This window comes from Vibrio aquaticus (assembly GCF_003970385.1).
GTDB lineage: Bacteria > Pseudomonadota > Gammaproteobacteria > Enterobacterales > Vibrionaceae > Vibrio > Vibrio aquaticus.
This window is the reverse complement of sequence record NZ_RXZH01000001.1, coordinates 346,030-461,372: the sequence shown is the minus strand read 5'-3', so window position 1 is coordinate 461,372 and position 115,343 is coordinate 346,030. Positions and strand designations below refer to the sequence as shown.

General features: G+C 45.7%; 87 protein-coding genes, 1 tRNA gene and 2 pseudogenes (2 of these 90 only partly in view). 32 read left to right on the top strand and 58 right to left on the bottom strand.

Annotated elements, in window-relative coordinates:
- On the bottom strand, nt 1–737 hold the 5' portion of the coding sequence (locus EJ063_RS01870) for an HlyD family secretion protein (RefSeq protein WP_126572310.1). 328 nt of this gene lie to the left of the window's left edge; 737 of the gene's 1,065 nt are visible here — the first part of the coding sequence; it begins with the start codon at nt 735–737; its stop codon lies beyond the left edge, outside the window.
- A 103-nt stretch (nt 738–840) separates the two neighbouring features.
- Between EJ063_RS01870 and EJ063_RS01865 the strand changes: the two genes are divergently transcribed.
- Both EJ063_RS01865 and EJ063_RS01860 read left to right on the top strand, forming a co-directional pair.
- Complete coding sequence (locus EJ063_RS01865; protein ID WP_126572309.1) at nt 841–1,701, top strand: LysR family transcriptional regulator; 861 nt, start codon at nt 841–843, stop codon at nt 1,699–1,701.
- Between the two features lie 152 nt (nt 1,702–1,853).
- Entirely contained in the window at nt 1,854–3,131 is a 1,278-nt protein-coding gene (locus EJ063_RS01860) for a DEAD/DEAH box helicase (protein WP_126572308.1), read from the top strand.
- Between the two features lie 93 nt (nt 3,132–3,224).
- Here EJ063_RS01860 and EJ063_RS01855 read toward each other — a convergent pair whose 3' ends face one another.
- From EJ063_RS01855 to EJ063_RS01835, 5 genes are all read right to left on the bottom strand, one after another.
- Nucleotides 3,225–3,944, bottom strand: coding sequence for a 3'-5' exonuclease (locus EJ063_RS01855; protein ID WP_126572307.1), 720 nt, complete (start codon nt 3,942–3,944; stop codon nt 3,225–3,227).
- 7 nt (nt 3,945–3,951) lie between these two features.
- Entirely contained in the window at nt 3,952–5,841 is a 1,890-nt protein-coding gene (locus tag EJ063_RS01850; protein WP_126572306.1) for a DUF294 nucleotidyltransferase-like domain-containing protein, read from the bottom strand.
- 120 nt (nt 5,842–5,961) lie between these two features.
- The gene (locus tag EJ063_RS01845) at nt 5,962–7,710 is read right to left on the bottom strand and encodes a formate--tetrahydrofolate ligase (protein ID WP_126572305.1); all 1,749 of its coding nucleotides are present in this window, start codon (nt 7,708–7,710) and stop codon (nt 5,962–5,964) included.
- 199 nt (nt 7,711–7,909) lie between these two features.
- On the bottom strand, nt 7,910–8,239 hold the full coding sequence (locus EJ063_RS01840; RefSeq protein WP_126572304.1) for an ATPase: 330 nt from the start codon (nt 8,237–8,239) through the stop codon (nt 7,910–7,912).
- A 15-nt stretch (nt 8,240–8,254) separates the two neighbouring features.
- Nucleotides 8,255–10,285, bottom strand: a complete 2,031-nt coding sequence (locus EJ063_RS01835; RefSeq protein WP_126572303.1) for a S8 family serine peptidase — start codon at nt 10,283–10,285, stop codon at nt 8,255–8,257.
- Between the two features lie 422 nt (nt 10,286–10,707).
- On the opposite strand from EJ063_RS01835, the gene EJ063_RS01830 reads away from it, so the two are divergent.
- Nucleotides 10,708–11,961: an SGNH/GDSL hydrolase family protein gene (locus EJ063_RS01830; protein WP_126572302.1), complete on the top strand. Its 1,254-nt coding sequence runs from the start codon at nt 10,708–10,710 to the stop codon at nt 11,959–11,961.
- A 113-nt stretch (nt 11,962–12,074) separates the two neighbouring features.
- On the opposite strand, the gene EJ063_RS01825 is transcribed toward EJ063_RS01830, so the two are convergent.
- Both EJ063_RS01825 and EJ063_RS01820 read right to left on the bottom strand, forming a co-directional pair.
- Nucleotides 12,075–12,263, bottom strand: coding sequence for a hypothetical protein (locus tag EJ063_RS01825; RefSeq protein WP_126572301.1), 189 nt, complete (start codon nt 12,261–12,263; stop codon nt 12,075–12,077).
- Nucleotides 12,264–12,302: 39 nt separating this feature from the next.
- Nucleotides 12,303–14,660, bottom strand: coding sequence for a fatty acid cis/trans isomerase (locus EJ063_RS01820; RefSeq protein WP_126572300.1), 2,358 nt, complete (start codon nt 14,658–14,660; stop codon nt 12,303–12,305).
- A gap of 178 nt (nt 14,661–14,838) precedes the next feature.
- On the opposite strand from EJ063_RS01820, the gene EJ063_RS01815 reads away from it, so the two are divergent.
- Nucleotides 14,839–15,495 (top strand): M23 family metallopeptidase, encoded by a 657-nt coding sequence (locus EJ063_RS01815; RefSeq protein WP_126572299.1) that lies wholly within the window; start codon nt 14,839–14,841, stop codon nt 15,493–15,495.
- A gap of 5 nt (nt 15,496–15,500) precedes the next feature.
- Here the strand turns inward: EJ063_RS01815 and EJ063_RS01810 are convergent, their stop codons facing one another.
- From EJ063_RS01810 to EJ063_RS01780, 7 genes are all read right to left on the bottom strand, one after another.
- Nucleotides 15,501–16,397: a siderophore ABC transporter substrate-binding protein gene (locus EJ063_RS01810; RefSeq protein ID WP_126572298.1), complete on the bottom strand. Its 897-nt coding sequence runs from the start codon at nt 16,395–16,397 to the stop codon at nt 15,501–15,503.
- A 9-nt stretch (nt 16,398–16,406) separates the two neighbouring features.
- Entirely contained in the window at nt 16,407–18,323 is a 1,917-nt protein-coding gene (locus tag EJ063_RS01805) for a TonB-dependent receptor domain-containing protein (protein ID WP_126572297.1), read from the bottom strand.
- A gap of 170 nt (nt 18,324–18,493) precedes the next feature.
- Complete coding sequence (locus tag EJ063_RS01800) at nt 18,494–19,828, bottom strand: HAMP domain-containing sensor histidine kinase (protein WP_126572296.1); 1,335 nt, start codon at nt 19,826–19,828, stop codon at nt 18,494–18,496.
- Complete coding sequence (locus EJ063_RS01795; RefSeq protein ID WP_439333264.1) at nt 19,825–20,574, bottom strand: response regulator transcription factor; 750 nt, start codon at nt 20,572–20,574, stop codon at nt 19,825–19,827. The genes EJ063_RS01800 and EJ063_RS01795 overlap by 4 nt, the downstream gene beginning before the upstream one ends.
- 97 nt (nt 20,575–20,671) lie before the next feature.
- Nucleotides 20,672–22,285: a VRR-NUC domain-containing protein gene (locus EJ063_RS01790; RefSeq protein ID WP_126573090.1), complete on the bottom strand. Its 1,614-nt coding sequence runs from the start codon at nt 22,283–22,285 to the stop codon at nt 20,672–20,674.
- Nucleotides 22,286–22,362: 77 nt separating this feature from the next.
- On the bottom strand, nt 22,363–23,595 hold the full coding sequence (locus EJ063_RS01785; RefSeq protein ID WP_126572294.1) for an L-lactate MFS transporter: 1,233 nt from the start codon (nt 23,593–23,595) through the stop codon (nt 22,363–22,365).
- Between the two features lie 321 nt (nt 23,596–23,916).
- Nucleotides 23,917–25,377, bottom strand: coding sequence for a DUF3360 family protein (locus EJ063_RS01780; RefSeq protein WP_126572293.1), 1,461 nt, complete (start codon nt 25,375–25,377; stop codon nt 23,917–23,919).
- A 366-nt stretch (nt 25,378–25,743) separates the two neighbouring features.
- On the opposite strand from EJ063_RS01780, the gene EJ063_RS01775 reads away from it, so the two are divergent.
- Nucleotides 25,744–28,293 carry a DUF294 nucleotidyltransferase-like domain-containing protein gene (locus EJ063_RS01775; protein WP_126572292.1) on the top strand — a complete coding sequence of 850 codons (2,550 nt, stop codon included), beginning with the start codon at nt 25,744–25,746 and terminating at the stop codon, nt 28,291–28,293.
- Nucleotides 28,294–28,311: 18 nt separating this feature from the next.
- Here EJ063_RS01775 and EJ063_RS01770 read toward each other — a convergent pair whose 3' ends face one another.
- Complete coding sequence (locus EJ063_RS01770; protein WP_126572291.1) at nt 28,312–29,970, bottom strand: electron transfer flavoprotein-ubiquinone oxidoreductase; 1,659 nt, start codon at nt 29,968–29,970, stop codon at nt 28,312–28,314.
- Nucleotides 29,971–30,135: 165 nt separating this feature from the next.
- Between EJ063_RS01770 and EJ063_RS01765 the strand changes: the two genes are divergently transcribed.
- A complete protein-coding gene (locus tag EJ063_RS01765) occupies nt 30,136–30,888 on the top strand; it encodes an electron transfer flavoprotein subunit beta/FixA family protein (RefSeq protein ID WP_126573089.1) in 753 nt (250 codons plus the stop codon).
- A gap of 10 nt (nt 30,889–30,898) precedes the next feature.
- Nucleotides 30,899–31,855 carry an electron transfer flavoprotein subunit alpha/FixB family protein gene (locus EJ063_RS01760; RefSeq protein ID WP_126572290.1) on the top strand — a complete coding sequence of 319 codons (957 nt, stop codon included), beginning with the start codon at nt 30,899–30,901 and terminating at the stop codon, nt 31,853–31,855.
- A gap of 101 nt (nt 31,856–31,956) precedes the next feature.
- Here EJ063_RS01760 and EJ063_RS01755 read toward each other — a convergent pair whose 3' ends face one another.
- The 4 genes from EJ063_RS01755 to EJ063_RS01740 form a co-directional block, all read right to left on the bottom strand.
- Entirely contained in the window at nt 31,957–33,105 is a 1,149-nt protein-coding gene (locus EJ063_RS01755) for a dihydrolipoamide acetyltransferase family protein (protein WP_126572289.1), read from the bottom strand.
- Nucleotides 33,102–34,085: an alpha-ketoacid dehydrogenase subunit beta gene (locus EJ063_RS01750; RefSeq protein ID WP_126572288.1), complete on the bottom strand. Its 984-nt coding sequence runs from the start codon at nt 34,083–34,085 to the stop codon at nt 33,102–33,104. The genes EJ063_RS01755 and EJ063_RS01750 overlap by 4 nt, the downstream gene beginning before the upstream one ends.
- On the bottom strand, nt 34,078–35,184 hold the full coding sequence (gene pdhA / locus EJ063_RS01745; protein WP_126572287.1) for a pyruvate dehydrogenase (acetyl-transferring) E1 component subunit alpha: 1,107 nt from the start codon (nt 35,182–35,184) through the stop codon (nt 34,078–34,080). Before pdhA ends, EJ063_RS01750 begins: the two co-directional genes overlap by 8 nt.
- Nucleotides 35,185–35,656: 472 nt before the next feature.
- Complete coding sequence (locus EJ063_RS01740) at nt 35,657–37,204, bottom strand: alanine/glycine:cation symporter family protein (protein WP_126572286.1); 1,548 nt, start codon at nt 37,202–37,204, stop codon at nt 35,657–35,659.
- A gap of 576 nt (nt 37,205–37,780) precedes the next feature.
- Here EJ063_RS01740 and EJ063_RS01735 point away from each other — a divergent pair.
- The 4 genes from EJ063_RS01735 to EJ063_RS01720 all read left to right on the top strand — a co-directional run bounded on the left by EJ063_RS01735 (nt 37,781) and on the right by EJ063_RS01720 (nt 42,215).
- Nucleotides 37,781–38,320: a DUF3332 domain-containing protein gene (locus EJ063_RS01735; RefSeq protein ID WP_126572285.1), complete on the top strand. Its 540-nt coding sequence runs from the start codon at nt 37,781–37,783 to the stop codon at nt 38,318–38,320.
- A 165-nt stretch (nt 38,321–38,485) separates the two neighbouring features.
- A complete protein-coding gene (locus tag EJ063_RS01730; protein WP_126572284.1) occupies nt 38,486–40,492 on the top strand; it encodes a methyl-accepting chemotaxis protein in 2,007 nt (668 codons plus the stop codon).
- A gap of 162 nt (nt 40,493–40,654) precedes the next feature.
- Entirely contained in the window at nt 40,655–42,010 is a 1,356-nt protein-coding gene (locus EJ063_RS01725; RefSeq protein WP_126572283.1) for a transporter substrate-binding domain-containing diguanylate cyclase, read from the top strand.
- A gap of 130 nt (nt 42,011–42,140) precedes the next feature.
- A tRNA-Gly gene (locus tag EJ063_RS01720) sits at nt 42,141–42,215 on the top strand.
- 251 nt (nt 42,216–42,466) lie between these two features.
- On the opposite strand, the gene EJ063_RS01715 is transcribed toward EJ063_RS01720, so the two are convergent.
- The 6 genes from EJ063_RS01715 to EJ063_RS01690 all read right to left on the bottom strand — a co-directional run bounded on the left by EJ063_RS01715 (nt 42,467) and on the right by EJ063_RS01690 (nt 52,496).
- Nucleotides 42,467–44,077 carry a response regulator gene (locus EJ063_RS01715; RefSeq protein WP_126572282.1) on the bottom strand — a complete coding sequence of 537 codons (1,611 nt, stop codon included), beginning with the start codon at nt 44,075–44,077 and terminating at the stop codon, nt 42,467–42,469.
- A gap of 33 nt (nt 44,078–44,110) precedes the next feature.
- Nucleotides 44,111–44,743 carry a response regulator transcription factor gene (locus EJ063_RS01710; RefSeq protein ID WP_126572281.1) on the bottom strand — a complete coding sequence of 211 codons (633 nt, stop codon included), beginning with the start codon at nt 44,741–44,743 and terminating at the stop codon, nt 44,111–44,113.
- Nucleotides 44,743–45,897, bottom strand: a complete 1,155-nt coding sequence (locus EJ063_RS01705; protein ID WP_126572280.1) for an EAL domain-containing response regulator — start codon at nt 45,895–45,897, stop codon at nt 44,743–44,745. The genes EJ063_RS01710 and EJ063_RS01705 overlap by 1 nt, the downstream gene beginning before the upstream one ends.
- Nucleotides 45,894–49,598: an ATP-binding protein gene (locus EJ063_RS01700; protein ID WP_126572279.1), complete on the bottom strand. Its 3,705-nt coding sequence runs from the start codon at nt 49,596–49,598 to the stop codon at nt 45,894–45,896. Before EJ063_RS01700 ends, EJ063_RS01705 begins: the two co-directional genes overlap by 4 nt.
- A 263-nt stretch (nt 49,599–49,861) precedes the next feature.
- Entirely contained in the window at nt 49,862–51,565 is a 1,704-nt protein-coding gene (locus EJ063_RS01695) for a protein adenylyltransferase SelO family protein (RefSeq protein WP_126572278.1), read from the bottom strand.
- Between the two features lie 121 nt (nt 51,566–51,686).
- Nucleotides 51,687–52,496, bottom strand: coding sequence for a sulfite exporter TauE/SafE family protein (locus EJ063_RS01690; RefSeq protein WP_126572277.1), 810 nt, complete (start codon nt 52,494–52,496; stop codon nt 51,687–51,689).
- Between the two features lie 326 nt (nt 52,497–52,822).
- On the opposite strand from EJ063_RS01690, the gene EJ063_RS01685 reads away from it, so the two are divergent.
- The gene (locus EJ063_RS01685) at nt 52,823–53,797 is read left to right on the top strand and encodes a DUF1852 domain-containing protein (RefSeq protein ID WP_126572276.1); all 975 of its coding nucleotides are present in this window, start codon (nt 52,823–52,825) and stop codon (nt 53,795–53,797) included.
- Nucleotides 53,798–53,821: 24 nt separating this feature from the next.
- On the top strand, nt 53,822–54,859 hold the full coding sequence (locus EJ063_RS01680; protein ID WP_126572275.1) for a methionine synthase: 1,038 nt from the start codon (nt 53,822–53,824) through the stop codon (nt 54,857–54,859).
- A 62-nt stretch (nt 54,860–54,921) separates the two neighbouring features.
- Here the strand turns inward: EJ063_RS01680 and EJ063_RS01675 are convergent, their stop codons facing one another.
- The 5 genes from EJ063_RS01675 to EJ063_RS01655 are packed head-to-tail and all read right to left on the bottom strand — an operon-like array spanning nt 54,922 to nt 59,859.
- Nucleotides 54,922–55,821, bottom strand: coding sequence for a hydroxymethylglutaryl-CoA lyase (locus tag EJ063_RS01675; protein ID WP_126572274.1), 900 nt, complete (start codon nt 55,819–55,821; stop codon nt 54,922–54,924).
- A gap of 10 nt (nt 55,822–55,831) precedes the next feature.
- Nucleotides 55,832–56,626, bottom strand: coding sequence for an enoyl-CoA hydratase-related protein (locus EJ063_RS01670; protein WP_126572273.1), 795 nt, complete (start codon nt 56,624–56,626; stop codon nt 55,832–55,834).
- Nucleotides 56,627–56,635: 9 nt separating this feature from the next.
- On the bottom strand, nt 56,636–58,243 hold the full coding sequence (locus EJ063_RS01665) for a carboxyl transferase domain-containing protein (protein WP_126572272.1): 1,608 nt from the start codon (nt 58,241–58,243) through the stop codon (nt 56,636–56,638).
- Between the two features lie 10 nt (nt 58,244–58,253).
- Nucleotides 58,254–59,423, bottom strand: coding sequence for an isovaleryl-CoA dehydrogenase (locus EJ063_RS01660; protein WP_126572271.1), 1,170 nt, complete (start codon nt 59,421–59,423; stop codon nt 58,254–58,256).
- Between the two features lie 58 nt (nt 59,424–59,481).
- Nucleotides 59,482–59,859 carry a MerR family transcriptional regulator gene (locus EJ063_RS01655; protein ID WP_126572270.1) on the bottom strand — a complete coding sequence of 126 codons (378 nt, stop codon included), beginning with the start codon at nt 59,857–59,859 and terminating at the stop codon, nt 59,482–59,484.
- A gap of 198 nt (nt 59,860–60,057) precedes the next feature.
- Between EJ063_RS01655 and EJ063_RS01650 the strand changes: the two genes are divergently transcribed.
- The 9 genes from EJ063_RS01650 to EJ063_RS01610 all read left to right on the top strand — a co-directional run bounded on the left by EJ063_RS01650 (nt 60,058) and on the right by EJ063_RS01610 (nt 70,571).
- Nucleotides 60,058–61,269 (top strand): thiolase family protein, encoded by a 1,212-nt coding sequence (locus tag EJ063_RS01650; RefSeq protein ID WP_126572269.1) that lies wholly within the window; start codon nt 60,058–60,060, stop codon nt 61,267–61,269.
- A gap of 26 nt (nt 61,270–61,295) precedes the next feature.
- The gene (locus EJ063_RS01645; RefSeq protein WP_126572268.1) at nt 61,296–62,789 is read left to right on the top strand and encodes a CoA-acylating methylmalonate-semialdehyde dehydrogenase; all 1,494 of its coding nucleotides are present in this window, start codon (nt 61,296–61,298) and stop codon (nt 62,787–62,789) included.
- 9 nt (nt 62,790–62,798) lie between these two features.
- Nucleotides 62,799–63,953 (top strand): acyl-CoA dehydrogenase family protein, encoded by a 1,155-nt coding sequence (locus tag EJ063_RS01640; RefSeq protein WP_126572267.1) that lies wholly within the window; start codon nt 62,799–62,801, stop codon nt 63,951–63,953.
- An 11-nt stretch (nt 63,954–63,964) separates the two neighbouring features.
- Nucleotides 63,965–64,753 (top strand): enoyl-CoA hydratase, encoded by a 789-nt coding sequence (locus tag EJ063_RS01635; RefSeq protein ID WP_126572266.1) that lies wholly within the window; start codon nt 63,965–63,967, stop codon nt 64,751–64,753.
- Between the two features lie 21 nt (nt 64,754–64,774).
- Nucleotides 64,775–65,905, top strand: coding sequence for an enoyl-CoA hydratase/isomerase family protein (locus tag EJ063_RS01630; protein ID WP_126572265.1), 1,131 nt, complete (start codon nt 64,775–64,777; stop codon nt 65,903–65,905).
- A 38-nt stretch (nt 65,906–65,943) separates the two neighbouring features.
- Nucleotides 65,944–66,840 carry a 3-hydroxyisobutyrate dehydrogenase gene (gene mmsB / locus EJ063_RS01625; protein ID WP_126572264.1) on the top strand — a complete coding sequence of 299 codons (897 nt, stop codon included), beginning with the start codon at nt 65,944–65,946 and terminating at the stop codon, nt 66,838–66,840.
- A gap of 10 nt (nt 66,841–66,850) precedes the next feature.
- The gene (locus tag EJ063_RS01620) at nt 66,851–67,609 is read left to right on the top strand and encodes an SDR family oxidoreductase (RefSeq protein ID WP_126572263.1); all 759 of its coding nucleotides are present in this window, start codon (nt 66,851–66,853) and stop codon (nt 67,607–67,609) included.
- 196 nt (nt 67,610–67,805) lie between these two features.
- Nucleotides 67,806–70,118 (top strand): methyl-accepting chemotaxis protein, encoded by a 2,313-nt coding sequence (locus EJ063_RS01615; RefSeq protein WP_126572262.1) that lies wholly within the window; start codon nt 67,806–67,808, stop codon nt 70,116–70,118.
- A 105-nt stretch (nt 70,119–70,223) separates the two neighbouring features.
- The gene (locus tag EJ063_RS01610; RefSeq protein ID WP_126572261.1) at nt 70,224–70,571 is read left to right on the top strand and encodes a HopJ type III effector protein; all 348 of its coding nucleotides are present in this window, start codon (nt 70,224–70,226) and stop codon (nt 70,569–70,571) included.
- A 77-nt stretch (nt 70,572–70,648) separates the two neighbouring features.
- Here EJ063_RS01610 and EJ063_RS01605 read toward each other — a convergent pair whose 3' ends face one another.
- From EJ063_RS01605 to EJ063_RS01590, 4 genes are all read right to left on the bottom strand, one after another.
- Entirely contained in the window at nt 70,649–73,750 is a 3,102-nt protein-coding gene (locus tag EJ063_RS01605) for an efflux RND transporter permease subunit (protein WP_126572260.1), read from the bottom strand.
- On the bottom strand, nt 73,747–75,063 hold the full coding sequence (locus EJ063_RS01600; protein ID WP_126572259.1) for an efflux RND transporter periplasmic adaptor subunit: 1,317 nt from the start codon (nt 75,061–75,063) through the stop codon (nt 73,747–73,749). Before EJ063_RS01600 ends, EJ063_RS01605 begins: the two co-directional genes overlap by 4 nt.
- Nucleotides 75,064–75,069: 6 nt before the next feature.
- On the bottom strand, nt 75,070–75,717 hold the full coding sequence (locus EJ063_RS01595; protein WP_126572258.1) for a TetR/AcrR family transcriptional regulator: 648 nt from the start codon (nt 75,715–75,717) through the stop codon (nt 75,070–75,072).
- A 468-nt stretch (nt 75,718–76,185) separates the two neighbouring features.
- Nucleotides 76,186–77,757 carry a BCCT family transporter gene (locus EJ063_RS01590; protein WP_126572257.1) on the bottom strand — a complete coding sequence of 524 codons (1,572 nt, stop codon included), beginning with the start codon at nt 77,755–77,757 and terminating at the stop codon, nt 76,186–76,188.
- 233 nt (nt 77,758–77,990) lie between these two features.
- Between EJ063_RS01590 and EJ063_RS01585 the strand changes: the two genes are divergently transcribed.
- On the top strand, nt 77,991–78,923 hold the full coding sequence (locus tag EJ063_RS01585) for an endonuclease/exonuclease/phosphatase family protein (protein WP_126572256.1): 933 nt from the start codon (nt 77,991–77,993) through the stop codon (nt 78,921–78,923).
- Between the two features lie 22 nt (nt 78,924–78,945).
- On the opposite strand, the gene yghU is transcribed toward EJ063_RS01585, so the two are convergent.
- Together yghU and EJ063_RS01575 are read right to left on the bottom strand one after the other, a co-directional pair.
- Nucleotides 78,946–79,803 (bottom strand): glutathione-dependent disulfide-bond oxidoreductase, encoded by an 858-nt coding sequence (gene yghU, locus EJ063_RS01580; protein ID WP_126572255.1) that lies wholly within the window; start codon nt 79,801–79,803, stop codon nt 78,946–78,948.
- Between the two features lie 230 nt (nt 79,804–80,033).
- Complete coding sequence (locus EJ063_RS01575) at nt 80,034–80,684, bottom strand: HAD family hydrolase (protein WP_126573088.1); 651 nt, start codon at nt 80,682–80,684, stop codon at nt 80,034–80,036.
- Between the two features lie 277 nt (nt 80,685–80,961).
- Here EJ063_RS01575 and EJ063_RS01570 point away from each other — a divergent pair, with 277 nt between their 5' ends.
- Complete coding sequence (locus tag EJ063_RS01570; protein ID WP_126572254.1) at nt 80,962–81,582, top strand: heme-binding beta-barrel domain-containing protein; 621 nt, start codon at nt 80,962–80,964, stop codon at nt 81,580–81,582.
- A 122-nt stretch (nt 81,583–81,704) separates the two neighbouring features.
- Nucleotides 81,705–82,604 (top strand): NAD(P)-dependent oxidoreductase, encoded by a 900-nt coding sequence (locus tag EJ063_RS01565; protein WP_279630373.1) that lies wholly within the window; start codon nt 81,705–81,707, stop codon nt 82,602–82,604.
- Nucleotides 82,605–82,786: 182 nt separating this feature from the next.
- On the opposite strand, the gene katG is transcribed toward EJ063_RS01565, so the two are convergent.
- The 13 genes from katG to EJ063_RS01500 all read right to left on the bottom strand — a co-directional run bounded on the left by katG (nt 82,787) and on the right by EJ063_RS01500 (nt 98,828).
- The gene (gene katG, locus EJ063_RS01560) at nt 82,787–84,958 is read right to left on the bottom strand and encodes a catalase/peroxidase HPI (protein WP_126572252.1); all 2,172 of its coding nucleotides are present in this window, start codon (nt 84,956–84,958) and stop codon (nt 82,787–82,789) included.
- Nucleotides 84,959–85,226: 268 nt separating this feature from the next.
- Nucleotides 85,227–85,844, bottom strand: a complete 618-nt coding sequence (locus tag EJ063_RS01555) for a glutathione S-transferase family protein (protein WP_126572251.1) — start codon at nt 85,842–85,844, stop codon at nt 85,227–85,229.
- Nucleotides 85,845–85,852: 8 nt separating this feature from the next.
- On the bottom strand, nt 85,853–86,887 hold the full coding sequence (gene curA, locus EJ063_RS01550) for an NADPH-dependent curcumin/dihydrocurcumin reductase (RefSeq protein WP_126572250.1): 1,035 nt from the start codon (nt 86,885–86,887) through the stop codon (nt 85,853–85,855).
- Nucleotides 86,888–86,964: 77 nt separating this feature from the next.
- Nucleotides 86,965–87,552, bottom strand: a complete 588-nt coding sequence (locus EJ063_RS01545; RefSeq protein ID WP_126572249.1) for a TetR/AcrR family transcriptional regulator — start codon at nt 87,550–87,552, stop codon at nt 86,965–86,967.
- Between the two features lie 75 nt (nt 87,553–87,627).
- Complete coding sequence (locus EJ063_RS01540) at nt 87,628–89,340, bottom strand: sensor domain-containing diguanylate cyclase (RefSeq protein WP_208640332.1); 1,713 nt, start codon at nt 89,338–89,340, stop codon at nt 87,628–87,630.
- Between the two features lie 229 nt (nt 89,341–89,569).
- Nucleotides 89,570–89,884 carry a N(4)-acetylcytidine aminohydrolase gene (gene yqfB / locus EJ063_RS01535; protein WP_126572247.1) on the bottom strand — a complete coding sequence of 105 codons (315 nt, stop codon included), beginning with the start codon at nt 89,882–89,884 and terminating at the stop codon, nt 89,570–89,572.
- Entirely contained in the window at nt 89,884–91,101 is a 1,218-nt protein-coding gene (locus tag EJ063_RS01530; RefSeq protein ID WP_126572246.1) for a DEAD/DEAH box helicase, read from the bottom strand. Before EJ063_RS01530 ends, yqfB begins: the two co-directional genes overlap by 1 nt.
- 82 nt (nt 91,102–91,183) lie before the next feature.
- Nucleotides 91,184–91,621 carry a hypothetical protein gene (locus EJ063_RS01525; protein ID WP_126572245.1) on the bottom strand — a complete coding sequence of 146 codons (438 nt, stop codon included), beginning with the start codon at nt 91,619–91,621 and terminating at the stop codon, nt 91,184–91,186.
- Nucleotides 91,622–91,627: 6 nt separating this feature from the next.
- Nucleotides 91,628–92,095 carry an OsmC family protein gene (locus EJ063_RS01520; RefSeq protein ID WP_126572244.1) on the bottom strand — a complete coding sequence of 156 codons (468 nt, stop codon included), beginning with the start codon at nt 92,093–92,095 and terminating at the stop codon, nt 91,628–91,630.
- Between the two features lie 142 nt (nt 92,096–92,237).
- Nucleotides 92,238–94,223, bottom strand: a complete 1,986-nt coding sequence (locus EJ063_RS01515; protein WP_126572243.1) for a hypothetical protein — start codon at nt 94,221–94,223, stop codon at nt 92,238–92,240.
- A gap of 185 nt (nt 94,224–94,408) precedes the next feature.
- Nucleotides 94,409–96,553, bottom strand: a complete 2,145-nt coding sequence (locus tag EJ063_RS01510; protein WP_126572242.1) for a sensor domain-containing diguanylate cyclase — start codon at nt 96,551–96,553, stop codon at nt 94,409–94,411.
- 93 nt (nt 96,554–96,646) lie between these two features.
- Nucleotides 96,647–98,326, bottom strand: a complete 1,680-nt coding sequence (locus EJ063_RS01505; RefSeq protein ID WP_126572241.1) for an RluA family pseudouridine synthase — start codon at nt 98,324–98,326, stop codon at nt 96,647–96,649.
- A gap of 100 nt (nt 98,327–98,426) precedes the next feature.
- Nucleotides 98,427–98,828 (bottom strand): hypothetical protein, encoded by a 402-nt coding sequence (locus tag EJ063_RS01500; RefSeq protein WP_126572240.1) that lies wholly within the window; start codon nt 98,826–98,828, stop codon nt 98,427–98,429.
- A 182-nt stretch (nt 98,829–99,010) separates the two neighbouring features.
- On the opposite strand from EJ063_RS01500, the gene EJ063_RS01495 reads away from it, so the two are divergent.
- Complete coding sequence (locus tag EJ063_RS01495; protein ID WP_126572239.1) at nt 99,011–99,913, top strand: LysR substrate-binding domain-containing protein; 903 nt, start codon at nt 99,011–99,013, stop codon at nt 99,911–99,913.
- Between the two features lie 45 nt (nt 99,914–99,958).
- On the opposite strand, the gene EJ063_RS01490 is transcribed toward EJ063_RS01495, so the two are convergent.
- Nucleotides 99,959–101,473 carry a DUF1254 domain-containing protein gene (locus tag EJ063_RS01490; protein WP_126572238.1) on the bottom strand — a complete coding sequence of 505 codons (1,515 nt, stop codon included), beginning with the start codon at nt 101,471–101,473 and terminating at the stop codon, nt 99,959–99,961.
- A gap of 183 nt (nt 101,474–101,656) precedes the next feature.
- Between EJ063_RS01490 and EJ063_RS01485 the strand changes: the two genes are divergently transcribed.
- Entirely contained in the window at nt 101,657–102,526 is an 870-nt protein-coding gene (locus tag EJ063_RS01485; RefSeq protein ID WP_126572237.1) for a LysR family transcriptional regulator, read from the top strand.
- Nucleotides 102,527–102,595: 69 nt separating this feature from the next.
- Here EJ063_RS01485 and EJ063_RS01480 read toward each other — a convergent pair whose 3' ends face one another.
- Nucleotides 102,596–103,372 (bottom strand): siderophore-interacting protein, encoded by a 777-nt coding sequence (locus EJ063_RS01480; RefSeq protein WP_208640348.1) that lies wholly within the window; start codon nt 103,370–103,372, stop codon nt 102,596–102,598.
- Nucleotides 103,373–103,471: 99 nt separating this feature from the next.
- On the bottom strand, nt 103,472–104,056 hold the full coding sequence (locus EJ063_RS01475; RefSeq protein WP_126572235.1) for a LysE family translocator: 585 nt from the start codon (nt 104,054–104,056) through the stop codon (nt 103,472–103,474).
- Between the two features lie 163 nt (nt 104,057–104,219).
- Here EJ063_RS01475 and EJ063_RS01470 point away from each other — a divergent pair, with 163 nt between their 5' ends.
- From EJ063_RS01470 to EJ063_RS01455, 4 genes are all read left to right on the top strand, one after another.
- On the top strand, nt 104,220–104,660 hold the full coding sequence (locus EJ063_RS01470) for an Lrp/AsnC family transcriptional regulator (protein WP_126572234.1): 441 nt from the start codon (nt 104,220–104,222) through the stop codon (nt 104,658–104,660).
- 153 nt (nt 104,661–104,813) lie between these two features.
- Entirely contained in the window at nt 104,814–105,791 is a 978-nt protein-coding gene (locus EJ063_RS01465; RefSeq protein WP_126572233.1) for a porin, read from the top strand.
- 341 nt (nt 105,792–106,132) lie between these two features.
- Entirely contained in the window at nt 106,133–107,761 is a 1,629-nt protein-coding gene (locus EJ063_RS01460) for a methyl-accepting chemotaxis protein (RefSeq protein WP_126572232.1), read from the top strand.
- 507 nt (nt 107,762–108,268) lie between these two features.
- Nucleotides 108,269–109,315 (top strand): GMP reductase, encoded by a 1,047-nt coding sequence (locus EJ063_RS01455; RefSeq protein WP_126572231.1) that lies wholly within the window; start codon nt 108,269–108,271, stop codon nt 109,313–109,315.
- Between the two features lie 94 nt (nt 109,316–109,409).
- Here the strand turns inward: EJ063_RS01455 and EJ063_RS01450 are convergent.
- A pseudogene (locus tag EJ063_RS01450) lies at nt 109,410–110,427 on the bottom strand (phage integrase).
- A 182-nt stretch (nt 110,428–110,609) separates the two neighbouring features.
- Between EJ063_RS01450 and EJ063_RS01445 the strand changes: the two are divergent.
- Nucleotides 110,610–111,473 carry a hypothetical protein gene (locus EJ063_RS01445; protein WP_126572230.1) on the top strand — a complete coding sequence of 288 codons (864 nt, stop codon included), beginning with the start codon at nt 110,610–110,612 and terminating at the stop codon, nt 111,471–111,473.
- A gap of 32 nt (nt 111,474–111,505) precedes the next feature.
- Here EJ063_RS01445 and EJ063_RS01440 read toward each other — a convergent pair whose 3' ends face one another.
- The 4 genes and pseudogenes from EJ063_RS01440 to EJ063_RS01425 form a co-directional block, all read right to left on the bottom strand.
- On the bottom strand, nt 111,506–113,344 hold the full coding sequence (locus EJ063_RS01440; RefSeq protein ID WP_126572229.1) for an AAA family ATPase: 1,839 nt from the start codon (nt 113,342–113,344) through the stop codon (nt 111,506–111,508).
- A 96-nt stretch (nt 113,345–113,440) separates the two neighbouring features.
- The gene (locus EJ063_RS01435) at nt 113,441–114,844 is read right to left on the bottom strand and encodes a hypothetical protein (RefSeq protein WP_126572228.1); all 1,404 of its coding nucleotides are present in this window, start codon (nt 114,842–114,844) and stop codon (nt 113,441–113,443) included.
- Nucleotides 114,841–114,993 (bottom strand): annotated as a pseudogene (locus tag EJ063_RS01430) (transcriptional regulator); the annotation flags it as partial. The pseudogene EJ063_RS01430 and the gene EJ063_RS01435, both read right to left, overlap by 4 nt.
- Nucleotides 114,994–115,257: 264 nt before the next feature.
- Nucleotides 115,258–115,343, bottom strand: the 3' portion of a protein-coding gene (locus EJ063_RS01425) for an FAD-binding and (Fe-S)-binding domain-containing protein (protein ID WP_439333263.1). Its footprint extends 2,752 nt past the window's final position; only the last 86 of its 2,838 coding nucleotides appear in the window; its start codon lies beyond the right edge, outside the window — the gene reads right to left on this strand; it ends in the stop codon at nt 115,258–115,260.

Here is a 115,343-nt window from a genome sequence, read left to right as displayed (position 1 = left end):
GCCACGGATTTCTCACGAAAGTCAGCCGTAACCCACAAGGAATCTGTCGGGATAAAGGTCAAGATTGGCATATTGGTGTTGGCCATCGCACCAATTTCAAGTTGTAGATTGGTGATTACACCATCACTTGGCGCCACTACCTTAGTATTGGTCATGTCCAGTTGTGCTTTTTCTAGCGAGTTCTTAGCAATTTGTACGGCGGTGCTTTGACCGTGACCGTCACCCAGTTGTGCATCAATGACGTTTAAGCTTTGCTGCTCTGCTTTTAGGGCGGCTCTTGCCACTTGGTTCTGGGCAAAGGCAGAGTCCAAGTTGGATTGCGATATGACCTTCTGCTTGGACAAGGTCTGCAAACGAATGTACTCCCGATGTGCGTTGTCGTAGGTCGCTTTAGCGCGAGCGATATTGGCTAGCGCAGCTTCACGCTGTGAATAGAGCGTCGCTTCTTTCTCGTAGGCCGATTGAAGTGATAGCTCCGCTTGCTTGAGGGCTATTTGGTACTTGCGAGTATCGAGCTGGAACAGAGTGTCGCCCTTATTGACGGATTGGTTGTTGGTGACAAAGATGTCGGTCACTTTGCCTGACACTTCAGGCGCAATCTGAACCACGTAACCTTGAACTCGTCCTTCTGTCGTGATCGGCGCGTGACGGTCAGCGGTGGTAATGTACAAAAAGAGTACGATGAATAGGACAATGAGTGTTCTCATCCAATGTTTGAATTTTTGATCAGCCGTCATGCAAGGATTCCAGTGCTTATATTATTGAACTGAGAATTATAGAGAAGCGAGTCACATTTCTGTAGAATGCGAAGATGACCATAAGAGACCTAAAAGTAGGACAATGAACGTTAGCTTAGATGACATAAATTTGTTTAGCCAAACGGTGATTCATGGTGGGATCAGTGCTGCCGCAACCGCGAATAATATGCAGCGTTCCAAGGTGAGTCGGCGTCTACAAGAGCTCGAAAAAGCATTAGGCTGCCCATTGTTAATCCGCACAACACGATCGATTGAATTGACTGAACAAGGCACACGGCTATTTGAATTGATCGAAAAGCCTGTTGAGCAGCTGCGCCAAGGGTTGAGAGTGATGAAAGAGCACCAAAGTGATCACTCAGGAAAAGTCCGATTGGCGATCCCGTCGGCCCTAATGAGCTCGGCCGCTTTTAACGCTATCATTACCGAATATACTCAACGGTTCCCCGACATTTCTGTGGAAATAGAGAATCACCAAGAGAGTGTTGACCTTAAGCGACAAGCTTTTGATCTTCAGTTACTGCCGAGCGTGGTCAAAGTGACTGATGATAGCTATGTCCAGTTTAGCTTGCTGCCTTATCGTAGTCACTTTGTCGCATCCCAAAGCTATTTAGCCTCACACCCTAAGATTGAAACGGTTGAGGACTTGAAACAGCACCGTTTGCTGACCAACCGATACAACGTCGCACTTCTAGACGAAGATCTTCGTGTTGCTCTTCGATCCGATGACTTGAATTTACTTCGATCTATGGCGATGGCGGGGAATGGCGTTGCATTGTTGCCACAAGTTCACTCTATGCCAGCGTTGAAGGAGGGGAGCCTAGTTGAAGTGCTGCCAGATTTCTCTCATCCTAAGCAGCATTTAACATTGGTTTACCCATCAGCGATGTTTTTGCCAAAGAAAGTGAAGTTGCTGATTGATATATTTCGTGTGCATTTTCAGTGAGTGGGGCAGTAAATCGGCATAATCGAGGATAGATTTGTTGCTATATGGGCTGAAAATGAAAATAAGTCCCCAATGATCACATTATTGCTCTATAATCTGCCACCGTCATTTTGGTTATGCTTTGTATTAGCCGTTAGCTTTAGGAACAAAATATGTCATTCGCATCACAAAACTTTTCTCCAGAAATCGTGAAAGCTCTTACAGAGTGTGGTTATGAGAAACTGACTCCGGTACAACAAAAGGCAATCCCTTTTGCTCGTCGTGGTCATGACATTCTAGCTAATGCGCAAACCGGTACAGGTAAAACAGCAGCGTTTGCTCTGCCTATCATCCAAAACATTCTTGATAACGCTAAGCCACAGCAACGCCGTCAGGCTCGCGCTGTTATTCTTGCGCCAACGCGAGAGCTTGCTGCGCAGATCGCCGCTAACATTCAAGACTACACCAAATACACAGCGGTTAAGACGATCGCGATTTACGGTGGCACGAAAATGTCATCTCAAGAGAAAGTGTTGGATTCGGGTGTTGATATCCTAGTTGCGACGCCAGGTCGTCTCATTGAGCACATGGACCTTAATAACGTTTCACTGGTTAACCTAGAGTTCTTAGTGTTTGATGAAGCTGACCGTATGTTAGATATGGGCTTTATCAACGCAATTGAAAGCATCATGGCGGGTGTGGCAACCAAACCTCAAACTATGCTGTTCTCAGCGACTTTCTCAGCGCAAATGAACACGTTGGCGGGTAAAATCCTACGTCAACCAAAGCGTGTTTCTGTTGCTCGTGAAAACGTGACGGCTGATACCATTGCACACGTGGTTTACCCTGTTGAACAAGAGCGTAAACGTGAGCTACTTTCAGAGCTAATTGGCCGCAAGAACTGGCAACAAGTGCTGGTATTTGTGAACTACAAAGAGACAGCAAACGAACTAGTAAAAGAACTTAAGCTCGATGGTATTAAAGCGGTATTGTGTCACGGTGATAAAGCGCAGAGTGCTCGTCGCCGTGCGCTGGACGAGTTTAAATCAGGTAAAGCGCGTGTGATGATTGCAACGGACGTTGCTGCTCGTGGTCTTGATATCCAAAACCTACCGCACGTAGTGAACTTTGATATGCCATTCCTAGCGGAAGATTACGTTCATCGCATCGGTCGTACTGGTCGTGCTGGTCAACGTGGTAACGCGGTATCATTTGTTAACCGTGACGAAGAACTAACACTTCAGCAAGTTGAGACTCTAATTGGTCAGCGTATTTACCGCAAAGAGTTAGAGGGCTACGAGCCAAAGAACCGTGCCGCACTACTGGAAAAAATGCACTCTAAGCCAGCGTTTAAAAACCGCAGAACGCGTCAAAACAACCCAAGTGATTCAAACCAAGGTGATGCCGAGCGCCGTTCTCGTCTACGCCGTATGATTCGCGCGAAGAAGTAACCGATTCAAACTTACGAAAAAGGAGCCGAGTATGGCTCCTTTTTTACTGGCTAGCTCTTTAAGAACTGATGGTTTACTAGCTCAATTGAGAAGCTAAATCCAAAGCTTACCAATTGGCATGGTGCGATCGTAGTGGTGAGCGATCTGCGCTTGAAGCAGCTCGGCGGTCGCGACTGCATCGGTTAACGCGTGGTGCGGCGTATAAGGTGGCAGGCCGTAGCGTGAACGGCTAGCGCCTAAACGTACCGACTCTGGCTTTTTGCCGAAGACTTTGTTGATGAAGCCACCACGTTGCTTATTTTGCACCGTTGTTTCGATGTGCATGGTGTCAACGACTGGGAACTCAATCCCTTCTTTGATTCGAGTTTGCAGTGCTTTATCAAAGAACTCTCGCTCAATACGTTGATAGTGAACCACCATGATCTTTCCGGCCATTTGCTCTAACACTTCAGCATAGATCCCAGAGAGATCCGGCGCATCCAACACATCTGAGTGAGTTATGCCGTGAATCACGACCGACTCTTCCGCAAGTTGCTTACGAGGTCTTACCGTCCAGTGGTGCGCTTGATTGATGAAAATACGGTTCAGATTAAACGGCACCGTACCAATGGTAATGATGTCTTCGTTGTCTGAATCTAACCCTGTCGTCTCAAAATCCATCGCTAAGAACGTCACGTCTTCAAGCGGTGTACTTGGATCGGGAACGCCAGCGTTGTAGTACTCTTTCAATTTAGCGTCTGCAACCACATCAAGCTTTCGGCTAAATTTCTTTGGCCAATCGATGGAAGGAGGCGACATTAATCGTTGAATCATCGTGGCCTCACTTAAAGTTGTTGCTAGCTTGGTAGCGGAACTTTAAGAAGTTCTGCGCGTTACTTAAGATTTGGAACGCATCCTTGAGGTTACGGCGCTCAAAATCTGACAAGTTTTCTGGCTCGATATTGTTATCTGGGTCGATTTCGTTCTCGACATCTAGCGCTTGGTGTCGAATACGTACCATTGAGATAAACTCAAGTGCATCGCTCAAATCACGCGCTTTCCCTTTCGGTAGAATACCCGCTTCATGAATGTCATCTAAACGTTCAAATGAGTTCTTAGAGCGAGAGCCCACCGCCAGTGCGTGAACACGTATCAAGTCAGCCAGTGGGGCAGTCCCACGACGTTTCAAGTTAATAGAGTTTTTGTGCTGGCCATCTTTCTCCATCACAAAATCTTTAAAGAAGCCCAGTGGCGGTGTACGGTTCATCGCATTACGCGCCAAGCAAGCTAAGAAGCGATTGTTTTTACGAGCGCGGCGTACAATAAAGCCGTTAAGTTGCTCGGCCCATTTCAGTCGGCCGTAAACCCCATCTAAGTCGAAGAAAATCGAGGCGTTGAGTAGCGCTTTCGGGTTTGGGTTATCGATCCAATCAGCAAAGCACTCTTCCCACTCGGAACGGGTCATACGCCAGTCAGGGTTGGTCGCCATAATATCGCCGGTACAGTAGGTGTAACCACACTTATCAAGGCCATCACATACGCGCTTTGAAAGCTCAACAAAGTAAGAGTCATGCTCTTCTTTGACGAAGGTATTATCAAGGATGATGGCGTTGTCTTGGTCGGTTACGAGCAGCTGCTCATCACGGCCCATAGAGCCTAATGCAACAAAACAGTATGGAACGGGTGGCTCGCCAAGTTCTTCTTCAGCCAGCTCAATAATACGTTGCTTGAAGCTACGGCCAATTACCGACATCGCACTGCCGACCATGTGTGAGTTGGCGTCTTCGTTGACCAAGCGAACGAAGCTGTCTTTAACCTGTTCAGATAAGGCTGCCAGTTCTTCTACGGTTTGTTGTTGGAAGATACTGCTCACCAATAGCAGCGAGTTTTGTGATTCGTAGCGAACAATGTCCGTGGCTTCGATGATGCCAATCGGCTGCTTGTCTTTTAGGACTGGTAGGTGGTGTACGTTGTAGCGCAGCATGGTCAGCATGGCTTCATACACATAAGCGTTGTGATCGAGCGAAATAAGCTCCGTGGTCATCACGCTCGATACATCATCACTTGGATCTAAGCCTTGCGCCAGAACGCGAGTACATAAATCTCGGTCAGTAATGATGCCCACAAGTGGCGAGTTATCGTGCTCGTCGTCCTCTTCCACTTCTGGGTCAATGATCAGCAAAGAAGAGACATTCTCTTCGGCCATTTTAATTGCCGCACTTTGGATCGACTCGCCTTTATGGATGGTTGGCGCCTCTGAAGTAAGAAGAGTTCGTACTTTGGAGGTGGTCAGATCGTTTTGCTCGTTACTGTTGGAGACAGTTTGGCGTAGACGGGCGTTATCTTCTACTTCCACGAAGTCGGCAAAGGCTTCATGGTTGTCGTACAGCTCTTGGAAGACATCTTGAGGAATGCAGTAAAGCAGGCTGTCTTTGATCGCTTTAGCTGGAAATCGAACTTTGTTGCTGGTTAGCAGGCCCATTTGGCCGAACAGTGCCCCTTCATCAAGGCGGTTATAGAGTTCACCTTTACGTCGATAGACTTCAATAACCCCGCTTCTTACCATGTATAGGTCGTGAATTTCGTCACCAAAGTGAATGACAGGGGTGTCTTCACGATAGTAAGAGATCTCGACATGTTTGGTCACATAGTTAAGGGTTTCGTCTTCGAGTTCATCAAAAGGAGGATGTTGGGAGAGGAAATTCTTTATTTCCAGTAGCTCTGCTTCCATGAAAGATCCGGTTCTGAGAGAGTGTTCTCTTAATGGTACATGATATTGGATCTAACTTCATGGCTTGAGCGCCTGTAGAACAAAAAAGAGGCCAAGTCTGACTCGGCCTCTGAAAATGAATTAGCTTAAGCCGATGATATTGCCGTCTTCATCAATGTCTAAGTTCATAAACGCAGGCTTGTCTGGCAGACCCGGCATAGTCATCACATTGCCGCACAAGGCATAGATGAAACCGGCACCTGCACACAGTTTCAATTCACGGATCTCGACATCGAAACCGCTTGGGGCACCTTTGATGCTGCCATCGGTTGAGATCGACAGCGGCGTTTTTGCCATGCAAACAGCTAGATTGTCAAAGCCTTGGTCCTTAAAACGTTTCAGCTGAGTTTTGGCTTGTTCACTTAATGTTAGTGTCGCAGCGCCGTAACCAACTTCGGCCACAGCCATGAGCTTCTCTTCGATGGATTGCTCTAAGCGATACAACGGCTTGAACTGACTTGGCTTGTTCGTCTGAGTAACGACTTTCTCTGCAAGTGAAAGCGTGCCGTCACCTCCGTGAGCAAAACCTTCGCTGATCGCTACTTCGACATCCGAGGGTAGGGCTTCAATCCATTCTTTGAGCGTGTGAAGCTCTTGCTCGCTGTCTTGTGGGAAACGATTAATCGCGACAACGGCAGGAACGCCATATTGAGTGACGTTATCAATGTGCCATTTCAGATTTTCAAACCCAGCTTTTAGAGCATGAGAGTCTTCCTCAAACAGCGAGTCAGGGATCGCTTGACCTGGTTTCAAATCATAAAGGCCAGAGTTGGCTTTTAATCCTCTCAATGTTGCCACGATAACAGCGCAATCCGGTGCTTTCTCAGACATTTGAGCTTTGATGTTACAGGCTTTCTCAAACCCCATGTCTGAGCCAAAACCGCCTTCGGTAACAGTGTAGTCAACCAGCTTGGTGGCGATGTCATCTGCGATAATGGAAGAGTTACCATGAGCAATATTGGCAAACGGCCCCGCATGGATAAGAGTAGGGACGCCCTCCAGAGTCTGCATCAAGGTTGGCTCAATCGCTTCTTTCATGCTGACGGCCATTGCACCAGCTACTTGAAGATCTTCTGTGGTAATCGGGTTTCCGTTCAGATCATAAGCAACGACAATTTTACCGATGCGTTGGCGTAAATCTTTCAGATCTTTTGCTAGCGCTAAGATAGCCATCAGTTCTGACGCTGCCGAAATATCAAAACCGTCTTCACGCTGGTAGCCGTTAATGGTTTTACCCGCTTCATTTTGACCAACAGTGACCATGCGTAAGGCTCGGTCGTTATGATCCATGACGCGTTTCCACACCACAGATTGAGGGTCGATCTTAAGTGCTTTTAGCCCACAACGTTGTTCAAATTCTTGATATCCGCCACGCTGCTCGTGATAAATACGAGCATCAATCGCCGCGGCTGCAAGGTTGTGCGCTGCGGTCACTGCGTGAATATCACCAGTGAGGTGCAGGTTAAGCTCTTCCATTGGAGCGACTTGAGAATACCCACCACCCGCAGCACCGCCTTTAACGCCAAAGACTGGTCCCATTGATGGCTGACGAATACAAGCCATGACTGACTGATTGAGTTTTGCTAAGCCTTGCGCAAGGCCGATAGTGGTGACGGTTTTTCCCTCACCCAGCGGCGTTGGCGTGATCGCTGTGACAACAATGAGTTTACCCGCTGTATTGCCCTCTAGACGCTTGAGGCTAGATAGTTTCACTTTGGCTTTATGCAGACCTTGGCTGGTGTACTCATGGGCTTCAAGCCCAATATGTTGAGCGACATCAGCAATGGGCTGTAATGGAGTGTTTCGACAGATTTCAATATCAGACAGCATAAAACCCTCAAAGTGGACGTGTTTTAAGTTAAGCAAACGTTTGCTTGCGGATAATAGACATAAATTTGTTGTTGTAAAGCAGGAATGGTGGTCAAACGTAGTATGCGGGGGATTATACGTTGTACACCTGATCGAAATCAAAACATTACAGAGGGTAGAGCAATTGAAAAAAAGGCGAACGCAATGTTCGCCTTTACGATTACTGAGACAATAGATTTCTTATTGGCACGGGTTCGGTGTATTCAATAGGTGAGCCGTGAACGAGCGCTTTAACTTGTTTAAGATCTCCTTCGACAACCAGTACCTGATCTTTTGGTAGCTCATCAACGATGTTAAGGCCTGCTTGAGTGATAAGCATACGGGCTTCATGCTCTTGACCATCAAGGTATTTCACAAAGTATCGCGATGGTGCTTGCTCTAGGTTTTCTTCTTTGTTGCCTGGAAAAGAAAAACCTTGGCTATTCGCGAATACTGAGCCAGTTATACCAACCAAAAGCAGCACTGAACATAGGATGAATTTATTGACCATAGAGATTCTTACTCCTTAAGGAAAAGTAAGTGACCATCGATTAATTGTGCCGACATCTCGTCTTGCGCTATCAACGGCTTTTAGCTGCCAAGCTCCCTCAGATACAAAGCCTGTGAAATCAACTTGATAACTATTCTGGATGTTGTTGGCGCTGCCACCAGTATTGTCGTGTAGGACGACTTGTCCACCTTCTGGAGATATGAGTGTAATTTTCAGATCTCCAATGTAGGTATGACTGATATCGATGGAAACAGTGACTACACCGGAATCGCCAATACGATCGACATAAAGGTCGCTGGTTACACCACGTCTATTGTTATCTGGAATGGAAACCGCGCTATCGTTAACAAAGCTATCAGTGGCACCACCACCGTTGCCGTTACCTTCACAACCAAATTGGTTTAGGTAATCAACCGCTGCATCACTGTCGACCAAACCATGACCCGTTCGATTATCGCGTCCTGAGATGTCAATGTCGACTGCGGTTTCTGTCAGCGCACTGCGTATTTGCGTTGCAGTACAACTTGGGTGGTAACTCCATACTAAACCAGCAACACCGGCAACATGCGGGGTCGCCATGGAAGTGCCGTTGTAATATTCGTAGTCTTCACCAAGGGTAGTGGAAACCGATATTTCCTGTCCAGAATAGGCGAGAAGCTGTTGGCCAAACTCACGATCAACGGTGACCGATAGCATGCGTGCGCTATCGTTGGTGTCGACAAGGAAAGGATTTTGTAGTCCAGGCAACTCGTTGTTACTGTAAACAATAGTCGCTCGCGCACCTGAGTCAAAACAAGCTTGCACGGCATCGATTTCCGGATAGCTACCTGAACCTTGGTTTCCAACACGTTCAACCAAACAAATTTTGTCGGTCATATCACCACAGTTAAAGCTTCCACTAGTGTTATCGCACACACCTAGTGGTGCCGTCACTGAGCCTGAAATCGGTTCTGATTGATAGCTCCCTGAACGCTGGACTAAGCGATTGTGTGGGACGATACCAATATCAAACTGGCTGATGCCGTCAAGCTTGATATCAGAGAGTTTACCCTCGCCAACAGTCACCGTTGATAGGATGGCGACACCGGGGCCCGATATTTCGACCTGATCGGTGGCTTGAGAAAACGCCGCATGGTCATTGTTGTTATCTGTCGCCGCAACTGACATGACTGAATCGTAAGACGCAGGGTAGCTATGTGCGGTATTACCATCGTTACCAGCCGCCGCAATCAGCAGGACACCTTGGTCATAGATACGTTGCAGTGCCGTCTTCTCGGTCACGCTCGACTGACTGCCACCTAGGCTCATGTTAACCACATTCGCACCATTGTCAGCACAGATTTGGATTGCTTTAACCAAACTCGATGAGTAACCCCAGCCTGACTCATTAAACACTTTCACGATGTGCAAGTTTACATTTTGATTCGGCATCACACCCTTGATGCCCTCGTTGTTAGCGATGGCCGCAATTGTGCCTGCTACATGAGTACCGTGTGCATTGTTGTTACCCGGTGAACTCCATGAACCTGTACCATTATCGTTAGTACCCGTGACTCTGTTCCCACTTAAATCGTTGTGCGATAAGTCGTAACCCGAATCAATGATACAAACCGTGCGATTACCTGCGTTTGAGTCGTCCAGTAATTGCGCATTGACGGCAGTAAAGCCCCAAGGGACAGTTTCACTCAATAGGTATCGAGGTGGATCTACCTCCACATATTCAACGTCACTTCGGTTACTCAGTTGAGTTACGTTCGCTGAGTCGATTTCGATACTGTATATCGATTGGTCACCTAGTTTTTCTACTTTGTTAGCGTCAAGTTGTTCTAACACTGACTCTTGCACGATTCGAGGACCGTAAAACGGGCTACGACTCATAGCTGATGGAGTAGAAGGATCTTCTTTGAACTTAACGATGTACTTCGTTGGTAGTTTGGATTCATCGAACCCTGATAAAGAAGCGTAAGCTGACGTTGGTAGTGTTACCGCTACCGCAACAGCAGTAGTGGAAAACAAGCCTTTTATTGTATTTGTTATGTGATGCATTTTGTCTTATTCCTTTTGAGACAATTCTATTCACTTGTTGTTAATTAATTCTCATTTTATAAAACTTAAACGAGCAACATAGCTATGATCACTTGTTGGTAAATGCCAATATATTTGTGTCCTGAATGTATTGAAATGAACAAAAGATCAGCAAATAAACACATTTTGTTAACACAAGGTTTGTTTAAATATCCTTATAAAGCAATTACTTAATAGTGTTTAATCGCATTGTTAGTTAATTAATTTGAGTAAATATTCTATTTTTAGAGTAAAAGAACGATATTTACTAAATCTATTGAAAGTCGATCTTGGTTACAAAGCTGATAGATAGAAGGCGTGGATAATTGACGAATTAGAGTAAATAGTCAGAAACTGTGCTCTTAGATGAGATCTTTTCTCATTAAACAAAGAGCGGGAATCTTATGAAAAGAACCATGACATTACTGAGTGCTTTATTACCACTCTCATTTGCTTCAGCTTCAGAAGAGCTAATAACGCCTGAAATGATCTCTCCAGCGCAGGTTGTTAGTGCGCAAAGCAAGCAAACTTATACTTACGTTCGCTGTTGGTACCGCACTAGCTATTCAAACGATGACTCCGCGACTGATTGGGAGTGGGCAGAAAACCCAGACGGCAGTTATTTTACGTTGGATGGCTATTGGTGGAGTTCGGTGTCTTTCAAAAACATGTTCTATACAGACACGGCCAATAACGTGATTAAAGAACGCTGCGAACAAACTTTAGACCTGGCGAATGAAAATGCCGACATCACTTTCTATGCTGCAGATAATCGCTTCTCATACAATCACACCATATGGAGTAACGATTCCGTCGTTCAAGCACAGCAAATCAACAAAATCGTAGCGTTTGGCGATAGCTTGTCCGATAACGGCAACATCTTTAACGCATCACAGTGGCGTTTTCCTAATCCGTACAGTTGGTTCTTAGGCCACTTCTCTAATGGGTTTGTCTGGACCGAATATATTGCCGAAGCGAAGAACTTGCCTCTATACAACTGGGCGGTTGGTGGCGCGGCGGGCGAGAACCAGTATATCGCTTTAACAGGAGTCGGTGATCAGGTGAGCTCTTACCTCACTTACGTTAAGTTAGCTAAGAACTACCAGCCTGAAAATACACTGTTTACGTTGGAGTTTGGTCTGAATGACTTCATGAATTACGGCCGTAGCGTCGCTGAAGTGAAGTCGGATTATGCTGAAGCGCTTATTCGCCTGACAGATGCCGGTGCGCAACACTTTTTACTGATGACATTACCGGATGCAACGCGAGCGCCTCAATTTACCTATTCGACGCAAGAAGAGATAGAGAAAATCCGCGCAAAGATTTTGGAAATGAATGCGTTTATCAAGGCGCAGGTTGAATACTATAGCGCGCAGGGATACACCATTACGCTGCATGATACCAACGCACTGTTTGAAAGCTTAGTTTCTGATCCGCAAGCGCATGGCTTTGTAAATGCGAGTGAAGCGTGTCTAGACATTAACCGTTCCTCAGCGGCTGATTACCTATATAACCATCCGCTGCGTTCAGAATGTGCGTATGAAGGGGCAGACAAGTTTGTCTTCTGGGATGTCACTCATCCAACGACGGCAACCCACAAATATGTCGCAGAGAAGATGTTGGAAGAGAGTAACCAATTGGCAAACCATCCATTTTAAGTCAGGCTTTTTCATAGATCTTGAATAAAAAGTCCCTTAACTACGAAGCCCTTTAACAACAAAAATGCCAGTCAGTTTAACTGACTGGCATTTTTTATGGGGGTAATGTTAGCTTAGAACCAATCGTCTTCAGGGAAGATCTTACCTTCCGGGGCATATGGGTCATCATCAAAAGGATGCTCAGCTTTATTGCGTAAGCTATCGAGTTGGTGTTCTAACATTGTCACTGCGTCGTAATCACCTTCTGAGCAAGCGACATAAATTTGCTGCTCTAGTGCTCTAATACTGTCGTTGATACCCATAATGTCCTCCCGCATCCCTACTATGCGCTGTTGAACGAATTACCTATTCTCAAATCTATTGTAGTCAAGGAGGCCAAATTCGATAGGTTGATTTTGCTGGTACCAGTGATGAACACGATCGCTAAATGGCCAGAAGTCTGGAGAGCTTCGACGAATTGCAAAGGCATCCAATAGCTTAACGTAATCTTCCTCTGTCTTAATATTTTTCAGCCTATCCACCAATTGGGGAATTTGTTTCTCCGATAGGGATAAATACGCAGCTGGGTAACTGCCGATCACACCACGCACTAACGTCAGATCATCATTCTTTAGATCGCGATTGCTCTCTTCATCAAACAGGCTCGAAATATTGGTGTGAGCGTTATTGTGAAGCAGAGTAAACAACTGATCTTCGCCTTGTTCCGACGTAATCATCAACATAACGATTTGCGGAATGTAGGTGAGTCCTTCGCCCTTGATGTGATTAATGCTGCGTAGCAATGACTCATTTTGCTTGCTCAAGCCGGTTTGTTCGATGTCATAACGATTGCTGAGCACTGGGCTAAGCTGAGTTTTGATCATATCGTAGAGTTCAGATTTTGGATCATCCGTTTGATACGGCACTTGGGTCGGTTGATCAAACGGCTTGACGTTGCGCTGCAAGAAATCACTCATCTGTGAGCTTTGATTTTGATACCAGCTCGACTGCTCTTTGTGGCGAACGTCACGCGGGAGCAAAGCGACAAAGTTACTTTCACCTTCTAAACGCAAGAAATCCATAAACATGCGGGTGATCAGCTGGTGGCCAAAGTTACCGTAAACATCAAAACCCGCAACAAGCAGATAGTGAATACGTTCAATCAGTGCGTAATCTAGAATCCACGCGGTTTTCGGAGGGGTTCCCACTAAGCCTTGCACAACCGATGCACTGTCAAAGTGACGAAATACCGTTAGGGCGGCGTTTGGATTGGTCCCATTACCGGTCCAAAGTACATCGGTCGTTAAGTACTGGCCATCTTTAAACCACTGGTTGATAAACTCGGACTTGGCTTCGAGGTATCGAGCTTGTTGACGCGAATATTTTACCCAATTGGTGACTGGCACCGTGTTACTTTCAAGCTCTCCAGGCAGTTTTAAGTTGTCGGCTTGAGAGCGGTAAAACTCATTGACCTCAGGTATGTTGGCTTTGTCAGGATCGATAAATAACACCCAGAAGCGATCATTAATAACATTCAGTGCCAGTTGACCACGACACACAGGGCCTTTAATGAAGGCGTTAATGGTGTTTTGGGAGTTATCCAACATGAACTTAAAGCGTGCTTGAACAGGCAATTCAATGAATGCACTCATTGGATTCGCAGCGATTTGCGGATCGTAACTCGGCAGTTGCGCCACGTCGTAGTCTGCATCAATAAACCACTCTTTCCAGTCACGCATACGTTGTTCATTAAGCGCGAATGGCATGTGCGTTTTATCAACGATCGTGCCTTGTTCAGGGAGCAGTCGGTAGTAGACTCGGTTAATACCTGGGTCGTCGTATGGTCGACGTGTCGTAATACGTTTTACCGGTTCGCCTGGTGGAGTGCTTGAACGCACTAATGTGAAGAAGCGTGGGGTTGGCTCATTGAGCTCAGAAAAATAGAGATGAGATAAGAACAGATGCTCATAGATATAACGAGCGGTCAGCTGAACTTTACGAGAGCCTTTATTCAATACGGTTTCGTATTCGTTGACCAAAGCTTGCTGTTCTAGGGTTAATGGAATGTGTGCATTCATGATTGCACCATTTTGTAGCCAGTCCATGAGTGTTGCGTATTCGCGGCTGTCCAGATTTGGCATCCCGTAAGGCATTCCCCATGTTGGGTAGTCTTGAGCGTATTGATCATATTCTTCAATCGTTGGGCAGACTTGTGAACGATCGACAGCAAAATCGAACCCTTCCAACTGAGGTTGTTCAGGAAGAGGGTGCTGTTCTTTTTGCATCAACATACGAGCAACCAAACCGGCTTCTAAGTTGGCCGTTGGGGTTTGAATACGTTCGTTTAAGACTGGGTGAAAGCCCAATTCACGCCACTGCTCGGTGGTGTCTGCATCTTCGAATAGACGGCTTGGCGTAGCCGCAGTCAAGCGAGTGCCTTGATAAACCAATTCTTTACTTGAACCACGGTCAATACCTTCTACTGATGACATCTTTAGCTGACACGGCGCGTCATAACAGGCGTGACAGACCACGCAGCGCTTGTCGATGATCGGCTTTACTTCTGACAAGAAGAAATCACTTTGAGGGGTATCTAACTGAGTGGTGCGCTGTTTGACCTCAGCTTCACCAAAAAGTTGATCGTAATTGAGTCCTGCATACGTCGCACAGCCTGCAAAAAGCATGACGATAACGGCTAGCATAATGGTTCTAAAATTCATTGCTCAAATTGGCTCTATTCTTTGATTTTATTATGTTTGTAAAGGATAGACGTTTAGAAAATAAAACACCATTCATTCTTCTGAGAAAGAGAATGCCTTGAGTCGCATCCTGATGTTTGAAGGCTTGCTCTGTAAGGCCAGTTAAGTAGGGTAACTGAAGCAGAGTTAGGAGGAAGTTATGTTGAATCGATGGAAGATAATAGGCTGCGCAGCCTTGGTTGTCGCGACACTGATTTTTGCTAAATGGAACACAGAGAACGAACGAGTAAAGGTCGCTCAGCAAGAGCAAAGTTTAGAATCAGATGTTGATAAAGCGATTGCAAGCAGCAGTGAAGCTTTTGCACTGCCGATGCCTAAATCGGGCATGATCCAAGACTATGCTGAGTTTGGTAAAGTGGCTCGATTTCCCAACTTGTATCATTCAGCGGCTGACTACTATGCGTCTCCGGGGGACCCTGTGTATGCAGTGGCCAATGGCATCGTCTATTTCTCTGGCTATCAAGAAGCGTATGGCGGCTTAGTTATCGTTCAGCATGAACGAGAGGGCATCTATTCTCTTTATGGTCATGTTTCAGCAAAGCGTTGGCTGGTGGACAAAGGGGATAGCGTGAAGAAAGGCCAATTGATCGGCTATATCGCTGACACTAACGAGGGTTATGGTATTGGAGCGGTGCCGCACCTTCATTTTTCTATTCGTTTAGGTAAACCAGAAGATTACCCAATGACGGGAAGAGAAAGCTGGATGACCGGCTATACCACCGAGCACCCAGCTTTTCATCGCTTTGTTGATCCAAACAAGTTCATTGTTCGAACCAAACAGTTTCATAATCAATAACCCCGTTATTGCACGACTTTCTGCATGTCATCGATCATGAACTGGGTGGCTTTAATCCCGCTGGCTGAGATGTACCAAGCTTGCGGGTTAAGATAATAAATATCATCATTTTTCGCCGCCGTTGTTTTATTAATTAGCGAATTATTCAGCTTTTGGAACGCTTCGCCTGAATCACGACCAATTGCTTGATCGCGGTCGAGAATAAGCAGATTCTCCGGGTTCGCTTTTGCTATGTACTCGTAGCTAATCAAATCACCATGGTTCTTGTCAGCGCTGTTTGAGACCGTTTCACTAAAGCCAAACAGATCATAGATAGCGCTGTAACGAGAATTCGCCCCAAACGTTGCAAGCTTGCCACCATTGGTCATGACCAACATGACTTTGGTCGAATGATCTGCTGTGAACTGCTGAATCGAATCAATTTGCTTTTGCTTATGTGCGATGAGCTTTTCGATATGATCTTGCCTTTCAAAAATCTCGCCCATCATGCGCCACGCTGTTTGAGTCGTTGGCCAATAGTTCTTTGAATCAGCCATAAACACCACGGTCGGTGCAATCTTTGATAGTTCTTCATACGATTCTGAGCTTCGATTACTGGCGATGATCAGATCCGGTTTAAGCGTGAAGATGGTTTCAAAATCTGGCTCAAACAGGGAACCCACTGCTGGGTACTTATCGTCTTGATACTTGTTTAAGTATTGAGGCATTGGCGCTTTTACCACTCCGACTGGCTCAATGTTCAAGCTATCCAGTACATCAAGAGTATCCATGCCCAGTACGATGACGCGTTCCGGTTTGGTCTCAAGCGTGGTTGTTCCCATTGGGTGTTCAACCGTAATGGTGGTGGCGCTCGCGACTAAACTCATGAGTGCGAACGTCAGTGCTAACAAGGTACTTTTCATCTCAATTCCTTAGAATGCGTAGCTAACGTTAAAGCGTACATCTCGGCCCGCGCTCGCATAGCCTTGAGCAATAGGGCTGCCGATGTATGCCATGTATGATGCGTGGTCAAAGTAGTATTTATCGAACACGTTTTTAACCGATAGGGTAAGTGTCAGGTCTTGCTCGGTAAGCGGGATCCACTGAGCGTAGATATCATGCACGCCATAGCCTGGTTTTTCTGGGTGAACCGTTGGGTCGGCAACGTCTGTTAGGCGTTCAACAAATCGTGCGTTCCAACCAAGAGACAGTTCATCATTGGCAATGTAGTTGACATCAAGCACCCAGGTATCACCAATAGATGTCCCTAGAGTAGAGTCCTCATCACTTAGTGGCACACCGTTAAGTTCAGGGTTTGATTGGTTGTAGCTTAGACGAGCATTAACTTGGTCGATTGAGTAACCGATGTAAGCCGTAAGACCTTTAGTGACTAGCTCACCGACGTTGGTGTAAGCACTGCCATCGCTCGCAACGACGTCTTCAATCGTACTGTCAAATAGCGTAATGCCTGCATAGAAATCGCTGTACGCAAACTTGGCACCCAGTTCGGTGTTTTTCGCGCGCTCAGGACCTCGGTCTTCAGCGTTTGCAGCGTAGTCGATAATAAACAGCTCTTTAATCTGCTGACCACGGAACGCTTCTGAGTAACTAGCGAATAGCTCAAGCCCAGTAGTCACTTGGTAATTGATGCCAACGTTTGGACTAAAGCCGCTTGAGTCAAACTCTTGATCTAGATTATCGGTCAGTTCATACCAATCGTAGCGAGCGCCGGCACTTAGAAGTAGTGCATCGGTTAGCTGCCAATCATCCTGAACAAACAGGCCGTAAACAGTACCTTCTTCAGTATGGTTTTGTTTACCCGCATAGTTGGTCTCAAATTCAGACTTGTCTTTCTTGTAATCGACACCGGCAATAAGCGTGTGCAAACCAACATGGGCAGTGTTAAATACTTTTGCGCCAACCGTATTGATTGTGCCGTCACTGGTGCCCCATTTAGGGTGATCGTTATGCGCAATGCGGTTGTCGGTTGTGTATAGAGAAGAATCTAAGTTTAGGTAGCTACCTGAACGGAATACGTGGTTTGCGGTAATGGTTTGACGATCAGTCTCTTGCGCCAAAGGTTCGTTTTTAAAGCTTGGCTGAAAGTGTGGGCGGTTAAGACGGGTATTGTCGTCATTGCGATAGTCGTAGCTCAGTGACACATAGTTCTTATCATTGATGTCGCCCGATAGCTTGATTAACGCCATTTGCTGATCGGTTTTGGTGTATGGTTGTTCTTCACCGTTACCATCTTCAATGTTGTCGCCTTCAACTTGGCTAAATGAAGCAAGCAGACCTAGGCCATCTGTGACTTCACCGTACAGGCTCGTCGATACTTTATAGCCATTAGTATTACTGTAGTAGCCACCTTTCACTAATGCGCCAAAACGTTCCGTTGGGCTAAGTAAGTCATGAGCATCTTTGGTTTTGAATTGGATCGCACCGCCTAATGCCCCAGGGCCATTCGTTGCTCGTCCGGCACCTGCGCTGACGTTCACTTGTTTGATAAGCTCTGGTTCAATCGACAGGCGACCTTGGTGGTGGAAGAGGCTGCCTGATTGCTCCGCGCCGTCAATCGAGATGTTAAGCATGGTATCTTCAAGACCACGTACGTAAATCTTCTGAGAGATACCAGAAGAACCACCAACGCTGACTTCTGCATCTTTACGGAAAATATCGTTAAGATCTTGCGCTTGTTGCTTATCTAGATCATCGGCGGTAATCACACTATCAACGCCAGCAAGCTGCTGACCAACAACTTGGATTGTCTCGACAGGTTCTTGGGCGGCACTCGCGGCGTGTGAAATAACTAATAAAGCGATTGGGCTTAATTTAAAAACGGTATCCATTTGACCGTAAACTCCATTGGTAATGAGAATTATTATCGAGCGAGATTTTGCGGTCGGAACGCACTGGAGTAAATCAGTTTTACAACTGTTACAAATGGATTTAATACACTTGGTGAATGTAAGGGTGAAAAGGGAGTGGAGCGTTATTGCTCCACTTGCTTCAGTCGGTATTAAACAGGTAACTGAATCACCATATCTAAGCCACGTTTGGTGTTATTGCGTGCTGAAATAGACCCTTTAACCGCTTCAATATGTCTTTTGGCGAGCGCCAGTCCAACGCCAAACCCTTTGCGTGCCCCTGTTTGGTTATCAGCTTTAAAATAGGGTCTAAAAATGGCGGATTGGAACTGTGGGTCAAGACCTGGGCCCGAGTCGGTAATGGTTATCGTCATATCTTGATCTTGGATGTCACAGCGAATGATCAAAGCTTCACCCGCAGGCGTGTACCTTAATCCATTGCGAACAATGTTTTCGATCGCTTGGGCAAGCGCTCTCTGGTTCGAGTGATGCAATGGGAGATGCTCAGGTAGATCGAGTTGAATGCGTCTATCTGGATACTCGAATTGCGCATCTTCAACGATGGTTTCAATCAGCTCGGACAAATCGAAAGACTCATCGGTTAGGTTTGGCTGTTCGTTTTCAAGCCACGCGAGAGTAAGAGTATCTTCGGCCATCTGGCGCATCGTGAACACTTCATGCCGAATACGTTGCAGCATGGTGGCGGTGTCGATTTGGTTCTCAGCACAATCAATCGCCATTTCAATTCGAGCGAGAGGGGTGCGGATCTCATGAGACATTTCAGCGATGAGGTTGCGGTTATGATTGATGACATTCGATGTGCGCTCGGCCATTTTATCGAAGGTTTGTGCAATCTGGCTAAGCTCGTCATTACCTAACACTAAATGGTTGCCGATTCGAGAATCGTAGTTGCCACGGCTAAACTCACGCGTCGCTTTGTGGAAATAATTGAGTGGCGTCATAACGTATCGGTATAAATAGATCGTCAATGCGAGGAATGCAGCAAACGGCACAATCACACGGAAGAACCAAAACGCATGCGACATATAGGTACCAGGTCGCATTCGTGCAGGAAGTTTGATCAGAAAATGGTAATCAGAGGGGGTTAATGCCACTTCCATTATTGGGTTATCTGGAAAGTCGAGATGGATTTTCCACCCTACGTTGCGACCAATTCCGTAGCCGTCCCAAAAGCGTTGGTTAAGAAGATTACCGCTCACGACCGTTATTTGAGAGCGCACTACGGTCGCCCAAGTATCTTCTTGAATCGCGAGATCGTTGACCCACTTATTGAGCTCATCATATTTGCCGTCAGACAATAAGGTTTGAGCGTGTTGGCCCCAATCGAGAATCTCTTGTTGATGCTGTTGGTCGAGGTAACTCATCTTCTCGTTGGACAAGATAGCGGCGCTGTGTAGTAAAGAAAAAAAGATCACCCCACCTAATGCAAGCACGATGAATAAGCGCCAAAAGAGTAGTTTTTTCATCGGACTATGTAACCTTTTCCGTGCATGGTTTGAATGCGATCTTGAGGCATACCTAAGTTGACTAAGCTTTTGCGAATGCGGCTTAAATGCATGTCTAAGCTGCGGTCATAAGGACTGAACTCTCGCTCTAGCACCATTTGATAGAGGTAAGGTTTGCTTTGTACTGAACCGTGATTCTGGACCAAGGTCCACAGCAACTTAAACTGAATGGGGGTTAAGGTGACTTTTCGGCAACCATCGACTGTGACTTCATATTCATGACGATCAAGCTTAAGCTCACGATGTTCTAAGTAGCGGCTTGAAGTGGTATTGGCGTTAAACCCTGAACGTCTCAATATGGCTTCGATACGTAAGCTGACTTCCGTGAAGTTGCACGGCTTACTGATGTAATCGTCAGCGCCATACTGTAAGCCTCGAATGCGATGTTCTTCTGCGCCAAAAGCAGTCAGCATGATTACCGGGGTAGTGGAGTGAGCTCGAATGTAGTTGAGCAGGCCAAATCCGTCGACTTCAGGCAGGTTAATATCAAGAATCACTAAGTCGAATTGATGTTGGCTCAAGGTACTTAATGCCAGCGCGCCACAATTGAGGTTAGTCACTTGATACTGTTGTTTGGTGAGCAGAGCCGTGAGTTGGTCGTTGAGTAATGCATCATCTTCAACCAATAAGATTCTGGGGCTTGCTGCTGTTGGTTGCTCGCTGATGTTACTTTGGCCAAAGTAAGCGGAGCTTGAGTAACTTTCCAACATAGAAAATCCTTTTATTGATAATGACAACTATTATCAATAAAAGGATTTGTTGTTTCAATGAAATATATGGATTTGTTACAAATTGTTGGTGAATTTATAGCGCTTTTACGTAGCAGACCTTCATATTGACGCCTAACGTTAAGAATCGCTCGATCCAACGCCATTGATTGTCTTGTAATTTGTCACCAGGGCCTTTGACTTCTACCCACTCATATTGCCCGTCTTTGAAGAGCATAAGATCAGGCATGCCGTTTCGGTAGAGCTTTAGGTCGGTCAGCATCACGCTAAATAGCTCGGAGACGAGCGAAGCAGGCATACACTCAATACAGGCTGATAATAGTGATTGATCAAACGCTCCCCAATGAACGAATGGGTTGCTGATCCCGATTTTATCACTATAGGTCTGGTTCAGTGTTGATAAACCGCCTGCTTCTAATGTTGCTAACGCCTGACGAATTACAGAGTCACGTTTTTTTCCAAAATCAGAGTGATACAGATCGAGCGGTTGATGCTGATATTGGTTAATGAAAGCACCTTCAATAGGGGCAAAAATGGCATCCCAGAAAGTGAGACCAAATAGACCATTGAGCAACGCATTCTCAGCATAGAACACTTGATAGCCGAGGTTTTCGAAATGTTGCTTTACTGCCAGTTCGACTCGTTGGGAAGAATGATCCAACGAGAGATGATATTCATCCAGTTTTGGTTTGGGTGGACGAGGGACTTTTTCACCAAGCTTCCGCCTTAACCGCTGCTTCAGTTTTAGCGCTACTTCGTATTCTGCAACGTCATGCGGCTGCTCAAGCATTTGAGTGACAATGTCACTCATCCCGTTGATATCATTAATCTTATCGTAAATACGAGCTTGGCGTTCCAGTGTAGGAGGAAGATCCGTTTGCCTAAACCAATGTAAGGCGTCTGAAAACAGTTCGAGTCTTTCTAGGTCTCTCGCTAAATCGTTAATCAAATGCTGACGTTTTCTTGCGATATACGGGTGTTCGATGTTTTGAGGCAGCGCTTCTAGCAAGCTAAGCAGCTCCACGCTTTCTTTACGATTGCCGTTCAGGTACTGAGATTGAATCTCGGCGAGAGATAAGAGTTGATCAACTTGGGAACGAGACTGAAAGAAGCGACGCTGTTGGCTAAGCTGGTAATCTTCAAAGCGGTTGAGGCCCAAATCATCGAGGACAAATTGGCTAAGGTCCTGATGGGTATTGGCAAAGAACAAAGTTAAGAGAACTTCGATAAATTGAGGATCGAGTAGTTCGATGACATCGAAATTGAGCGAACTGAACTGGTCAAAATCATCGTCACTCAATTCTGCCAGAAGCAGTTCTTTACGCAGAGATTTGTTTGATACCGAAAACAGAGTGCAAAGTTCTGTTTTGGTTAAGAGCGTTTCTGCTAATAAGCGCTGCGATACTTTGCCATTAATATGAATGAAACCATGGCTTTGCAGCTCAAGTAGGGCAGAGTCTAGACGAGGGATTTCAGTATAGTTGAGTTTGTCTGAGCGAAACCAACAGCCTTTACGAGATAACAATCGAACCAGCAAGCACTTAGCTGGATGAGTTATTGCATCAAATCGTGATAACCAAGAGAGTTCCGAATCCGTCAGAAAGTCTAAATACCAGTCATTGGCATGCTGGGTGAGTTTAAGAAAGTTATCAAGATAGTAGTCTGGCGCGAGTTCAATTTGGTCAGGCATCATTATGAGTTTACGGACCCTAGATACAAAAAAGGCTTACCACTTAGGGTAAGCCTTTCGCATCGAAATTGGAACGATTATGCGCTCTTCAGCTCAGCCACTTTCGCTTCAGTCAGAGGCTTAGTGATGAAGGCTAGAACAATACACACAGCCATCATAACTGCAGAGATTGTGTACGCTAGGCCGTAACCTTCGCCAGCAGTCATTGAGAAACCAACAACAGCTGCGCCGATTGCACCACCGATACCCCAAGATGTGTAAAGCACACCGTAGTTAGTACCGTAGTTCTTCAGGCCATAGAACTCAGCAGTTAGTGTTGGGAATACCGCTAGTAGAGTACCGTAACCGATCGCTGCGATTGCAGTACCGATGATTAGCGTGAACTCAGTCTTGAACGTTGCGAACAGAACCATGTTGATGCCCTGTAGAACGAACGCTAGAAGAAGAGTACGTACGCCACCGATTTTGTCTGCAAGCATACCTGCAGCAACACGGCCACCAGAGTTAAAGATCGCTAGGATAGACGCTAGGTAAACAGCGTTTGGCAGGTTCGCTTGAACGCTTGCGATAGTCGTGATGTTACCGATGATCATAAGACCAACAGAAGCTGCGAATGCGTACATGATCCATAGTGAGTAGAACTGTGGAGTTTTAAGCATTGCTTTCCAGTTAAGGTCTTCAGACTTCTTAACAGCTTTAGGAGCTTGGCCTTCTTTTACTTTAGGCTCTGCTGGTGCGTAACCCGCTGGTGGGTTGTTGATTGTTGCTGCTAGAGGAACTGCGATTGCAAGGATACCAGCACCAAGAACTTTGAAACTTGTTTGGATGCCCATTGAATCGATCAATGAAGCTGTTAGCGGAGCTAGGTAAATAGCTGCTAGACCAAAGCCTGCCGCGATGATGCCGTTAACCATGCCTTTCTTAGAAGCGTGGAACCATTTCATAGCAGAAGGAGATAGACATGCGTAACCAAAACCGATACCAGCACCTGTGATAACACCAAATGTGATGTTTAGCATCATTGGAGTATCAACAAAGCCAGATGCGATCATACCAAGGCCTGTTAGAACAGTACCAAGGATAAGGATCATGCGTGGACCCATACGGTCTTGAAGGATACCTGCAACAAGAAGACAGATAGAGAATGTGATAGTTGCAGTTGCGTAAGGTGCAGATGCTTCAGCTGCACTCCAGCCAGACTCAGTCACTAGTGCTTTGTTAAATACACTCCAAGCATACAGGATGCCAAGACAAAGGTTGATACAGAATCCCGCTAGTAGGATGCGCATAGCTTTATCAATCTTGCTCATTTTTCTTCTCATTTTTCCTCTAAAAAAGAGGATGGGTTAACAGGCGATTTTTTCAAATTAAGTTTGCGTTTATCAACATAAAGCGCAATGGGCGCGAATTATAACCAATTAAAATGTGATTGGAATCTCTTTTTCAACCAAATAGGGGATTTTTTTAAGATGTTGATTTTATGTTTCTTGTTTGAAATGAAACGAGGTGATTTTTAACAAGTCTTGTTTGTAGTGTTTATAAATGTAGAGGGGGAGTTGGAAGGTGAAATGGGGAATAAATAACCAACGAGAAGAGGGTTTGGGGGCACAATGCACTGTGCCCCTACAAATTTACTGACCGATTAGAGCCGGAATACCAGGAAGCTGACCGACCACGGCTAAAGAACCGACACACACAATAAAGGCTGCACCTGGGATTAGGTATTTGTCTTTATTTGAGAGGGATTTTGCACGTTCATGGTCACCAATTAGGCCCATGTTATCGAGCAGCATTGTTGTTGCCCAACCAAAGACAGGGTTCACAAACGCACAGGCAAATATACAAATGCCCGCGCTGAGCGAATCTTTGTGTTTATGAATCATCTGCATGCCCGCTTCAAGTAGTGGCAAGAAGACACCGACAATTAGAGCAACGCGCAGCACTGGTTCCCACATGGCCAGATCCATTGGGTAACCAATCACAGAAGCCGCGATACACATTAAGCCTGTCAGCAATGCGCCACCTGGAATTGGACGTTTGGCAATCGCCGCTGGGATCATGTAGGTACCCCAAGAAGAAGCTAAGTTACCACCGCCCAGTAAAGCACCCACACCTTGGCGAACCGAAGCACCGACCATGGTGTCATCAACATCCATCAGTACGCCTTTAGCTTCTTTCGGGTAGTTAAGCTCTTGGAATACACGGTGGCCAAGATAATCTGGTGACCACATCGCAACCGCAAGCAGGGCAAAAGGCGTCACGGCAATAAAATGTTCTAGATTTGGCCATCCTAATTGCCAACCTGTGTCTTCACCCCACCAATAGAAAGGGCTGAAGTGTGGTAGGCCTGGCTCCGTGGTAAATGAAAAATCAGCGCCTAATACATAAGCTACAATCCCTGCTAACGCTGAACAAAGTGGAATCGCCAACCAACGTTTGTTAATTTTTGCGAGGTAAGCGTAAACCATCACCGTAATACCAATCACGGCAAACGAGATGTAGCCTTGATCGGTACTCGATGCCCACGCCTCGGTTTTATTGATTTGACCGATAAGTCCTACCGCACCAAGATAAATCAACAAGCCGCCCCGAACACCAACTCCAGTCAGGGTCATCAGTTTCGATCCCCCTTTGGTAAAGGCGAGGATCAAACCAAACGCGCACACCATTAAACCCAATGCGAGAGGGTGGCCGCCCGCCGCAGCGATTAACGGTATAAGTGGGATCATTGGGCCGTGAGTACCGGCTAGGTTTGCGTTAGGGTTGAGGATGGCTGAGAAAAGAATCACAAACAGTGCGCCAGCAATCAGCAGTTCATAGCGAACATTTTCTGCAACAAACTCAGGAGAAAGGCCAAACTGCGCGGCAAAGGCGGCGACCATCGCGGTTACCATCACCACTTTACCAATCGTGGCGGCTAGAGCTGGTACCCAGTCTTCGATTTCAATGCTGTAATCGCGAGAAGGTAAATGAATACCCCAACGGCGAAAACTCATGATTTTTAGATCGTGGTTGAGGAACTCCTCTCGGCTTTCAAATTCATGCGCTTTTTTACGCATATCCCTATAAAAGGTCTTACTTGTATTAGACATCGTGTCTTCCTTTGTAATGTCCCGAAGTTGCACCATGTCAATTAGGGCTCCGCTTGCACTTGGTATACTGACCTTCGACCAGTACGTGACGACATCCCAGACGCTACCAAGCTCCTTTATCTGATTGATAAAGAGGGAAAACATAGTGTTGCTTCGGAGATGAAAACGAAACAACAGCGAGGTCATTTCGTCAAAATTCAAATCCAAACGATGGGGTCATACTAGGAAAGGGGCCTTGGCTAAATATTGATTTGAATTAATGAATGGGTCTAATGATTGATGAGATGATTGGGTTTTTATAAAAGTGCAGCGCGCCTCACGCTTTTGACTGTTTTGTTAATATGACTCAGGGTTGAGTGAAATCGAATGAAAATATCGGAACATGCAGACCGAACCGAGCGTCAATTTGGCCTCAGAGCGGAAGAGATACACCTCTGGATTGATGGTTTTTTTGATCATAGCGGACGAGAGCATCGAGAAACCATCGCAACCGATGTCGACTTCGATCCTTATTCCCACCGCCGTTTTCGTCATTGTAAAGAGGCGTTATCCGAAGCCATCAAAGAGTTCGGTGACAAGTACACTAATCAGCAAATTAAAGATGTGTTCGAAGCGCACATTCGAGATGACTATCATGGTTATCTGCCAAGCCGAGTGGATTTCGAAAACAACTCGTTCACTGCCAAATACCACGATATTGATAGCGAAGATGATTTAGCCAAGGTGCTTGATGAAAGCGAATTGGCGGAGTATTTCGACGGCGTTAATCAAGAAGAGGATCAAGGTTCATCTGGCTTTAGCCGATTTAACTTGAGAATCATTCTTCCGACCGTGTGCGCAGTTCTGCTGTTTATAACCGCGATACTCTACGTGATTCTTCCTCTGGTGGAAGGCGCCATGGTGGGGCAGAAAAAGCAGATGCTCAAAGAGCTGACGGCCACCGCTGTGAGTATTGTTGATAGCTATGTAGACAAAGAAAGGCAGGGCGAACTCACGACCTTAGAAGCGCAGTCTCAGGCGATCAACGAAATCAAATCATTGCGCTACGGACCAGAAAATAAGGACTACTTCTTCATTACGGATATGCACCCAACTATGGTGATGCATCCATACCGGGATGACTTAACCCACCAAGATCTCACTGATTATCAAGCGGATAATGAGGGTAGCTCAGTTGCGATATTTGTTGAGCTGACCAAGTTGGTTCGTCAATTTGACCAAGGTTTTTTAGAGTATCAATGGCAATGGAAAGACGACCCGACCATTACCGCTCCTAAAATGACCTATGTACAAGGTGTTGGCGCTTGGCTGTGGGTGGTTGGAACTGGGGTGTATTTAGAAGACGTTCAGCATGAGTTGAGCAAATTGGAAAAGACACTGTTTCGTATTTTCCTCGCCATTACTCTCGGTTTAGTTGCAATCATGCTTTATGTCATTACTCAGTCCAAAGCGATTGAGAAAAAACGCAAGCGAGCCGAACTGGCACTACATGAAGCGAAGAACCGCTATAAAGCGCTGGTGGAGTCTTCCAATGAAGGCTACATCCTTGAAGCAGACGGCAAGATCATCTTTTCAAATAACCGCTTACACAGATTATTGGGCTATACCGATACTGAGTTAAAAGCGTCATCAATATGGGCGTCACTGTTCTCTGAATCACCTGCCAACGAGCGAGTGTTAGAACATCTCAATAGACTGTTCAGTCATGAAACAGAGCCGAGCGAGTTTGAAGCTCAGATTGTGACCAAAAGTGGCCGAGAGATAGACATTATCCTTAGTACCTCGCGGATCTTTTTATCGGAAAAGTTAGGGCATGTTATTTCGTTTCGTCCGATTGTTCGCAAAGTCTATGGTGGCGGCTTTGCTTCGGTTAACCCTCTGACGGATTATCAGAAAACCAGTTTCAGTATCGTAGCGGATATTGAGCGAGGAGAAAGCCAAAGCCACGTGGTTGAGTCTCTCAATCGTCTAACTGACCTGATTCGAGAAATGATCTCTTCGGGAACTCGTCCCGATCATCTTAGACAATTAATTGGCACGACTTACGATGCAGCGATTTGTCGCTTTATTGAGTTGGCAATAGATGAGTTGGGTGAGCCGCCAGTTCCGTTTGCCTTTTTGTCGTTTGGCAGCAATGCTCGCCACGATATGACGCTGTTCTCTGATCAAGATAATGCGATTGTCTTTGAAGCACCCGATGACAAAGATTTAAAAGCAACACGGCGTTACTTCCTGCATTTAGCGGAGCGAGTCTGCGCCATGCTAGATCAAGCGGGTTACAGCTATTGTGATGGCCTGATCATGGCGTCTAATCATCAGTGGTGTTTGAGTGAAAAAGAGTGGCGACACAACTTTAGCCAATGGATAGAGCAAGCGAGCTCTGAGCCGATCCTTGAACTAAATGTGTTCTTTGATATTCGAGCGACTTATGGCGAGGCATCCTTGGTTGATTCGATTCAATCGCACATACAACACGAGATTGAGCTTAATCCAACATTCTTAACGACCTATGCTCAACACTGCTTGTCTCATGCCGTTCCGAATATTGAGGAGGCGGATAAAGATGTGACGATAAATATCAAAGAGTGTTTAAGGCCGATTGAATTGTTCGGTAGGCTCTATGCGCTCAAACTTGATATCCGCCACAGCAATACCTTGGCGAGGCTAGGGGGAATGCTGACGGCCAATCAAATCGATTCAGAAACCTACCGAGAAATGGCGTTTATTTTTGATCATCTATGGCGCTTACGATTCATGAATCAGATTGTGGAATACAGCGACCTTAGACAAGTTAACGATGAGTTGGCTCTCAATCAGCTCTCGGTGATCGAGCAGCAGCAACTCGATGCGGTTTTACAACGTATGAACCTGTTCCGCCACATGATTGGTGAAGATTTCGCGTTACCGACACTATAGAGCAGGCAAGCGTAGCGCTCACATCGAAGAATAACTTGGGCCGCCTCCTTCCGGTGGTCGCCACAGGATATTCTGAGACGGATCTTTGATGTCGCAGGTTTTGCAGTGCAGGCAGTTTGCCGCATTGATTTGAAGTTGCGTTTGTCCATCGACTTCTATCAGCTCATAAACACCGGCTGGGCAGTAACGCACACTCGGCTCATTAAATTGAGTTAGGTGACGCCCTGTAGGCAATGAGCGGTCGCTAACAATAAGATGGCATGGTTGATCTTCTTCGTGATGGGTGCCAGACAAATAGACAGAAGAATTTTTGTCAAAGCTCAGCACGCCATCTGGCTTAGGGTAGGCGATAGGTTTACTTGCTTCGCAGGTTTGCAATGCTAGGTGATCTGGCTGTTTATGCTTTATGTCCCATATTGAACGCTTAGTCGTCATTTTTAGCCAGAGGTTGTGCTCAAACAGAGAAATCGCTCCTCCAATAACTGGACCGAATCGATGAACGGCACCAATAAAATTACGTGACTGGTCGAGTTCTTGGTACAGCCATGAGCTTTTAAATACGCTCTCATAATCAGGCTCAGTAGTGCTGTTTAGCATAGCGTTAAAGACTGCTTCGGCGGCAATCAAACCCGATTTCATGGCAGTGTGAGTCCCTTTGATTTTGGCCGAGTTTAATGTTCCAGCGTCACAACCAATCAGCAGCCCTCCAGGGAACTGCTGTTTGGGTAGCGAGAACAGCCCGCCTTTGGCAATGGCTCTTGCTCCGTAGGCAATGCGCTCCGCACCTTGAAGCTGTTGGCTAAAAACCGGGTGATGTTTTAAGCGTTGAAACTCTTCAAATGGGCTCACGTTTGGATTGGAATAACTTAAGTCGGTGATCAGCCCGACGGCAACCTTATGATCGCCCATGTGATAGAGAAACCCGCCCCCAGTGCTGTCGGATTCACTCAAAGGCCAACCTGTTGAATGAATGACTTTACCCGCTTGATAGTGTGGCGCACTTGCATCGAGCTGCCACACTTCCTTAATGCCGAGCGCGTAGTGTTGTGGCAATGAGTCAGCATCAAGATCGAAATGACGGATGAGTTCTTTGCCCATGTGGCCTCTCGCCCCTTCAGCGAACAAGGTGTATTTCGCATTGAGTTGAACACCAGCTTGGTAGGTTGGCTTAGGTTTAGCTGAGCGATCTAGTCCCATGTCTGCGGTAATGATCCCGGTGACTTTGCCTGAGTCATCGTAACAAATCTGACTGGCTGGAAAAGCGGGGAAAATCTCAACGCCCAGTTGCTCCGCTTGCTCCCCAAGCCACTGGCATAGTTGTCCTAAGCTCACCACATAATTGTTTGAGTCATTATGCAGCGTAGATGGTGTACATATGCTGGGAACTTTGATGTGATTATGTTCACTGGTTAAATAGAACAAGCTGTCTTCACAAACCGAAGTCTTTAACGGTGCATTAAGCTGTGCCCAGTCTGGGTACAGTTCATCGAGTGCCTTGGTTTCTATGACAGCACCAGATAAGATGTGCGCTCCGATCTCAGCGCCTTTTTCTACCAGGCAAATAGAGAGATTTTGCTCATTGTCTTGACTAAGCTGAGCCAGTTTACACGCCGCTGAAAGTCCTGCAGGTCCGGCACCTACGATAACGACATCAAAGTCCATGCTTTCTCGTTCCATGATCTTTTCCTTCTCTTTCAGACAGTTGCTGTTGCTACCTTTGCCTATCTGTTTGTTTATCTCGTCTGTAATGAATAGCCACTTTACGAATAACTATAGTTACAGTTGACGTAAACGTAAACTTTACTAAGCTCAAACTAGATAGATGGCTTAGCGGAGGCAATGATGAAAGTTCTTGTCGCAATCAAGCGAGTAATTGACCCTTACACCAAGGTGCGGATTAAATCCGATGGTTCCGGTGTCGAAACCGATAACGTGAAAATGACCATGAATCCATTTTGCGAAATCGCAGTAGAAGAGGCGATTCGACTTAAAGAGTCAGGCACTGTGAGTGAAATCGTTGCTGTTTCTATCGGCGCTGCCGTCTGCCAAGAGCAGTTGAGAGGGGCGTTAGCGCTAGGTGCTGATAGAGCGATACATATCGAGTCAGACCAAGAGTGCCAACCTTTGATTGTCGCCAAAGCGTTGAAGGCTATAGTGGAACAAGAGTCGCCACAGTTAGTGTTACTTGGCAAGCAATCCGTCGACAGTGACAATAATCAGGTGGCTCAAATGCTAGCAGGGCTGCTCGATTGGCCACAGGCGACTTTTGCGTCAAATGTCGAGCTGAGTGAAGGCTCTGTTGTCGCGACTCGCGAAGTGGATGGTGGGTTAGAAACACTCAAACTGTCATTGCCTAGCGTGATAAGTACCGACCTAAGATTAAATGAACCTCGCTATGCGTCTTTACCTAACATCATGAAAGCGAAACGGAAGCCTCTTGATGAACTGAGTTTGGAATCGTTAGGGGTTGAATGCGCACAAAGCCATACGCTGCTTGAGACATTTGCGCCGGCGAAACGCTCTGCGGGCGTCAAACTGGATAACGTGGCGCAATTGGTCGACAAGTTACGCAATGAAGCAAAAGTGATTGATTAAGGAGGCGAACATGAGTAATTCAAACATCTTGGTGGTTGTTCAGCACAATAATCATCAGTTTACTCCAGAAACCTTATCGGTGATCACTGCTGCTTATCAGTTACAAGATCACTTGGGTGAGGCGGCGATTGATCTTCTTGTGATGGGTTATCAAAGCAATTCGGTAGTTGAAATTCTCCAGTCGGTGAGCTCAATTGAACGCATTTTGCTCGTGGAACAGCCAGAGTTTGAGCACCCATTTGCTGAGGTTCAAGCAAAGGTACTTGCTCATCATGGTAAGGAATACAGCCATATTTTGGCGCCCGCTACTACCTTTGGTAAAGATATAATGCCAAGAGCGGCCGCACTGCTTGATGTTGGTTTGTTGGCTGACATCATTAAGATAGAAAGTGCCGATACGATTGTTCGCCCGATTTATGCCGGTAATGCGCTTGCCAGAGTCCAAAGCCATGACGCGATTAAGATGATGACCGTGCGAGCGACCGCTTTTGAGAAAGTCTCACTGCAAGGTGATGGAAACGCCGAGGTTGTCACGCTTGGTGCCGACGTTAGTGGAATACGCACTCAATATATCGGCTTAGAAGCAACAGAATGTGAAAGACCAGATTTAGCAAGTGCAGAGGTGGTGATCTCAGGCGGCCGAGGGGTTGGCAGTAAAGAGAACTTTGCCTTAATCGAAAACTTAGCGGATAAACTAGGTGGCGCTATTGGTGCGTCACGAGCGGCGGTGGATGCTGGGTTTGTTACCAACGATCTGCAAGTGGGGCAAACAGGTAAGATCGTCGCGCCTAAGCTCTATATTGCCATCGGGATTTCTGGCGCGATTCAGCACTTAGCAGGCATGAAAGACTCGGGTATTGTGGTTGCCATTAACAGTGATGCCGATGCCCCTATCTTTGAAGTGGCCGACTATGGTTTGGTGGGAGATTTGTTTGAAATACTTCCTGAGTTGATTGATTCGGTATGATTCTGTTTGTTCAACATCCATAAAACCGATGGTAAAACGCCATAAAAAAGGGAGCGATAATTCGCTCCCGTTTTTCGTTTCACTATCACACAGTTTCACCATCAAAGAACGGCTTTCTGTAAGTGCTCGACCAGTTTCTTGGTAAACCTTGCTGCCTCGCCACCTGTGCATGCTCGGTGGTCAAATGTGATCGAAAGTGGCATTACTTTGATCATCTTAGGCTCGCCATCGATAAGCGTAAGGCGATCAATAATTCGCCCTGCGCCAACAATGGCAACTTGCGGCGGTGAAACCACTGGTGTTGCGAATATGCCCGCAATCGCCCCAAAGTTTGACAGGGTTATGGTGCCGTTTTGAAGGCTCTCTCTACCAATCTTCCGCTCGCGTATGCCTTGAACCGTGCCGTTTAACCAGTCTCTAATCTCATCGGTTTGGTATTCATTAGCGTGTTTGAGAACGGGAACATACAGGCCGTGACTACTGTCGACTGCAATCCCAATATTGACGTTGTTGTGCACGCAGCGCGTCATGGTTTCCGCATCAAACCAAGCATTAAGCGCAGGCTCTTGCTGACACGCATAAACAACGGCTTTGATCAGGCGGCCAGAAATATCTTCTGTGTCAGACCACATTGCCAAGCTGGCTTCTTCAGTGATCGTCACCGCGGCAACATGATGATGAGATTCCGACATGGTCGAAACCATGGTTCGTCTTGCCCCTTTTAAGACTTCAGTGCCCGGTTTTTGTTTACGTGCTTCGCCATAGATATCGGCATCGGTAATCATCCCGTTGGCACCACTGCCATGAACATTGATGATATCAACGCCGAGTTTTTTGGCGAGTAGACGAGCAGAAGGAAGCGCAGTAATTGGAGTATCTTCTGATGGAGTATGGGTACTGCCGATCCAAAAATCGTCCACCTCTACTTGATGAGTGGTTTGAGAGACATTGCCGACGACTGTGGCGGCATCCGATTTCTGAGCTGCATTAGCGGCGCTGGCTTCGGCAAGTTCTGGTTGCTCTTCTATTTCAAGCAGCAGTGAACCAATGTTGATGATGTCTCCCGCTTCGCCGTGGCGGCTGATGACTACGCCAGAATAGGGTGCTGGCACTTCAACCACTGCTTTGGCTGTTTCAACGGTGAGGACCACTTGATCAAGCTCTACTTCATCGCCAACTTGAATATGCCATTCAACAATTTCAGATTCTGCTAATCCTTCGCCTAGATCTGGTAATAAGAATGTTTTCATTTCCAACCCTCCACAAGCTCTCTTGCTGCATGCACGATGTCTTGTTCTTGAATCATGAAATAATCTTCGTTTCGGTAGTAAGGCATGATGGCGTCCATGCCTGTTACCCGCTTTGGTGGCGCTTTAAGCATACACATGGCGCTTTCGGCCACTCTAGCTAAAATCTCTGCTCCCACGCCACAGGTTCGACTCGCTTCGTGAACCACCAATAATCGCCCTGTTTTTTCCAATGACCTTAGGATTGTGTCCATATCAATCGGTTTGATCGAAGCAAGATCAATCACTTCCGCTTCAATGCCTTGAGAAGAGAGTGCATTGGCCGCTTGCAGCGATTCAACAACGCAAGCGCCCCAAGTGACTAACGTAACATCTCGACCTTTGCGTAGCGTAAAACAGGTATCGAGTGGCAGGGCTTCCCCGTTGTCAGTCACTTCAGATTTGACGGTGCGATAGATGCGCTTAGGCTCGAAGAACATTACAGGGTCATTACTGCGAATAGCGCCGAGCAATAAGCCATAAGCACGTTGAGGGGAGGACGGAATAACCACTTTGAACCCTGGAACATGCGCAAACAAAGCCTCAATACTTTCAGAGTGATGCTCTGGGGCGTGAATACCGCCGCCAAACGGGGCTCTGAATACAGCAGGGCAGGTGAGTCGTCCACGGGTTCGATTGCGCATCCGAGCTGCATGACACATCAAATGTTCCAAAGCTGGGAAGACAAAGCCTTGGAACTGAAATTCGGCTACGGGGCGAAGTCCTTGGCTCGCCATACCAACTGATACGCCACCAATAAGGGCCTCAGCTAATGGGGTATCAATCACGCGTTTGAGTCCAAACTTCTCTTTCAATCCAACGGTCGCCCGGAACACACCGCCATTTTCACCGACATCTTCACCGAGGACGACTACATTCTCGTCTGTATTCATTTCATGGTGCAAGGCGAGGTTGACCGCTTCGACTAGTGTTAATTCAGCCATGGTTGCCTCCTTGCATTCGAATCGCTTTGTTTATGATCTGATCCCGTTGTGCGTTTAGTTCGCTAGGGGCATGTTCATAAAGGTAGTCAAAGGCGGTTTCAGGTGCTTGTGGAGGCAAATTCTTATAATGCTCGACAGCTTGCTCAACTTGCTCTTTACAGGAAGCTTGCAACGCTTGTTCTTGCGCATCATCCCAAAGGCCATTATTCATCAGATATTTTCGTAGGCGAGCGATAGGCTCGAATTGCCATGCTTGGTTTAGCTCTTCATCACTGCGGTAGCGGCTCGCATCGTCTGCGGTTGTGTGGTCGCTTAAGCGATAGCTGATGGCCTCTATCAGTGTTGGGCCTTTGCCTTTTCGAGCTCGGTCTAATGCCGACAATACGCAATCGTACATTGCAACTACGTCATTACCATCAACTGTGATGCCCTCAATACCCGCGCCTTTCGCTTTATCAGACAGAAAATCGGCAGCAGATTGCAGCGCGCGAGGAACAGAAATCGCCCATTGGTTGTTATTAACGACGAACACTAAAGGTAAGTTCCAAGCCCCTGCACAGTTGATGCTTTCAAGGAAGTCCCCTTTAGACGTTGCACCATCACCACAAGTCACCAATGCAGCATGGTGCTGATGTTCGATTTTAAGGGCAGCCGCAACGCCGACTGCGTGAGTACATTGAGTCGCAATAGGAACACAGAAAGGCAAATCTCGGCTTGGTTCTGCTTGCTGTCCATCCTTTGGAATGACATGAAAATCACTACCTCGCTCATCACCGCCCCAATATTGAAGGTTTTTCTCCATTGGAATGCCTCGAACCCACATGGCGGGCATATCTCGGTAGTAAGGGATAAACACATCTCTAGGGTGCATGGCGTGGCCAATGGCGACACCATAAGCTTCAGCGCCTAAGTGAGAAGGATAGGTTCCCAGTTTGCCTGTTCTCTGTAGGGCAACGGCCTTATTGTCGTACGTACGTGCCAACATCATATCTTGATAGAAGCGCACAAGAGTGGGGGAATCGGCCCATGAGGGTAAAGGGTTTATCGACGCTCCAGTGTGGTCAATAAATCGCAACATAGGCAGTGTCTGAACATTCATTACTATCTCCTTGATATTGCGAAGGTGGATCGCACCTATTAGCAATGTTCTTTGACCCTGCGATCATGTTTCGATTCAGAGCCAAGATAGATACCTAAACTTCATACATCTGTTAACGCAAATTGAAATAACCTACTAAGTCATAACCTACTGAAAATGTTTTTCTCTAAAATCGAGTGATAAAGCAGACGACAATTTCAAATGCGCTGGTTATGTATAAGTGTAATCAAAATGTTAAAAATTGCTTAATTGAGAGAGGGGGGAGCGACTTTATAGAGAGGGGTGCAGAACAATGTTGTGGTCGATCATGTTGGTATTTTGTATCGCTTCACGATCAATCTAGAGTTTTATACTTTTGGGTGAATAAACACTAAAACATTGGTTTGTTTAAATCGAAGAGAAAAATATACAAAAAAAGCAGCAAGCCGAAGCCTGCTGCCTACTCGATAATGGGGACTATCGAGGTATTCTATTAGTCAGCCTGTTGAGTCAGGTTCTGCTTTTGTTGCACCTTGTACACTTTACCTGCGTTAAAACGCTCAAGGTAATCTGCTAGGTCACGCTTCACTTCTGGTACTAGGATGTAGAGACCAACAATGTTCACAAGTGCCATTGCAAAGATCATCGCATCAGAGAAGTCGATAACAGGGCCAAGGTTCATTGCCGCACCAATCACGACGAACGCACAGAATTTAACTTTGAAGATAAGTTCAGCTGTTTTGCTCTCGCCAAATAGGTAAGTCCAAGCTTTTAGACCGTAGTAAGACCAAGAGATCATAGTAGAAAAGGCGAATAGAACAACCGCGATTGCCAACACGTATGGGAACCAGCTAATCGCACTACCGAACGCCGCAGAAGTTAGCTCAACGCCCGCTAGGCCAGTATCTGTGTCTAGGTAACCAGTAATGATGATAACTAGCGCTGTCATCGTACAGATAACCACGGTATCAATGAATGGTTCTAGTAGAGAAACAAAACCTTCCGACATTGGCTCTTTGGTTTTTACTGCTGCGTGAGCAATCGCTGCTGAACCAACACCGGCTTCGTTCGAGAACGCTGCACGTTTGAAACCTTGGATAAGCACACCAATTACACCACCTGCAATACCTTCGCCAGTGAATGCACCGTTGAAAATAGCCGCGAATGCGTCGTCAATGCGGTCATAGTTCATAGCGATGATCACAACCGCTGCACCCACATAGATGGTTGCCATGAAAGGAACCACTTTTTCCGTTACTTTCGCGATAGATTTGATACCGCCAATGATTACGATACCGACAATCACTGCCAGAATTAGACCAAACAACCAGCCTTTGTCAGCAAAGAATGACGCATCGCCACCCGTTACGCCTACAACCTGTTTGAATGCTTGGTTAGCCTGGAACATGTTACCGCCACCCAGTGCACCGCCGATAGCGAACACAGAGAACAGAACTGCAAGAGTACGACCAAGAGCAGCATTACCACGCTTAGCCAGGCCTTTGCTTAGGTAATACATCGGACCGCCAGAGACAGTGCCATCTGGGTTTGTATTACGATATTTCACACCCAATGCACACTCAACGAATTTGCTCGACATACCCAGTAGGCCTGCAAGAATCATCCAGAATGTTGCACCCGCACCACCGATAGAGACAGCAACAGCAACACCAGCGATGTTACCTAAACCAACCGTACCCGATAGAGCAGTTGTTAGTGCTTGGAAGTGTGACACTTCGCCATCTTCTTTTGCTTTCGGATCAGAGAACTTACCCGATACCAATTGAACCGCGTGTTTAAAACCGCGAACGTTGATGAAGCCAAGATAGAATGTAAAGAAAGTTGCTGCTACAACTAACCAAAGAACAATCCACGGCACCTGTACGTCAGTAAAAGGGAACGGAATAGTCGAAAAGATCATTCCTACAAAAGGGTTAACGATAGGTGCGACGACTTCATTTATTTTGTCATCCAAGTTGGATGCTGCAGCGCTACCTGCAAATATGCTCGCCAAAAAGGCCAGCGAACTACGCTTTTTCATGCTTTTCCTGCCTGTGAATAGAAGTTTATATTATTAATATTTATATGATGTTGTGTTTTGTTACATTTGTGTAACTTTGGCTATTATTCATTTTATAAATATCAGTTCAACATCTTTGGCGGAAAGTTTGATCCAGCAAACAATTCTGATTTTCGCTAACCTAAAGGCTTAAACTTGGATGTTTTGACTGTAATATCTCTTAAGATGGGTGGTTAGTTGTGTGTAAGTGTTTGAATGCCAGTGATATATTTTGTCAAAATCCTCGGAATATATAACTGTCTGTATACGATTTGAACAGGAAAAGATGGCATCATACTCAGATATAGTAGTGAGATCTGTGGCATATCAATCTAATGATTACTGGGTTTAATGATGGGTTGTCTATAGGTAATCTCTAGTCCGAGGCTTATTTGAGCTGAAGCGTAAAAAATCAAACTTTATTCTCATGAGGTAGGAATTTACCTACATAAAAACAGAAACTTAACACAGTGAAAGTTATGTCAAATGTCCATGTTTAAGGTGGATTTCATATTCTTCAAGAGTAATATGCAGCGTCCTTAAAATATGGTGGTAACTATGAAATCGAATATGTTGAAAGTAGCGATTGTCGCTGGTCTGGGTTTATCTTCTCTAACTGGTTGTATGGGCCAAATGGCGACAACGGGGATTGTTTCTAAATTTAACCTAGAAGTGGTAGACAACCGTTACGGTCGTGAAGGTATGTTTTTACTACTTTCGCCTGTTTACGCTATTGCAGGTAGTGCTGACCTTTTCATCATCAACGCAATCGAATTCTGGACAGGTACTAACCCGATCACTGGCAAGTCTCCAGCGGTAGTAGACACACCAACTAAAAACTACATCAAAGTAAATGACAAGCTAGACAGCTCACTGAAAGATGTTCCGCTAGCAAGCAACGCGAACATTGAGAATGCGACAATGCAGCAAATCGATGAGAACACAATGCAGATGGACATTACTTACATCGACGGTACTCAAAAAGTACTACGTGGTGAAAAAGTAGAAGACAGCGTAGCCTTCTACCTAAATGATGAATACATCACAACTGTGTCAAATGATGAGCTAACAGATTACGTTGCTGCTTCTCATATCTAATTAGACGCATAAATATTTAAAGAAGCCCTAGGAGAGATCCTAGGGCTTTTTTGTTTGTTCCAAGGAAAATATACGACAAAAGTTTAATTCTGTAGCTCACATTTATTTAACATTATTATCAGAGACGTTATAGTGAGAGGAGAACTTACTTTAGGAGTTAGATGGATGAAACTCACGATATCAGGGAAGTTACAGCTAAGTTTTCTGTCACTTGCAGTACTTTTTATCGTTTCCGCTTTTTTTACTTACCGGAGCATCAGCACGGTTGAAACGCAAACAGCATCATTGCTTGACCGCGATTTACCGACCGTCGATGCAGGCCGTACACTTCAGCAATCTGTTCAGGCTACAGTCTCCTCTTTAAGAGCGTACATGCTTTTGGGTGGAGAAGAGTCACTACAACAAACTCAGCAAGACAACCTCACTCAGGCTATTGACCGAGTAGAGATCCTACTGATTTCTCTCGAAGAGCTCGTTGTTGAGCAGAACTACCAAGAGATCGTCGCTAAGTGGGGTGTGGTGTCTCAGTCGCTAAGTGAAATATCTGAGATGAGCCATAGTGAGGAGAACCTTCCTGCTCATTCTCTGTTTATTAATGAAGCCGCTCCCATCGCTGAGGTTGCCTTAGACCAGATCCAAGGCCTGATTAATGATGAAGCGAGTAATACCGAAGGTGGGGAGCGTAAACGTCTGTTCCGTCTATATGCCGATAGCTATACCTCTTTTGCTAATGCATTGTCTTCAATGAGAGACTTCCTGCTTTATGGCAAGCAAGAACACCTAGACAAGTACCAAGATTTCTTAAAAGCACACGCAAAGCCAGTAGCTGAAATTGACTCTAAGATCGAATTGCTCTCAAGCAGCGATCAAGGGTTGTGGTCACTGTTTAAAGAAATGCAGCAGCTCTATTTCCCTCTGGCCGAACAAGTGGTTGAACTTCGTCGCTCAGCGGATTGGAATATCGCTAACCAGAAAATGGCCAATGAACTTGTGCCAGCGGTTGCAGATTTGAATCAAAGCCTTGAAGCGGTGATCAGCAAGCAACAAGCTAATGCTGATCGTTCCGGTCAAGGTATCTTCACCTCAGTCAAAAATGTAATTACGTTGCTGGTGGGTTCGATTGCGGTTGTTGTTGTGATTGCAGTCTCAACAGCACATTTGATGGGTAAGAGCATTGGCCGCCGTGTTGCGACCATTTCGAAACGAGCTGAATCTATTGCAGATGGCGATGTGTCCCAGCCTCGTTTGCCAGTTGAAGGTAGTGACGAGCTAGCGAGCTTGACCCAATCGATCAACAAAATGAATGACGAACTGGCAAGTATAGTGAAAGGCGTAACCAGTAAAGCCAACAATGTCAGCGACAGCATGAGTGAATTGCTTAATGCGAACGCTCAGACGGTGACTCAAGTTGAAAGCCAAAAGACAACCATGGAACTTGTTGGACAGCAGGTGAATGATGTGAGCCAATCAGCCAACGAAACTGCGCATCAAGCCGAACAGTCAGCAAGCTATTTGAAAGAGTCTAAACACCAGATAGAGCTGGGCTCTCAAGCGCTCGATCAAAACAAAACCACGGTTGGACTGCTGCACAACACCATCGAAAACGCCAGCGTTCAGGTTGATACCTTAAGTAAAGAGAGTGAAGCGATTGGCCGAGTAACAGAAGTCATCGAAGGCCTTGCCGAACAAACCAACTTACTGGCTCTAAATGCGGCGATAGAAGCAGCACGGGCGGGTGAATATGGCCGAGGCTTTGCGGTTGTCGCCGATGAAGTTCGTATGCTTGCTACAAGAACGACAGAATCAACCACTGAGATTAATAACATCGTCAATGCGATTCAAAGCTCCACCAAAGCGGTAGTGCAAGAGATTGATAAGAGTAAGGCCTTAGCAGAGGAAGGCGCGGACCATACAGAGAAAGCGTACGGCACATTGAGCTCAACTACTGAGCAGATCGAAGTGTTGAATCAAAAAATGCACGACCTTTTGGCATCCGCTCAACATCAATCTTCAGCAACTGATGCGATTGAGTCCTTAATGGGGCAAGTGATTGAATCAGTGGATGGCGTTGCTGAGATCTCAAACTCTTCGGCTCAAATATCAAGCCAAGTTCGAGGCCAAGTCGAAGAGCTTAATGCAGAGATGGCACAGTTTAAAACTGACCAATCATAAAACAATGCTAAAACCTATGCATACGTTTGTTGATTGAGGTCGCATATCTCACGCGAGCCATACAGCGTCCCTGATTAATCAGCTATAAATTACAGTAGTCATTAAGCTCAAAGTACATCACTTTGAGCTTAATTTTTGGTTATTGTGGCGTTAGGGGACATTGTGGTTCGTACTCTCACTATTTTACTATTCTTTTTTAGTGCGTTTGCTCATGTTCAAGAGCCAAGCTCACAGACCTTAGTCATCGCAAATTCGAAAGCGTGGAAACCTTTTTCGTTTATTAACAACGAGGGAAAGGCCGACGGAATCCTAATTGATTATTGGAAAGAGTATGGCCGAAAAAATAACATCAAAGTTGAGTTCTTATTGCTCGATTGGCAATCATCCCTAGATGCGGTCAAAGATGGGCGAGCCGATCTTCATGCTGGGTTGCTTTGGTCAGAAAACCGAGATACCTATTTAGACTACGCACCTGTCATTATGTCCATTGATACTCAGTTTTACATCAGCCAAGAGTTGATCGGTATCGACTTAAATGACTTCATGTTTGGTAATCACGGTTATGCAATCGGCGTGGTGAAAGGCGGATATGAAGAAGAGTTTACTAGACTCCATTTCCCCAACCTTAATCTTATTGTTTACGCCAACAACCAAGAAATGATTGACGCAGCCTTTGATGGCGACCTACAAGGGTTTGTCGCTGACTTGCATGTTGCTAACTTTTACCTGTTCACAAGCAATGACCCAAGGCGATTCATTGGTGTTCGCCACTTATACTCGGGCGATTTAAGGGCGGCGGTGAAAGAAGGCAATAGAGCGTTACAGAAGCAAGTGTCTGAGGGTATGTTAGATTTCACTGATGGCGACAAGATGAAAATCTTCAACCGTTGGATGTATGTCAATACGGTTTATCCAGAGTACTTTTTTCATGCCATCTTCGTTGGCGTTGTTCTCATCGGTGGCACATACATTTTTGTCCTGCGGATTGCGGTTAAACGAAAAACTCAGGCACTAGAAGCCGCTAACCTAAACCTCAAACATTTATCTGAAACCGATCAGCTAACAGGTTTGAGTAACCGCCGCCATTTCACGGTTGAATTAAAGCAACGTCTTGAGCTTTCGGGTTCGGTATCCATTTGTATTTTTGATATCGATGACTTTAAGTTGATTAATGATCGTTATGGACACCAAATCGGGGACGATGTGATTCATGCGGTGGCCAGTGCTGCCCGACAGGTTGTTCCTGAAGAGTCTTTACTTGCGCGTATTGGTGGTGAAGAGTTTGCGATTGTAAGCAACAACCTTGATTACGCGAGTGCAGTAAACTTGGCTGAGAGTGTTTGTCAGGCGGTCCGAGAGCTCGCCTTGGTCGGTGAAGAGTACCCTAATGTTACGGTCAGCGTGGGGTGCGCATATTATTCTAAACATACAGACTCTGTGACACTGTCAGACGCAGACCACCTGATGTATCAATCGAAACAGGCAGGCAAAGACCGAGTCACTGCCAATCACTATTAGGGGAAAGTGGTGATAAGAACGGCATGCTATGTACAAATTGATGTTTAGTTCACCACTTAAACCAAATATGGAAAAAAACACTTTTCTTTTCAGTAAGATCTGGCATATTAGAACTCGTCAACAAGACGTAGCGTACTTCGTATAATGGCTATTACCTCAGCCTTCCAAGCTGATGATGCGGGTTCGATTCCCGCAGTACGCTCCAAATATCTTCTTAAAAAATCTCCCATATCTGATTTGAATCAACACGCTTAACTGCGTGGTTTTTTGTATCTGGCGTTTAGCTATTATCTAGGTTGTGTTGCGAACCTGACTCCGGCGAAGTGCTTTGTTTCAGAATCTTCCTACACGTCATTATTTAATCATTTGATAGCATGTAAAAGCTCGATTCGTACATGGACGATGTAAGGGCTTTTGGCTCGCTAGAGCCTCCCCCTTGAGTCTAGCGAGCCTCTTTTACTTTAATGGATTGAATTGTCGCTTCATGGCGAATGTGACGAGCTCTCCAACGGCGAGGAATTGGTACTCCTCGGCATCCATAAACGTTTTTACCGATGTAATGCAGCTTTGCAGTAGCCTTTCACTTGTCTCTGGCTGATAGCGTGTCATAAGCCGGATTAAGTTGAAAGCTGGGTACTTTAACGTTGGGTAGGTAAGGTGCACATTGGCCAAGATTTTAAATCGGGTTTCAATTGCTTCTGCATGTTTCAGATCGCTTCTTGTTTGCGCTAACCAACTCGATTTTTGCTCAATGCTCTTTTTCAGCGCCTTTGCCATTTCAATTTGTGACAAGTTCAAGCCGCAGTCGTCAGCTTGGTCTGGAATCGCTTCAAATAACCATGTTAACGCTTCTGAACTGCCGCTTTCATCTGAGATGTAATGGCATAGCCAAGTTAAATGATAAATATCACTGAAATGATGAAACGTTGTGGCGTCAAATAGGGCAATAAGCTCCTCAATGCCTTGCCGATATTGTCTTAATGCAATTTGCTTATGCGCAGAAACAAGAGCGAGCTGATTTCGGAGCTCGTTACGCTGTGCCGCGTTGAACGAGCCAATCATGTTATCCACTTCAGATAGTTTGCGCTCAACCTCATCGTTATCAGCATATTGCATCGATATCATGAGCAATCGAATGTAGTTGAGCTTTGCATAGTGATTGAGGCGAAACGTATTGCGGTTCATATCCATGTAGCACTTGTAGTGTTTGAGGCTCGATGCGACATCGCCGGCAGACAAACACAAGTTCGATATGATGAGTTCTTTTAATGCGTTATTTGGCGCTAATACACTCGCGGTACGGAAGTGTTTCACCGCTTTTTCAATGTTGCTGGTTGAGATGTAGTGTTCACCTGCACCTATGTGTGCGCTAGAAATTTCGGCATGGTGTTTTAGCAGTTGTTCTATTTCGTGTTCAGCACGTTCAAAGTCCCCCAAATTTATCAGAGATTTACTTAACTCGAATCTAGCCCAAACGCTGTCGGACTCTTGCAGAGAGGACTCGCAGACGGATTTCACCTCTTGGTGTTTACCGAGCATTCGCAGCATTTTGGCTTTAAATTGATTGATCTGCGAAGAGTAGTTGGGGTGAAAGCTAGCGATATGATCGCAGGCTTCCACGCCAAGTTGATATTCTTTGCGAGCATAGTGTTCTTGGACGGGGAGCATCACTTCTTTACGCTTCAATGCACGCCTAAGCCGCTGTTTTAGGCTGTCGAAGGTAAAGGGTTTTAGGAAATACTCGTCAGGATCATATTCGATGATGGATTGCACCACGGTAAGTTGGGCTTCTCCGGTGAGAATCACCACGAGGGTTTTAGGGGCTAGTAGTTGGAAGTGCCTTAATTCTTCGAGAAACTGTAACCCTGTTGGTTGACTTAGGCCGAAATTATAATCAATAAACATCAAGTCGAACTGTGCTTCTTTCAGGATCAAGCTGGCTGTTTTCGGCGATTTGTCGGTGGTGATGTTTTTCTCTTGCGCCCCTAGGCGAACTAACGTCATTTTTAATGAATGTAGGATGATAGAAGAGTCATCTACAATGAAAATTTTCTTATTATCTAGCATGGATTTATTATCATTTTCTCAAACCATAAGGGTTTAAGTTGGTGGGTTGTGTGTGTCGTTCTTGTTAATTATTTCTATCACGCTGCGCACTCCATGCTTTTTCAAAATACGCGCTTTGTAAGTACTGATCGTTTTGGCGCTTAACCCTAACATTTCAGCAATGTCTTTATTGCACCTTCCTTCCATTAGGTAGTTAAGAACGACCGTTTCGCGGCTAGAGAGACTGCGGTTTTCACTGCCTGATTGCATGTGCTCGCCATATTTGAAGTAGCTAAAACCTCGGGTGATGTCGGAAATGGCTTTGACGATGACATCCGTGCTTTCTGATTTAGCGATATACCCATCAGCACCGAGTTCAAAGGCCGTCCTAACGCAGTACGCTTGTGTGTAAGACGAAAGGAATAGAGTTCGCCCACTGTAGCCATGCGCTTGAATACGACGGAAAAACTCGAACCCGTCAGCTTCTTCTAAATTGATGTCTAGCAACAGTAAATTGAAGTGGCCAGATTTGATCATCTCTAGCGCTTCTTTGTAGGTGCTGACCGACTCGACAGTATCAATAAAATCGAGACGTTTGATATAGACTTTGAGTGACTCACACACAATAGGGTGATCGTCGTAAATCAAGCATCGAGTCGTCACTTGAGTGTGTTTTCGTAATGGCATCACAGTACATCCTTAGTGATAAGTTGTTCTATAGTTGTTGGTCTTCCGGTGAAATAGCCTTGGCAAATATCTACACCGATCGCTTGCATTGCGTTGAATTCATCTTTATTTTCTACGCCTTCCGCGACCACCTTCATGTTGAGTTTTTTGGCTAACTGAACAGAGAGCTCAATAGCATGGCGATGCTTCGAGTTTATGAGGTAGTTATTCACAAACTGGCGATCAATTTTGAGCTCGGTGAAAGGTAGCGAGACAAGGTTTGATAGCCCTGAGTGGCCGACACCAAAGTCATCAATCGATAAGCCAAACCCACTCATTCTTAACCTCGCAATATTGCGCAACATCTCAGGTGTGAGCTTGTACACTCGCATCTCGGTGATTTCGAAGTTAATTCGCTCAGGTTTGATGTCGCTTTGTGCAAACTGAGAGAGCAATGAACTAAAGTCGTTATGGTTTGATAGGTCGTCAGCCGAAACGTTGATTGAAATGGATACGTGATCAGGCAAGTGCTGCGCATCATGGATAACATTATCGACCACCGCTTTGAGCAGATCGAACGTGTGCTCACTCTCTTCCAATTGCGAAATAAAGCTATCTGGGAACATTAAGCCATCTTGTGGATGATTCCATCGTACCAGTGCTTCAACGCCAATCAGGCGGCCGGCTTTAAAGCAATACTGGGGCTGATAATGATTGCAGAACTGCTTTTCTTGTAGGCCCTGAGTGATTTCTTCAAGCGGATAGAGTGTGGTTTTTCGAGGCTTCTGCTTTGCCGCTTGCTTGATTTGGCGCGATTGCCAAACAATATTTTCAAGTTGGTCTTGTTCCAAAGGCTTGCTGTAGCAGGAAACCATGTTCAAACCAAACATCAGGCCCACTTTCTCGGCGAGGTCGATGATCTCTCTATTCATCCCACTTAGTATGCAGATTGGCTGGCCGAATTGAATTGAGTGCAAGTGGGAGAGTACAGCTAGCCCATCTTCCTGAGGCATCTCGAGATCGAAAATTATCAGATCAACATGGTTTGCGCTGATGTATGAATAAGCTTCTTTTGGCGAGCTAAACGCAACCACTTTGCAGATGCCAAGTTTCGTTAGGCGCATCTCCAATACGTGTAATTCAATTGGGTTATCATCAATCAGTACAACTTTCATCGTTCACCTCGTTGGTAGCGTTGGGCATGTTCAATTTGCTCTTCCATTGCAGTCACGAGTGATGAGACGAGGGGAAGCAGTGCATGTTTAGCCACCTGTTCCGCTTCTCGCTCGACTTTGTGCGCTGTTTCTGCCAATTGAGTTATGCCAAGGGTTGATGCGCCTCCTTTCACTTTGTGTGCAAGCTTTCTAGCCTCTGTGCCAGATATGCTCTCTTTCTTTAGGCTGTTTAAATCGTCTAGCATAGAGTCAATAAACACCTGTGCGATGGTTTCTGCTTCCTGTTCAGAGAATGCCTCAAGCCAAGTCACAAACTTACAGACTTGGTTAGAAGTGACAGTCGCACTTTGTTCAATCACAGAACGCAGCTTGTCGATCCCATAAGGCTTATAGAGGATATTATCGAAACCGACCTGTTTCGCTTTGTCATGGGCGATACGAGAATCTTCAGCGGTACAGCCAATAATCACCATGTTCTGATAGCCTGACGGGGAAGTGCGAATTTGGCGAACCAGCTCGTAACCATCCATCACAGGCATGTGGCAGTCCGTAATGAGAAGCTGATAGGCGTCTGGATAAGTTTTTAACTGCGTCAGTGCTTGCGCGCCGTCATCAACGATGTCTGCTTTCACGCCAAGCTCTTGAAGCTGTTTAGAGATAACCAATTGGTTGATTGGGTTATCTTCTGCCACGAGCACTCGGCCGTTGAATGTCAGGTTTTGTTGCTCCTGAGCGTAGACTTCATCTTTATCTAGACCGCTTAACGTTTCAAATAGCAGATCAGGGAAGAGTGGGGTGCCTGTCAGTTTGTGCTCATTGCCGAACACCTGCTTGAACCCAAATAGAGTAGGGCAAATACGGATGAGGGAATCGAAGTCTTGGTTTGGGGTATTAACGTCATCACAAATCAAGACAGTCTGAGTGCTTGAATGCTCGGCGTTCGTGAAGCCCCAATAGCTAAGCCAATCATTGATTTCTGGATATTGAGTGCGATTGATTACCTTCAGTGGTACAGCGTTAGTTTTATAACGCTTGATTGGCTGGTGGGGCAACTGAAGATCAACTCGCGTACCAAGCCCTTCAATACTCGATAGGTTGAGTTCGCCGCCCATAAGTTCAACCAATTGCGCCACAATTGATAAGCCCAAACCTGTGCCACCGTATTTTCGCGCAATCGAGTTGTCGGCTTGAACAAAGGGTGAGAAGACATGCTGCACTTGCTGAGGTGACATGCCGCAACCTGAGTCAGTGACTGACATCTTGATGGACGTATCATCAAGGCTAACATCAACTTGAATGTCGCCTTTTTCGGTAAATTTAATCGCATTCGACAGTAGGTTATTGACGATTTGCGCATAACGCAGTGTATCGAAAGTGATGGTTTCGATATTGGTTGGGGCAAAGTGATATTGCAGGTTCAGCCCTTTATCTTGAGCGGCTGCCATATGAGTGCGTAGAACGTCACCGGTCGCTTTCAGCAACGAACATTCACGCATATCGAGCTTAAGCTGATTCGCTTCTAGCTTAGAGAAATCGAGGATGTCGTTCACTAGCATATTAAGCTGGCGAGCAGAGACAGAAATATTGCTCAGTAGCATACGGCTTTCGCCATCCGTAATTCTACCCATCAACATTTCTAGCAACCCACTCATACCTGCAATCGGGGTTCTCAGTTCGTGGCTCATTGATGCTAAGAACTTTTCTCTGACTGAAATCGCCTCTTCTGCTTTCTGTTTAGCCGCAATCAGTTCACGCTCTTGTTTCTGCTTCTCAGAAATATCGTTGAGGATGGTCAGGACGTAGTCGTTGTTGTTTGCGGTGATACGCTTACAGGTGTATTCAATCGTCTCGATGTCGAGTGCGCAGTTCGTGACGTCTACGGTGCGCTGGATAGTTTGATCACTTTGTAGCACTGCTTGACGCTGCTTACGGTCGACGATGTTGGTCGCATCTTTCCGATTGATCAGATCGCATTGAGAACATTCGCCTTTACGATATTTAATACAGCTCGACAGTAACAGGTCATCTTGACTGTTATGAATGAATACTTGGGCAGGAAACTGCTCGATAACACTCTGGAGAAACTTCTTCTCTAGTCGCGAGGCTTGAGCATCATTCTCTTTAATGATCATCTGTAGGTTTAAGTTCTTAAACCATAAGTAGCCAAGACCTGCGAGTAGCAGAATGACGCCAATAATCCCGACTAAAATCAACGTCAGGTCACGGTAATCGACGCCATACACCACATGGAACGGGTCGTAAGAGTTCTTAATTTTTTGTAATTCGTTACCGTCCCAAGTGCGAACGACGTTATTAAGGAGATTGGTCAACAGAGGCTTGCTGGCAGACACCGCCATAACGGCGTTGAGTGTTTTAAAGTCTTTACGATCAATTACATAGTCATCATCAGCATGAGAAGAGATGATCATGTCAATGATGTCTTCTCGGATGTACGCTTTTTCAATCTTACCGGCTTCCAATGCTCTTAGAATGGTTTTTGGCGTCGTGAACATCTTCATCTCATTGCCGAAAACCTGCTCTTTAACGCCCAGTTTGCTTTTGCTTGATGCAAGCAATACGCCGTCAATCTTAGCGGTGTAATTAGGCTTATCGACCAACGACACACCGTAGTAGCGAAACGATAGAATAGTATCGGTAGAGTCTAATGTTTCACGGCTTGTCATCTCTTTAAGGCTATAGGGAATAAGATCGATTTCGCCTCGTTCTAGCATTTCAACCAGTGTGTAATCACCATTGGGTTCAACATATTGGAAGCGCAGCTCTGTTCGGCTTTCAATCAAGGCAAGGAGATCATGAATGTAGCCGCTCAGTTGGCCTTGCGGATCTCGAAATAGGAGCGGGAACGTATCGTCATCGAACGAGTAACGAACCAAATCCTGATGTTCGTTTTTAACTCGATAGGCGATGTTTGCCATGTCAGCAACATGGTAGGGGTTGTTCTTAGTGAATAGGTAAGACTCTTGCTCAATCAGCTTAATGATCTTATTAATAATTTTGATCAGCTTATCTTGTGATTTGTTAGCGACAATATGGGCGTTAACAAGCCCTCCCCATTCGGGAGTATGTAAGGTGCCTCGTAGCTCATCAGACTGGTTTAGGTATTCGCTCAAACTGATGTAGCTTGCGAGTACGGCATCGTAATCACCACGGCGCACGCCAGAAATTGCATTCTCAAACGTTTTGGTCGGTGTTGTATTGCTAAAGCCTTGTTTGCTGAGCACATCGCAATAGATACTGTCCTCTACACAAGCCCAGCGAAAGTCGGGGGCTGTCGTGTCTTTGGTTTCCGATAAAGACCAATAAGCGACGCTGCTTTTAATAAAAGGGTGTGAAGAGATAAACGGCTCGAAGCCCTGACCGTCATAGTTAAAACCCACGGCGAGATCGACTTGGTTCGATTCCAATGCCAAGGAGATATCTTCCACTGTTTGAAACTCTATGAACTTGAGTTTGATGCCGAGCTCAGTAGAGACTCGTTTCAGGTAGTTAAGATTTAGGTTGTAAAATTCACCGACTAAAGGGGGAGTGTTAGGATCAATGCCAGCTTCATCAAATACAGCGACACGCACTTCACCTCGATTGGAAATGTACGACCATTCAGCAGGGGATAAGATCTTTAAATTAGCAGCATGCCCTATTGAAGCGACCAACAAAGCGACACAAAGCAACCATCTTTTCACATTTGAACCCTACATCTCTTAACGAGTGCGGATTCTTACTCCACATGCGCATAGAGTCAAATTTGAAGAATATGATGCGATAAATTAAGTGTTTGATTTATAAGCACTTAATTGGGGTCGTAAGTCGATTCCTACTATATTATAGGAATTAACTGATACGAACTTGAAGGTTGGGACAGGTGGTTGTTGTTAATTTTATTGGTAGAAAGTATGTAGCGAACGCCGGCCCGCTACATAGCCAGGAATGGTGGGATATTATGGCTCTAAGACGAACAACTATAATGGGACGTGCCACCGAGTGAGAAATATTTCAGTGGGCGTAGGCGGTAATACTTCTCTTCGAGCTCTTTTGATTGCTCATCGTATGGATTCGCAAACAGCGCTTGTAACTCATTGATGAGGGCGTAGTTACCCTCTCTAGCCTGCTCATACGCCGGAACGATAAGCCATTCACGCCAAGTGTATTTAGGGTTTACTTGCTTCATCTGCTGTGAAAGTTCAGTCAAACTTACTTTATCGCCAAGTAAGCTTCGCCACGTTTCAAGCCACTGACTCCACTCAGCAGTGAGCTCTTCATCAGGTTGGCTATAGAAGCTTTTCTCAAGTGCTGAAATGTCTTTAGGAATATTAGAAAGCTCCCTAAAGAAGATAGTGTAATCAACGTGCGTTTTGACCATCAGCGCTAACAGCTGGTGGAATAACTCGGTATTGAGCTTTTCTAAACCAAGTTTGCTCATCCACATCTGGGTCATTTTCTGCTGCATCAATGCTGAGAAGCTTTCACTGAGATCGGCCAGTTTATCTAACGCTTCTGGGTTCGATTGAAGTAAAGGAGTCAACGCAGAGCAGAAAGACTCAAAGTTCTTCTCAGCTGCAAGTTGCTGATTTAAAAAAGAGAAGTGCCTACCACCACCTGTCCAAGGTTGGAAGAAGGCTTCAAAGCGCTCACTAAAACCAAATGGGCCGTAGTCCAAAGTAAATCCACCAATCGCACAGTTGTCACTATTAAAGTTACCTTGGCAAAAGCCCACTCTGATCCAGTTAGCAATAAGAGAGGTGAGTCTGTCTCTAAACTCAGTTGCAAGCAGGATGATTTTATCGGCCATTGGTAACGAAGCGTCGATTTGGTGGCTGTATTCACGCTTAATAATGTGCGCAACTAACATTTCCAACTCATGCATTGCAGCAGGGTGTTCGTTACTGCGAGTTCGGCGACCGAATAACTCAAGCTGGCCAACACGCAAAAACGATGGCGCAACGCGAGTGCTGATCGCAACAGGGTTAGAAACCATGATGTCTGGATTTTCAGAGCGAGAGCCTTCTTGATACCAAGGGCGGTCAACGTGCTCTGATTGAGAGGCAAACAAGCATAATGAGCGTGAAGTCGGAACCCCTAATGCGTGCATGTAATCTTGGGCCAAAAACTCGCGAACGCTTGAGCGAAGTACTGCTCTACCATCGGCTCCACGGCAATAAGGGGTAGGGCCACCACCTTTGAGTTGCATCTCCCATCGTTGACTATTAAATACACCTTCAAAGACAGACATCGCACGGCCATCACCATAGCCATTGCCGGTTTTAAATGGGCAGTTATCGATATACTCATTGCCGAAGATGGAAAGCGCATAGCCAGTCGCCCAGCCGACGTTACGCATCGGGGAAGGGACATCGTCTATATTGCCTGAGAACATCTGACCAAATGCTTGATCGGTCGCTAAGCTATCATCGATCCCAAGCTCTTTAAAAAATGAGTGGCTATGGCTGACATAGACGGCATCAGCAATAGGCGTTGGTTTTACAGGAACATAGTGGCCAGAATAGACTTGGCGAGGGCGGTGATCATAGCCGTCTTGCGTGGCATCAGGATCTGGGCTGAGAGTGTCTAACAATGAATAATCCGCCATTTTGGCGAAGTCATTAAGATTAAAAATGCTCACAGGGACTTCTGACTCCTTTGGTTTACTCATTGCTTTCCTACTCCATGCTTTAACTTTAATGTGAAGCTTAACAGCAATGATACGTCAACGACGACCAAAAGGTATCATTAGTCCCTATTGTTTGGTTTCGATTTATGAATTTATCAATTAATCAGCTAAACGCCATATTGGTCGCCATTGCCAGTAACAACAACGCAAAGATTTTCTTGATAGTTGGAACCGGTAAAGTGTGCGTTGCTTTGGCACCAATAGGGGCAGTGAACCAAGAGGTACACACAATACCAAACAGTGCTGGTAAGTAGACAAAGCCAGCAAACCCATCAGCAAGCGAATAGTAGCTACTGCCTGAGCTGATATAGCCCACTGAGCCAAAGAGAGCGATGACGATGCCACAAGCCGAGGCACAGCCAATCGCTTTTTTCATATCGACAGAGAAGAACGTCAGTAGAGGCACAAGTAATGCGCCACCGCCAATCCCAATCATGGCAGATAGACCACCGGTAATGGTGGTTAATGTGGTTAAGGCAAATTTGTTCGGGATTTTTCGTTCTTTATTACCGTCGCCTTTGCCACTCAGCATCATTTTCAGTGCGATAAGCACAACGCTGACGGCGAAGACCATGCGAACCACTTGTTCTGGTAACAGAGCGGCCATAAATCCACTAATCAATGCGCCTAACGCCACACCTGTCATGATCCAAGGGGCTAAATCCCAAGGTACGTTGCCGTTTTTGTGGTGAGCAAGGGCAGAAGAGGTAGAGGTAAATAAGATTGAAGCCAAAGAAGTCGCGATGGCAGCGATCACCACTTGGTCTGAAGGTAACACATCAAAATGGAGCAAGATCATACTTAGGATCGGAACGATAATGAGTCCACCACCAATGCCCAGTAAACCCGCCAGAAAGCCTACACCACTGCCTAATAATGCACAGTAGACGACCAACAATACCAAATCACTCACTCGATTCTCCTTTCCCTGTTTTTCAGGTGTTTAAGTTATTAAATTTCTTCATGTCCTTATGAGGTCCCCTAATATATCTGCGTTCAGAAATAATGAAACATGAAATATTCTCATGTTGATAGTGAAGTAAATCCATTGTTATTTAGACCTAGATCAAAGTTATAAATAAATCACTGCTTTCAACGACAGTGCTTTTTATTCTTGGCTTTAGGGTTAATGAGAAAAGTAATGGTGAAGAAAGCCTGAGCTTAAAGAAAATAATGAATAAGGCTCAGAAAAAGTAAGGACTAATTCAGCTTTCATCTTAGGGAATAGGATAAAACACCATGACTACAAACTTCACATTTACAATCAAGAGCCTTAGCCTCGATGAAAACTATCGCCCAGCAGATAGCACACGTATCACCACTAACTTTGCCAACCTAGCACGCGGCGAACATCGTCAGCAGAACCTACGTAACGCACTGAACATGATTAATAACAGCTTCAATGCCTTAGCGCACTGGGATAACCCAAAGGGTGATCGTTACTCAGTAGAGCTAGAGATTGTCTCGGTTGATATGGATATTGAAGCGGGCGGTGGCAGCTTCCCATCAATTGAAGTGCTAAAGACTTACGTGGTCGACAATAAAACCAATGAGCGAATTGAAGGTATTGTTGGAAATAACTTCTCATCTTATGTTCGTGATTATGACTTCAGTGTGCGACTGCTTGATCACAATAAAGGAAAGTCTCAATTTACTATTCCAGCAGATTTCGGTGAATTACATGGAAAACTGTTTAAACACTTCGTGAGTTCAGAAGAATATAAACAGAACTTTAAAAAGCCACCGGTTATTTGTTTAAGCGTTTCAGATAACAAAACCTACCACCGCACTGAAAATCAACACCCGGTTCTTGGTTTTGAATATGAACCAAACGAGTCTTCATTAACAGAGCAATATTTCCAGAAAATGGGCCTGCAGGTGCGCTATTTCATGCCGCCAAATAGCGTTGCACCTTTTGCGTTTTACTTCTTCGGTGACTTGTTGAACGACTACACCAACTTAGAGTTGATCAGCACTATCAGTACGATGGAAACGTTCCAGAAAATCTATCGACCAGAGATTTACAACGCAAACGCAGTGGCAGGGAAATCTTATCAACCTAGCCTAAAAAACAGCGATCACTCGTTAACGCAAGTTGTGTATGACCGTGAAGAGCGTAGCCGCCTAGCGATTGAGCAAGGTAAGTTCGCTGAAGAGACATTCATCAAGCCTTATCAAGATGTGCTAAACCAATGGGCTGCGAACTACGCATAAGAAGTAGGAAAGGGAGATAATATTATGACAACGAAGACACTTTTACCGACTTCGACAGCGGGCAGCCTGCCAAAGCCATCTTGGTTAGCAGAGCCAGAAACATTATGGTCACCTTGGAAACTTGAAGGTGAAGAACTGACAGACGGCAAGCAAGATGCACTACGCTTGTCACTTCAAGAGCAACAACATGCTGGTGTGGATATCGTCAGCGATGGTGAGCAGACTCGACAGCACTTTGTAACGACCTTTATTGAACATTTAGACGGCGTTGACTTTGAAAATCGTAAAACGGTTAAAATTCGTGACCGGTATGATGCCAGTGTTCCGACTGTGGTTGGCCCAGTAACCCGTCAAAAGCCAGTCTTCGTTGAAGATGCTAAGTTCCTTCGCCAGCAGACCGACAAACCGATCAAGTGGGCACTTCCTGGGCCAATGACGATGATTGATACCTTATATGATGCGCACTACCAAAGCCGTGAAAAGCTAGCTTGGGAATTTGCCAAAATACTGAACCAAGAAGCGAAAGAGCTTGAAGCGGCGGGTGTTGATATTATCCAATTTGATGAGCCAGCGTTTAACGTCTTCTTTGATGATGTCAATGATTGGGGCATCAAGTGTTTAGAGCGTGCCATTGAAGGCCTCAAGTGTGAAACGGCGGTGCATATTTGTTACGGTTACGGTATCAAAGCGAACACAGATTGGAAGAAAACGTTAGGTACAGAGTGGCGTCAATACGAAGAAGTGTTCCCTAAGCTTCAGCAGTCGAAGATCGACATCATCTCATTAGAATGTCATAACTCTCACGTACCTATCGAACTGCTTGAGCTGATTCGTGGCAAGAAAGTGATGGTCGGTGCGATTGATGTGGCGAATCATGATGTTGAATCGCCAGAAGAAGTGGCTGAAACACTGCGTGAAGCGCTAAAGTATGTCGATGCCGATAAGCTCTACCCATGTACGAACTGCGGCATGGCGCCACTGCCTCGTGAAGTCGCGCAAGGCAAGTTAAGCGCACTTCAAGCGGGTGCAGAGCTCGTTCGAAAAGAGCTAGTGAGAAAATAGTTAGTTAGAAAATAACTAGTGAGAAAAGAGCTGACGACCAAGTAGGTGACAAACAGCTAAGACTATCTAGCCGTTATGCTTTGAGCGAACGTACTCACTTGTTTAACGGCTGATAGATTTACCCCAGTCTCTATACCCAGTCCCTCACATAAATAAAGCACTTTCTCGGTGGCGACATTACCTGTCGCCCCTTTTGCGTAGGGGCACCCTCCAAGTCCTGCCACGCTTGAATCAATCGTATTAATGCCCATTAGCAGAGCTTGATAAATATTGGCGATGGCCTGACCGTAAGTATCGTGAAAGTGCACGGCGATCTGTCCGGTTGGGCTTTTCGCCATTACCGCTTCTAGCATTCGAGCAACGCTAAGTGGTGTGCCTGTTCCTATCGTGTCACCTAAGGAAACTTCGTAGCAGCCCATATCGAGCAAGGCTTTAGTCAAACCTGCTACTCGTGTGGAAGCTGTTTTTCCTTCGTATGGGCAATCAATCACGCAAGATAAATACCCTCGAACGGGAATGTGGTGTTGTTTGGCAAGTTCAATCACGATTTGATAACGGCTTAAGCTTTCAGTAATCGAACAGTTGATGTTGCGCTGGCAAAAGGTTTCAGACACCGTGGTAAAGATCGCCACGCTGTTTGCATTGGCAGCTATCGCTTGTTCTAAACCTTGTTGGTTAGGCGTAAGGGCAGAGTAGGTGACCTTGGCTTTGCGGTTGATCTGCTGCAGCACTTTGTCAGAATCTGCCATTTGGGGTACTTTTTGCGCTGAAACAAATGCGCCAGATTCAATGTGCTTTAGCCCTGTTTGTGAGAGTTGGTTGATGAGTTGTATTTTATCTTCTAGCGGAATGGGAGGCTCATTTTGCAACCCATCTCTTGGCCCAACTTCAACAATGTTGGCCCTAGACGGCAGTAGGTTTGTTAGTTGATTGACTGTTGCTTGAGAAGAGTAGCTCGACATATCAACGTCCTTACTTAATGACCCAACTAGGCAAGCGTTTATCCAAAAAGGCGCTGAGTCCTTCTTGTCCCTCTTCAGATACTCTGACTTCTGCAATTAATTCGCTGGTGTAGCGTTTCAATGGTCCATCTACCACGCCTTGTTCACAGCGAGCGCAAAGCTTTTTGCAGCTAGCAAGCGCATGAGGTGCTAAACGCAACAGGTTCGCTACCCATTGCTGAATAATTGTTTGGGCCTGCTCCTGCGTTGTGATTTGATGAATTAGATTCAAACTGAGCGCTCGTTCGGCATTGATCTTTTCTGCGCTGAGCATGTAACGCCGAGTTTGGCGAACCCCAAGGGTACGAATCACGTAAGGCGCAATAGTGGCGGGTACTAAGCCTAGTTTGACTTCACTGAGGCAAAATTGGCTATCTTTCAAGGCGACCACCATATCGCAGCAACATATCAAACCTAATGCTCCACCAAAGGCAGCGCCGTTGACCAAGGCGAAAGTGGGGTGAGGAAAGGTGTCTAACATTTCCAGCAAAGTCGCCAGCTGGTACGCATCGTGTTGATTCTCTTCTTTGGTTTTAGAGACCATTGAACGCATCCAATGAATATCGGCACCGGCAGAAAAGTGCTCACCTTGCCCGGTCAGCACCAATCCACGCACGTTGGCGTAACCGCTTAACGTTTCTAGCGCAGCAATAAGCTCAGCGATGGTTTGATCATTAAATGCATTCGCCACATGGGGGCGGCACAAAACGATATGAGCAATACCATTTTCATCGACATGATATTGAACAGTTTGAGGATCAGACATACGCACTCCTTACATTCGAAAGATACCAAATCCACTGTCAGGGATAGGGGCGTTCAATGCAGCATTTAAAGCATGGGCAAGCACTTCCCGGGTATCCATTGGGTCGATAATGCCGTCATCCCACAGTCTTGCACTAGCATAGTAGGGGTGGCCCTGAGTGTTATAGGTTTCTAAGATGTCTTGGCGGAACTGCTGCTTATCGCTGCTATTCCACGCTTCGCCGTTACGCTCGTATACTTGTTGTTTTACCTGAGTCAGAACGCCAGCGGCTTGCTCACCTCCCATGACCGAAATACGGGCGTTCGGCCACATCCACATCATGGTTGGATCGTAAGCTCGGCCACACATACCGTAGTTTCCTGCGCCATAAGAGCCACCAATGATCACGGTAAACTTCGGCACATCGGCACACGCTACAGCCATCACCAGTTTAGCGCCATTTTTGGCGATGCCGCCTTCTTCATACTTTTTACCGACCATAAAACCAGTGATGTTTTGCAAAAAGATCAACGGGATTTTCCGTTTGGCGCAAATCTCAATAAAGTGAGCGCCTTTTTGGGCTGACTCTGAAAATAGAATGCCGTTATTGGCAACAATGCCAATCAAGTTCCCTTCAATACGGGCAAAGCCGCACACCAGCGTCATACCGAATAACGCCTTAAATTCATCAAACTCTGAACCATCAACAATTCGGGCGATCACTTCACGTACATCGAAGGACAATCTCAAGTCAGCGTTCACAATGCCATAGAGTTCAGATGCGTTGTAATGTGGGCTTAAGCCGCTATATTTTGAGTTCGTTTGAATGGGTGTTTGGTTAATATTAGCGATGGTTTGGCGTGCCAGCTCAAGGGCATGAGTTTCATTTTCAGCATAGTGATCGGCCACACCTGATTTTCGACAGTGTACATCTGCGCCGCCAAGTTCTTCGTCAGTTACTTCCTCTCCGGTGGCGGCTTTAACCAAAGGTGGACCGGCCAAAAAGATCGTCCCTTGCTGTTTCACAATGATGGATTCATCAGCCATAGCTGGAATGTAAGCACCGCCAGCCGTGCAAAGTCCGAGAACAACCGCAATTTGCGGGATTCCTTGGGCAGACATTCGCGCTTGATTAAAAAAGATCCGGCCAAAATGCTCTTTATCTGGGAACACCTCTGCTTGGTGGGGGAGGTTAGCGCCACCTGAGTCGACTAAATAGATACAAGGAAGCAGGCAGCGATTGGCAATCTCTTGGGCTCGCAGGTGTTTTTTCACAGTAAGAGGGTAATAGGTACCGCCTTTTACCGATGGATCGTTAGCGACAACCATACAATCCACTTGGTTAATTTTACCAATGCCAGCCACAACCCCTGCACACGGAATTGTCTCGTCATACACGTTCCACGCAGCAAATTGGCCTATTTCTAAAAAAGGACTGTCTGGATCAAGCAAGAGGCGGATTCGTTCACGTACTGCAAATTTTCCTTTCTTGCGTTGGTGCGCCTGCGCTTTTTCGCCACCACCTTGCTTGATGGTTTCAATATCCGATTTAAGAGTCTCGACCAGTTTCGTCATGGCAGCGTAGTTGCTTTGGTATAGCTCAGCATCGGGTTTAATCTTGGTTTTGATAACAGGCATGGCAAGGTCCTTAGCGTGATTCTTCAAACAGTTCACGGCCAATCAGCATTCGGCGGATTTCCGACGTGCCTGCACCAATCTCATACAGCTTGGCGTCTCTGAGATAACGGCCAGCAGGAAACTCGTTGATATAACCATTGCCTCCAAGCAATTGGATAGTGTCGAGGGCGATTTGGGTAGCGAGTTCAGCGCAATAAAGAATCACTCCGGCCGCGTCTTTACGAGTGGTTTGGTGGTTGTCACAGGCTTTGGCAACAGTATAAAGGTAGGCTCTGGCAGCATTGGTGCGAGTGTACATATCGGCTACTTTGGCTTGGACAAGTTGAAACTCGCCAATTGAGCGGCCAAATTGTTTACGATCATGAATGTAGGGAATGACGGTATCAAGGCAGGCTTGCATAATGCCGACAGGGCCAGCCGCAAGCACGACACGCTCATAATCGAGCCCACTCATTAACACTTTTACGCCTTGGTTTAGCCCGCCCAAAATGTTCTCTTTCGGTACGGGGCAATCTTCGAACACTAACTCACAGGTGTTGGAGCCCCTCATGCCCAACTTATCGAGCTTCTGAGCATGAGAAAAACCGACCATAGACTTTTCGACGATAAATGCAGTAATACCGTGCGCCCCTTGCTCGGGTTCGGTTTTCGCGTAAACCACAACGACATCAGCATCAGGGCCATTGGTGATCCACATTTTAGAACCATTCAATAGATAGTGGTCATTCTTTAACGTTGCTTTAAGCTGCATGCTCACCACGTCAGAACCGGCATTGGGCTCACTCATAGCTAGTGCGCCAACATGAGTGCCATCAATTAACTTGGGCAGGTATTTCTGGCGCTGTTCAGGATTGCCGTTACGGTAGATTTGGTTTACACATAGATTGGAGTGCGCCCCATAACTTAAAGCCACAGAGGCAGAGGCTCGGCTAATCTCTTCCATCGCAATCACATGAGCCAAGTAGCCCATGTATGCGCCGCCATATTCTTCGCTAACGGTAACACCCAGCAGGCCCATTTCGCCGAATTGTGGCCAAAGGTGGTTAGGGAATTGGTTAGAGTGATCAATCTCAGCGGCGAGGGGAGCGATATGTTGCTGAGCAAACCCTGCGACATGCTCTCGCAGTAGGTTTAACTCTTCGCTTAGCCCATAATTGAGGGACAGATATTGAGATAGCATAATGCCTCCAAAACACGGCGCATGACCGTTTGGTTGAAGACATTATGTGAGCGATATTCTAGCTTTCTTTACGGGTACTTAGAGCTTGTTCGCAGCGCTCTCTGGCTACTTTCAAGTCATCAAGCATACTCTCAATGTCTTCGCGTTGACGTTGTAGTAACGCCTCTTTTTCATCAATGATTTTCAGCATCTCAGTGAGCTGTGTTTCACCTTGTTGGGTATCGTAAAGTTCAAACAGTTCACGTATTTCCGCTAAAGAAAACCCTAATCGCTTACCACGTAAGATCAGCTTTAAACGGGTTTTGTCTCTGCGGTTATAAATACGCATAGTTCCTTTACGTTCAGGTTGAATCAGCCCCTCATCTTCGTAAAAACGGATGCTTCTGGTTGTAATATCAAACTCTTTGGCGAGGTCGCTAATTTTGTAACTTTCCACTGAAGTTTATTTCCTTTCTCCTGGTTTCCTATTCTCTTGGGTGCCTTTTTCTCTAGGGCAAGCGTTGCTAAATAGGAAGCAACAATAACGTCATGTTGGCTTAAAAAGGTGAAATTTTCTTTTCGCTTCAAAGTTGACGTTTACGTAAATGTTAGTGCTATGCTTACGTAAACGTCAAGTTATTAAATGAGGCGCAACATGGAACATAACGAAATTTGGATAGTGGCAGCGAAGCGTACCCCGATCGGAAAGTTTCAGGGGTTACTGTCTCATTTTTCTGCACCTCAACTCGGGGCATTCGCCATTGATGCGGCCATGAACCAAGCGAACTTAAGCCAAACGGAGATTGATGAAGTCTTTATGGGCTGCGTGCTCACCGCGGGTTGTGGTCAAGCGCCAGCCAGGCAAGCGGCATTAGGAGCAGAGTTATCGGTAGAGACGCCTTGCACCACAGTAAACAAAGTGTGCGGTTCAGGAATGAAAGCGGTGATGCTGGCCCATGACCTTATTAAAGTTGGCACGATTCGAACGGCTATTGCTGGTGGTATGGAAAGCATGACCAACGCCCCTTATTTGATGAAAGAAACCCGTTCAGGTAAGCGAATGGGCCACTCCACCACCTTTGATCATATGTTTTTAGATGGCCTTCAAGATGCCTATGAGGGTGAGCTAATGGGCGTTTATGCTCAGCAGATCGCTGAACAGCTTATCTTTACTCGTGAGCAAATGGACGAGTGGGCGACCTTATCCGTTGAAAGGGCTGTGTCTGCTCAAAAGTTGGATTCATTCAGCTCTGAAATCGCCCCTATCGAACTAAAGCATGGTGAAGCGCTGACTTATGATGAGCTGCCCCCGTCAATTAATCCGAAAAAGATTCCCCAATTACGCGCGGCATTTTCAGAAACCGGCTCCATCACTGCGGCTAATTCCAGTGCCATTTCTGATGGGGCGACAGCGTTAGTTGTGATGGCAGAGGCGCAAGCGAGAAAACAAGCCATTTCTCCGTTAGCGGTGATCAAAGCACACGCTAGCCACGCCAGAGAGCCCGCTGAGTTTACCGTTGCACCCGTATATGCGATCCAAAAGCTGCTTGCTCAAATGGATTGGGAAGTGGACGACGTCGATCTTTGGGAAATCAACGAAGCATTTGCTGTCGTCACTCAAATAGCAATACGAGAACTCGACATCGATCCTGACAAGGTCAACGTTAAAGGGGGCGCCTGTGCGTTGGGCCACCCAATAGGTGCGAGTGGCGCCAGAATTTTAACCACATTGATCTACAGTTTACGCCAGTTACAAGCGTTTGGCGTAGATGGCAATGCGGCGGAACGTAAAGTAATGAAAGGGGTTGCGGCAATTTGTATTGGTGGCGGAGAAGCGACTGCCATTGCCATCGAGATCCCTGTTTAACCCTTCGAAACGAAAAGGAATCGACCATGACTCAACTTGTCCCGTTATTTATTGATGGCGTGTTTTGTCAATCGGAGAGTAATGATTGGCTAGAAGTAACGAACCCAGCGACTAACGCCGTGATTGCAGAGCTTCCGTGTGCAACCGATGAAGAATTAGAGCGTGCGATTGAAAGTGCCGAGCAGGCCCATTACCTATGGAAAGAGGTGGCGGTGTCAGAGCGAGCACGGCTGATGCTGCGCTACCAACATCTGCTTAAAGAACATCACGATGAATTGGCGGTATTACTGTCGAAAGAGACCGGTAAAACTACCGTTGATGCAAAAGGCGATGTTTGGCGAGGCATTGAAGTGGTTGAGCAAGCCGCCAATATCGCCAGCAATATGATGGGTGAAACAGTAGAAAACGTTGCCACCGATATCGATAGCTACTCTCTTATTCAACCTCTCGGCGTATGTTGCGGTATTACGCCGTTTAACTTTCCAGCCATGATTCCACTTTGGATGTTTCCAATTGCCATCGCAGCAGGGAACAGCTTTGTGCTTAAGCCTTCAGAGCAAGTACCACTCACTGCAATGCGCTTAGCTGAGTTGTTTGAACAAGCGGGCGCACCCAAAGGCGTTTTGCAAGTGGTTCACGGCGGCAAGCAGCAAGTCGATTACCTTTTAGCCCATCCGACGATCAAAGCGGTTTCTTTTGTCGGCTCGGTTCCCGTTGCTCAATACATCTACCAAACCGGTACTTCGCACAACAAACGTGTTCAAGCTTTTGCCGGGGCGAAAAATCATATGGTAGTCATGCCCGATGCCAACAAACAGCAGGTGTTGAGCAATTTAGTTGGCGCCTCTGTTGGGGCGGCGGGGCAGCGCTGCATGGCGATATCGGCAGCGGTGTTTGTCGGCAGTGCGAAAGAGTGGATTCCTGAACTCGCCGCTGAAATGGCCAAAGTACATCCCGGTGTATGGAATGACGACAATGCTGATTACGGCCCGCTTATCAGCCAACACGCAAAAGCGAGAGTGACGGCGTTAATTGATGAAGGGAAAGCGCAAGGGGCTAAATGCGAACTTGATGGTAGCCAATGCAAAGTTGAGGGCTTTCCTGATGGTAACTGGCTTGGTCCAACCTTGTTTAGTGGCGTGACGACCGATATGGCTATTTATCAGCAAGAGATCTTTGGTCCGGTTCTGGTGTGCTTAGAAGTCGATACTCTCGAACAGGCGATTACGCTGATTAACAACAACCCTTATGGTAACGGCACGTCGATTTTTACTGCTAATGGGGCAGCTGCGAGAAAATACCAACACGAAATTCTAGTTGGTCAGGTCGGTATCAATGTGCCGATTCCGGTTCCTCTACCTTTCTTCTCTTTTACTGGCTGGCGAGGCAGTTTCTACGGCGACCTTCATGCTTATGGTAAGCAAGCCGTGCGTTTTTATACGGAAACCAAAACCATCACTGCCCGTTGGTTTGATGATGACATTCCAATCGGCCCAAACATGACCATTCAGCTGAAATAGGGAGGACCTATGGATTTTGAACTCAACGAAGATCAAAGTGCGTTTGCGGATACGGCGGCGCAGTTTGCCCGTGAACGACTCGCGCCAAATGCTGAAGAGTGGGATCAGAAACAGATCTTTCCGACTGATGTGCTCAAAGAAGCTGGTGAGCTAGGCTTTTTAAGCTTATACACGCCGGAAGAAGAGGGTGGACTTGGGCTTTCTCGCCTCGATGCTTCCATCATCTTTGAACAGTTGGCGATGGGCTGTACGTCTACCACAGCGTTTATGACCATCCACAATATGGTGACGTGGATGGTCGCCAGCTTCGGTAGCGACAGTGCTAAACAAACCTACTTAGACAAGCTGATGACGGGCGCATGGTTAGGCTCTTACTGCTTGACGGAGCCAAATGCTGGGTCTGATGCCGCGTCGCTCACCACTAGTGCAAAACGTGTTGAAGACGGGTATCTGCTTAATGGTGCAAAGGTGTTTATTTCCGGTGCTGGTGAAACGCAAGTGTTGGTCGTAATGGCAAGAACAGGCGATAAAGGCCCGAAAGGTATTTCTGCCTTTGTTGTTCCAGCGGATGTAAAAGGCATCGAGTATGGGCGTAAAGAACCGAAAATGGGTTGGAACTCTCAGCCGACACGCAGCATCAGTTTTGACAATGTGTTGATCCCTAAAGAGTCGCTTCTAGGCGAAGAGGGTCAAGGCTTTATCTTTGCGATGAAAGGTCTCGATGGTGGCCGCATTAACATCGCCACTTGCTCTGTCGGTACAGCGCAACAAGCGTTAAATCATGCGACCGAATATCTTAAAGAACGTAAGCAGTTTGGCCAGCCCATCGCACAGTTTCAAGCCTTGCAGTTTAAGCTCGCGGATATGGCGACTGAACTGGTTGCAGCAAGACAAATGGTGCGTTTAGCCGCCAGTAAGCTTGATAACGGTTCACCCGATGCATCTACCTACTGCGCCATGGCAAAACGGTTTGCCACCGACGTAGGTTTTAAAGTCTGTGACCAAGCACTTCAGCTCTATGGAGGCTATGGTTATATCAAGGAATACCCAATGGAGCGATATTTCCGTGATGTGCGAGTTCATCAAATCCTCGAGGGGACGAATGAAATTATGCGGGTCATCATCGCAAGACGTTTACTTGCCGAAGGTATCGACATTCTATAGAGGGCTCGACTATGTCACATCCAATCAGTGCTGCGCTGCCGTTCAAAATTGAGAACCATGTTGCGGTGATCACCATGAACAACCCACCTGCGAATACGTGGACGTTAGAGAGTTTGTCTGCACTAAAAGCGTTAATTGAATCATTCAACCAAGATAAAGATATCTACGCCATTGTGTTGACTGGCCAAGGTGAGAAATTCTTTTCTGCCGGAGCGGATCTCAATCTTTTTGCGTCTGGTGATAAGTCGGTGGCGTGGGCAATGGCCAAAGCGTTTGGTGAAGCGTTCGAAACTCTATCGGCATTTCGAGGGGTTTCGATTGCTGCAATTAACGGCTATGCGATGGGTGGCGGTTTAGAGGTGGCGTTAGCGTGTGACATTCGCATCGCTGAGCAGCAAGCTCGAATGGCATTGCCTGAAGCGAAAGTCGGGTTACTACCGTGCGCGGGTGGAACGCAAAATCTGACCGCTTTGGTTGGTGAGGGTTGGTCAAAACGAATGATCCTATGCGGTGAACAGCTTGATGCGGAAAAAGCGTATCGGATCAGTTTGGTAGAAGAAGTGGTTGATACAGGCACAGCGCTTTCTGCGGCGATAACGTTGGCACAAAGCGTGGCCAATCAATCACCGAGGTCGGTTTCCGCGTGCAAGTCACTGATTCAGAATGGTCGAAAGGGCTTTATGACCAACGGATTAGTGAAAGAACGAGAGTTATTTATGGGCTTGTTTGACACGCAAGACCAACAAGAAGGGGTTAATGCATTCTTAGAAAAACGCCCACCAGAATGGAGAAATGGATAGACCCCAATAGGAGTAAACATAATGAGTGGCAACGTTCATTTTGTTGAGCTGCCTTGTAGCGGTAGCCCACATAAAATTGGATTGGTGACGTTAAACAACGAAGCCTCATTAAATGCACTGACGTTCGATATGTTAGTGAGCTTAAAAGAACAGCTGACCTTATGGCATGACGATGATGAACTGGTCTGTGTGGTATTAGAAGGGGAAGGAAGCAAAGCATTTTGTGCAGGTGGTGACGTGCGCACAATGTACAGCGTGATGAATGAATCGAGTGAGGCTGATATTGAAGCATTTTGCTCGACCTATTTTAGTGTTGAGTACGAGTGTGATTATTTGATCCACACCTACTGTAAACCCATTATTGCTTGGGGGCAGGGGATTGTAATGGGTGGGGGCATGGGTCTTTATATGGCCTCTAGCCACAAAGTGGTGACGCCAGACTCAAGGCTTGCGATGCCAGAGGTCAGCATTGGTTTATTCCCCGATGTGGGGGCCACTTGGTTTCTCAATAGGCTTGACCAAGGCATTGGCTTGTTCCTCGGCTTAACGGGAACCATGGTCAATGCGACTGACGCTATCGCGCTGCATTTAGCCGATCATATGGTGCTCGTAAACCACCGAGAAAGTTTGCTTGAGCAGCTTCAAGTCGCCGATTGGGATTGCGTTGAAGATACCTACGAGGTAGTGACAGAGATTCTAGAAGGGTTTGACAGTCAGGTCGAAACCGAAAAGCCACCTGCGCAAATTACACCTTATTTTAATCATATCCAACATGCTTGCGCCGCTGAGCAGTTACCTGATGTGATTGACCGAATCTTAGCATTAGCCGGTGATGAAGCTTGGCTGGTGAATGCCAAATCGAGCATGACCAGTGGAAGCCCAATTACCGCCCATATCTGTTTTCGTCAGATGACCCAATATCAGCAACTCTCTTTGGCGGAGTGTTTCCGTTTAGAGCTGGTGTTAGCGGTCAATAGTTCGCTACTTGGTGAATTTAAAGAAGGGGTACGAGCACGGCTGATTGATAAAGACGGAGAGCCGAACTGGCGATACTCAACGATTGAACAGGTTGATGTGACGTGTATCAACCAGTTATTTACTTCTATTTGGGATGACGAATCTCATCCGTTAGCGAAGCTGGGTCACTATTAGGCGGTATAAATGACTACTCAGCGTAAGGAGACAAAACCATGGGAACAGTAGCATTTATTGGTTTGGGGAACATGGGCGCACCTATGGCGCAAAACTTACTCTCTGCAGGCTTTAAAGTGAGAGTGTTTGATCTGGTTTTTGAATTGGCGGCTCAACTTGAATCGCTTGGTGCGACTCGATGTGAATCGATCAATGAAGCCGTTCAAGGCGCTGATACAGTGATTACCATGTTACCGGCCGGACAACACGTCAAGACGGTTTATCTCGGTCCTGATGGCATTTTGAGCCAAGAAACAAAAGGCAAACTCCTGATTGATTCATCGACCATTGATCCTGAAACTACGCGAATGGTCGGACAGAAAGCCATTGAACAAGGGGCGTACTTCACAGATGCGCCTGTATCTGGCGGAGTTGCAGGGGCGAAAGCCGCCACATTGACCTTTATTGTTGGCGGAGATGAGAAAGCGTTCAACAAAGCAGAACAGGTGCTCAAACACATGGGCAAAAACATCTTCCATGCGGGAGGCGTTGGCGCCGGTCAAATGGGCAAAATCTGCAATAACTTAATGCTTGGGATCTTAATGTCGGGAACGTGTGAAGCGCTTAATCTCGGTATCGATAATGGTCTCGACCCGAAAGTATTGTCTAACATTATGCTTCAAAGCTCAGGGCGAAATTGGGCGTTAGAGCTTTATAACCCTTGCCCAGGCGTGATGGAAACAGCGCCGGCGTCAAACGACTATAAACCGGGCTTTATGAGCAAACTCATGCTCAAAGATCTCGGCCTAGGTTTGGAAGCGGCAACCAAGAGCCAATCGTCTGTTCCAATGGGGTCATTGGCTCGAAATCTGTACGCCTTTCACAACATGAATGGCAATGAAGAGTTAGACTTCTCGAGTCTGTTTGAGTTTTATCAAACCCAATCAAAAGAGTGAGAGCGTTAAGATGGATCTAAAAGAGAGTGTGATTGCGATTACGGGTGCCGGTCAGGGGTTAGGGCAAATGATGGCGGTGACTTTAGCTCATGCTGGTGCTGAACTTGCTCTGATTGATGTCAGCCAAGAAGCGTTAAACAACACACAAAAGCAATGCCAAATGCTCGGCGTTAAAGTATTCACCTATGTCGCTGACGTCACTAATGAGGCGCAAGTAGAACAAACCTTTAGTGACGTTGTCGCTGATTTTGGTCGATTGGATGGTTTGGTTAATAACGCGGGCATCTTACGTGATGGCTTACTCGTTAAAGTGAAAGATGGCCAAGTATCTAAAATGCCCCTTGAACAGTTCAATGCGGTCATTGATGTCAACTTAACGGGGACCTTTCTTTGTGGTCGAGAGGCGGCTGTGAAAATGATCGAAACCGAGCGTAGTGGCGTCATCATCAATATATCGAGTGTGGCTCGTGCCGGGAATATAGGCCAAACTAACTATGCGGCTTCCAAAGCTGCGGTGGCGACCTTAGCGACCACTTGGGCAAAAGAGCTAGCGAGATACGGCATAAGAGCGGCTGCAATTGCACCGGGCGTGATTGAAACCCCAATGGCTGCGCAGATGAAGCCAGAAGCGATTGCTCGATTAGAAGGAATGATTCCCGTCGGTCGAATGGGCCAAACCAGCGAGATAGCCAATACGGTGAAATTCATCTTCGAAAATGATTATGTGAATGGCCGAGTGATTGAAGTCGATGGCGGGATTCGGATGTAATGATTGGTTCGACCAATAAATCTCAAAACATCATCGAAAAGTTTAGTTTTTGTGCTTACACTTATAGAACTATATGCATACCAAGGGCTCGGGTCGTATTGAGCCTTGGTAGAAGACTTATTAACGAACATAAGCGCTAGTTGGCGATTTTCCTCAAATTTTAAGGCGGAATGGATTTCCGCATGAGGTTGTCGTTATGAAAATTGCAACAAAGATTGTCCTTGCTTCGACATTGCTCTGCTCAATAGCGGTGATTGCCACAGGGACGATAGTCGGGTGGCGTTCATCAGGACTATCAGAGCAAGCCTTGTATGAGCGAGCCAACAATCAACTGATCTCTGTTCGTGAGATAAAGAAAAACGAAATCGAAAGTTACTTTCGGCAGATTGCAGGCCAAGTGGTCACCACGGCTAATTCAGTCGGTGTGCAAGATGCCATTACTGCCTTTACTCAAACCTTTGAAGCTTATCCCGTCGATCGTGTCTCAGACGGTGATGTTGCCAAGCTGCGCAACTACTACCAATCTAGCTTTGGCGCGACCTACCGTAACTCAAATGACGGCGCTTCCGCTAACGAGCTTCAAAAGCTTGATAGCTTGAGTGAGAGAGCCAGAGCGCTACAAGCCCGATATATTGGCGTTAACCCCAATCCTTTGGGCGATAAACATCAATTGATGTCTGATTCACTGAACACCGACTACGATGGTGTTCATGCAACGTACCACCCCAGTATCAAAGGGTTCTTGGAAGAGTTTGGTTACTACGATATTTTCTTGGTCAGTACAGCCGGCGACATCGTTTATTCGGTGTTTAAAGAGCTTGATTACGCCACCAATTTAAATTCAGGCCCATATGCGAGCAGCGGTATTGCTAAGGCGTATCAGCAAGCATTACGACTTGGCCAAGACCAGTTCTATCTAGAAGACTTTGCGCCTTACTTTCCTTCTTATGAGGCGGCCGCATCGTTTATTGCCACCCCAATCAAGCAAGATGGTAACACACTGGGCGTGCTGATTTTCCAAATGCCAGTCGATGAAATCAACGCCATTATGACCTTCGGCCAAGACTGGAGTAATGCGGGGTTAGGGGCCAGTGGCGAAAGCTATCTGTTGGGGCAAGACAAGTTGCTGCGCAGTGAATCGAGGTTTCTAATTGAAGATGCCAGCGGTTATTTTTCTGCCCTAGAGCAAGCGGGCGTTAGCCGTAATGTCCTCAGCCAAATTAAGGGAAAAGAATCGGCCATTGGACGCCAACCGGTTTCTACATCTACCGCCAGTGCGGCATTGAAAGGTCAAAGTGGCTCACAGGTCATTGAAGATTATCGTGGTGTTGAAGTGCTATCGGCTTATTCTCCGGTGAATGTGGCGGGCCTTAAGTGGGCCATCTTAACTGAGATTGATAAAGCCGAAGCGTTAGAAGATCTACAAACCCTCGTTAATTCATTAGTCGTGACAGTAGCAAGCAGCATTGTGGTTGTGGTGGTCATTTCCGTGTTGATTTCTTACTTCTTAGGTAACAGCATTGCCAAACCAATTATGATTGCGAGTCAGAAAGTCCAGTTCATTGCGAAAGACAACGATCTGACGCAACGACTTGAAGTCTCGGGTAAAGATGAAATGACGGACCTTGCGGTGTCGCTAAACGGCTTGTTTGCCCACTTACAGGACATCATTGGTAAGTTTGGTCAAGCCACCAACAATCTGAACAGTAACACCCAAAGTATGGCCGGTAACATGAACAGTACCCGTGATGCTGTGGCTGATCAAAATCACCGTACCGAGTCAGTCGCTACAGCGGTAAATGAAATGAGTGCCTCGATTGCAGAAGTAGCGCAGTTTGCAACTAAAGCTGCCGAGTTTGTAAAAACGGCCAATGAGACAGGCAGTGAGGGGGTGCAAATTGGCCAAAATTTAGGAAGTGAGATTTCTCGATTAGATTCAGAAATGCAAACCGCGGTGGCGGCGATTGAACGGTTGCACAACGAGACGAATTCTATTGCTGAAGTGCTCGATGTTATTCAAGGCATTGCTGAACAAACCAATCTACTTGCTCTCAACGCTGCGATTGAGGCGGCGAGGGCTGGTGAGCAAGGTCGAGGTTTTGCGGTGGTTGCCGACGAAGTGCGTTCACTGGCTGGCCGTACGCAAGCATCAACCGAAGAGATTCGCGGAAAAATTGAATCACTTCAGCGTGAAACGAAAAGTGTTTCGCAAAGTATTGAAAGTGCGAATAGCACAGTGTCTCAAGGGGTATCAACCTGTGACGAAAACACCCACATGCTAGAGCAGATCGTTTCCATGCTTGATCAGTTGAATGAGATGAACGTGCAAATCGCCTCTGCAACTGAAGAGCAAAGAGCAGTAACCGATGAGATCAGTGGCAGCATCACTTCCATTGCGGATGCCTCTGCCGCGGTCTCGGTTCAGGTTCAAGATGCGGATGATGTGTTACAAGGTCTATCGACGGAAGCCGAGCACCTTAACGGTGAAGTGTCACAATTTAAGTACTAGCTCAGCCTCATGAGCAATGTATGACGCTTAAATAGCGTCATACAATCCTTTTTTTCTGTTAATCAATGTCATAGACTCTGAACAAATTAATTGGAGAAGTGACAAATGGAATTAACAGCCTTCCTATCTGCTCTTGCAGCAAACCCTCAAGATGTTCAATTTGAAGAGGCCATCGCAGCGATTGAAGCGAACTACGAGTTTTCACCAACAGCTTTTACCAATGGTGACACTGCGAACGGCGCAAACCAAAACAACGGTTCATGTAAGATCTTTGCCTTCGGTCAGCTAAATAAGCTAAGTGAAGAAGCGACCTTAGCGTGCTTTGGCCGCTTTTATCGTGAAGATGTACTTGGTCACCCAGACGGTGACGATCACGCAAACATCCGCAACTTCATTAAATTTGGTTGGCAGGGTGTTAAGTTTGAAGGCGAAGCGTTGACGGCGAAAGCATAGCGAACAACGACTGACGAATACAAAAAAGCCAGACGAGATGTCTGGCTTCTTGCTTTTCTGAGGTTTGATTTTAGTGGTTAGATTTCTTCATGCTTATGAACTAAACCAAAATCGGCCAATACCGCGTAGGCAGCTGGGATCATAAACAGAACCAGAAGTGTAGAGGCAAAAATACCGAATACAATCGAGATCACCAATGGCTGAATAACCTGTGCTTGTAAGCTGGTTTCGGTCAGCAGTGGCAATAGACCTGCCGCCGTGGTCATTGAGGTAAGGAACACAGCACGGAAACGTTCACGACTCGCTTTCACGACAGAGTCATGTACACTGTCACCTTCATCAACATGGTGCCTGATGTATTGCACCAGCAGTATCGAGTCATTAACCACAATCCCGGCCAGTGAGACAAACCCCATCATACTTGGCATACTCAGCGAGTGGCCAAGTAAAATGTGCCCCCAAACGACACCGATAAACGCCAACGGAATCGCCAGCATAACGACGAACGGCTCTAAGTAGCTGCGGAACTGATAACTTAGAATCGCAAACACACCGAACAGGCCGAGCATGAAGCCTTTACCCATAGAAGCGCCAGTTTCAGCGGTATCTTTCGCTTCACCTTCAAAATCGAAACGCAGACCTGGGTATTTGGCCATCAGTTTAGGCGCTTCTTCTGCTTGGAATTGATTAATGATGGCGGTGGAGTTCGCCTTAGTATTATCCGTATCACCAAACACACTGATTGTACGCAAGCCGTTGATACGTTGAATACGCACGTAGTTACGTTGGAAGTCCAACGTTGCAATGGTCGCCAGTGGAATTTGGCTACCATCAGGCATGATGATTGGGAAGTTAGATAACTGCTGCAAATCTCCCGCTTCAACTTTGTTCAAACGTACTTCGATGGAAATGTTTTCAACACCCACCTGAATCTCATCCGCGGTTTGACCAAAGAAGGCAGCACGCAGTTGATTGGCAATAAGCTGGCCATTAATACCATACGCCTCAGCACCTGGGCGAAGTTTTACTAATACCTCTTCTTTACCCATTCGCATGTCATCTAATACGCCATGGACACCATCAAACTCATTGAGGTATTGCTGAATGTCGATGGACGCTGCTTTGAGCGCTTCAAGATCGTCATGTTTGGCACGAATCTCAATCGCTCGACCACCTGGCCCCATCGTTGGTTGCTTAAAAACTAAAGAAATCGGGTCAGCAAGTTCACCGACATCTTCACGCCACGCTGCGACAAACTCATCAATTAAGGTGTTGCGGCTCTCTGCGCCAAGTAGGTCTAAACGCACTGTCGCAATGTGTGGGCCTGATTCGTTCGCATCGGCGTTGGCATTGAATTGGCTGGTAATGTGCTGAACCAATGGCGTGCCATTTTCGGCTTTCTCGGTCCACTCTTTATCAAGTTTCTGAGCAGAGGCAACGATATGATCCACCACGGCTTCGGTTTGAGAAAGCGATGAGCCCGGTGGCAAAATAATACGTGCTTCGGCAATGTCACCATCCAGCTCAGGGAAAGGTTGGAACTTAAGTAAACCGCCCGCGAGAGTGGCAACGGAAATGAGCAACAAGGCACCTACGCCACCTAAGAAGGCATAGCGATACTCGACGACTTTCTCTACTGCATTAACCAAAGTGGTGTTACGGAAGTTCTCAAAACCTGCCAATAACTTTTGCTTAAACTTTGCAGTTGGTTTCTCCTTTTTCTCTTTATGTAGAGAGTGGGATAAGTGATTCGGCAGAATCAAAAACGCTTCGACCAAGCTTAAGGTCAGCACCAGAATAAGCACTTGAGGTACTGCTTTTAGTACCGCACCCATTTCACCTTGCAAGAACAGCAAGCTACCGAAAATACACACTGTGGTAAGGAACGATGAAATAACCCCAGGTAGGACCTTTTTAACGCCTTTGACCACTGCATCGTCGACTTCTTCACCTCTATCTAGGTGAGCGGCTATCGATTCTGCGATTACTATGGCGTCATCCATCATGATACCGATTGCCATGAGCAGGCCAACCAAAGACATAATGTTGATTGATAGGCCAAGTTGCGCCATCAAGAACAAACCACCTAAGAATGCGACCGGTAAGCCAGCTGCGACCCAAAACGAGTAACGTAAGCTAAAGAATAGCCACATGGTGGCAAACACTAACACGATACCTTGCCAACCATTACGAACCATCATGGTGAGACGGTCCCAGAGCACGGAAGAGAGATCGTTTGTCAGTTGAAGTTGAACGCCAGTAGGGGCGATAGCCTGCTGATCTTCAACAAATTGAGAGACGCGCTCTTTGATTCTCAGAGCATCATCTTCCTTATTCTTACTGACTTTCAATAGCGCGGAAGGATGACCATCAAAGAGAACCTTCTGCTCATCAAGCTCAAAGCGATCGGTAATGGTCGCAATGTCTCGCAGTCTAATAATCGAACCGTTAGGGCCGGATCCGATGACTAGGCTTTCAAGCTCAGTTGGGGTCGTTCGGCGTTCATCAAAACGGATCAGGAAGTTTTTGTCAGGTGTTTCAACGTTACCACTTGGCAGCTTGATGTTTTGACGACCAATTTGATCCGCAATATCACCGACACTGAGACCAAGTTGACGCATGGCTTGAGAGTCTAGCTCTACACGATATTGGTGATCTGAAAAACCAGCAACATCCACCAAAGAGACGTCATAGTCGAGCTTTAACGTTCGTTTAAGCTGCTCGGCGTACGCTTTTAGCTCTGGCCAAGTGGTGTCTGCGGTAATCGCCACATCGACAACGGGTTCATTCCAATCTAGTTCCTGAACAACCGGCGATTCGATCTCTTTCGGGAAGTCGTTAATCGAGTTTATTTGAGTCTGAACATCCACCAGCATGCGGCCAATGTCGGCATCTTCATTCAGCTTTAAGATAAGTCGAGCTGACCCTTCAATGGCCTCACATTGCGTTTCTTCAATGTTGGCAAGGCCATCGACCGCATCTTCCATACGAACACAGATGCTTTCTTCCACTTCATTTGGTGAGGCGCCCGGATAAACCACGCCCGCCATAATGTAAGGAGGATCAAACTCAGGAAAGGTTTCTCGTTTAATGTTGGGCAAGGAGGTTAAGCCGAGCACCAATAACCCAAGCATCAGCAAATTGGCTGCGGTTGGGTGTTTTGCGAAGAATCGTATCATTGCGCAGACTCCTCTGTACCAGATTCTGCTTCTCTGAGTAACATGCCGCTGATCGCAGGAAGAAGATCGTTCAGTACCAGTTTGTCGCCTTGTTCGAGCTGGCCGTCAATCACTACTTGGTTGTCACGGCGGTAAAGTACATCAACGCTTTTAATGACCAGTGTTGAGTCGTCCGACATTAGGTAAATCTTATCGCCATGCAGTGCGCGTTCAGGAATAACCCAGCTTGGGTTTGATTGCCCTTCAATGGTTGCGCGTACAAACATCCCGTTAACTAGCGGAGGGACAGAGGTTGGATTCAGATTACGATAGTCTTGCTCGATTTCAAGAATCACACCGGCCGTTGCTTGGTTTGGATCCACAGTTTCACTGATGCGAGTCAATTTCGCTGGCCAGTTTGCGTTGAGGTTGCCGCTGCTTAGTTCAATGTTGGCGTTAATGTTGTTGGTGTTTGGTTGAGGAATGCCGCTCTCATCGCGAGAAAATTCACCCAGGCTTGAAGCGAGTGTCTGCATATCATGAATTGAAAGCTGCGCTTCTACTTCCATTACATCCATACCGTGGCCTGTCACCATGGTTTGCTGAAGGTTAACCACTTGGTTTTGTTCAATATCGACGTTAGCGATACGCAGGTCGTAAGGCAGAGTGATGATGGTTTTCTCTAGCGAGCGATGTGCTTCTTCAACCTTTGAGGTGTTCACCTTAACCAAAGCTTCGGCCACGCGTTGTTCGTCCGGCATTAGGCCAATTTGGTTCTCGATATCTAACACCAGTTTACGTTGAGACAGAGCGCTTTGTTCTTGCTGATCCACATCGGATTGAGAAGTGAGGCCCTTTTTACGTAGGTTTTGTTTACGTTCGAGCTCTTTGTTTGAGATCACCAAGCGGTTCTTTTCAATCTTTAAGGTCTGTTTAAGGTTTAACTCTTCTTGATTCAGCTTAGCCAAAGAGGTTTGTGCAGATTTTAGGTCGGCTTGGGCTTGAACCAGTTTGAGTTCGTAATCGAGAGGATCAATTCTCAGGACTTCTGTACCGGCCTGTAGAACTTGGCCTTTTTCAAGTTGAGGATGGCGATAGACCACTTTGCCCGTTACTTCGGCAATCGCGTTCCATTCTACTTTCGGTGCTACTTTACCGAAGCCGATCGCAAGCGGAGCGATAGACTTGAGTTCTAGAGCGGTTGTTTCGACTAATCGCGCTCTATCACCTGCAGGTTTTACCGGAAGGTCAGGTTTGAGTTTGACGGCGAGCACTAAGGTGACAATGCCCACCGCAAGGGCTGGGAAGAACAGTAGTTTTTTATTGATTTTCATTCTGGGTTATTCCTGCGAATGGGTGGGTTGGAGAAATCCGTGACTCATTAATTTGATGTTGTGTTCGAGCAGTTGGTCTAGAAACGCTTCATTGAGTTCAATTCCGTGAATCGCGAGCAGAGCGGGCGGTGCAATAAAAGGAAACACCATCAGGCTAATGTAAGATACTTTACAAAGACGTGGATCAGCATCGGGCCTTAAAATGCCGCTGTCGACTAGCTTGTCAAACATCACGTGTTGCATGGGTTGAGTCACATCAATAAACACTTTTTCAAGCAACTTGCGTTGGGTGTCTGAACTGTCCATGTACATCACTCTAGCAATCAGGCGAGGAAAGAGCGGGACTTTGATCATTTCACGGTAATACGTTCGCATGATGTCTAGAAAGTTCTTTTGTGAGCTGTCTTTGACCATACGCTGCATTTGTTGCTTCATCGGTTCAATGGTTTCACGCAGCATAGTCTCAAACAGCCCCTCTTTGTTGCCAAAGTAATAGCGAATCATGGCAACGTTGACACCCGCTGTACTGGCGACAAGTCGTGTAGAGACTTTGTCATAGGGCTTGACGGTAAATAGCTCTCTTGAGGCATCAATTAACAATTGCCTTGCATCGATATCTGCGCTGGGCCGTCCAGCTTTGCGATTTTCGCTCATCCATCTGCTCTAGGTTATTAAACATGCGATTAATTATAGTGCGAGCTGAGCGTATTCGATATGGCAAAAATTAATCACTATTTAAACATTTGATTAATTAATCGCGGAGATGGGGCGGGTTCGAATTTAAATTCATATAAATCAATAAGATAAATATTTCTGGTTGAGGGGAAAGACTAAGAAGGTAGAAAAGAAAACGCCCATGTACTAGTCAATACATGGGCGTAAAAGGACAACAACTAATGTCGTTATTTGGAGATTGTTGGTCCAACATCCTTATCAAGACTGTTACAAGCTATCAGACTTTATGAGTAGTTCTTTATAGCAGTGTAACCAATGAACAATAAAGTAACATTTTTATGATTAACGATTAAATATCGAAAAGTGGAAAAATAAATTTCAAAAATGAAACGAGATTGTTAATAACCGTGAGCAATTGACTAACGCTCACGGTCGTGTCGAAAAGTCTTAAATAAGCCCTTGTTGTTTCGCCATGTGGTTCGCAATCTGAGGGGCTTTCCATAGACTAGGCAACAGGATCAAAGAGACTGGCACTGCAGTAATCACAATGAAGGATTGCAGGGCAGAAATGCCGCCTGCTCCCATAGAGATAAGCGCAATCGCGACAATGCCCATCATGATACCCCAGAAGGCGCGCATTGCAGCATGAGGCTCAGTCGTTCCAGTAATCACTACACTGATGGTGTAGGTCATGGAGTCACCTGTGGTCACGATGAATGTGGTTGTCAGAATCAAGAACAATACTGAGATAACAATCGGGAAGGGCAATTCACCTGTGATCGCAAGTAAAACAGCTGGGAGGTTGAAGCCTTCAAATGCTGACGAGATAAGCCCTGGGTTTTCGAGCTCAAACGCCAGACCGCTGCCGCCAACAATGCTAAACCAGAAACAGGTAATAAGCGGAGCGGCAATACTGATCGAAAGGATCAGCTGGCGAATTGTACGGCCACGAGAGATACGCGCAATGAAGATAGCCATCATTGGTCCGTAACCAATAAACCAACCCCAGAAGAAGACCGTCCACCAGTTTAGCCAGTTTGCGTCACCACGGAACAGAGCCATAGGGAAGAAGTTGTCGATCATACGACCTACGCCCTGAACGTAACCATCAACAATGAAACTTGTCGGGCCAAAAAACAGTACATAACCGATCAGAGCAACCGACAAGATGATGTTGTAACGGCTCACAATTTGGATGCCTTTACTAACGCCACTTAGAGCAGAAAGCGTGTACGTAGCAATCGCGAACAGAATCACCATACTTTGGGTCGCGAAGGTATCAGGGATCCCAAACAAGGCATTGAGTGCGTAGCTAATCTGTAAACCTAAAAAGCCAATAGGACCAATGGTACCTGCGGCGACGGCAATAACACTACAGGCGTCTGCGAGATTGCCAATCCAACCGTTGATCGCTTTATCACCAAAAATCGGGTAGAGCAGGGTGCGAGGTTTGAGTGGTAAGCCTTTGTCGTAGTGTAAATGCATTAAAACCACAGACGATAAGCAGCCAAGAATAGCCCAGGCTAGAAAGCCCCAATGCATAAATGATTGAGACAGCGCATTGATCGCCATTGAGCGTGGAGACGTTTCACCGTAGAGAGGCGGCGCAGAAACAAAGTGCGCGATAGGCTCGGCAGCGGCCCAAAACACACCACCACCCGCTAGTAGGGTACATAAAACGATAGAAAGCCACTTAAAGGTGTCGATTTCAGGTGTCTTTAAACCACCTAATCGAACATATCCAGTGCGGCCAAACGCGATCACGAGGCCGATAACAAAGTTAAGTAGCAACAGCACTTGCCAGAAAGCGCCAAAATATTTTGTAGAAAGAGAAAACCCGGAATTAACCCACTGTGCAAGAAGAGAGGTATCCGCTAGGGCAAGAATGACAAACGCAGTCAGGAAGCTGCCGCTTAGCCAAAATACAGGGTTATTGAGTTCGAGTTTCGCAAAGCGATGATGAGGATATAAGTTACTGTCTGTGGGGTGACTATCAATTGACTGCGTCAAGTTAGACATTAAAAAGTTCGCTATTTTGTCGCAGACTTTATAAAGCCTGCTAATGTATTTTCCCCACTCCGTTTCGCAAGAAATGTGAGGTACGTCAAAAAGCCGCGCATACTAACACAGTTGTTACTAAATGTGCAGTATGAAGCTCAATCAGCGAAATACATGGGTGTTCAAAATAAAATACCCCTAGTTTGAGCTCTCTATACCATACTTAAAAAACAACCTGTTATGAGGTAGGGAATGTGAGAAGAGGCTTTGTTTGGCTATTGGTCTTTGCCCCATCAATAAGCTGGGTCATCTTATCTTTCTATGAATCAACATGGTGGATCGAAAACATTGTGGCGTTTCCTGCGCTGTTTTTATTTGCCTATTGGGTATTAGCGGCGATCTTACTGTTGATCAAACGGTGGTCTGCAGGGGCAGTGTGCATATTACTTTCCGGTGTTTTCTTTCTGTTGAGTCCACAAGCCGAACGTGTGCAGGTGAGTCATTGTGTCACCCCAATCTCCATTGCTCAGTACAATCTTTATTATGAAAACCAAGACGTCAATGCGTTTATTAACTACCTCATCTCACAGCCGAAAGACTTGGTGGTTTTACAAGAGGTTGCGCCAGAAATAGGTGAGAAACTAAAGAAGTTAGATGATATTTATCCTTATTACTATGGGGGTCAAGAAGGGATTGGCTACCCATCGAGCCAGATGATTTTAAGCCGTTCACCACTGACCGATATGTCAGTTTATCTGACACCAGACGAACAAGCGATCATTCGTGGAACATGGCACCCAAATCGACACCTAGCGTTAACCTTGGTTGCGGCGCATCCACCATCACCTAGGACAAAAGCCTTGTGGTACCGGCGTAATGCGATCATTCGTACGATTGAGTCGCTCAATAAACTTTATCCGAGTGATGAGATGCTGGTGGTAGGTGACTTTAACTTATCTTCTGTGAGTCTTCGATTTGGACAGATGTTTTCGAGCTTCCAGACGCTACCGGTCGCGAGTTGGCCCAATTGGGCGGAACAGTTTCCCACGCCAGATTTCTCTATGATAGCGATAGATCATTTGTGGCTTAAATCTGCAGCGAGTGGGCGACGAATCTGTGATAGGAGAAGTATCGCTAAACCTAATGGTTCCGACCACAAATTGGTCGAAACCACGATTGGCTATTAACGATACTTGCTTAGTGTGTCATTTAAGGTTGGAGCTTTAAAACATCATCAATGTCTTGTGCACTGTGACGTTCTGGAACTTGCTCCCAAGCTTCACCCCAGGCACGGTTAACAATACGGCCACGTTGCACCGCTTCACGCGCTTCGATTTGTTCAGCCCAGCGTTTCACGTTTTTGTAGCTATCGACATCTAAAAATTCAGCAGCATCATACGCTTTGCCCAATACTAAATTACCGTACCAAGGCCAGGTTGCGATATCCGCGATAGAATACTCTTCGCCGCCTAGATAAGTGTTATTCGCAAGGCGTTTATCTAATACATCGAGCTGACGTTTCGCTTCCATCGCGAAACGGTTGATTGGGTATTCAAACTTTTCAGGTGCGTACGCATAGAAGTGACCAAAACCACCGCCCAGGTATGGGGCAGAACCTTGTAACCAGAACAGCCAGTTCATTACTTCAGTGCGTGCTGCGGTGTCTGTTGGCAAAAAATGACCGAATTTTTCCGCTAGATAAAACAGAATATTGCCTGATTCAAAAACGTTGACCGGTGTTTCACCAGATTGATCGACCAACGCTGGGATTTTAGAGTTTGGGTTCACTTCAACAAAGCCTGAACCAAATTGGTCGCCTTCACCAATCTTAATGAGGTAAGCATCGTATTCGGCTTCTTTGACACCTAATGCGAGTAACTCTTCTAGCATGATTGTGACTTTCTGGCCGTTAGGAGTACCCATGGAATGCAGCTGAATCGGGTGTTTTCCTACCGGTAAAGCCTGCTCATGACGCGCGCCAGAGTCCGGTCTATTAATGCTTGCCCACTGACCGCCGTTTTCTTCATCCATTGTCCAGACTTTTGGTGGTACGTATTGGTTTGTCATGATTGTTCCTTATTGTGATTGTTCTTTTCACTTACGTTTATTGAGTGAATCCTAACGCAAGCGAAAAACTTAACAGACAATCATTATAGTTGGGATAGAAGAATGGGAATCAAACCCTAGTAACGAAGTTTTAATAGAACCCTTGGTTATGAAAAAGGGGAATTGGATATAAGGAGTTGCTAATATAGGAAAGGATAAGCTTGAGCATCGCCCAAGCTTATTAGTGAGGATTAATTTGACTGTTTTAACTGAGCCAGCACATCAGTCAATGACGGCAAGATGGTGTGACCCAACTGTTTAATCTCGTCACTTGGCTCAACGAGATCAGGAATTTGGAAGGTGATCATCTTAGCCCCCACCGCGCTAAGTACACCATTGTTAGAATCTTCAAACGCCAAACACTGAGTAGCATCAACACCTAAACGTTGTGCGGCGAGTAAGTAAATCTCAGGGTCTGGCTTACCGTGTGTTACCTCACAACCACAAGTCAGGCCAGCGAAATATGGGCGCAGTCCGGCCAACTCTAATTTCTTTGCTGCGACTTCTTTGTGTGTTGACGTCGCTACCACGGCAGGAATCTTATTGTCTCTTAGCCATGTAAGCAGCTCAAGAACCCCTTCTTTGACTGGAATCGCTTGGTGTTTAACAATCGCATCGTAGTTTACGCGCCACTCTGCATGCAGCGCTTCGTAGTGTTCGCCATACGCTTTGCGGAAAATTTGCTCAATACCTGCTGAGTTACGGCCAATAATCGAGAGGTAAACATCGTCATAGAAGGGTTGACCGACGGTTTCACAGGCTTGTTTAAATACGCGCATGCACACGCGTTCTGTGTCGAGCAAAAGGCCATCCATATCAAATATTGCGGCTTGGTAGTTCATGAGTACAACTTGAATTTCTGAGTATTGCGTCGATTTTGTCATATTTGCCATTGAGGAAAAAGTGGTTCGGACACCTCATGGCTATTTATCGACTTTAGAATGAATTAAACAATATAAATCCACTATCTGTGACCACCTCGGATTGATGGCTGAAATAGGTACATACTCACTTACATTCCTATCACGTTATAGTGGTCAAAAAATGATCTCGCTTAATAATTGATTACCGCGGGCCCTTATAGTGCTCTCAACGTCAATTATTAAGAAGGATATTTCAATGAAGAAAGCACTCGCACTGAGCATTTTGGCCGCTATTTCAACCCCAGCGTTAGCCGATCATAGAATCATTGATGGCATGGACTTTGGACCATTAGCCCCACTAGTCGGGACATGGAAGTCAGTGGACGTTGGTGGAGTAGATATGTCTCCAGGTCAAGAGGGCAGTGAGGTCGGAAAGGGTGGCCCGGCCGTGACACCATTTTATGAAGTGATGACGTTTGAAGTAGCTGCAGACGCAACCAATGCAAGTGATCAGTACCTTGTTGCGCTTTACTATAAACAGGAAGTGTTCCGCAAAGTGGATGACAGCAAGTTCCATGACCAACGTGGTTACCTGATTTATGACCAAGAGAATCAAATCGTCTACAACTCGTTTTGTGTACCAAGAACAACGTGTGTGACGGCAGAAGGGGCAGCAGGAGAGACAATGATCCTGAGAGCGTCTTCACGTGGCATTGCGGAATCTGAGTACATGACGGAGAACGCGAAGACGACTGACTTTATCATGAATTTGAGCATTGCTGATGACACGTTAACGTATTCTCAAACAACGAGCTTAGACATATACGGCAAGCCTTTTGCGCATACGGATTCGAGCACGTTAGAAAGAGTGAAATAGTCCCCCTTAGCCACAAATAGATGCGATACAAAGCTCCTTTATGGGGCTTTGTTGTTTAATGCACTGCGCGGATATTAATTTGTTGCCCAATGTCTAGTACACTCGTGTGAAAACGATAAGTAATAAACTTTAAGGGGAATAAAGTGCAGGACAAAAAGGTAGCGTTTGTTGGTCTAGGGGTTATGGGTTACCCAATGGCGGGCTTTTTAAGTAAAGCAGGGTATGAGACAAAGGTTTTCAACCGCACCAAAGCCAAAGCCGAACAGTGGGCGCAAGATTACCAAGGCACGGCTTGTGAGACACCGAAAGAAGCGGCAGAAGGCTGCGATGTGGTCTTTGTTTGTGTCGGTAATGATGACGATGTACGCAGCGTTGTTTATGGCGAGGAGGGTATCTTAGCTGGGCTAAAATCAGGTGCTGTGCTGGTGGACCACACGACAACGTCTGCGGAACTTGCGCTTGAACTTGCGAATGCGGCCAAAGAGAACGGCAATGCCTTTATTGATGCGCCTGTATCAGGTGGGCAAGCGGGCGCTGAAAATGGTGTGTTGACCATTATGTGCGGTGGCGAACAAGCGATTTTTAATAGCGTGTCTCCAGTCATGGATGTGTATGCAAAACAAATCTCTTTATTGGGCGAAAATGGTCAAGGTCAACGTTGTAAGATGGTTAACCAAATTTGTATTGGCGGCATTCTACAAGGTTTGAGCGAAGCGCTATTATTGGCTCAAAAGTCTGGCTTAGATGTAGAGCAAGTCGTCGAAACACTGAAACATGGTGCGGCGGGATCTTGGCAAATGGAAAACCGCGCGGTGACGATGTCACAAGATAAGTTTGATTTTGGATTTGCGATTGATTGGATGCGTAAAGACTTAGGCTTCTGTTTAAAAGAAGCGGAGCGCGTAGGTCTTAAACTGCCACTAACTCAACAAGTTGATCAACAGTACGCGGACCTACAGCAACAAGGTTTTGGTCGAATGGATACATCGGTTCTGTTCAAAGCGGTGGCAAAGGATCAATAACCCACATCCAATGAACGTGAACTGATGTATCAGTAATAGATAAACAGTTCTTTAGTGTCGAATAATTTAAAGAAGTTAAAATCACACATAGCCAACTCTCCTAGTAATGGAGGTGCTATATGCACCTCCTTTCTCATGAAATGCGCTACTGATTTAAAGGTAGTGCACATTCACCGGTTTTTCTAATTTAAATCGAAACGATCGGCGTTCATTACCTTGGCCCAAACAGAGATAAAGTCTTTTGCAAACTTCTCTTTGTTGTCATCTTGAGCGTATACCTCAGCGTATGCACGTAGAATCGAGTTAGAACCGAACACCAAATCAACGCGTGTTGCTGTCCATTTCTCTTCACCAGAAGTACGCTCTACAATCGAGTAAGAGTTACGACCTGTTGGTTTCCAGCTGTAACGCATATCCGTTAGGTTAACGAAGAAATCGTTCGTTAGTGCTCCAACTCGGTCAGTAAAGACGCCATGCTGACTGTCGCCAAAGTTAGCACCTAACACTCGCATACCACCAAGAAGAACAGTCATTTCTGGCGCAGTTAGACCGAGCAGCTGCGCTTTATCTAACATGAGCTCTTCAGGGCTTACCGCGTAGTGTTGTTTCTGCCAGTTACGGAAGCCATCAGCCACAGGCTCTAGCACGCTAAATGATTCGACATCAGTTTGCTCTAATGTTGCGTCACCACGGCCCGCTGCGAATGGAACAGTGATATCAAAACCTGCTTGTTTTGCTGCTTGTTCTACTGCCCAGCTACCCGCAAGTACAATGGTGTCAGCCACGCTGATGCCAGATTCTTGTGCGATGCCTTCAAGTACCGGTAGCACTTTAGCGAGTTTCTCGGGTTCGTTACCTTCCCACTGGTTAAGTGGAGCAAGACGAATACGAGCGCCGTTTGCACCGCCACGTTTATCTGAGTTTCGGAATGTGCGTGCGCTATCCCATGCGGTTGAAACCAACTCACCGATACTCAAACCACTAGCCGCAATTTTTGCTTTCACGGCATCAACATCGTAGTCGCTGCGACCTGTTGGTACAGGGTCTTGCCAAGTTAGCTCTTCTGCTGGTACATCTGGACCGAAGTAGCGAGCTTTAGGTCCCATATCACGGTGCGTTAACTTGAACCAAGCACGAGCAAACGTGTCTGAGAAGTACGCAGGATCGTTATAGAAACGTTCTGAAATCTTACGGTATTCAGGATCGATCTTAAGCGCCATGTCAGCATCGGTCATCATAGGGTTGTGACGAATCGATGGATCTTCGACATCGACAGGTTTGTCTTCATTTTTAATATCGACCGGTTCCCATTGCCACGCACCTGCAGGACTCTTCGTTAGTGCCCAGTCGTAAGTGAACAATAGGTGGAAAAAGCCGTTATCCCATTGAGTCGGGTTAGTTGTCCAAGCGCCTTCAATACCACTGGTCACCGTGTCACGGCCGATACCACGAGATGTTTTGTTGTTCCAACCTAAACCTTGCTCATCAATATCAGCACGCTCTGGCTCTGCACCCAGTTTAGAAGCGTCACCATTACCGTGCGCTTTACCAACTGTGTGTCCACCTGCAGTGAGCGCAACGGTTTCTTCGTCGTTCATACCCATGCGAGCAAAGGTCTCACGCATGTCTTTCGCGGTTTTAAGTGGATCAGGGTTGCCGTCAACACCTTCTGGGTTTACGTAGATAAGGCCCATCATTACTGCTGCGAGTGGATTTTCAAGATCACGCTCACCAGAGTAACGGCTGTGATCAGCGTTACTTTCTGCTAGCCATTCTTGCTCTGCGCCCCAGTAAATGTCTTTTTCCGGATGCCAGATATCTTCACGACCAAAGGCAAAGCCAAAGGTGTCTAGACCCATTGATTCGTAGGCCATGTTACCCGCTAAAATCATAAGGTCAGCCCAGCTGATTTTGTTGCCGTATTTTTGTTTGATTGGCCACAGTAGGCGGCGCGCTTTATCTAGGTTGCCGTTATCAGGCCATGAGTTTAAAGGAGCAAAACGCTGGTTACCTGTGTCAGCACCGCCACGACCATCACCGATGCGGTAAGTACCAGCAGAGTGCCATGCCATACGAATCATCAAGCCGCCGTAGTGATCCCAGTCAGCAGGCCACCATTCTTGGCTGTCAGTCATCAGGGCTTTTAGGTCGGCTTTTAGTGCTTCAACATCCAGTTTTTTCAGCTCTTCGCGATAGTTGAAATCTAGCCCCATTGGGTTGGACTTATTATCGTGTTGATGAAGAATGTCTAGGTTAAGCGCGTTTGGCCACCAAGCGACATTTGAAGAGTTGGCAGAGGTCGCTCCACCGTGCATGACCGGACATTGACCGCCGTTGTTTTTTTTATGTTCCATGAATTGCTCCTAGAGTGTCACAGCAAGTAATTAGTGTGAGATAAGAACCACGACTACAGTGTGGTCTTTGTTGTACTTAGAATAGGAGCTTTTCTCGTTTTTATAAATCTGGTATTAACTATGCTTACGATAGGTGTTTTCTATCGTAAATTAGGTAAAGAAATGGGGTGGAGATTGAGAGCTGTGGTGGAGATAGAGAGTGATGGAATAGGGGAAAGAGCGCTGCCACCAACAGCAGCGCTTAGAGTTTAGCCGTATTGAACTTCTATTAGCTGTAGTGAACTTCTAACTGTTCTGCTTTTTGCCAAGCAGCATGAGTCTCAAGTTGCTTAGCGTATTGTGCGATGTTCGGGTAGCGTTCTGTTAGACCGAATTTGTTCAGCGCTTCAACAATGAACGACATCATGATATCGGCCCCTGTTAGTTTGTCGGCCACAAAGTAACGCTTACCTTCAAGTGATTGGTCGACATAGCTCATCACTTTATCAAGCTCAAGTTCTGCGTACCCCTCAAGGAAATTGGTTGGTGCACCGTCTTTCGCGACAAATATCTTTAGCAGCAGTGGCAGTGCTGCCGAGCTCTCTGCAAAGTGTAACCATTGGATATAATCAACGTACTCGTCGCTGTCACGACTTGGAGCAAGGCGCTCAGCCGCATATTTGCTAATCAAGTAGTCTGTGATTGCGCCAGATTCGGTGATCACTCGGCCTTGATCTTCAATTACTGGAGACTTGCCAAGTGGGTGAACAGATTTAAGATCCGGCGGAGCAAGGAAGGTGACACTATCACGTAGATAAGGGACGATCTTGTATTCCACTTCGAGCTCTTCAAGAAGCCAGATAATGCGCTTAGAACGGGATTGGTTTAGGTGGTGTAAAGTAATCATGCTTGCTCCTAGACTGGCTCGTTAGTTTTGATGACGAGTTTGCCGAAATTTTTCCCTTCTAACAGGCCCATAAACGCCTCTGGTGCATTTTCTAGTCCGTCAACTAAATGCTCACGGTAGTGGATTTTGCCTTCAGATAGCCATTGGGTCATCTGAGCGGCAAACTCACCATAGCGATGACCGTAGTCGTCAAAGATGATGAAGCCTTGCATCTTGATGCGCTTGATCAGTAACTGGGCCATCAGCATAGACATGCGATCTGGGCCTTCTGGCAGTGAGGTTGCATTGTATTGTGAAATTAGGCCACATAAGGGAATACGCGCGCCAGTGTTGAGTAGTGGCATAACAGCATCAAATACTTTACCACCAACATTTTCAAAGTAGACGTCGATGCCGTTATCACACGCAGCAGCGAGTTGTTCCGCGAAGTCTTCAGCTTTGTGGTCGATACACTCATCAAAGCCAAGTTGCTCTTTTGCGTAACGGCATTTTTCTTCACCGCCGGCAACACCAATGACTCGGCATCCTTTTAACTTACCAATTTGGCCGACCATGGAACCCACTGCGCCTGTTGCCGCTGCCACGACTAAAGTATCGCCTTCTTTAGGTTGGCCGATGTCGAGTAGGCCCATGTAAGCGGTAAATCCTGGCATTCCCATTACGCCCAACGCGTAAGATGGATGGCTTGGGTTCATGCCCATTTTAATCAAACCTTCACCATCAGAAATTCCGTAGTCTTGCCAACCTGTGAACGCTAGTACCCATTCGCCTTTATCAAAGTTGGCGTGGTTTGATTCCATAACCTGACACACGGTGCCACCTACCATGGTTTCTCCAAGGGCAACGGGGTCAGCGTAAGATTTCGCATCGCTCATTCGACCACGCATGTAAGGGTCTAATGAAAGATAGACACTACGTAACAGGATTTCACCTTGCGCCGGAGTAGGGATGTCAGCGTGTTCTAGACGAAAGTTATTAGGGGTAGGAGCGCCAACTGGACGTGAAGCCAGGACAATTTGGCGATGAGTTGTAGGGTTAGACATGGTAATTATTCCTTATTAGACCGGTCGTCTAGTTTGTGTTTCAAAAAATCCCGTCTGCAATTGGACGGGAAATCTCGTTATTCAGTGATTAAACGTTGTTTTGTCGTTTCTAAGCATAGTTCAAGATGAGATTGATCTTGAATGAGTTTGTTTAAAAGACTTGCACCAAGCCACTGTTGGTATAGTTGGCTCGCGACCAAATGGCAATCAAGTTGCACAATAGACCCGTCAGTAATGCCTCGTTTGAGCGTATCTTCAAGTGCGCGAATGATGAGTTCCGCACCTTTGGCAAGTGATACGCGCATGGTGTCGGAGAGATCAGAAACCTCAGCACTTAATTTTACAATCAGACACTTGTTGGCATTACATACGCCGTTATCTATCGCTAACCAACGTGAAAAGTAATCGAGTAAACAGTCGCGACCGTTCATTTCTGGTTGGTTAAGTACTCGTTGGATACGATCCATATAGCTGCGAACGTACTCTTCAATCAAAGCTTCACCAAATTGCTCTTTCGATTTGAAGTAGTGGTAGAACGAACCTTTTGGAACCTCTGCAGATTTCAAAAGCTGCGCCAAGCCGACCGCGGTAAAACCTTTATTAACGATAAGCTCATAACCAACATCTAAGATGTGCTGGCGAGTGTCTTGTGTTTTTGCATTCATGGCGACAAGCATAAAGTCAATTAGACCAGTCGTCTAGTTGTTTTTGATCTTTATACGATCTTAGCGATTGAACGGTCATTCACTCTTTTTAAGTGGCAATACCTCTGATGGGCCATCATTAGCGTTCAACTTGGTCGGCTCTCGTTTAATCTGACTGTGTATCGCTTGGCTGCGTCCGTCGTCTTTTGCTTGGTACAGTGCAGTGTCAGCGGCCTTAACAATTTCATCGGTTGAACCGTTGAGATCAGGGAAGGTACAGACACCAATCGACACACCAAGCTGCCCAAGGGACAAGCCTTTCATATCTAAGTGAAGGTCACGAACTTCATCGACGAGCAATTGAGCGAGCTGCAATGAACTTTCTATATTCGTATTAGGGCAGATGACCGCGAGCTCTTCGCCACCAAGACGACAGGCAACCTGTGTTTCACCGATGCATCGGGTGAGTAAGTTCGCGACTTCTTTAAGCACATAGTCACCGGCATCGTGTCCAAAGTTATCGTTAAAGCGTTTGAAATGATCCAGATCGAGCATCAGCAATGAGAGAGGCGAGTTGTCTTGATTAGACTTAGACCACTCTGCATCCATCGTTTCTTCAAAGAAGCGTCGGTTATACAATCCTGTTAATGGGTCTCGCATCGCTTGTGAACGCAGTTTCTCTTGCAAGCTCAGGTTAGCTAAGGCGAGGCCAAGGTGCTCCGCTAGGGTAAAGGCGAGTTGCTTGGTTTCTTCGGTCACTTGAGCCGTTTGAGGGTTAGAGTAAAGGTGGAACATCCCGACAGTATTACCGTGAGCCGTTAAGGGAATGCACATAGTTGTTCCATTCTCGTGACCGGACATATGGCTACAAGTGAGGTTGTGATGCTTTTCGTGAGAAAGGTGGAATTTACCTTTACGCAGTGCCCAGCAATCATTGGGTACATACACTTGTGATGCAGGCCAATCGCCACCCCAGTCGAGTTTTACCTCAAGCTGGTTTCGAGATTCACGCATGATTGACACACAACCATTAATGTCACCCAACAAGCGAGGAATAATATCAGCGACCACCACTTGCGCCTCTTTAATGCTGTTACAGGCGGCAAGCATATTCGCTAGCTGGTGGAGTAATTCAATCTTACGAGTGCTCTTTTCGATGCGTTGCTCTTGTTGCTCGCGCTCATATTTAACGACGGCGAAGATTTTTCGGTTGCTGAACCAGGATGAACAGATAAGCACCGCGAAAGAAGAGGCCATTAAAGCAAAAAAAATGAGTTCGATATCCTTTGTCATACCAGTAATTGAGGTGAGTGGCATGGCAAGGCGAATGACGTAATTCGTATCATGGCCATGCTCATCAGGGGGAAGTTCAAGTTTCTTTGCTACATAGAGCAAGTCTTGATTAATACTGTCACTGTGTCGTTTGGATATGCCAACGTTGCCGGTTAAGGCGCTGATGACCTCTGGGCGATCACTATGATTACCCAAGGCCCGTATTTCTCGATTAGAGAGCTGAGAGTCGCCTAAGACAAGTCCTTCGCTATGGATAACCGTAAAGCGTTGCCCAAATCTTGATTGAGAGAGATTGTCGATAAAAGTATCGATCTCAGGCTGAGGCATATCATACAGGTCCAGTTGTTTGTCTTGCACTTGGTGGGCAACATCATCAAGTAGACTCGACATATAACCGCTGACGATACGGGTCGTCCATGATTCAACGGTAGTATGAAAATAGTAGCCACCAATCATCATAGAAAGGGCGAGGGTGACAATAGGTAAATACTGTAAGCGATTGAGAGACGTTGCCATGATAAGCCTTACCTTTATAAGAATTAAAATCGATAGGTTTAACGCTTATATAAATATAGCTGCATATTTTCTAAGTGTGAGCGTAGAACTAAACTTTAGGATTAGACTCAAAGTTTGCCACTTGAAATTGGCAAATGGGGATTAGAGAGATCGGGGGACTATTTTTGTGTGTGGGAGGGCTGCTGGACTACCGCTGTCGAATGGAAACGACAGCGGAAGAAACGGGGCGTTACACTAGCTCGTAGCTGATCTCAAACAGAGTATCTGTATTCGGGTAGATTTCACGGATCAGTTTTTTAAGCTTTGGCAGCTCGATGTATTCCTGCTCTGCGTGAAACTCATTGATGTCGTCGAAGTGAAGTGGTTTAACCGACAAGATTTTTACCTCACACACTTTTTGGTCTGTTTCTAATGTGTAGACTTCAACTTGAGTTCCCGGCACATAGTGAGATTCAGATTCGTCACGGATCGTAATGGTCTTTTTACCAGATGCGACTAGTGGCGTTAAAAACTCGAAGAAAGTAATTTTAGTGGGTGCACTCATTATTGTTCATCCTTCATTTCACGCTTGTGTTTTGGTACGTAATTAAGAATTGAAATTGGCACAGGTTTACGAGGCTCAAATCCCTCGATCTCACGGCGCTCGATCAAATGACCTAAGCGGCTTTCGATCATACATAGGTTTTTGAAATTGTCTTTTGATACGAACGAGATCGCTTCGCCTTGTGCATCCGCACGGCCTGTACGACCAATGCGGTGAACGTATTCATCGGCAGGGAAAGGTAGGTCGTAGTTAATCACGCGAGTCAGCCCTTCAATATCAATACCACGAGCGCCAACACCTGTGGCGATCATGTATTGAATTTTGCCCGCTTTGAAATCTTCCAACAGTGTTTTACGGATCGCTTGGCTACGACCACTGTGGAACGCTTCTGCCATGATGCCACGTTTCTCAAGTTGAGAAGCAAGCTTAGCCGCGCCATGTTTGGTTTCAATAAAGATTAGCGCCTGATCCCAATCGTTCTCTTTGATTAGGTGGCTAAGCAGGGAGGATTTCATATCTTTATCGACGGTGATCAGCCACTGTTCGATGTTTTTCTTAGACGCTTGATTAGCCGCGATTGAAATCTCGAACGGGTCGTGTACTGCTGTTTTCGCCAAGTCACGAACTTTGTTGGATAGTGTAGCCGAGAACAGGAGGTGCTGAATATCGGTTGGGAGACGATCTAAAATCTTGTTGATGTCTTCGATAAAGCCCATATCGAGCATTCGGTCTGCTTCATCCATAACCAATACTTCGACTTCTTCAAAGTACACGGCACGTTGACCATACATATCGAGCAGTCGACCAGGTGTCGCAATCAGAATATCGACACCTTCAATCAGCGCTTGCTTCTGTGGCTTCTCATCAACACCGCCGTACATAGCAAGTGAAGTTAGCGGCAGGTTCTGCCCATAGTCACGCACTTTCTCATCAATCTGCTGAGCTAGCTCTCGCGTTGGTGCTAGGATTAGAGCGCGAATGCGTTTTTTCTTCTGCGTTTCACCTTGTGCCAGCTTCTCTAGAATCGGCAGCACAAAACCTGCCGTTTTACCGGTGCCTGTTTGTGCAGCTGCAATCAGATCTTCGCCTTGTAAAATGGCAGGGATCGCTTTGCTTTGAATGGTCGTTGGTTTGTTGTAACCGAGAGATTCGATAGCTTGGGTGATAGGTTGGCTAAGGCCTAATTTAGCGAAAGGCCCTGAGTTAGTAGAAGACATTGCAACACTCTGTATTGGGTATTAAATAAGGAGTTTTCTCCTCTGGATTGCCGCAGAGTGTAGCATGAAGCGAGCAAGGTGATTAGCTTTGTTTTTCGATGTACCAAGTTCCTTTGCATGGGCCATTGGTTAAGTGCCACTTACCTTGAATTTTGTTCTTTCCGGCTTTTCCAACAAATCGATAGTCCCATTGGCGGTGACGAGCGTAAAGGACCAATTCGCCGGTCTCTTTGTCAACCCAACCTTGAAGTGGGGTTCCGTTATAGGTCAGCATCAGGGTGGCAAAACCATCAACAATTTCACCAGTAATGGTCGTTCGTTCACACATATTGTTTCCCGTTACATCGACCCGTCTACCTAGCCATGTTCCATCATATTGCTTGGCAACTTCAAAGCCAAGTTGCTCAGGCAGCTTCGGAAAAGAATCAGGGTTGCTAGAGCCAAACAAGCCAGTCTGTTGCCCAACAAGAATGAAAGCGCCAAAGCCAACGAGGGTGAGTAAGAGTCCTTTATTTTTCATTTGCGATTAATCCATGATTTCGGTCGTGATCTGGGTTTTTACTGAGTTAGCAATAAAGCAGTGTTGATGAGAAAGGTGGTGAAGCTTCTCTAACTGCTTGCGGGTAGGTTGCTTGTCTCCTGAGAAAACAATTTGAGGTTTTAAAGTCACTTGAGTGACGGAGGTATAACCATGCTCGTCTTCCTCCATAATTCCCACAGCATTATCAATATAGCTATCAATCACGTAGCGCTGTTTGGCAGCGATGCCGAGAAAGGTGAGCATGTGACAACTAGAAATCGCAGCGATAAAGGCTTCTTCCGGGTCAACATTGGCTTCAACAGAAAGGGGGGCAGGAATGACATGAGGCGATGAAGAGGCCGGGACAAGAACACCACCATCAAATTCCCAGGTGTGGCCACGACTGTATTGATTGTCGTTAAAGGCTTCTTCACTGCCACGTTGCCATTTTATTAATGCGGAATATGTCGACATGCAAAGCTCTTCCTTGGACTGATGTACGTATGCTACGTGCGTAACAAAATGAAAACGAGCAATTAGTCATCAAGTCTTGAAGAATATCGATATAAGTCTCAAGTATGAAAAAAGCCCTGAACGGAGTTCAGGGCTTGATGAGTTATTTGTTGCGACGTTCTTTAACGACTTTCTTTACTCGGTCACCGTTAAATTGGCTTTTTCGGTTTGGAGTTCGAGCATCATGCTTTTCGTGGCGGTCTTCACGACGCACTTCTCTTCGCTTTTTACCGTTGTCTGATTGAACGTCCTTTTTGAATGCAGTCTTAAACTCGTCAAGAGTACCTGACTTTGTACCATTGCCGTCTGATGGCACAATTGTGTACACAGTGCCATCTTTTAAGGTAATCTCTAAGTCACCATTTTTTTCATTGTGATAGACCTCTACATCAAAACCCGCTTTTTTGAACATAGCATCTAGAGCAAGAGCTTGTTCTGAGGGAGTCAGCCCTCTTACTTTATCAGCGCGCTCACCAGGTGCATATTCTCGCGCTTCACGACGAGCCTCTGCATTTTTTGAAGCCGCTTTAGTTAGCTTGGCCATGATCTGTTTTTCATTCAGAATCTTGCCATTGTTCGGGTTAAATACCTGAATTTTTCCATCTACAATGGAGACTTCAAGGTGTTCCATTCCTGCTTTACCAAAGATACGGTGCAAGGCTAAAGCATGCTTTTCTGCGTCAGTAATGACACGCCCACCAGGAGTGGTGTTATCAAGCCAATGCTCTTTCGCTTTGTCTAGAATATCTCCTGCTAGTTCGCGGTCACGATCACCTGTTGGGACGTCTTTTAAGTAACCATTCCCTTGCATCACATCTAATAAAGACTTGTTTGAACCGCCAATCATAAAGCTATCAAGCAAGGTTGCGAACTTAAGCTTATTCGCATCATCTTCGATGTTTTCGTAAATGTCTGCGATGCCTTTATAGTAACTATTGACGTTCTCACCCCACTTGGCTTCACGCTTTTGTTCCACAAGTTTTTCAAGAGCTGGCGTCGCTTTTGGATTACCAAAGTGATCCTCGGTAAAAAATTGAGGGTACTTAGATACGAACTCTTCATTGTTCTCTAGTACGTTAAGAATGTTACTTACTGAAATCTCGTTCACAAGCATCATTTTTAGCGTTGCAATTTTCCCTTCTGGGGAGTTAGCCATTGCAATCATTGCTTTGTAGCTTTCTAAAGACGCTGGATTAATTGCACCAGTCCAAGACTTAACCACCGCTAAGTTATGGCCCCATAAGACAGGACTAACAATTGGTGCGTTCTCGTCATATGGAGGAAGAGGGTCGACGCCGAAGCCAGGGTCAATTGGTTCTATAATGACATCGATAGGATCAATGATAATTCGGTCGTCACGGCGGGCAAGGCGCTCTTTGTGTGCTTCCTCTAAAACTTCAAGGATCTTAGAAGAATCTTTAAGCTGCTTCTGTTTTCCTTTACTGGTTTCCCATAGGAGCTTTCCATCAACGACAACAACTTTACCTTTTGAAGATTCGTTATTGTTATTGATGTAACGAGTAAGTGCTTCTGCCTGCTCCTCAAGGCTCATTGCTCGGAAGCTACCTAGGCCAATCACTGGCATATCTTCATCTTCACCAATTGGCTCAATACCATAGCCCGGCTCGATTGGAGCGATACCGAAACCTGGGTCGATAGGGTCGATAATGAAAATCGGTTGTTCAGGCTCACTTGGTGCGGGAAGAACAGGAATCAATACTGGACTGTTATTTGCGTTGCTATCGCTATTTCCACCAGGAAAAACGCTAGTAACAATTGAGGCTATAATTTGTTGTTCGATACCTGCCGCCGTTGCCTCAAACTCAATACAGTAGCCATAGTCATAAATACCGTTACAACTTGAAGCATCTTGCATTGCAACTAGAGTACCACCCTCTGGGACAGAGTTGATAAACACCACTTTCTCAAGAAACTCTCGATAGGTTACATCGAATACAGGTTTCGCTAACTCAGCTTCAGAGTAACTATCTAAACGCAGTTGTGCTTCGTTAGCACGATTGATTTCTACTGGGTTTGATAGTGCAGGAAATGAAAGAAGAAGAGAGAGAGAAAGAATGCTTTTTTTCATAGTGCCTCAGATTTTATAGAACGACAATCAGTAACTGGGCAAATATTAAATGGCATAGCGTTCTAGATATACAAGTATTTACACTCTATTACTCCTGTCTCATAGGTGAGAATGTTTTGCATTAATTTCATTCATTGATGACTGAATACAAAAAGCAGGCTGTAGGAGCCTGCTTGATAGAGTCGTTAAGTTATGTTGCTGTGGAGTGTCCTACTGACCATCTGAAAGGTATTTCGCCCACGCTGCTTCGCTTTATACAACTCTTTATCGGCAAGGTTGCAGAGCAGATCAAACGCCATGTAACGGCTTTCCACTTGGGTGTAATTGGCGCCGCCCATGGTTAGGGTGAGGTACTGATTACATTGAGAAAGTGGATTGGTCAGCTTTAACGTCTTGATCGACTCTTGCAATGCACTTAGCTTGCTTTCGATTTCTTTATCGGATTGGTTATAGCAGAGAATCAAAAACTCATCGCCACCATAACGGAACAGATGATCGTCGTTTGATGAAAATACGGTCTTCATTTGTTTAGCCACTTGAGTTAATGCTCGGTCGCCCATCAAGTGGCCATGAAAATCGTTGTAGCCTTTGTAATAGTCAATGTCGATCATCACGACAGCACAATTGTGATGATGTTGGGCGGCGGTGTGTGTTAGCTCTGGGCCAATGCTATCGAGTTGATAACGGTTGTACAGCTTAGTGAGCGGGTCAGTTTGAGACATGATCTCTAGTTGCTTATTAGCCTGATGCAACTTGTGCCTTTGAACGTGGTGCTCTAGCGCAATGGCAATAAAGCTGGCGAGCTTTTCAAACAAGCTACGATGATATTGCTGGTACTGGTCTGCACGCGAGTGCTGAATCGACAGCACGCCTAACACTCGATTTTTGAGTGTAATAGGGGTGAGCAGAATCGATTGCACTGGCTTCGAGTCATCGTAGTAAACATTGTCTTTATCTTGGCGGTACTCTTTCGGCACCATCGAATCAAACGACTCTTCGACAATACGATTAAGATATACGGTGGTATTGTTTTGAACCACATAGCTGCCGATTGAGTGCTCCTTGGCGCAATCGACCATAGTACTTTCGACAAAGCCATCGTCATCATAGAAATAGTCGTAGCTGAGGATTTGATTCGCTTCGTTATAGAGTGCGATACCGAACTCTTCTGCGGGGAAGATCGAGCCAATCATGTCGTAGATGAAAGGGAGGTTTTCTTTGAGATTATCGGTAGTCGCGATGTATTGGCCGATTTCGGTAATCACACCGATTCGCTCTTCCATTTGGGCGAGCATGACACGTTCTTGTTCAACCGTTGCTTGTTCAACGGTATTCAAGATGGCGTCATTTTCGCGTTGCTGTGCTTTAGAAAATGCGCTTTGTGTTGCTGTTATATAGCGGCTTTGAAGGCGAATGAGGTCATCGTATCGACCTTGCTTTTTCGCAAGCTTTATCAACGTAGTATGCAGAACTTCAAAAAAGCCAAAGCTAGACTCTGGATCTATTTCAGACTCGACTGAGTGACAGATTTCTAGGGATCGTTCATCTTGTTCGATCTTTTCTAGATAGGCGCCGAAGTAGACTAAGTTCTCTTGTCGGTTGTGCTTGTCATGTACGCTGAGGTAAAGCGCTTCTGCTTGTTCGAAATGCGAGATCACCTGAGTTGGTGGGTATTGATCACACAGGCTCATCACTTGAGCAAAATACCCATGAGCAATCGCTTCGATTCTCTGGTTTTTAATGCTGCGAGCAATCTCTCTGGACTGTTCAAGGTAAACCAAGGCCTCCTGTGCTCGGCTAAGGTGCCCCAAGGCGTAGCCCATGTTTAACAAACAAATCGCTTGGTTTACGTAGTTACCGATCACCCGACCACTTTGCTCACCTAGCATCGCGAGTTGTAATGCAGAGTCATACTGCTTTAAGCACAGGTAGAAATCACTGATGTTGGTATAAGCGAAAGCGAGGTAGTTGTCATCCAGCAGGTGAACTTTATCAAGCACTCGGCGGTAAATACGATGCGCGCGTTGGTAATCTTCCCGGTCCGCATAGATAGAGCCAAGCACGATATAGACGTGCAGTGAGAGCAGCTCGTCTTTTGATGTGCAGAAGCTTAAGCAAGTTTGGTAGTGCTCGATCGCTTTATCAAGTTGGTCTAAGCGATCGAACTTCATACCGAGTAGGAAGTGCTCGTGAGCCGGTGGCAAGACAAAATCGTACTGATGACAAATTGCACTGACGGACTCTTCGAGATAAGCGACACCTTCAACGCCATGGTAGAGCTGAATTTGTGCGAAAAGAGCCTGAATTTTTTGTAATGCAACTATCGACATCGAACCTCCTAAGTGGAGGAATTATTATACAGAATGCCTTACGGAATTATAGGTTTTTGGCGATAAAACTTATTTGTCGTATTAATAACAATATCAAAAGTCAGCGTTGGCTTGAAATAGCATACGTTCGCCGCTGTATGGGTGATCGAGTTCAAGCCTCTCAGCATGTAGATGAAGTCGATTGGTTTTTTCACCGTATAGCGTGTCCCCAACCATAGGGGTGTTGAGCCCTTCTAAGTGCGCGCAATGGACTCGCAATTGGTGGGTACGGCCCGTTTTTGGGTAAAGATAAAGCTTGGTCTTGCCTTCGATTGTGGATATGGCTTCCCAATAGGTTTCGGCAGGCTTACCGTGCTCGTAGCAAACCAGTTGGCGAGGGCGGTCGACTGGGTCGCCGCGCATTGGCAGGTTGATCTCACCATTTTTACCTTCGATAGCACCATCAAGCAGAGCCACATAGCGTTTTTGCACACCACGAGAAATGAACTGCTTCTGTAAGCTCTTATTCGCACGTTTGGTTAAGGCGAACACCAACAAACCGGAGGTGGCCATGTCCAAGCGGTGGATAACAAATGGTCCTTCAACATCAGGGTAGCGTTCTTGCAGGCGTGTATAGGCAGAATCTTTGATGGTTTTACCGGGCACAGATAAAAGACCTGATGGTTTATTCACGACCACCATTGCTTCATCTTCAAAGAGAATTTCTAGTTCTTTGTCTTCCGCCCAGTTCTCTTCTAGTGGGTTATCATCGACAAGCATGCCTTGTAGCATATGGCCGAGTATCGGCTGACATTTGCTGTTGCATGATGGATAAAACTTACCGTGTTGGCGAATTTCCGATTTCGGAGAGCACCCCCACCAAAACTCAGCCAGTGCTAACGGCTTAAAGCCATGCTTATAAGCATAGTGAAGCAATTTAGGCGCCGCACACTCGCCCGCACCGGCTGGTGGTGTTGGTGTCGCAGTCGGTTTGAAGATCGCTCGTAGAGATTGCTCTTGGCCATCAGCGTTTAAGAATCGATATTGCTCGAAAAGCTTGTTCTGCAGCGTATTCGACATTTGCTTGCGTTGATCTTTCAGTGCATTGAGCGAACTCTCTAGTTGCGTTAGCTCGTCGCTAATGATGGCAATCTTTTCATCCCACTCTAGCTTGAGGTATTTGAGCACGTTCTTTTCTGCTACGCTTTGTTTGCTCAGTTCTGACAGGCGCTCTTTTAATGCTTCTTCGCCTAGTGTTGCCTCAGCCTGCTCACGCTGAGCTTTGCGTAACGCTCGGCCTTCAATCATTTGTTGGCGCTGCGCTGACTCTTCTTGCTGATACTGAGCCTGATTCGCCTTTAACGTCTCTCTAAGCTGCAGTAGTTTTGGATTGGACTGTTGGCTTGTTAACTCATTACTCACCGCCGTAATCTCGGCCAATTCAGTGCGGAAGAAGCTTTGCTCAGCCAGCATGTCGAAAACAGGTGGAACGAAACCAGGTAGCAAGTTCGAGTCGGCAATTTTACCCGAAAAGGCAGATAGAAAACCGAGTTCCCCTTGAGCATTTTGAACCAGCAATACGCCAAACATTTTGCCAGTCCCTTGATCCAGTGAATCAATGCCGAAGTCATGGTGCCAATTTTTCTGAGTCGATAGATGTTTTTGCAGCTGCTCAGAGGCAAGCACCGTCAATGGGTGAGGCTGATAGTAAAAGGGAAAGGTGAACTTTTCAGGTAGTGAATAGTTTGAAATGTCTTGTTCGAATGGGGTAAAGAGATCTTGAGGTTGGTGCATCTAGCTATTCACTACAGGTAAAATCAATTGGGCGTGATTTTACCTGTTTAAAGAGTGAAAGCTAGAGCAAATATAGGCTGTCATGCCTTAGCAGAAAGGATTAACGAGTGTACTCCGCATCGACACTGATAAACCAATGCTGAACCGTGCCGTTTTCACGCTCTACCCATAGGTCATTATCGAAATGCTTAATACGACCTTTAACCGTTAACGAGAGTTTGTTTTCATCGGTTGTTTCAAACTGAATGAACGGATCAGACGTAATCAGGAAAGGTTCTGCGTCTTTCACGTCGCCGTTGGTGTCGATTAGGAAGAAATGATTCAATTTGCCGTCTTGAGGCTTGGTTGAAATCGCCTTGTAACCCACAATCTGAAAACCGTTACCGATTGGCTTGCTAAGTATTTCGCTGCTTAAGCGAACATGAGTAGGAATGAATACCCAAGCAAGTAAAACAGAAATCGCTGAAATGATTGCGCCGATGGATAGGGTTAATTTAGACATAGTTAGAATTTTGAAATGCGAAACAGAGCGGTATGTTAGCACAAAGCAATAAGTCGGTGCATTCGCGAAATTATGAGTTTCGATAGTGTGCTGTAACGTGAAATTTTGAACCCTTTTTAGGGCAGAGGGTCGTAATGTCACTTATATTGGATCTCGACCATTAAATCGCTGAGAGTGTGCCTTTGAAAAATCGTTTTGATCTTAATTTATATCGCTTTTTGACCGCATTGCACCGTTTTGGCTCTCAGGTGAAAGTATGCCATGACCTTGATATTAGCCGAGCGACGTTTAATCGCCATTTGTCTGACTGCCGAGATAGTCTGGGTGATGAGCTATTTGTGGTTGCCAAAGGGGTGTACACGCCAACATTGTTTACCAATCAGCTAATTGACTACATAACTTTGCCATTACAGCAGCTAGATCAAGTGCCTTTGGTCGCAAAACGATTTGATCATGGTGAGCCTAATCTTGAATTCTTATTTTATGTGGTCAACCCTTTGAGCCGGCTTGTTACCTTACCGCTAGTCAGTGATCTAACAACTTTAGCAACGCCGCAAATCTCGTTTATGGATTGGTCTTTAGACAGGATCGAGTTTCCCAAGCCAGATACCTTAGCAGTAGGTATTGCGGGTTATCCGAATGAGTTTAATGAAAATATCATTGAACGAAAAGTCGGGGCAGTGGGGCTCTATTTGTACGCCAATCAAGAACATCCACTTGCTCAGTTTGATACGCTCGATTTAAGTCAGTTGATTGATTGCAAGACGGTACGTATTTCAATGGGGGCGTTTGATAGCAGTGCTTACTATGAACGTATTCGAAAAAATGTCGGCATTTCGTTGGTGCAATCTCTTACGGTAGCCTCACTAGGCAGTGCCATGGATTGTGTGGCGGGTGGCGAGCATGTTTTGGTTTGTTTCGAAGTTGGTAAAGCGCTGCCTGATAGTGTGAAAAAAATCCCACTGTTACTGGATGGTGAGCAAATGCGTTATGACGTCGGTATTCATTATCATAGAGTGAACTATCAACACCCGATCATGAATAAGATCGAAAGCGTTATCCGAAACACTCTCGCCAGTTTATAGCGACAAAGGCAGCGTCAACGAACGCTGCCTTTTTGGTCTCAAATGCTATTTGACCAGTTCAATATCACCCGGTTTCCAGCTTTCCTCGTACCAAGCTTGTTGTGGTCCGTATAAGCGCAGGATGCTAAACCAACCTTTATTTGGCACGGTTTGAATCCAGTTGGCTTCTTTTCCTTTCGGTGCAGTTGGTCCGAAGTATAGGTCGACAGAACCATCGGCATTTTCAATAAAGTCATCACGTTTATTGTTCTTGCTCGGGAACGGCTGGTTAGTTTGTAGTTCTGAGCGAGTTTGTGGATCGTAAACCACCACTGACCAGAAGTTCTTCGCCGGGACGTTCGCTGGAATGTTCAGCTTGTATGTTTTACCACCGTCTAAGAATTTGCCATCGCTAGAGGTATCTGCCAGCGCATATTGTGAGCCTTTCTCAATCAGCTTAAGTGCCATTGCCGGTGTGTTTACCGTTGCAACATAGAAAAAGTAGGTTCTCGCATCTAAGTTACGGCCACCTTCTCCACCATCGACTAGCCATTGGTAGTCTCCGCCAATAAAGGCTGTTTTCCACTGACGATCATCATACTTATAGGCTGACTTATCCCTTGGGTGAAAGTAAAGCGCACGCGCCGTAGCATTACCGATCGCAACGCCATCTTCTAGAATTTTCTCCATACGTTCGTCTGGGTTAAACGGCTTATTCTTTTGCAGGCCAATGCTCGACATTAAGCCACGCATTTCTGGGTCAATGAACGAGACTGGTTCTTTATCGAGTACGGTTTTAATCTCGCCATAGAAATGCTTGTCGTTAGCGTGAATCGTGTTGAATGATTTGCCGCTAACAGAGACAAACTCCATGTTTGGCTGTTGAGATTGTTTCGCTAGCGGATAAATCTTCAGTTTTGATTTGTACGCTTCGATTGCTGCATCCGGCTTGCCATCTTTGAGGAAACCACGAGCAATGAACCAGTTGGTGTAACTTGTTGACTTAGAAACAAAGTAACCTTCAGGAATTTCGCCCTCGTAGCCAGGAGGCAGGATCAAATACTTACCACCTTTGCCTTTATCTGGGCCTACGACACCTAGGTCGGTCACGAAACGGAAGAACGCATCATTGACTGTTGTTGGACCCATACCTGGTGGCACTTCAATCACGGTTGGACCATCACGCTCTAAATCAAGGAAAGCAGAGGCATAGACGGTATCAGTATTACCGGTCAGGAATAGCGGATTGGAGTCCATCAGTTTGTCGAAAATCATTACCTGATTCGACTTGGTGATCCCCATTTCCACATGCCCAAGTCGAATCGCTTCCAACGATGCCATAGGGATCGCGTTAAGGAATACCTCGGTAGCTCTCAACGTATCGAGGTTATCGTAAAGTCGCTCAGCGCTTTCTTTTGAAGGCACGCCATCATCAAACGAGAGTGAGCCGATGCTGGTTTCGACTTTGTCAGGAGTCATAATGCTTTCAGGAACATCTGTGTTGTAATCGCTGCTCAAGGCTGAGGTAGAAAATACCAGTGTTACTGATAGAGCGAGTGCTTTAATTCGAGTCTTAAACATAAATTCACCTAGTGGGTTTGTTTCGATACGTTCACTCTAATCGAAGCGTATGAACAAAGTTGATAAAGGAGAGGCTCAAAATTGAGCATAGATAAGATCAAATAGTTTGCGAGCCGATTGCAGACTCTATTGCATATCTGTAATAATCGTCGCAAAACCATATCGAGTATTGCAGAGAGTATTATGGCGAATTGGGAAGGGGTCAGTGAGTTTGTAGCGGTTGCTGAAACACAATCATTCACCGCAGCGGCGAAAAAGTTGGATACTTCAGTGGCGCAAATCAGCCGAAGAGTATCAACACTTGAAGAACGTTTGGCGGTGAAGCTGTTTAACCGGACTACACGTAAAGTGTCGTTAACTGAAGCAGGGCAGATTTACTACCAGCAGTGTAAACACTTAGTCGAAGGTTTGGAGCTAGCCGAACTTGCGGTAACCCAGATGCAATCGACACCAAAAGGGTTACTCAAAATCACCGCACCTGTCACCTTTGGAGAGCAAAACCTTGCGCCTCTTATCCATCAGTTTCTAGAGCTCTACCCTCAAGTCAGCTTAGATCTTGTGTTGAGCAACCAGAAATTGGATTTGATTGAATCTGGAGTGGATGTGGCGATTCGCTTAGGCCGCTTGCAAGATTCCAGCTTTATGGCAAAACGTTTATCGACTCGTCAATTGTATGTGTGTGCGAGCCCTGGCTATTTAGAGCGTTCTGGCGAGCCTCATACACTGTCGGAACTGAGTAATCATCAATGCCTAGTAGGTTCGGTTGATTACTGGCGCTTTAGGGATCGCAACGGTGAAAAGTCTTTACGTGTGACAGGGCGTATTCATTGTAACTCAGGTTATGCACTGCTTGATGCGGCCAAGCGTGGACTAGGACTTGTTCAGCTGCCCGATCATTATGTACAAGAAGCATTAGATTCGGGTGAGCTGGTGGAAGTGTTATCAGAGTATCGCGATGAGCGAGAAGGGATCTGGGCGCTCTATCCGCAAAACCGAAACTTATCACCAAAGGTAAGGCTACTGATTGATTTTCTGGCTGAGAAGCTGGGTTAGTATTAGTAAGAACACGATCTAAAAAGGGGCTGACTTAGCCCCTTTTCAATGTTGGTAGGTAACCAAGCGTTAGCCTTCGTTCTCTTCAGCGTCTTGACGTTTAATCACCTTATGACCGTCTTCTGCAACGCCTTTTTTCCAGTAGCTACTGATGTAGATATGTTCACGGTCGATGCCTTTATCGTTACGGAAATATTGGCGCAGTCCACGCATCGAATCAAATTCACATGCACACCAAACCGAGGCTTTACCTTTTAGCCACTCAAGCTCTCGTGCCGCTGTAGCAAGATCATCCTGCTCAAAAATCCAATGTACCTGAACATTCTCAGGCGCTTCAATTGGCTGAATATCTTGCTCAGAAATGACCTTGATCACCGCATAACCTGTCGCATCACTCGGCAGTTGCTTAATTTTTGCAGATAATGCGGGTAGGGCTGTCATATCTGCGGTCATGAAAAACCAATCCGCTTCAATGTTCATTTCTTGAATCGTACCAGGGCCAGCAATCGCGATTGATTCACCTACTTCGGCATTCATCGCCCAACGAGCGGCAAAGCCACACTGTAAGTCTTGGGTAATGTGCCTCACAAAGTCGACCTCGATCGTGCCAGTTTGTGCGTCAAACTGACGAATCGTGTAGGTGCGCATGGTTGGTCGGTCGTCTGGCCCTAACAGAGAAAGGTCAGTCGAACCAGACGGTGTGAACAATAGCTTAATGTAGCTACCTGCGCAGTTTGCTGGAAACTCTCGCAGGGAGTCTGATTGGAATGTAATACGCTGCATATTCGGTGTCACAGCGTGAGTAGACTGGATAACCACATGTTTTGGTGATGGCTTTTTCATGATACGACTCGATAATTGTTCTTGTTCGCATTTAGATTAACAGTAGAACTCACGCTTGAATAGCATCTTTAAACAAATTTACATTCCTGACGTGCTAGCCGCTTAAATCATCGGAACGGTCGAAGCGATCAGTAGCAAGGCCATGGAAACGTTAAAGGTGCGTACACGAACATTGGTCGTCAACCAGCGCTGCAGTTCACGCCCGGCCAATATCCAAAACGTGCCAGACGGGTAGTTTGCTATCAAAAACGTCAACGAAATGATCATCAGTTCAAACCAACCGCCGCCGTTGCTATACAGCGTGACTGAACTTAGTGCCATTGACCAACCCTTAGGGTTAACCCATTGAAAGCTGGCTGCACCGATAAAACTCATTGGCTTAAAGTCAGCCGAACCTTTGGCTCTGCCACTTAAAGCAATTTTCCCTGCGAGATAAAGCAGATAAGCCAAACTGACGTACTTGAGGGCAGTATGAGCGGCAGGGTAAGCGGTAAAAATTGACGATAAACCTAAGCCAACGATCAGCACCATAAACGCGAAACCAAAAGCGACGCCACTCATATGGGGTAAGGTTCTCATGTAGCCGACGTTTGCACCCGACGTCATCAGCATCAGGTTATTTGGACCGGGTGTAAAGGTAGAAACGAATGCGAAAAGTGCTAATGCGCCGAGTTGTTCTAATTCCATAATTAAATCCGTATTAAACAGGCTCAAGGCCGAGTAGATGAACGCAATAATATTGCGCTAAGAAGCAATTTTTGACCGGTCGAGAGTTATAGTAGGTGGATTAGTGAACAATTATGTGCTTTTATTCGAACTGAATGGGAAAAATGAACAATAAAGGTGCGATATGGATCGGTTTGACGAAAGAATCTTGCAAGAGCTTAAAATGGACGGAAGAATCTCTAACGTTGAGCTATCTGAACGTATTGGGTTGTCGGCCTCCGCTACATTAAGGCGAGTGCAAGAGCTCGAGAAAAGAGGGGTAATCAAAGGCTATCGAGCCATGACCGATAACACTCAACTTGGCGTCGGCTTTATTGCTTATGTCTCCATCGGGTTAGCAAGTCACCGAAAGCAATCTCAGCAAGAGTTCGAAGAGCACGTGCGCTTTGTCGAAGAGGTGGTCGAATGCCACAACATCACAGGGGCGAACGAGTACCTATTGAGAGTCGAAACGAAAGATTTACCGAGCTATAAGAAGTTTCACGCTGACGTTCTTGGTGAGTGTAAACACGTTCAATCTATTACAACCATGGTGGTGATGGACTCCCCCAAAGATGAGCGTTAAATCATTACAATGAATATGACTGTCATCATTTATAAACTCAATCGCCACTTAATCGTAATAGATTAGCAATTAAACCTTCATCTCAGACCTCTAATTTATCTCGCAACACATAGTTCGAGCATAGAAGCTCATTATAAATGCAAGGTAAATAAGATGAAAAAAGCAGTGGCAGCGTCTGCAGTATTTGCAGCACTCGTATCAGGTTCTTCACTAGCAGCGACAGTTTACAAATCAGATGGCACAGAGTTCAAAGTAGGTGGCCGCGTAGAATTTCGTGGTGACTTCATAGGTACTTCAAAAGGTGCTGAAATTGAAGGCACGATGGATGACAGCACACGCGCTCGCTTTAACCTCAAAGGTAAGTCAGAAATCACAGAAGGTATGTCTGCCTTTGGCGTTTACGAAGGTGAGCAAGATACAGGTGGCGATACTGGCTTCGAAAACCGTTACATGTACGCGGGTTTAGACTTTGATGGCCATGCAATTTCACTAGGCCGTCAAGATATGGCGTCAGTTATCGTTTCTGATATGACGGATATTACAGAGTTCTCTGGTGTTCAACAGACCGTTGATTCTGCGAGCGACAAAGAAGACAGCGTTATTGCATACCGTGGCGGTTTTGACGCGATTCAACTTGAAGCAACATATCAAGCGAAAAAAGAGAAAGATTCAGATGGCTACAGCGTGGCAGGTATGTACTCAGCGCCATTTGGCCTGGATTTAGGCCTTGCATTCTCTGGTGCAGACAGTGATGACCTATCTGACTCACAAGTTCTATTTGGCCTAGGGTTCACTCTAGATAGCTTATATCTAGCGGGCACATACTCTCAGGGCGACAATGAAATCGATGAGGGTAAAGGCAGCGAGTTTACGGCTTATGAATTGGTTGCAGAATACAAGTTCTCGAAACAGTTCTCAGCGGCTGCACTGTACACATATCAAGAGAATGAAGTGTCTGGCACCAAAGCTGATGCAACTGACGGCATTGAGCTCGTTGGTTACTACAAATTCAACAGCAACTTCCGTACTTACGTTTCTTACTACATGAACGGCCTTGATGAAGTCAAAGTGGCTGACCTAGTTGTTCAGGGTGAAGATACGCTACGTCTAGGCGCTCGTTACGATTTCTAATTAAACTGCCTGATTTCAGCCTAAATACCAGTCAAGGTGAATAGCTGTTTGTTTTGACTGGTATTCATCTTGGGTTGAATAAGTTATGTCCCAATTGGTCAAGCACTGCTTGGCCTTTTTTTGTTTTGAGTCAAGTCAAACACATTCATGGAAAGGATAAACTTGGTGCATATCCCGTATGCACATAGAACAATACGCAAACGGTTTAGTTAATCTGTGGCCGGTTTTATAGAAATTAGCATGACAAGTGGTACTGCAACTATGTTAGAATCCGCGCCCTTTATGTTGTGGGAATATTCCCAACTCAAGGAAGAATTCAAAAAAGTTGATTGAGAAAAATAATGCAATTATCGCTTAAAAATTTGTCTATTCGAACTCAGGTCCTTGTGCCTGTTCTTTTTACTACTTTCGCGCTGTTTATCGCGCTGTGGATTACTAAGAGTAACCTAGATAAAGAGCAACAAATCATTGATTCGAACACTGACGCGTTAGTGTTCTACAAAGATAAACTGGCACATATTGATGATCAGGTTTACCCACTACGCATAAGCGCGGTTTACGCCATTTATGATGCATCTCGCCGTGATGTGTTCTTGTCAGAGTTAAGAGTAAGCCTAGCTCAAATCCAAAAAGACCTCGATCTTATGGCGCAACGAAAAACGTTCCGTGATGATGTGAATGTCGTACGCCGCTCGATTGAAAACTACATTGATTTCTCTAATCGTGCTGTGGCGCTGTTTGCTCGCCGTGATGCAGGTACTGCAACCCAGCAAGAGTACGATAATTTTATCGCGCAATACCGCAATGCGGGTAATGAGATGATTGAAGCGATCAACAAGCTATCTGCAAAGGTTAACAAGTTTGCGAGCGCAGCAATGGATCAAAGTGCTGAGCAAAATGCCAAGGTTCAAAACCTAGCGATGGTATTGGTACTTTCTGTGTTGGCCATCTCGCTATTTGTTGCATGGGTACTGTCAGGCATGATCGTCACACCAATCCAAAACTTGCAGCAAGTCATGCGTAAGATAGCCGCAGGTGATTTATCTGTTCGTGCTGATGTAGACGGCGAGAACGAGGTTGCCCGTTTAGGACAAGATGTGAACCAAACTGCTGAGCAGCTGCACAGCACGGTAGAAGCGTTAACACGTATTAGTGAAGAGGTAGCGTCAGCGTCAACTGAACTTGCAGCCGTAATGACACAAGCTCAAGCAAACGCGCAGCAAGAGCTGGCGGAAATCGAGCAGGTGGCTTCGGCTGTGAACGAATTATCAAGCACCGCAGATAACGTAAGTGATAACGCTCAGCTAGCAGATGCAACAGCGCGTGAAACCGATCAACTTGCAAAATCGGGTCTTGGTATCTTTGAAGAAAGCAACCAAGCGAGCGAGCAAATGGGTACGGCGCTAAATGAAGCGGCTAACGTTGTGCTCATGCTAAAAGAGCAATCGGAACAAATCAGCAATGTAATCGAAGTCATTCGTGGTGTCTCTGAACAAACAAACCTATTGGCACTCAACGCAGCTATCGAAGCGGCGCGCGCTGGTGAGTCTGGTCGTGGATTTGCGGTTGTCGCAGACGAAGTTCGTATGCTGGCTGCACGCACTCAAGAGTCGACAGGTGAGATCCAAACCATCATTGAAGAGCTACAAAAGCAGTCTGGTCTAGCGAACGACAGCATGCAGTTAAGCCTAGAGATGTTGGAGAAGAACAAAGAACTGTCTGCTCAAGCTAATGGTGCACTTCAAGGCATCACAGAGTCTGTCACCAACATCAACGATGCGAACACCCAAGTGGCGACAGCGGCTGAGCAGCAGTCTCAGGTCACGCAAGACATTAACCGCAACGTTGTTAACATGTCAGAACTGGTTAACCAGAACGTTTCAGGTATCTGCCAGAGTGCAAGTGCCAGTAATGAACTGTCTACATTGGCTGAAAAACAGAAAGCGCAGCTCTCTTTCTTTAAGTTATAAGCTCAACATTGAGTGATAAAGCAAAAGCAGAAGACCCTTTGTCTTCTGCTTTTTTTGTATCGGTTCGATTTATTTTCTCATAAACGTTCAAATTTCGTCCAAACAGTACGCAAGAGGCGATATTTTTACTGAGAGAAATCGTCATATTTTAGTGACTTTTTTGGGATATTGTACGAAAAACGCAGTGATTGGGTGAAAGCTGTGCAGAGTTTAAGACGAAAAGGATTGCGCAAACGTTTCGCTAGATGCTGGTTAAGTGGTTGTTTTGTTAGGAAAAGTAGAGGTTTTTGAAGAGGTTAGTGCTAGTTAGGTATGCAACTTAACCGAACTGTATCACAAAAAAAATGAAAATATCAGTCTTGCAGGAAATAAATCGGGACCTATAATGCTGAAAACCGGAGCGTCTGCCAACGCTCCGGTTTTTTTGTGTCCGAAACTCAGTAAAGCGTCTGCCAACGTTTACCGAAAACGCACCGACACGTAAATTTGTTTACAGGAAGATTTATCATGCGTATCGAACAAGAACTTAAGTTAGGCTTTAAAGATGTACTATTCCGCCCGAAGCGTTCTACTCTTAAAAGTCGTTCTCAAGTTGAATTAACCCGCGAGTTTACATTCAAGCACAGTGGCCGTCAATGGTCTGGCACTCCTGTAATCGCAGCGAACATGGATTCGGTAGCAAGCTTTGAAATGGCGGCAGCGCTAGCAGAACATGAAGTAATGACAGCAGTACACAAGCACTACACAGTAGAGCAGTGGGCTGACTTCGTTAAGAACGCAGACAAGAAAACACTGAACAATGTATTCGTTTCTACGGGTACGTCTGAAGCTGAGTTCGAAAAAACTAAGCAAATCATGGCACTATCTGAAGAGCTAATCTTCATCTGTATCGATATCGCAAACGGCTACTCTGAGCACCTAGTAGAGTACGTTGAGAAAGTTCGCGCTGAGTTCCCGAACAAAGTTATCTCTGCAGGTAACGTTGTAACTGGTGACATGTGTGAAGAGCTAATCCTAGCAGGCGCAGACATCGTTAAAGTCGGTATCGGCCCTGGTTCGGTATGTACTACACGTGTTAAAACTGGTGTTGGTTACCCACAGCTTTCTGCAATCATCGAATGTGGTGACGCAGCACACGGCCTTGGCGGCATGATCATCGGTGACGGTGGCTGTTCATGTGCGGGTGACGTTGCTAAAGCATTCGGCGGCGGCGCTGACTTCGTTATGCTAGGCGGTATGCTAGCAGGTCACGAAGAGTCAGGCGGCGAAGTTGTAGAGAAAGACGGCGAGCAATTCATGAAGTTCTACGGCATGTCTTCTCAGTCTGCAATGGACAAGCACTCAGGTGGTGTTGCTAAGTACCGTGCAGCTGAAGGTAAAACCGTACTTCTACCATTCCGTGGCTCTGTTCACGGCACTATCTCTGACATCCTTGGTGGTGTACGTTCAACTTGTACATACGTAGGCGCAGCAAAGCTTAAAGAGCTAACTAAGCGTACGACTTTCATCCGCGTACAAGAGCAAGAGAACAACGTATTCGGTAAAGAGAAGTAATCCAATACTTCGGAAATTACGAATGATTAAGAGCCGCATTTAGCGGCTCTTTTTTTGTCTAAAAATCACTAAATGGCGACAAAGTGGCGACAAACTACAGATTAGTGATTGGATTATGAGTGATTGCTTCTGAGAGGTGATCGGGTGCGAAGTGTGCATAACGCATTGTCATGCTGATATCGGCATGGCCTAGAATGTCTCTCAGCACAAGAATGTTGCCGCTGTTCATCATAAAGTGGCTAGCGAACGTGTGGCGCAAAACATGCGAAGCTTGACCAGAGGGTAGTTCAATACCCAGTTTGTTCTTCAGAATGTAGCAGAAGGGCGTGTAGCACTCTTCAAACAGCTTTCCTGATGTTGGTTTATAGATTTCGTTGTAAAGCGATTCAGAGATAGGTACAGAGCGATTCTTTTGTGAAAGTAACCTTGAACTTACTTAGCTGTGATCCTTTAAGTTGAGCTGCTTCGTTCCAACGGGCGCCAGTAGACAGACATAGCTTAACTATTTTGAGCATATCCGTACGTTGATGACCTTCGACTTGCTCAAGTAAAAGGGATATTTGCTCTTTCTGCAGGAATGCCATAGTACGTTCATGGTCTTTAAAAGGTTTAACTTCCTCTAGTGGATTTTGACCTTTCCATTCCCCAAGTTCTTTAAGCTTGCTAAACATCGCTTTAAACCTTGCAAGCTCGGAGTTTAAGGTTGCGATACTTGGTGCGCCTTTCTGCCAACGTGCATCAACGAAGATAAACTCACCAGACATACGGCGGCTACGAAACTCGGAATACACCTTAGAAGAAAACGTAGAGGCGATTGGGTTACCCATGGCTTCAGCCATCTTAAGAAATTTACTCTTAATTACTGGTCCGTTGGCTAGGGTTGCACCATAGTGATCGAACCATAATTCGATAAGCTGCGAGAGCCTTCGGTGATCAGGCTTATCGCCAGTCCAGGGTTTATCTTCTATCTCTTTCATTGTGAAGCGTTCAAAAGCAGCGGCTTCGCCTTTAGTTGCAAACTTCTTGCGAACACGTTTACCAGTGCGACCGTTTGGGTAGCATTCACATAGCCAAGGTTTTTTGGAACCATCTTTTAAGTTGCGGATAGACATAGTAAAAACCAGAATAATCTGTACATACATACAGTCTATTCTGGTGTTGTTTCTCACCAATGTTTGTTTGTAGAATAACGTACAATAATGTAGCGATCTGCATCACATTGATGTGATATTCAATTAGTTGAACTAAATCTGGCTTGTTAAATTTATGAGACTTAATGAGTGAGGAGTTGCTTATGATCGTTTGTACTTACAGAGAAGATGGTAGTGATTGCACCACTGAGCAATATGAAGCGAACCCTGATAAGTATCGAGGACTTATCGATTGTAGCGAATGCGGTGTAAAAACGTGGTTTGTAAAAGGATATACAACAGCCAAAATCGAGAGAATGGCTTGCTTTGCTGCTCGTCACCTTGAAGGTTGTAACGCCTCTACTGTATTGGTTAAATCTGACGGTAGTGAAGACGAGGATGAAGAAGGAGAACTTTCTCATGATATCCGAGTCGATTTAGACAAGGCCGGTGCTAAGCAACTCTACGTTTCTCAAGATAACGATAAGCATGGCGATGAACCATCAACTCGCCTTACACCACAGCAAAATATTGGAATTGGTGGCAGTTCTGGATACCCACTCAACAAATCATTAAGGGCACTCCTTACTAACTTATGCCGAAACCCAAATTACGGCGACAAAGGCCAAACAATCAACATAGTTGCCGATGGCGGTAGAGACGTCATTAACGATACTTTGTCGAACTGCTTGGTACCAATTCATGAAGCTAGCGATCAACATATTGGTAAGGAATACATTTTCTGGGGCCCGATTAACAACCTAGATATTGATAAGAAAGGAACGCTTTGGCTTAACTATGGGGATTATCGTACGGAGCCAAGCATTAGCCTATCATCCGAGTTAAAAGACCAGGTATTACGTAATTTCAAAATAAAAGAAGTAGGGAAGCTAGATGGTTCAGATGTGATTATTGTTGGTCACGTTGGCATATCACCAAACAACAAAGTCATTATCTCTACTGGCTTCACTAAGTATCTGTCGTTTAGGAAAGTTAAAGTTGTAGACTCAGAACTAGAAGGGGCATGATTTACGCCCCTGATTACTTGAATATTTTTCGCTTATGAGTTGTTTTTTTCGATATGATCCCAGATGCGCTTGCAGAGCTCTCTTAACTTTGGTGTCAATTCCCACTCTTGTTCTTCCATCACTTTAACTGCTGTATGGCAGAACTTAACTTTGTCTTTGATAGTTCCGGACCTGTCTTTGTAAAAGTTACGTTCCAAGCCAGGAGCTTTATCGACAAAGCGTTCTAGTATGCTTCCAATACCTTCATCCGTTTTCTCAAAACGAGCATCTTCTATATTTGAAAAACGTTTGATTGAGCAACCTCCACGCTGATTGAAAGTATCCCAGCGTTGCTTTGCTGTTTCGAGTAAAATAGCCTGAGGGATAAAGTTCTCAATTTCTTTCCACTTGAGTAGTAGAAAACTATCGCCTAGTGCTTCTTTTAGTTCAGTGGTGCGATTACCTTTACCGTCAATATCAGCATCAGCGATAAGCAAAATATTCTTATTAAGTTTTTTAGCTGGTGTTTGAGTAGTAGTAGCCTCATCACCGAACGCCCAGTGTGTAATGTTGCTACCTTGATATTCGGTAAAAACATAATGCAGATTTTCATGGTAGCTATTTAACCTGTTGGCCGTGCTGAGTTCACCTTTATTCCGCAGCTCTTGAATGTACTTGTTGAGGTAAGCCCTTAAATATAGTTTGTCGGTAATGCCTTCAACCCATATAGAGCAATTCGCTAGAAGAACTGATGATGCACGTACACCTAACTGATCTAGTAAATCACTATACTCTTGAGTAGGATTTACAATGGTGGTGCCGTTATCCTGATGAACATGTTGAATTGAGATATCATCACGTTCTTGAGCAATATCTAAAATGTGGTTTGAATGAGTAGTCATGAAGAACATGTGTTCTTCATGTTTTGCGAAAGCTTCAATTAATGTACGCTGAAGACCTGCGTGGAGGTAATGTTCTGGCTCTTCAATGAAGAAAATCGTAGGTTTGTCAGCCATGAAAATTGGAAAGGTTAAAATAATGATGGATTGTATGCCATCACCTAGGTCATAAATTGGACGTTCGTCTTTATCACCTTCTTTAAAATAAACAACATCTTTGCCAACCATAGGAACTAGAGATATATCCTGACCAAAGAAAAAGTTATGAGACAGATATTCCTCGTATTTTCTTACTTTTTTTCTCTGTTCATGGCTACCTAAGAGGTGTTTTACCAAATCTTGGTAAAGAGAGTAACCTGTGAAAATATCGCCAAGATTTTTTTTATCAGAAAAATAATCTCCCTGTGTTCGGTATTTGAACAAGTCCGTAGCATTTTCAATATGTGCTTCTAAACTTCTAAGACTACGCAATGTAGGAACATAACACTTAGCCCAGTTTATGCTGGTTAAATTGTTATAATTGTCAATTTCAGTAGTTTTATCTTTGTGAAGGCCTAATATTAATATGTCGTTTAATTTGTGAGGAGCACTATTACTACTCCGGGTATTAATCACTTCTGGATAAATGAACTCTCCAAGTTTAGTTGTCGGTCTTGGTTGTTCAGATTTAATCAACTTATCAATTGCAGGGGCGACTTTACCGATAACAACATAATCGACATTCCGAGTGATATTATTATTAATAGTTGAACTGCTTTTGATTGCTCTCTGTGCGGTGCGCAGTACATCGACAGCTGGAAAAGAGTAAGTATCGATAATCCATCTGCTTGGATCACTGGTAAATAACTCCCTTAGTTGTCTACTTTTTCCGGAGTTATTAGGGCCTATAAAGCAGTTAATTTGTTTTAGATTTGTTAGTACCCATTCATCAGGATACATATTGTTCTCAAAGTAGGCGATTTTATCAATATCGTTAGTAAGCTTTCTTGTCATTGTCTCTGGTAATTAGCTTTATTGGGTGGTCTGATTAAGGTGAAGGCATTGAAACTAATCTGAATGTTCTTAATTTCTGCGCTTCACGAACAGTCCTTAGGGTTTCGGTGTTGTTTCTGTTTTCGAGGATGATGAACTTTGATCCCGTGGCGTCTTTATAGCTTGTGCCATTTTTATTGCTTCATTCATATTCTTAATGAAGTCAGGAACGTTACTGGTATCTGGCTTTCCGTCATAGAGACTAAAGAAGTTAGCGGCCAGTTCTTTCTTCAACTGCGCTTTCTCTGGTGCAGACAGCTCGTCAGTATAAGCGCCGATGCTAGAAAGGTGAGTACTCCTTTGACGGTAAACATTTTCTTTACTTCTGTGTGCTGCACTTTCTTTGAGCATATATATGCTTGGAGTGGTGAGTAGTGTAATTGTCATGAAACGTAAAGCAAACCAACCAATACCGAGCTCATCGATTGGTGTGATAGTCCCCTCAGGTTTGCCAAAGAATTGAATGTAATCGTTAAATAGCCAAATGGAACAGAAAATTGTAGCGACTAGGCCGATGATCCCTGCTATACGGTATTTATTCGCAGCACTCTCTTCTTTATCAGCTTGTCTTGAGTTAGCCCCCGCTTGGTAAGCTGTACTGATTTCTCCAAGAATTTCTGTTATTTCCGTCTTCTTAGTTTCAAACTCTTTAACTTCTGAATCTATTCGCTCTGAAATAGAATTAATTTGGCTATCCACAACATCGTTAAACGTCTTTGTTCGCTCTGCTGATTGCGTTCTTATACGTTCGATTGTTTCTTGGCCAACAGTATTAGATCTAGATTCCAGCTCTTGAATGATATTGTCACTAGCTTGTGCTAGTTCACTCTGGGTTCTTGAGCCATAATCTTGAAGAGTATCTTTTATCATGTCAGCTCTATGGGAAATATTAGATAGGCTTTGCTCTGAGAAATTTTCTATATTCTTACGGTAGTCAGTGACTAGTTTGTTTATGGTTTGCTGTTCTGACTGCGCGTCAATTATTAACTTCTGAATATCATGCTTATAATCTAAATACTTTTCAGCCTCTGAACGAACTGAAGTTATTAATTGCTCTAGTTCGGTTTTTGATTTGTCGAAATATGAACGACTCTCTTCTTTATTTTGAAATTGTTGAAGATTCACATAGACATTTAACTCGTTGAGCCCACTACGTAGGTCACGTCTTATGGAATTTATAGCCGTAAGTATATCCGGAGGTAGTTTTGGGAGATGTTGAATTGTTCGACAAGCATTTTCACCGTCAGACAAAGCCTTATATAAAGATTCAAGCCCGTCGTTAGCACCGATGTAACCAATTACCTCAAATACTGTTTTTGCTTCTCTGGCTAAACGATTAGCAATCTCCTGAGAGGGAGCAGGTGTTGTTTTGTCCTTAGGGTGGTTAATATTATTTATAGCGTTGCTTAGTGTTCTGGCAGTAGCTTCTAAGTTATCTCTTTGGGTGATTGAAACCATCACTTCTTCTCCATAACCAATGCCACACGCCCAACCACCCTTACTTCATCTTCTTCAACAGCTAGAGTCGAGCCATTAAAGCTGATCGCCAGTTTCTTACCAGGTGGCCGTTGAATTTCATTTAGAGCGCGTAATCCGTCCATATCAAAAATGGACTTAACCAAGTCAAAGGTATTGGCTAACATTCTTTTGGACCTGGTTATTGTGGTTGGCATTAACTTTTCGATAGATTCGCTCCATTCGACATTCATCGAAGTGGGAAAAGAGTATTGGCGAGCTTCCATGAGGGATAGATAGTTCCAAGTGAAGTCGGGTGCTAATTTAAAGCCTAACACCCAAAAATTAACGTATACGTTATAGCATACCATTATAAGTTCATATCAAGTAGTTCTATATGCACCTTGTACAAAGACTTACTACAAAGGCTTGCTCACCTCATCAACCAAATACAGTATCGACTGATAGGGTACACCACTGTGGTGCGAGAGCCCAATTTCGCAGG

Coding starts and splice junctions, on each gene's coding strand:
- mmsB (WP_126572264.1), top strand. CDS start 65,944: ATGGGAACAGTAGCATTTATTGGTTTGGGGAACATGGGCGCACCTATG.
- EJ063_RS01670 (WP_126572273.1), bottom strand. CDS start 56,626: ATGTCTGATCCTCAAACTGTTCAATATCATGTCGATGAAAATGGTATT.
- EJ063_RS01755 (WP_126572289.1), bottom strand. CDS start 33,105: ATGAAAACATTCTTATTACCAGATCTAGGCGAAGGATTAGCAGAATCT.
- EJ063_RS01640 (WP_126572267.1), top strand. CDS start 62,799: ATGGATTTTGAACTCAACGAAGATCAAAGTGCGTTTGCGGATACGGCG.
- EJ063_RS01470 (WP_126572234.1), top strand. CDS start 104,220: ATGGATCGGTTTGACGAAAGAATCTTGCAAGAGCTTAAAATGGACGGA.
- EJ063_RS01455 (WP_126572231.1), top strand. CDS start 108,269: ATGCGTATCGAACAAGAACTTAAGTTAGGCTTTAAAGATGTACTATTC.
- EJ063_RS01740 (WP_126572286.1), bottom strand. CDS start 37,204: ATGAAAAAGCGTAGTTCGCTGGCCTTTTTGGCGAGCATATTTGCAGGT.
- EJ063_RS01600 (WP_126572259.1), bottom strand. CDS start 75,063: ATGAAAATCAATAAAAAACTACTGTTCTTCCCAGCCCTTGCGGTGGGC.
- EJ063_RS01730 (WP_126572284.1), top strand. CDS start 38,486: ATGAAACTCACGATATCAGGGAAGTTACAGCTAAGTTTTCTGTCACTT.
- EJ063_RS01465 (WP_126572233.1), top strand. CDS start 104,814: ATGAAAAAAGCAGTGGCAGCGTCTGCAGTATTTGCAGCACTCGTATCA.
- EJ063_RS01865 (WP_126572309.1), top strand. CDS start 841: ATGAACGTTAGCTTAGATGACATAAATTTGTTTAGCCAAACGGTGATT.
- EJ063_RS01790 (WP_126573090.1), bottom strand. CDS start 22,285: ATGCCTGACCAAATTGAACTCGCGCCAGACTACTATCTTGATAACTTT.
- EJ063_RS01845 (WP_126572305.1), bottom strand. CDS start 7,710: ATGCTGTCTGATATTGAAATCTGTCGAAACACTCCATTACAGCCCATT.
- EJ063_RS01540 (WP_208640332.1), bottom strand. CDS start 89,340: ATGGCAACGTCTCTCAATCGCTTACAGTATTTACCTATTGTCACCCTC.
- EJ063_RS01820 (WP_126572300.1), bottom strand. CDS start 14,660: ATGAATTTTAGAACCATTATGCTAGCCGTTATCGTCATGCTTTTTGCA.
- EJ063_RS01710 (WP_126572281.1), bottom strand. CDS start 44,743: ATGCCATTACGAAAACACACTCAAGTGACGACTCGATGCTTGATTTAC.
- EJ063_RS01475 (WP_126572235.1), bottom strand. CDS start 104,056: ATGGAATTAGAACAACTCGGCGCATTAGCACTTTTCGCATTCGTTTCT.
- EJ063_RS01775 (WP_126572292.1), top strand. CDS start 25,744: ATGAAAATATCGGAACATGCAGACCGAACCGAGCGTCAATTTGGCCTC.
- EJ063_RS01510 (WP_126572242.1), bottom strand. CDS start 96,553: ATGTCGATAGTTGCATTACAAAAAATTCAGGCTCTTTTCGCACAAATT.
- EJ063_RS01780 (WP_126572293.1), bottom strand. CDS start 25,377: ATGTCTAATACAAGTAAGACCTTTTATAGGGATATGCGTAAAAAAGCG.
- EJ063_RS01590 (WP_126572257.1), bottom strand. CDS start 77,757: ATGTCTAACTTGACGCAGTCAATTGATAGTCACCCCACAGACAGTAAC.
- EJ063_RS01800 (WP_126572296.1), bottom strand. CDS start 19,828: ATGAAAAAACTACTCTTTTGGCGCTTATTCATCGTGCTTGCATTAGGT.
- EJ063_RS01855 (WP_126572307.1), bottom strand. CDS start 3,944: ATGATTCAACGATTAATGTCGCCTCCTTCCATCGATTGGCCAAAGAAA.
- EJ063_RS01545 (WP_126572249.1), bottom strand. CDS start 87,552: ATGAATGCAAAAACACAAGACACTCGCCAGCACATCTTAGATGTTGGT.
- EJ063_RS01525 (WP_126572245.1), bottom strand. CDS start 91,621: ATGAAAAATAAAGGACTCTTACTCACCCTCGTTGGCTTTGGCGCTTTC.
- pdhA (WP_126572287.1), bottom strand. CDS start 35,184: ATGAATGTTCAGACACTGCCTATGTTGCGATTTATTGACCACACTGGA.
- EJ063_RS01835 (WP_126572303.1), bottom strand. CDS start 10,285: ATGCATCACATAACAAATACAATAAAAGGCTTGTTTTCCACTACTGCT.
- EJ063_RS01570 (WP_126572254.1), top strand. CDS start 80,962: ATGAAGAAAGCACTCGCACTGAGCATTTTGGCCGCTATTTCAACCCCA.
- EJ063_RS01830 (WP_126572302.1), top strand. CDS start 10,708: ATGAAAAGAACCATGACATTACTGAGTGCTTTATTACCACTCTCATTT.
- EJ063_RS01610 (WP_126572261.1), top strand. CDS start 70,224: ATGGAATTAACAGCCTTCCTATCTGCTCTTGCAGCAAACCCTCAAGAT.
- EJ063_RS01460 (WP_126572232.1), top strand. CDS start 106,133: ATGCAATTATCGCTTAAAAATTTGTCTATTCGAACTCAGGTCCTTGTG.
- EJ063_RS01595 (WP_126572258.1), bottom strand. CDS start 75,717: ATGAGCGAAAATCGCAAAGCTGGACGGCCCAGCGCAGATATCGATGCA.
- EJ063_RS01500 (WP_126572240.1), bottom strand. CDS start 98,828: ATGTCTAAATTAACCCTATCCATCGGCGCAATCATTTCAGCGATTTCT.
- EJ063_RS01635 (WP_126572266.1), top strand. CDS start 63,965: ATGTCACATCCAATCAGTGCTGCGCTGCCGTTCAAAATTGAGAACCAT.
- EJ063_RS01695 (WP_126572278.1), bottom strand. CDS start 51,565: ATGAGTAAACCAAAGGAGTCAGAAGTCCCTGTGAGCATTTTTAATCTT.
- EJ063_RS01520 (WP_126572244.1), bottom strand. CDS start 92,095: ATGTCGACATATTCCGCATTAATAAAATGGCAACGTGGCAGTGAAGAA.
- EJ063_RS01770 (WP_126572291.1), bottom strand. CDS start 29,970: ATGGAACGAGAAAGCATGGACTTTGATGTCGTTATCGTAGGTGCCGGA.
- EJ063_RS01860 (WP_126572308.1), top strand. CDS start 1,854: ATGTCATTCGCATCACAAAACTTTTCTCCAGAAATCGTGAAAGCTCTT.
- yqfB (WP_126572247.1), bottom strand. CDS start 89,884: ATGAGTGCACCCACTAAAATTACTTTCTTCGAGTTTTTAACGCCACTA.
- EJ063_RS01515 (WP_126572243.1), bottom strand. CDS start 94,223: ATGAAAAAAAGCATTCTTTCTCTCTCTCTTCTTCTTTCATTTCCTGCA.
- EJ063_RS01645 (WP_126572268.1), top strand. CDS start 61,296: ATGACTCAACTTGTCCCGTTATTTATTGATGGCGTGTTTTGTCAATCG.
- EJ063_RS01715 (WP_126572282.1), bottom strand. CDS start 44,077: ATGCTAGATAATAAGAAAATTTTCATTGTAGATGACTCTTCTATCATC.
- EJ063_RS01620 (WP_126572263.1), top strand. CDS start 66,851: ATGGATCTAAAAGAGAGTGTGATTGCGATTACGGGTGCCGGTCAGGGG.
- EJ063_RS01765 (WP_126573089.1), top strand. CDS start 30,136: ATGAAAGTTCTTGTCGCAATCAAGCGAGTAATTGACCCTTACACCAAG.
- EJ063_RS01575 (WP_126573088.1), bottom strand. CDS start 80,684: ATGAACTACCAAGCCGCAATATTTGATATGGATGGCCTTTTGCTCGAC.
- EJ063_RS01850 (WP_126572306.1), bottom strand. CDS start 5,841: ATGGAAGCAGAGCTACTGGAAATAAAGAATTTCCTCTCCCAACATCCT.
- EJ063_RS01630 (WP_126572265.1), top strand. CDS start 64,775: ATGAGTGGCAACGTTCATTTTGTTGAGCTGCCTTGTAGCGGTAGCCCA.
- EJ063_RS01505 (WP_126572241.1), bottom strand. CDS start 98,326: ATGCACCAACCTCAAGATCTCTTTACCCCATTCGAACAAGACATTTCA.
- EJ063_RS01650 (WP_126572269.1), top strand. CDS start 60,058: ATGGAACATAACGAAATTTGGATAGTGGCAGCGAAGCGTACCCCGATC.
- katG (WP_126572252.1), bottom strand. CDS start 84,958: ATGGAACATAAAAAAAACAACGGCGGTCAATGTCCGGTCATGCACGGT.
- EJ063_RS01485 (WP_126572237.1), top strand. CDS start 101,657: ATGGCGAATTGGGAAGGGGTCAGTGAGTTTGTAGCGGTTGCTGAAACA.
- EJ063_RS01840 (WP_126572304.1), bottom strand. CDS start 8,239: ATGGTCAATAAATTCATCCTATGTTCAGTGCTGCTTTTGGTTGGTATA.
- EJ063_RS01555 (WP_126572251.1), bottom strand. CDS start 85,844: ATGATTACTTTACACCACCTAAACCAATCCCGTTCTAAGCGCATTATC.
- EJ063_RS01530 (WP_126572246.1), bottom strand. CDS start 91,101: ATGTCTTCTACTAACTCAGGGCCTTTCGCTAAATTAGGCCTTAGCCAA.
- curA (WP_126572250.1), bottom strand. CDS start 86,887: ATGTCTAACCCTACAACTCATCGCCAAATTGTCCTGGCTTCACGTCCA.
- EJ063_RS01685 (WP_126572276.1), top strand. CDS start 52,823: ATGACTACAAACTTCACATTTACAATCAAGAGCCTTAGCCTCGATGAA.
- EJ063_RS01490 (WP_126572238.1), bottom strand. CDS start 101,473: ATGTTTAAGACTCGAATTAAAGCACTCGCTCTATCAGTAACACTGGTA.
- yghU (WP_126572255.1), bottom strand. CDS start 79,803: ATGACAAACCAATACGTACCACCAAAAGTCTGGACAATGGATGAAGAA.
- EJ063_RS01705 (WP_126572280.1), bottom strand. CDS start 45,897: ATGAAAGTTGTACTGATTGATGATAACCCAATTGAATTACACGTATTG.
- EJ063_RS01605 (WP_126572260.1), bottom strand. CDS start 73,750: ATGATACGATTCTTCGCAAAACACCCAACCGCAGCCAATTTGCTGATG.
- EJ063_RS01815 (WP_126572299.1), top strand. CDS start 14,839: ATGTTGAATCGATGGAAGATAATAGGCTGCGCAGCCTTGGTTGTCGCG.
- EJ063_RS01680 (WP_126572275.1), top strand. CDS start 53,822: ATGACAACGAAGACACTTTTACCGACTTCGACAGCGGGCAGCCTGCCA.
- EJ063_RS01615 (WP_126572262.1), top strand. CDS start 67,806: ATGAAAATTGCAACAAAGATTGTCCTTGCTTCGACATTGCTCTGCTCA.
- EJ063_RS01825 (WP_126572301.1), bottom strand. CDS start 12,263: ATGGGTATCAACGACAGTATTAGAGCACTAGAGCAGCAAATTTATGTC.
- EJ063_RS01675 (WP_126572274.1), bottom strand. CDS start 55,821: ATGTCGAGCTACTCTTCTCAAGCAACAGTCAATCAACTAACAAACCTA.
- EJ063_RS01785 (WP_126572294.1), bottom strand. CDS start 23,595: ATGAGCAAGATTGATAAAGCTATGCGCATCCTACTAGCGGGATTCTGT.
- EJ063_RS01750 (WP_126572288.1), bottom strand. CDS start 34,085: ATGGCTGAATTAACACTAGTCGAAGCGGTCAACCTCGCCTTGCACCAT.
- EJ063_RS01735 (WP_126572285.1), top strand. CDS start 37,781: ATGAAATCGAATATGTTGAAAGTAGCGATTGTCGCTGGTCTGGGTTTA.
- EJ063_RS01445 (WP_126572230.1), top strand. CDS start 110,610: ATGATCGTTTGTACTTACAGAGAAGATGGTAGTGATTGCACCACTGAG.
- EJ063_RS01760 (WP_126572290.1), top strand. CDS start 30,899: ATGAGTAATTCAAACATCTTGGTGGTTGTTCAGCACAATAATCATCAG.
- EJ063_RS01805 (WP_126572297.1), bottom strand. CDS start 18,323: ATGGATACCGTTTTTAAATTAAGCCCAATCGCTTTATTAGTTATTTCA.
- EJ063_RS01665 (WP_126572272.1), bottom strand. CDS start 58,243: ATGCCTGTTATCAAAACCAAGATTAAACCCGATGCTGAGCTATACCAA.
- EJ063_RS01660 (WP_126572271.1), bottom strand. CDS start 59,423: ATGCTATCTCAATATCTGTCCCTCAATTATGGGCTAAGCGAAGAGTTA.
- EJ063_RS01440 (WP_126572229.1), bottom strand. CDS start 113,344: ATGACAAGAAAGCTTACTAACGATATTGATAAAATCGCCTACTTTGAG.
- EJ063_RS01810 (WP_126572298.1), bottom strand. CDS start 16,397: ATGAAAAGTACCTTGTTAGCACTGACGTTCGCACTCATGAGTTTAGTC.